Origin of the sequence: Pedobacter polysacchareus (assembly GCF_019802255.1) — a bacterium.
Classification (GTDB): domain Bacteria; phylum Bacteroidota; class Bacteroidia; order Sphingobacteriales; family Sphingobacteriaceae; genus Pedobacter; species Pedobacter polysacchareus.
The window spans coordinates 519,043-634,385 of the sequence record NZ_JAHYSS010000002.1; the positions used below are offsets into that span (position 1 = coordinate 519,043).

Sequence of the window (115,343 nt, forward strand, 5' to 3'; positions counted from 1 at the left end):
TCGGGCTTTGTTTACCGAACTAATCTGAGCGTCTGGCCATTTGTTTTGGCAATGGTGCTGTCGGTGCTGATTACAGTCATTACCGTAAGTTTACGGTCTTTAAAGGCAGCGAAGACCAATCCAATAGACGCCTTGAAATATGAATAACTCAATAAGAAAGAAATAAAATATCACATTAATCAAGCTGATCATGATCACACTTAAAAATATAGAAAAATACTACGCGAATAAAGGGGTTAAAAGTTACATCCTCCGTCATGTGAGCACGGAAATTAAACAAGGAGAATTTGTTTCCATTATGGGGCCTTCCGGTGCCGGGAAATCAACTTTACTAAACATATTGGGAATGCTGGAAGAACCTACTTATGGCGAATATGAGTTTATGGGAGAAGATGTACTTTCTCTTAATGAACGTAAGAGAATTGAGTTGTACAGGAACCATATCGGCTTTGTTTTTCAGGCTTACCATTTGATTGATGAGATGACTGTAGCAGAGAATATTGAAGCGCCATTATTGTATAAAAAGGTTAGCGGAGCGGAACGTAAAAGCAGGGTTGCTGATGTATTGGATCGTTTCAATATGGTGGCTAAAAAAGACTTGTTTCCAAATCAGCTTTCTGGTGGTCAGCAGCAATTGGTGGGAATTGCAAGGGCTTTAGTAGCCCAGCCCTCCATTATTTTAGCGGATGAGCCTACCGGGAACCTGCAATCTGCACAAGCCCTTCAAATCATGGAACTGTTTAAGAAACTAAATGAAGAAGAAGGGATCACCATTATTCAGGTGACACATTCGGAAATAAACGCCAGTTATGGCAGCCGTATCCTTCATTTGTTAGATGGGGTGATCAAAGAAGATATTGCTCTTGAACAAGGTGTTTAGTCGGGATTTTATCTCTAGCAGGAATTGAATCATAACTAAGAATTTTTTACTACTAATCCATACCGTTGATGTTTAAATTAAACTTTAAAATTGCCCTTAGGAATTTATTAAGAAATAAAACCGCATCGATGATTAACATTAGTGGGCTGGCTATCGGTCTTGCTGCCTGCCTGATGTTGTTAATGTACGTAGCCTACGAATGGAATTATGATCGTGGCTATAAGAATAAGGACAATATTTACCAGGTAATGGTCAATTTTTCTGATCAGAATAAACAGGTGACGGCAACTGGAGATCAGGCACCAAATGTCCTTGCTAAAACTTTAAAGCAAGAAATTCCGGAAATTGAACACATTGCGAGAATCCTCTGGCCTATAAAACGTCTCCTTGCAAATGGAGATAATACGTTTAAAGTAGAAGGCAGGTCGGCAGATGCCGAAATCTTAAAAATCTTTGATTATAAATATATCGCTGGTAGTCCAGAAACTGCTTTTAAGGATCCTAATTCTGTTTTGCTGACTGAGAGTACGGCAAAAAAGCTATTCGGAACCACTGATGTATTGAATAAGGTATTAAAATATGAAAATCAGGCAGATGTGAAGGTGGGCGGGGTCATCAAAGACCATGAGCCAAATACAACTTATCAGTTTGATTGTTTAATTCCATGGGCTTTACAAGCAAAGCTGGATGACTGGGTTGAAAAACCAAACTGGGGAAATTTCGCCTTTTATACTTTGCTGACTTTGAAAGAAGGGGTTAACGTAGACCATTTTAATACTAAGATTAGCAATATCATAGTTACGCATGCACCCAGCGATAATATAGACCCTAGTGTTTTTGTACAGCCATTGGTGGACCTTCACCTGTATGGAGAATTTAAAAACGGACATCCTTCAGGAGGAAGAATTGAACAGCTGCGTTTCTTTGTTGCGCTTGCTTTAGGGATTTTGATCATTGCCTGTATTAACTTTATGAACCTGGCTACTGCAAGGTCTCAGAAGAGAGCAAAAGAAGTGGGGATAAAGAAGACGATTGGGGCCTCGAGAAAATCACTGGTTGTACAGTTTCTATTGGAATCGTTATTGCTCACCTTTGTGAGTGTGGTGTTGGCGGTAATGCTGGTGGAGCTGGCCTTGCCTAAGTTTAATCATTTGCTGAACATTCAGCTGGAACTTAATTACGGAAACCCAATTGCCTGGCTGACTGCAATTGCATTGATAGTAGTAACGGGTGCATTGGCAGGAAGCTACCCAGCTTTTTACCTTTCGGCTTTTAACCCGATTCAAACGATGAAAAAGTCGGTAAATGCGAAGCAAGGTTTCTCATTGTCGTTCAGACAAGTGTTGGTCGTAGTTCAATTTACTTTTGCAATTGTACTCATTGTGGGGACGCTGGTTGTGTATCAGCAGCTGCAATATATTAAGAATAAACCATTGGGATATGACGTGAATTCCTTATTGGAGATGCCTCATGAGGGCAATTTATATCCGAAATTCGACTTGTTAAAGGAACGACTTCTGGCTTCTGGAGCAGTAACAAGCATATGCCAGTCGTCGGGAAGTATTTCTATGCCCAATTCAAATGGTTCAGGAATGGAGTGGAAAGGAATGTCTGAGGATGGTAAACGCATGTCTTTTAACCAGATTTATACCAGCTATGATTTCATTAAAACAAATGGGATAAAACTGATAGAAGGGCGGGATTTTGACCCTAAAATTGCTTCAGATAAAATGGCTTTGATGCTCAGTGAAACTGCAATTAAAACCATGGGTTTAAAAGACCCAATAGGTCAGAAGATCAAGCTATGGGGTGCAGATAGGACTGTTGTAGGGGTCTTTAAAGACCTTACCTGGGGAGATCCGGCAAAAATGAACCTGCCGATGATGATTGGTTTTAATCCACTGAATAGTGATGTCATTAATATGCGGATGAACACCTCAAACCCTACCTCGGAAAATATAGAGACCATCAGTAGAATTACCAAAGAGATTAATCCGGAGTTCCCTGTCGACATCAAGTTTGTTGACCACCTGATTCAGGCTAAATTTGAAAATGAAATGATCCTTGGTGTATTGTCAAATTTATTTGGTGGATTGGCGATATTTATTTCTTGCCTGGGCTTATTTGGCCTGTCTGCTTTTAGTGCAGAACAACGCACAAAAGAAATTGGGGTACGCAAGGTATTGGGCGCCTCTGTAAGTGGTTTGGTGAAATTATTATCGCTGAGTTTTGTGAAAATGGTACTGGTTGCCTTGATCATTGCGATGCCGATTGCCTATTGGATGATGGACAAGTGGTTGTCGAAATTTGATTACCATATTGCTATAGGGCTGCCTGTTTTTGTATTAACAGCGGTCTTAACACTCCTGGTTGCCCTTCTAACAGTAAGTTGGCAAGCATTCAAAGCTGCGAAAACAAATCCGGTAGAGGCATTGAAATACGAATAGATTTTTAGGGAATGACATGTATCTTTGTGGGATGCAACGTCGTTTTACAGATCAGCTTAATCGCAGTATATCTATTAATTATCCTCCAAAAAGGATCATCTCACTAGTCCCATCTCAGACTGAATTGCTGTTTGAGCTGGGACTGGATGCAGAAGTGATTGGGATCACTAAATTTTGTATTTATCCGGAGGCCAAGTTTAAAGAAAAGACTAAAATTGGCGGTACCAAGAAATTAAATATGGAGCTGATCAGGAGTTTGAAACCAGATTTGATCATTGGCAATAAGGAGGAGAATGAACAGGGGCAGATCGAAGAGCTGATGGCTGAATTTCCGGTTTGGATGAGTGATATTCATGATTTGGATGGGGCGAAAAAAACGATCACCGAAATAGGAGCACTGGTAGATCGGGAGCCAGAATCCGCATATCTTAATCACCTGATTACTGCAGGATTTAACGATTTACAAACTTTAGCCTTGCAAAATGGCCTGAATAAATCAGTAGCTTACCTGATTTGGAAAGGACCTTATATGTTTGCTGGAAGAAACACTTTTATCAATCAGATGCTGGCTATGAATGGCCTTAATAATGTAGTGAAAGAGAGCCGCTATCCAGAAATGGATTTGGAAACACTCGCAGGGCTGCATCCAGATCTGGTATTTTTATCCTCGGAACCTTATCCTTTTAAAGAAAAACACCTGGAAGAAATCAGACAGGCACTACCTAATTCAAAAGTAATGCTGGTAGATGGGGAAATGTTCTCCTGGTATGGCAGCAGACTGGTAAAAGCGGTTCAATATTTATTTCAATTGCAGAAAGAACTGTATTAAATCTGCTGATTTAGCATTGATTTTAAGGGCTTGAAAAAAAGATTGAAAATTAAATCCTGTAAGATCAATAGGTTAGCTAAAGTGCCGCTGAATAATTGAAAAAGAGTTTTTAAGTATAGAAACAATAGCTATATTTGCAATCCCGAAAGGGAACATCCTAACTGCGGAAGTGGCGTAATTGGTAGCCGCACCAGACTTAGGATCTGGCGCTTCACGGCGTGGGGGTTCGAGTCCCTTCTTCCGCACAACAATTGAAAAATCAGCCCCGAAAGGGCTGTTTTTTTTTCTCAAAAATTTCAGTTTTTTTCGACCTCAGGGTGCTGCCCTCAGGTGATAGACTATTGTATTTGTGCTTTATCTATCTAAAGCGTTGGCTGAGTTCCATTAGGGGGCTGGTAGGGCCCTGCTAGGGCCCAAGGCTCTGCAAGAGTTGTTTCAGTGCCTTCGTAGGACTTGGGTAAATAAGGGTCAATATAGGTCTGATGCAAGCCGGTTTAATTAGTTGAGGGGCGAGTGAATTATTTGTTTTTTATTTTTGGTCCCGATCAGGAAGGGTTGATGAGCTAAATGTCTGATTATTTGAGGTTAAAAGAGTAGCTGCTTATTGGGGATCAAAAAAACATATTTTTTATTTGAAATTTTTATGTGTTTTTAAAAAACTATTCTATCTTTGCAATCCCGAAAGGGAATATCCTAACTGCGGAAGTGGCGTAATTGGTAGCCGCACCAGACTTAGGATCTGGCGCTTCACGGCGTGGGGGTTCGAGTCCCTTCTTCCGCACAAAAAAGGTGATAACTTGTAAAAGCTATCACCTTTTTTATTTTCAGAGAATTTTAAAAGCATTTTTCTTGTTTTAATGCGCCATAGACGCATGATTGCATGCCTCTAATCCGTTTCCGGCTCAAAATTTTCATTTCCAGTTGTAACTTCTGGTATTGCCCAAGCGCAAGGAAATGGTCGATTAAATATTTTAAGTTATTTAAATTTCTTTTTAATGCTGTTTAATTGCTTTATTATGGTTATTTTCGTTTGTATGACCTTGCCAATTAATATTGAAGATTTGATCCATGGAAAGACGGTAGAGTGGGAACGTCTGGAGTTTAAGAAGGGCTGGAACCCTGAAAAAGTGATTCATACAATTTGTGCCTTCGCTAACGATTTAAATAACTGGGGAGGTGGCTATATTATTATCGGCATCGATGAGTTTGAGGGACAGCCTGTATTGCCGCCAGAAGGACTGCATATCAATCAGCTAGATAAAATTCAGGGCGAAGTTCTGACTTTGGCTTATCAGGTTCTGCCGAATTATTTTCCAATTATCCAGCCGTATTTATTGCAGGGTAAGCATATCATTGTCATTTGGTGTCCGGCAGGTGATAATCGACCATATACCGCTCCAATTGCACAGGGTATCAAAGCGCAGCGTTATCCGTATATCAGATTTGGATCAAGAAGTATCATCGCAAAAGATGGAAATCTTAAACGCCTGCAGGAGCTGGGTGCAAGAATTCCCTTTGATGATCGGGTAAATGGTCAGGCTAAGATTTCAAATCTCGATCTTGGTTTAATACAGGCATACCTATATGAGGTGAAAAGTGATTTATTGGTAGAAAGCCGGAAGATAAGTCCTGAGGCCCTGGGACGGCAAATGCATATTTTTAAAGGACCAGATGAGAGTTTAAGGCCTGTGAATGCAGGGATTTTGTTTTTCTGTAAGGAGCCGGAAAAATTTATCAGCCGATCCTGGATTGAACTGGTATGGCATAAAGGTTTTACGGGAAAGAATTTTACAGAGAAATATTTTAAAGGTCCAGTTCACTATCAATTGCGGGCCGTTTTGGATTTTATTCAAAATAATATTATTCAGGAATTTGTGGTAAAAAATCCAGATAAAGCAGAAGCTACTCGCTATTATAATTATCCTTTTATTGCACTGGAAGAGGTTTTGTCTAATGCTGTTTATCATAAAAGCTATGAATTAGGAAGCCCAATTGAGGTGCAGATCTGGCCGGATAAAATCGAAGTGTTGAGTTATCCCGGACCGGTTCCGCCTGTTGATTCCCAAATTATACAACAGCAAAAAAGAATAGTAGCAAGGGAATATCGTAACAGGAGGATCGGAGACTTTTTAAAGGAGCTCAAACTTACCGAAGGAAGAGGAACTGGATTTCCTGCAATCTATCATGCCATGGAGCAGAATGACTCGCCAGAACCCATCTTTGAAACAGATTTGGCCTGCACTTACTTTTTAACAATCCTTCCGGCTAAACTTAATGATGTACAGGGAATCGTTGCTGAAAATGAAGGTGCAAATCGAAATGAAGGTGCAAATGTGGCTGTTATTGAGGGAGCAAATCGAAATGAAGGTGCAAATGTGGCTGTTATTGAAGGTGCAAACGAAAATGAAGGTGCAAATGGTTTAAATGCAGTCCTGACAGCAGTATTTAAAGAGGCTAGTGCTAATCAACGGACTAAGTTGGAGCCTTTACTTGCCAATTTAATTGAAGAGCCAGGTGGTAAGGCTAATGACTATGCAAATTTGACGGGTTTGTCGTTAAGTACTATTGAAAGATACATTCGCCAGTTAAAGAAAGTGGGTTTGGTTTGTTTTAGTGATAAATCAACTAAAATTGGGGGCTATTTTATAACTGAACAGTTTAGAAATGCCCTGTTGAAATAATTTACCGTCCTGCTTTTGCCTGGTTTTTGAATGATTTGTATGCCTGTTTATTTCATCTTTGGGAGGCTGAGATTCAGATACTCAGTAGCGTAATATTTTCAATTATAGGCTTTGAAATCAACAAAAAAGAATATATTTGCGCCCTCGAAAGGGAAATTTGAGCGGTGGGTTGGAGTCAATTCTTCCGCAATAAAAGTTCCTCCGGAACACGGGGGATTTTTTGTATATAGACATTAATAATTATTGATTCAGAAAGATGAACATTACACAGGAAAAAATTAACGACTTAAATGCGGTTGTAAAAATTAAGATTTCACCTGAAGATTATACTGAAAAGGTTGATAAATCTATAAGAGAACAAGCTAAAAAATCAAACCTTCCTGGTTTTCGTAAAGGAATGGTTCCTGCAGCACATATTAAGAAAATGTTCGGCAGAAACATTTTGGTGGAAGAAATCAATACCCTATTGAGCGAAACTTTAAGCAAGCACCTTGCAGATAATAAAGTGGAAGTTCTTGGTCAGCCATTACCAATCATGGATGATACTAAAGAATACAAATGGGATGGTACTGATGAATTCGAGTTTGACTATGAATTAGGTCTTGCACCAGCAGTAGAGGTAAAAATCACAGCTAAAGATAAATTTACACAATACGTTGTTAAAGCAGATGCTGAAACATTGGCTTCACGTATCAAAAATATCAGAAGAAGCTATGGCAAAATGACAAACCCTGAAGTTTCGGCAGAAGATGACGTCCTTTATGCCGATTTAGCACAACTTTCTGCTGATGGTTCAGTTTTTGAAGGTGGCATCACCAGTACAGGATCTATTCGTTTAGATCAGGTAGCTGATAAAAAGATTTTGAAAACCTTAGTTGGTTTGAAAAAAGACGATGTTGTGGAATTAGATGTTCAGAAAGCGTTTGATAACAATGAGGTGATCATTGCCAAATTGTTAAACATTCCTGAAGAAGAAGCTAAAGAAGTAAAATCGAAATTCCAGGTAACGGTTAAAAATGTAAACCGTTTAGAGGAATCTGATTTAAATCAGGAGTTCTTTGATAAATTATTTGGTGAAGGCGTAGTTACTGATGAGGCTGGTTTTACCGCTAAAATCACAGAAGAAATAGAAGGAATGTTCAAGCAGGATGCAGATCGCAAATTGCAGAATGACATCTACACGAAACTAACTGAATCCGTGAAAATGGAATTGCCAGATGAGTTTTTACGTAAGTGGTTAAAAGCAACTAACGAAAAACTAACTGACGCTGAATTGGCTGAAGGATATGATGATTTCGCTAAAAACCTGAAATGGACTTTAATTGAAAACAAATTAATTAAAGACAATAGCATCGAAATCAAATATGAGGATGTATTCCAGACTGCTAAACAACGTTTAGATGCACAGTTCAGAATGTACAGCCCAAGCCCAATGCCAGAAGATCAATTGGCACAGTATACGGCTACTTTCTTGAAAGAGAAAGACAATGCAAACCGTATTTTTGATGAAGTAAAAGCGATTAAAGTTTTTGAATACATCAAATCTGTAGCTACTATTGAAGAAAAAGAAATAGCTTATAATAAGTTCATCGAAATGAAGTAATCCAGGGTAAAACCAGATACTTTTAATCGATATTAGAATAAGGCGGCTTTATTAAGGCCGCCTTATTTATATAAAGACATTACAGAATTTTACAATACCACAATAATTTACCAATTTAGTTTTGCTAATTTGGTGAAATTAGAAGGGTAGAATTAAATATAAAATAGACATACTGATGAAAATAGACAAAGACGAATTTAGAAAATACGCTGTTAAACACCATCGTATTAATGGTTTAAACGTGGATCGTTTTATTGGTGCTACCAATAATTCTCCAAAAAGTATGACTCCTTATATTATTGAAGAGCGTCAGCTTAACGTGGCACAAATGGATGTGTTTTCACGTTTAATGATGGACCGTATCATATTTTTAGGTGATGCGATCTATGATGGTAACGCAAACATTATACAAGCACAATTACTGTTTTTACAGTCTACCGATAACAATAGAGACATTCAGATTTATATCAATTCACCAGGTGGTTCTGTATATGCAGGATTAGGTATCTATGATACGATGCAATACATCTCACCAGATGTGGCGACGATCTGTACCGGTATGGCTGCCTCTATGGGTGCTGTATTACTTGTAGCAGGTGCTAAAGGAAAACGTGCTGCATTGCCACACTCACGTGTGATGATCCACCAGCCATCAGGCGGTGCTCAAGGTGTTGCTTCTGATATGGAGATCAACCTGAGAGAAATGTTGAAACTGAAAAAAGAATTATATGATATCATTTCTAACCACTCCGGACAAGATTACGAATGGGTAGAAAAAGCTTCAGACCGTGATTACTGGATGAAAGCTGATGAAGCCAAAGGCTTTGGAATGATTGATGAAGTGCTGGGAGCGAATAACAAAGAAAAAAATGGCGAAACAAAATAAAGAATCCCGTTGCTCTTTTTGCGGATCAGGTAAGCAGGATACTTTAATGCTTATTGAAGGTCTTGATGCCTACATTTGCGATAAATGTGTGACTCAAGCCAATCAGTTACTGGCTCAGGAACTGGGAAGCAAAAAAGGGAAACCAATGGATACCTCGATTACCTTATTGAAACCAATGGAAATCAAAGCGCATATTGACCAATACGTTATCGGTCAGGATGATGCCAAGAAAGTACTTTCTGTAGCGGTATACAACCACTATAAGAGATTGGGCCAATCGGTAGACCAGGCAGATGAGGTGGAGATTGAGAAATCAAACATCATGCTGGTAGGGGAAACCGGAACTGGAAAAACCTTATTGGCGAAAACTATTGCGAAGATCCTGCACGTTCCTTTCTGTATTTGCGATGCGACGGTATTAACCGAAGCCGGATATGTTGGTGAGGATGTGGAAAGTATCTTAACGCGTTTATTGCAGGCTGCGGACTACGATGTGGCCTCAGCAGAACGTGGTATCGTTTACATTGATGAGGTGGATAAGGTGGCGCGTAAAAGTGATAACCCTTCTATTACCAGAGATGTGTCGGGAGAAGGCGTACAACAGGCTTTACTGAAGATCTTAGAAGGTACTGTAGTAAATGTTCCACCTCAGGGCGGACGTAAACACCCGGATCAGAAAATGATTCCTGTGAATACCAACAATATCTTGTTCATCTGTGGTGGTGCTTTCGATGGTATCGAACGTAAAATCGCGAACAGATTGCGTACTCAGGCAGTAGGTTATAAAGTGAAAAAGGACGAAGAAGAATTAGACCTTAAAAACCTTTATAAATACATCACACCTCAAGATTTAAAATCTTTTGGTTTGATTCCTGAATTAATTGGACGTGTGCCAGTATTGACCCACTTGAATCCTTTAGATAAAGCAGCATTGCGTAATATCCTGACCGAACCGAAGAACTCTTTGTTCCGTCAGTACGTGAAATTGTTTGAATTTGAAGGTGTGAAATTGACTTTTGAAGATGACGTTTTAGACTTCATCGTAGATAAAGCAATGGAATATAAATTGGGTGCAAGGGGCTTACGCTCCATCTGCGAGGCAATTATGCTGGATGCCATGTTTGACATCCCTTCTGATCCTAGCATTAAGGAGTTGAGCATTACGCTCGATTACGCGCTGGAGAAATTCGAAAAGGCTGACTTTAAAAAGCTGAAAGCTGCTTAAATAATTTAATCCCCGTTTTACGGGGATTTTTTTTAACTTGTTATTTTAGGATTTGACATAAATTATGGCATTTACCTTGTAGCAATAAATATAAATACAACTATACTAGAAAAAGGAGATATATGAATGAAGAATTAGAAGTAAACAAAGACGGAAAAGAGGGCAAAAAAGCAAAGAAAGTTAAAGAGGTAGAAACTCCCGTAAAATCTGGTTTGAAATCTAAAGGTGATATCGTTAAAAACTGGCTTCCAAGATATACAGGCAGAGCATTGGAAGATTTTGGACAATACATCTTATTGACCAATTTCAGCAAATACGTACAGATGTTTTCTGAATGGCATGGTGATGCCCCTATTATGGGCTTAGATAAACCGATGCAGAGTGTCACTGCTGATGGGATCACCATCATCAATTTTGGAATGGGCAGTCCGATGGCAGCGACTATGATGGACTTATTAACTGCTGTGGCGCCTAAAGCGGTTTTGTTTTTAGGAAAATGCGGTGGTTTGAAAAAGAAAAACCAATTGGGTGATTTGATCTTACCAATTGCGGCGATCAGAGGAGAGGGTACTTCTAATGATTACCTGCCTGCTGAAGTGCCAGCATTACCGGCCTTCGCCTTGCAGAAAGCGATCTCTACCACCATTCGTGACCATTCCAGAGATTACTGGACCGGAACTTGTTATACCACTAACCGCAGGGTTTGGGAGCATGATAAAGCGTTTAAAAAGTATTTGAAGACTTTACGTGCGATGGCCGTAGATATGGAAACTGCTACGATTTTTACCACAGGATTTGCCAATAAAATTCCTACCGGAGCATTGCTGCTGGTTTCTGATCAGCCAATGATTCCTGAAGGAGTGAAAACTGCAGAAAGCGATAGCTCAGTAACCAGCAATTATGTAGATACGCATTTAAGAATTGGAATTGACTCTTTAAAGCAGTTGATTAATAATGGATTAACAGTGAAACACTTGCACTTTTAATCTTCATCAGCGCTTTTAGGAAAATCAAAAGCTAATAAATTACCGGTATGGTGGCTTATCTGTGCCCATTTTTCAAATGGAAACTCTATAAGCACTGTACCACAAGTAGGGATATTATAGAGGTTCGCGTTACTCAGGTAATTGGCGAATTCTGTAAGTCCCGGATTGTGACCAAATAAAGCAACGGTATCGTATTTATCGCTCAGCTTATTCAGCACTTTGAGTAAAGTCATGACATTGGCTTCATAAATTGCTGTTTCTTCCTGGATCATGGTCAATGGCTTGTTCCAAACCTCTGCGAAATACTTTGCCGTAGTCAATGCGCGAACGGCTGGACTACTCACTAACAACTGAGGAACCTGGCCTTTTTTTAATATTCTGCCTGCCATTTCTGGCGCATTTCTCAGCCCGCGGGCATTTAATGGTCTGTCAAAGTCGGAAATATGGCTATTTCCCCAATCAGATTTTCCGTGTCGTATCAATAGAAGTTGTTTGCCCATGAATTAGTTTGTTTATAACACTATTTATAACATTTGATTCGGTTAAATTGTTCATGCAGGCAAAATCACCTCTGTAGCATGGAATATTGCCATAAACAGAGCATGGGCGACAATACAAATCGATTTGTACTGCGTCATTAATAGATTGTCCGTAGCCTAAAAATCCAGCATAAGGATGTGTAGCTCCCCAAACGGATACTACAGGGATATTTTTAAGCGAAGCCAGGTGCATACCGGAGGAATCCATGCTAAGCATCACATCCAGGTTTGATATAAAATCCAATTCTTCTTCCAGCTTGATCTTCCTTACCAGAGAAGTGATATTTTCATGTTTAGCAGCCCAACTATCGGCAATTGCTGCTTCTTCCGGCGATCCGCCAAAAATAAAGAGGTGGTGACCCAGACCCGCCAGTTCAAGAACTACATTTTCCATTTTGTGCAGCGGATACACCTTTTGTAAATGCTGGGCAAAAGGGCTTACACCAATCCATTTCTGCGTTTTCTCAGGGAACAACACGTTGTTTAATGGCGCTGGATCAGATTTTTTTAAGGTATTGGAAAGCGTAAAAGGCAAGCCTAATTTTTGGAATACTTTTGCATAACGTGCAACCGTTAATTCGAGAGGGATGAAAACTTTATCAGCTTTGCGCGTTAATGCAGCTTTCTCTTTTCTTCCTTTGTCGACAGACACAGATTTGATTCCTTTTAACAGGAAAAGGAAACATAATATTTTGCTCCTGAGGTTGCTGTGTAAATCAGCAATTGCGGTAATGTCCTGTCTGCTCAGTTCCCGGAAAAGTTTTAATAATCCGAAAAAACCTTTGTGTGTTCCTTTAGGATCAAAAGCATGAAAGCTCAGTCGATCCACTCCCCTAAAAAAAGGTTCAAAAAAAGGTCTGCTGACTACGAGTAGCTGATGTGAAGGATAATGTTCGGTAAATTCTTTTAGAATGGGGGCAGTCATAGCGACATCCCCCATTGCTGAGAAACGGATTACTAAGAGCTTAGCAGTTTCTTTAGGCATTAATTACTTATTGTTATAAAGCACAGGGTTCATGCTCGGATCATTATACATTTTCATTTGCTTATAAACTTTCATGTATTTTGCGCCGCTTTCAATATCAGCGATCAATTCATCTAAACTAGCAGAAAGATCTGTCCTTTGGTTTAACAGAATGTTAAGTTTTGCAGTACAGCTGATTTTATGTTCTTCAGACGCATCTTCACGAAGGGTCTCTTCGTTCATATGGTAGATTTTTAAAGCAAGGATTGATAACCTGTCGATTACCCATGCCGGGCTTTCAGAATTGATCTTTGCATTTGCCGCTGGTGTGATGTTTTTATATTCTTCCAGGAAGTAGCTGTCGATATATTCTACTACGTCTGTACGTTCCTGATTCGACGCATCAATGCGGCGTTTCCATTGCAATGCGATGACCGGATCAATTTCCGGATTGCGAATCACATCTTCCATATGCCACTGCGCAGTATCGATCCAGCATTTCATGTACAGTAAATGCTCTAGCGTACCAATTGGGTAAGGATTTTCAATGGGTTGATCTATATTGTTGTGAATGTGATAATCATTGATCACGTCCTGAAATATTTTATTACAAAGCTGGCTAATCATGGCTCAAAGGTAAGGATAACTATTTTTTATTGTGGAAGTATTCTGAGATATCTTGGAGCGTCATGGCGTTTAAACACTGTTTTGCTTCAAGACCACCTTTTCTACCGATGAGTACGCCATAGTGCATGTCATAGAAGCCTTCCATTCGATGTGCATCTGGGTTAACGGATAATAAAACACCTTTTTCTAAGGCGTAACGGTGCCAGCGCCAGTCGAGGTCTAAACGTAAAGGATTGGCATTGATTTCGATGACCACTTTATTGGCTGCGCAGGCGTCGATTACTTTTGCATAATCAATCGGGTATCCTTTTCTGCTCAGCAGTAATCTACCGGTAGGGTGTCCAAGAATCGTTGTATAAGGGTTCTCTATGGCTTTAATTAATCGGGCGGTGGCTTTATCTTCATCCATTCTTAAATTGCTGTGCACAGAGGCTACGACAAAGTCGAATGTTTTCAAAATATCATCACTATAGTCTAAAGATCCATCGTTCAAGATGTCACTTTCAATTCCTTTAAAGATTTTGAAAGGGGCAAGTTTAGCGTTTAAGGCATCGATTTCCTGGTGTTGTGCATATAAGCGCTGTTCGTTTAATCCATTGGCATAGAATGCTGATTTGGAGTGGTCGCAGATTCCGAAGTATTCCATTTTCAGGTTGTCTTTGCAGAAAGTAGCCATTTGCTCCAGGGTATGTACACCATCACTCCAGGTGGAGTGGTTGTGTAAACTTCCTTTCAAGTCTTCGTAGCTGATTAGTGTTGGCAGTTTGTTTTCTTTTGCCAGCTGTACTTCATTTAATCCTTCGCGGATTTCAGGAGCTACAAATGCGAGCCCAGCGGCTTTATAAATGTCTTCTTCAGTTTCAAAAGGACCATTTCCTGCCAGAGCAAGCACTTCATTCACATGCTGTTCATTGCCGGTGAGCTTGAACCAATTCAGATAGAAAGTTTCTTTCGGACAGAGGTGTATTTGTGTTTTTAATCCGGAGAGGGTAGTGGCATGAAAAGTTCCATCCGCCTGCTCTTCAAAAGTAAGGCCGTCAAATGAGCTGATTTTCTCCTGAACTTCTTCAGGGCTAGTGACACCTATTAAGAAAGGAACATTTTCAATGATCTCCATGCAGCGTCTGTATTCGCCGGCAATACCTAATAACGGCGTTCCAGAAATCTGGTTTAACCACACCGCAAGGTCTGCATATAGCTTATTTACGGTACTTTCTGCATGGGCGTATAAGAATTTCCCTAATCCAGCCATCCTAAACTCGATGATCTTTTTGATCTCTTCCTGGGTTTTCAATCCAAAGCCTTTAGCTTCGATCAGGCGATTTTCATTACAGGCATAATAAAGTTCTCCGATGTTTTCAATACCAAGGTCTTTCCAAATCACGAGGATTTTTTTAGGTCCAATACCTTTGATGCCCAGCATTTCGACAATACCTTCTGGTGTTCTTTCCAGAATTTCTTGTAGATCACTCATCGTGCCTGTTTCCAGGAGTTCCCAGACTTTGGCAGAAATGCTCTTTCCAAGTCCGTCGATCTGTGCGATTTCCTCCAGACTTTTACCTTGAATGGCAAAAGGAAGTTTATCTACTTTTAAACCAGCATTAGCTACTGATTTGATCTTAAAAGGGTTCTCATTGTGTAATTCCATCAATTGAGAAAGCAGTCGCAAATTGCGTGAAATGGTCTTATTTTCCATGGGGATGCTAAATTAAATAAAAAGCCCCGATTTTCCGATTAAACTGGAAATGGCTGTCGGAATGCCCATAAAAAAAGGTCTAATCTTTAATCCGCTATATAGGGATCAAAAGATTAGACCTTTTGAATTTTTTAAATCTGCTTAGTTCACATTGATGTCAAATGGCATTCTTGCCTGTACACCTGATTTCGAAACTGCAGTTTTAATTTGCTCATAGATCAGGTAATTGGCACCTAGTTCCTGTTTGGCATAATAGCTTTTTATTTTATCAGTTGAAGTCTCCAGTAAGGCTTTGATCGGGTCAATCATTTCTGGGTATTCTACGATTCTATAGTCGGTGATTTTAGCTTTTTTAGCAGCGGCTTTGATGGCATCTTCGAAACTGCCTGTTCTATCGGCCAGGCCAATTTTAACGGCATCAGTTCCAACCCAAACACGGCCACCGGCGATGCTGTCGATATAGGTTTTACTTTTCTTACGTCCATTTGCTACACGTGTAATGAAACTATCATACACATGGTTTACGCTATTTTGAATGATCAGTTTTTCTCCGGCAGTCATTGGACGGTTGGTACTCATGATGTCTGCATATTGTCCGGTTTTTACGCCATCAAATGTAACGCCAAGATGGGTATTCATTAATTTCTGTAAGTTAGGAATCATGCCGAATACACCGATTGAGCCCGTAATGGTATTTGGCTGTACAAAGATAGAATCGGCAGCACAGGCGATATAATATCCGCCGGATGCGGCTACGTTACCAAAAGAAGCGATCACTGGTTTCACTTTTTTAGTCAGCACTACTTCTCTCCAGATCACGTCTGAAGCAAGGGCGCTGCCACCTGGTGAATTTACCCTTAAAACAATGGCTTTAATACTCGTATCGGTTCTGGCTTTTCTGATGGCTCTGGAAATTCTTTCCGAACCGATCTGATCATTGCTGCCTTCGCCTCCCATAATATCGCCATTGGCATAGATCACCGCAACTTTGGTTCTGTTGGTGTTTCCTTTGCTGCCCATGATGACATTTTTCGCGTAGTCATTGATAGAAATGGTGGTTAAGTTTTTGTTTTTACTCGTTCCGCTTAATGATTTTAACTCATCAAGAATTTCGTCTTTATACCTTAGTCCATCCACCATTTTATACTTTTCTGCATCTTTAGGCTGCTGGATTTTATATTCATTTGCAATCTGGAAAAGACTGTCTTTACCAATGTTTCTACTTTTTGAGATGTCATTCAGGAAGGTTGTGTACAGTCCGCTTACATAAGCAGTTACCTGCTCGCGGTTTTTATCACTCATTTTAGTATCGATAAAAGGCTCTACAGCACTTTTATAACTACCTACGCGAACGATCTGCATTTCCACACCTAACTTATCTAATGCACCTTTAAAGAAGGGCATTTGTGAGCTTAATCCTTTAAATTCCAAGGCACCTTCAGGATTGATGTATATTTTATCTGCCACTGAGGCTAAGTAATACGCACCTTGGGTATAGACTTCGCTATAGGCGATAATTTTCTTTTTACTGGTTTTAAAGTCGATCAGGGCTTCTCTGATTTCTCTCATGTTGGCATAGCCCGCATTTGGAGAAGATACGCTCAGGTAGATACATTTAATATTGTCATCATATTTTGCTGATTTCAGGGCTTTGATGATGTCGGTAAAACCGATGCTTTTTTTTCGTTCATCACCTAAGATCGGCAATTCAGATAGCGGATCGCTATAAGTACGTTCAGTAACAGCCTGGTCCAGGTTGAGGTAAAGTACAGAGTTATTGTCGACTACCACCGTTTTATCTTCACCAATAGAAGAAACGACGCCTACGATAATTGCGATGAACAGGAATAAAAACACCACTACCGATAAAATAACTCCTACGACAGTTGCAAAAACATACTTAAAAAATTCTTTCATTTGACGGTTAAATATTTAATTTGTAAATATAGTTAAAAAAATGCCTAAGGCTTTTATATGGAGTTGGATAGTAAAAATGTTTATTTGTTACTGGGAAGTAATTTGGGGGATCGGGAAGCGCTGTTAACAGAGGCCATTGTAGAAATTGGAAATCAGGTTGGTGCGGTATTTGCGCAATCGTCATTTTATGAGACAGCAGCCTGGGGAAAAACCGATCAGCCTGCCTTTTTAAATCTGGCTGTAGGGCTGAAAACTACGTTGAGTCCGCTGGAAGTTTTGAAAGCGGTACTGGGAATTGAAGCAGAATTGGGTCGGGTGAGGAAGGAAAAATGGGGGGCGCGACTGATTGATATTGATGTAATTTTCTATGGAGAGGAAATAGTAGATCTGGGTGAAGAACTTCAAATACCTCATCCTCAGTTACAATATAGAAAGTTCGTACTGGTTCCTTTAGCAGAGATTGCAGGTGAGATAATTCATCCCCTTATCGGAAAACGGGTATCAGAAATATTAGCTATATTAGAGGATAATTTAACTGTAACAAAAATTTAATTTATTAGATTTGTTTTAATGATCGATCCAAATAAGAACAACGAACCACTTGACCTTACTTATCTGAAAGATATGTCTGGGGATAGCGCCGAATTTATTATAGAGATGTTAGACCTTTTTAAATCACAGACGCCTGCTTACGTGGCGGATCTGGGTAAGGCATTAGCAGATGAAGATTGGGCAAGGGCATCGAGCTGTGCGCATAAAATCAAACCTACATTTGCGTATGTGGGACGCGAGGATGCGAAAGACCACATGCAGATGATGGAAAGAAATGCCAGAGAACTCACTAATATTGAAGGATTGCCAGCTGCATTTGAAGAGCTTAACGCATTTGTTGCAGTCTTGTACAGACAGCTGGATGAAGCTAAAGCCGATCTTAAGAAACGGCTTTAACTTTTGTCGTTCTATTCTCTATAATGGATAGAACGATATATAATACTAAAATAAGTGGGATCGCCACAAATTTGAAGATCACTAATAATAAGATAGAAGCGATGATCAGGAGGTATCTGAAGCTATTTTCAGCAAAGCCGAAGCTTTTAAATTTTAAAGCGATTAGTGTAATTTCACTGACCAATAAATAGCATGCCAGGGGAATAAAAGCCAGGTATAATGCTATGGTAGTCGTAGAACTGTCTAAATAAAAAGAATCACTTTCATAGATAAATGGTACGGATGCAATCACTGCGGAGATGGCCGGAGTGGGTACGCCAATAAATTTATCAGTTTGCCTGGTATCAAGGTTGAATTTCGCCAGTCGGTAGGCAGAAAATACAGCTATAAAAAAGGCCAGGTAGGAAAGAATGGAGTAGTTCCCGTATATAAATGTAGCTTTCGGAGCCATCTGGAACAGGATCACTGAGGGCAACACGCCAAAGCTCACCATATCTGCCAAAGAATCCAGTTCTTTACCCATAGGTCCGCTCACCTTTAACAGGCGTGCAGCAAAACCATCAAAAAAATCGATGAACAGGGAAATCAGAATACAAAGGGCAGCCAGTCTTAAATCGTTGTTAAATGCGAAAACAATACCAATACATCCACTAAACAGGTTAGCGGAGGTAATGGCATTGGGTATCTGTTTTATGATCATTTCAAATTAGCTATTCATAGAAATCAAAAACTCTTCGTTAGTTTTTGTATTTCGGATTTGCTGTTGTACAAATTCCATGGCTTCCTGAGCATTCATGTCGGCCAGGTGATTACGTAAGATCCATACACGTTGTAAAGTGTCTCTATCGTGTAGTAAATCGTCTCTACGCGTACTTGATGCCGTAATGTCAATAGCAGGGAAGATACGTTTGTTAGATAATTTACGATCCAACTGTAATTCCATGTTACCAGTTCCTTTAAATTCTTCAAAGATTACCTCGTCCATTTTCGAACCGGTATCTGTTAAAGCAGTAGCAAGAATGGTTAATGAACCGCCTCGTTCGATGTTACGAGCTGCACCGAAGAAACGCTTAGGTTTGTGCAATGCATTGGCATCCACACCACCTGATAATATTTTTCCTGAAGCAGGAGCAGTTGTATTGTAAGCTCTGGCTAATCTGGTGATGGAATCTAATAAGATCACTACATCATGACCGCATTCTACCAGGCGTTTTGCTTTTTCCAAAACGATATTGGCAATTTTAACATGTCTTTCTGCAGGCTCATCAAAAGTAGAGGCAATGACCTCAGCTCTTACGCTTCTTGCCATATCTGTTACCTCTTCCGGACGCTCATCGATCAATAAAATGATCAGGTATACTTCTGGATGGTTTTTAGCAATCGCATTTGCAACTTCTTTTAGTAAATTAGTTTTACCAGTTTTTGGCTGTGCAACGATCAGACCACGCTGTCCTTTACCGATTGGGGTAAATAAGTCGATGATTCTAGTCGAATAGTTGTTGCTTTCAGTGAACAGGTTTAATCTTTCTGTAGGGAATAATGGCGTCAGGTAGTCGAAAGGAACACGGTCCCTTACATCAGCAGGTAAACGTCCGTTGATGGTTTCTACCCTCACTAATGGGAAATATTTCTCGCCTTCTTTTGGAGGACGGATACTTCCTTTTACGGTATCACCAGTTTTCAAACCAAATAGTTTGATCTGAGATTGTGATACATATATATCATCCGGAGAAGACAGGTAATTATAATCCGCAGACCTTAAGAAACCGTAACCATCAGGCATAATCTCTAATACCCCTTCATTGGTGATGGTATTGTCGAAATCCAGGTTTGAATAGCTGTTTTCGGTTTGTTTCTGATTGGCGTTGTGGCTAGGTGTTTTTTGTGGCCTGTTGTCTTCTCTTACCGGACGTTGTTTTTTGTTTTCCGTTTGAGGATTTGCTGCCGTTTCGGTTCTTACTTCTGCAGCAGTTGCTGGTGCTGCAGCTTGATCCTGAGCGGATACTGGAGCGTTAGTAATTTTCTCTTCTGCAACTGGTGTTGGTGCTGGTGCTTTCGATTGTGCCTGGGATGGCTCACTTTCGAATAATGCAGCTCTGTTAAAGTTGCTGTTCTTGCTTTCTTCTTCCTCTTTAGGCGTAATTCTGATCCTTTTTCTGGTAGATTTTTCAGCAGAGCTTTCTTTTACAGCTTTCACTTTTGGCGCTTTTGCAGGTGCTTCACTTTCAACAGGTGCAGCAGCTGGTTCTTGCTCTGCCATTTGAGAGATGATTTCAACCAGTTCAGCTTTACGCAACTCATCGGCATTTAGGATACCTTGAGTTTTAGCTATCTCCCGCAATTCGGCGGTGAGCTTTTCATTTAATTCTGTTTTGTTAAACATTATATGGGTGTAGAGAATATTTTAAAAAAAATTGTTTATCCAATTGAACAGAGCAAAAAATGCATTTATAAAAGATGGTATTGAACAAAATTTTATGGGATTTTCTGGAATGGTCAGATAAACTTTAGGGAATTATGCCACAATTGTATGTATTTGTAAATTAATCTCCAAGAAAAACTTTCAAATGTTTATAAAAATTACATTGAAAAGTTTAAAAACAAGACTTAAATGCCTACGAAATTTGGCATCTTTGCACACAAAATTACGCATAGATGAATAAAAAACAGCTATTTGAGCAGATCCAGATTAAAAAATCTTTTTTGTGTGTTGGGCTTGATCCGGTATTAGAAAATATCCCTCCGCACCTTCTAAAATACGAAAATCCAGTTTTAGAATTCAATAAGCAGATTATTGATGCTACGAAAGATTTGTGTGTGGCGTATAAACCGAACACTGCTTTCTATGAATGTATGGGATTGAAAGGTTGGGAAACATTGATCAAAACCTGGCAATATATGCCGGAAGATATTTTCAGTATTGCAGATGCAAAAAGGGGAGATATCGGCAATACTTCTGCGATGTATGCAGATGCTTTTTTCAATGAGGCTAAGTCGGACATGAGTTTTGACTCGGTTACCGTGGCACCATATATGGGTAAGGACTCCGTAAGCCCGTTCTTAAATTACAAAGATAAATGGGTGATTTTATTGGCACTGACTTCCAATGCTGGTCATAGTGATTTTCAATTACACCAGACTCCAGAAGGAAAATTATACGAAGAAGTGATTCGTATTTCTTCTCAATGGGCAGACAGTGAGCAGTTGATGTATGTGGTTGGGGCAACCAGGGGTTCAGAATTTAAAAATATCAGAAGACTGGCACCGGATAATTTCTTGTTGGTACCAGGGGTTGGCGCGCAAGGCGGAAGTTTAGCCGATGTGTGCGAGTACGGCTTAAATAAAGAGTGTGGTTTATTGGTGAATTCTGCCAGAGGCATTATTTATGCAAGTAAAGGGGAAGATTTTGCAGAACGTGCAAGAGAAGAAGCACTGAAATTACAGCGGGAAATGGAAGCAATTCTATTGGCTGCGAAATTGATATGACCCAAAAGACCGATTTAAAGCTGATCGGGGCTTTATTGGTAGTCGCCATTGTATGGGGGACTACCTACCTTAGTATTCGTGTGGCGGTAGAGACCATTCCTGCCTGGTTTGTGGCAGCGATGCGACAAACCATCGCTTCTTTGATCCTGATGACTATTTTGATCTATAGAAAAGAACTGGCCTGGATGGGCTGGCCCTACCTGCGTCGTCAGATCGTACTCTCTACGTTAATGGTGGTGATGGCCAATGGCATGGTGACCGTGGCAGAGGAAACGATTTCCAGTGGTTTAACTTCCCTGCTGAATTCCTTAAATCCTCTGGTCGTTTTTCTGGCCTGTGTGGCTGTTGGTTTACAAAAACCAAGCTGGAAGGGCTTTATAGGGGTCATGATCGCTTTTCTTGGGGTAGTGTTTATTTTTAGGGATGGCCTTAGTGAATTGCTGGATCCAAATTATAAAACGGGGATCATGTTTCTTTGTTTCGCCATCGGTGGCTGGACCATCGGCACAATTTATACGAAGAAAAATAGCCATAAGTCAGATCATATTTTACTGGACCTGTTTTATCAGTTTGCATTTTCGGCAGTAGCGCAGTTTGCGCTGGCTTTCCTGTTTTCAGGAACTACTTCGCTGAGCAATTGGAGTTTGCATAGCCTGTTGGCAGTAACCTACCTGGCGGTATTTGGTTCTGTATTGACTTTTTTCTGCTATCACTACGCCTTAAAAAGGGTTTCGCCTACAGAGGTTTCTATCCTTACTTATTTTAATACAGTGATTGCCTTGTTTTTGGGCTGGCTGATTTTAGATGAGGTGATTACGAAAGATATTGTCATCGCAACGGTATTGATTATTACCGGGGTATTTATTACGAATTATAGAAGGAAATAATTTTTTTATTCTTTGGTGATAATTCAGGTCTTTATAGTTAAATTAGACTATATGAGATTCCCTGAAATTTTTCTTCATTTTATCTGGCAATTCCGACTGTTCCAGGTACTGAATCTGTTTTGTACCACAGGGGAGCGCTTGTGTATCAAGGGCGTTGGAATGGCCAATAAGCATGCAGGGCCGGATTTTAATCAAGCAAAACTGTGTATCGGCGACCGTACCTGGATTGGTGATGTAGAAATCCATTTGAAGTCATCCGACTGGTTGTTGCATGGTCATCAGGATGATCCAGCCTATGATGCCGTGATCTTACATGTGGTTTATGAGCATGATCAGGTGATTTACCGGAAGGATGGCAGCTTGATTCCGGTGCTGATCCTGAAAGACCTGTTTCCAGAAAGCCTTTTACAGCATTATGAAGGACTAGTTCATTCTATCCATTCTTTTCCCTGCGAAAAACAAATTCATAGGATAGATCCGATCGTCATAAACGGTTTTTTATCCAGAATGATGATTGAGCGATTGGCACAAAAATCGGATTTGGTGTTTGATCACCTGGCTAAAGTAAAGGGAGATTGGGAAGGTACTTTTTATCATTTCCTGGCTAAAAGCTTCGGTTTTAAGGTGAATGAGATTCCTTTTGAACTTTTAGCGACTTCATTGCCTTTGTCGGTGATTCGGAAACACCTGGATCATCCTTCTCAGGTGGAAGCTTTGGTATTTGGACAGGCCGGGTTTTTAGTGGGAACTTTCATAGACGCCTATCCCCGGAAATTGAAAAAAGAATACCAGTTTCTACAAAAAAAGTATGGATTGACACCTATTGGAGTGGGGGCCTGGCGATTTTTGAGAATGCGGCCGCAAAATTTCCCCACCTTAAGGTTGGCGCAATTTTGCGCTTTGCTGTTAAAATCAGATCGTTTATTTTCCAGGGTGCTTGAGCTGGAAGAATTGCCGGAATTAAAGCAGCTGCTGCAAGAGCTTCCTGTCAATCCTTATTGGAAAACCCATTATCACTTTCAAAAAGAGACAAAAAAAGTAGAAATTCAACTGGGACAGCGCTCCATTTTACACCTGATCATGAATGCCGTTTGTCTTTTTGCAGCGGCTTACGGTAAATATTCAGATCAGCCGGATTTGATGAATCGTGGCTTGCAGCTGCTGGAACAAATGCCTGCCGAAAGCAATGTAATCATCAGCCATTACCAGCAAGCGGGTGTAGTGATAGAGAACGCTTTTTTCTCGCAAGCAGTCCTTCAACTAAATAAATATTATTGTGCTCAAAAAAAATGCTTAAATTGTGGTATCGGAATCAAGATATTAAACCAATAAGATGTTCCAACGTATCATTACATTTTTTGAAAAGCAAAGTTTTGGGGTATGTACCTATCTTGCTGAACGATTTAACATATCGATCAGTAAAATCAGGTTGTTTTTTATTTATTCTTCTTTTCTGGCAGTTGGTTTTCCAATTATCTTTTACGTTCTAGCCGCTTTGGTGCTGGATGTGAGACATTATGTAAAAAAAATCAGGCTACGCATCTGGGATGTTTAATTTCATTTATCATCTTTTGCCTTTGGTTTGGAAAGCTTTAAACTTTCAAAATAGCCGCGATCTCCGGAAATCCTTTTTCATCAGCAAGGTCTGTTGGCAATTTGCCGCCTTCCATTCTAATGTCTAAAGCTGCTCCATGTTCCAGTAAGAGGATAATGATCTCTATATTTCCAATTTGTGCAGCGGCATGTAATGCGGTTAGTCCTGCTTGTTGTTTGGCATTTACATCGGCACCCGCCTCTAAGAGCATTTTGGTAATGGCAAAGCTTTTTGCCGCAACGGCGGAATGAATTGGGAAAACGCTGAATCCATTACTGGCAGGAATGTTCGCGTCCGCCCCTTTGAAAAGCAATAGTCTGGTGATTTCTTCATGGCCGAAATAAGCGGCTAGTCCTAAGGCAGTGAAGCCATCTTTTGAAGTTTTATTGAGCAGTTCCGGTTGCTGTGCCAGTAAAAGATCTGTTTCCTGAAATTTACCTAGTGCACAGGCTTCAAAAAGCGTAATGTTTTTCACAAAGCCGGCGATTATCCCTGCAGTGACAGGTTTTTTATAATAACAAGCGAGTAGTAGTGGTGATATCCCATGACTGGTTTCCTGGCTGGTTAGTTCCGGATGCTTGGTCAGCAAATCAGAAATCTCTTGTTTATTGTCTGTTTCTATTAGCGTTTCGAGCTGAGAGATGTCCATTGTTAGATTTAGATCTTAAAATACGGGAATAAATTAACAAATTTTAAATGATATCAACATAAAAAAAATCCCAGCAGATAAAAATACCTGCTGGGATTAACCTTAAAACAAAACTTATCTCTAATTAAAACTTAAACGCTACAGGTATGACTATGATTGCGTTAGAAGGTTTAATCGGTATTGAAATGATGGCTGGGTTTCTCTATTTAAGCAGTTAAGAATTTTTGTTTAATAAGTATACGTTTAAATGTATTTATAATAACTTAGTACATACAAGGATATGTTTTATATTTGTTGTGTATAATATTAGTCACGAAAAATGTCGGTAAGGGGAAATCAATTCAGGTCCAATTCGTTTAAAAACGAATCTGGCGATAAACAGAGCTCGAAGTCAACAACGTCCAGACCATCAACAGAAAGATTTAACATCATGCCGCGCCTGGATTTTCAGAATGGCAGGTTGTTTAAGATCATCGGGTTAGTGTTTGTGGTATTGTCTTTATATTTTCTAATTGCTTTTACTTCTTACCTTTTTACCTGGCAGGAAGACCACAGTTATGTAATCGATGCTAATGGCGGATGGGGTAATCTTTTTAAGACCTACGAAGAGCTACAGCAGGTAAATATCAATCCAGTGGTGTCTAATTGGCTAGGTAAAATCGGGGCTTTACTGGCACATCAGTTTATTTATGAATGGTTTGGTTTAGCTTCCTTCTTATTCATCTTTGTATTCTTTGTGATCGGCTACCGCCTCCTGTTTAAGGTGAAAATATTCTCTATTGAAAAAACATTGGCTTATAGCCTTTTCTTTTTATTGTTCATCTCTTTAACCCTTGGTTTTGCGCATTCCTTTATCAGCGATGCTCCGCATTTTCTCGAAGGGGAGTTTGGGTATTGGACGAATAAATTACTGACCGCACAAATTGGAAAGGCTGGCGTAGCTGGATTAATTGGCTTTTTGGGCTTATCAATCCTGATCATTGCCTATAATATTGACTTTAAATTGCCGGAAAGGAAGAAAAAGGAAATGATTTTACCTGATCTTTCAGAAGAAGAGGAATTAGGGACTGATAATGAAATGCGCTCAGAGCCGGTAGAGTTTACTTTAAATGACCGGTTGGCAAGAGATCAAAAAAGAGAGCAGCAAACGATCAGGCCTTCCAGCAGGTTTGAAGAAGCTGAAGAGCGGGAATTGGAGCGAGACTCCATTCCAGCATATCGTGCTTCAAATTCACCGGCAGCTTCACCATTGGCTAATATACAGCTGGAAACTACTCCGGTAACTCCAAGTCCAGCTGAAGCTGTTGTTCCACCGGTACCGCCAGTATTGCCACCAGCCCCAGTAATGTCGGCAGTAACGATGCCTATGGAAATTACACCTACTCCTGAACCGGAATTAGAGCTTACACCAGAATTAGTGCCAGAGGAAGAACCAGAATTGGAATTGGTGATTGAAAAGTCGGAGGATGAGAAAACTTCTGATGAGCTGGTGAAACAGTTTGGTAATTATGATCCTACTTTAGATCTGGCGAGTTACAAATATCCTGGTCTGGATTTATTAGAGAATTATGGTTCCAACAAGATTCCTGTGAATACGGACGAATTGGAAGCGAATAAGAATAAAATTGTCAATACGCTGCTTCATTACAACATTGAGATAGATAAAATTAAAGCAACGATTGGTCCAACGGTCACCTTATATGAGATTATACCGGCACCGGGAGTGAGGATTTCCAAGATTAAAAACCTGGAAGATGATATCGCTTTAAGTTTAGCGGCTTTGGGAATCAGGATTATTGCTCCAATGCCAGGAAAAGGTACAATTGGTATTGAGGTACCTAATTTACACCCAGAAATGGTGTCTATGAAGAGTATTCTGGCCACAGAGAAATTTCAGACCACCACTATGGAACTGCCAATTGCCATGGGTAAAACCATTTCCAACGAGGTTTATATTGGTGATTTGGCGAAAATGCCCCATTTATTGGTGGCTGGTGCTACGGGGCAGGGTAAATCGGTGGGGATCAACTCCATTCTGGTTTCGCTGCTTTATAAGAAACACCCTTCACAGCTGAAATTTGTACTGGTCGATCCTAAGAAAGTAGAGTTAACCTTGTTCAATAAAATTGAACGTCACTTCCTGGCTAAACTTCCAGGAGAAGCAGATGCGATTATTACGGATACCAAAAAGGTGATCAATACGCTGAACTCTTTGTGTATTGAAATGGATCAGCGTTATGATTTGTTGAAAGATGCTCAGGTGAGAAACCTGAAGGAATACAATGAGAAGTTTATCAAAAGAAAACTGAATCCGAATAATTCACACCGTTTCCTTCCATACATTGTATTGATTGTGGATGAGTTTGCGGATTTAATGATGACTGCTGGTAAAGAAGTGGAAGCGCCGATTGCCCGTTTGGCGCAGCTGGCACGTGCGATAGGGATTCACCTTGTATTGGCTACGCAGCGTCCTTCAGTAAACATCATTACGGGTACAATTAAAGCGAATTTCCCTGCCCGTTTGGCCTTTAGGGTATTGTCGAAAATTGACTCCAGAACGATCCTGGATAGTGGCGGTGCCGATCAGCTGATTGGTAGAGGAGATATGTTATTGTCTACAGGAAATGACCTGATCCGCTTGCAGTGTGCTTTTGTGGATACACCAGAGGTAGATCGTATTTCGGAATTTATTGGCAATCAAAGGGGGTATCCGGAGGCTTATCAGCTGCCTGAATATGTAGATGAAGCTGCAGAATCGGCGAAATTGGACTTCGATCCTAAAGACCGTGACTCGATGTTTGAAGATGCTGCACGCTTAATTGTGATGCATCAGCAAGGTTCTACTTCGTTGATTCAAAGGAAGTTGAAATTGGGTTATAACAGGGCAGGCAGGATCATTGATCAGCTGGAAGCCACAGGTGTGGTTGGACCTTTTGAAGGTAGTAAAGCCAGAGAGGTACTGATTCCAGACGATTATGCTTTGGAACAGTTCTTGAATGACCTGAAGAATAACTAATCCGAAATAGAAATAGATGAAAAAGATAATATGGTCGTTACTGGTATTGACAGGTTTTGGATTTTCCAGTTACGCACAGCAGGATGCGAAGGCAAAAGCAATATTAGCAGAAGTAAGTAAGAAATATCGTTCTTTTGATGTGGTTAAGGCAGACTTTACCTTTTCTTTAGACAACCCGCAAGCTAAACTTAAAGATAGTCAGCGAGGGACTATCATCGTCAAAGCGAAAACTAATAAGTACCGTGTAACGATGACGAATCAGGAACTGATCAGCGATGGTAAAACACAATGGACTTATTTAAAAGAAGATAAAGAGGTACAGGTGACAGATGCAGACCACAGTGGTGATGCATTAAATCCTGCTCAGCTATTTACAATTTATGAAAAGGGCTTTAAATACGGTTATACCGGCGAAAGTAAGGTTGGAGGCAAAGTTTATCAGATGATTGATCTTGCCCCTATAGATGTCAGTAAATCTTATTTTAAGATCCGTCTGGGAATTGATAAGGTCGCAAAACAGATTGGTACCGTAGTTATTTTTGATAAAGGCGGAAACAAATACAGCTATAACGTGAGCAAAATGGTGACCAACCTGAAGGTTCCGGAAAGTACTTTTTCTTTTGATGCTAAGAAGTATCCTGGAGTAGAGGTTGTAGACTTAAGGTAATTTGTTATTTTTGAAGATATGGTCTCAACTCATCAATTTTGAAGGTTACATTTTTAGGCACAGGTACTTCCCAGGGCATTCCAGTGATTACTTGCAATTGCGAGGTTTGTCAGTCGGCAGACCATAAAAACAAGCGGTTAAGGGTTTCTGTACTGCTGGAAATGGGAGATAAGACGATCGTTATTGATAGTGGTCCTGATTTCCGCTACCAGATGCTGCGCGCAAATGTCAAAGACCTGGATGCCATCTTATATACACATGAACATAAAGACCATGTGGCGGGTTTAGATGACATCAGGCCTTTTAATTACCTGCTGAAAAAGAACATCGACATCTACGCGACCACACGAGTTCAGGATGCTTTAAAAAGAGAATTCTCCTATATTTTTGCAGATACGCATTATCCAGGATTGCCTCAGATAGCGCTGCATACGATTACAAATCAGCCTTTTGAAATTGGCAATACTACCGTGATTCCATTAAATATCATGCATTATAAGCTGCCGATTTTGGGCTTCCGGATTCATGATTTTACTTATATTACTGATGCCAAGACGATTTCTGAAGAAACAATTGAAAAAGTAAAGGGCACAAAGATTTTGGTGATCAATGCATTACAGCATGAAGAGCATATTTCTCATTTTACACTAAAGGAAGCAGTAGCTTTTGCACAAAAGATAGGGGCAGAAATGACCTATCTGACCCATATCAGCCATAATTTAGGCTTGCATGAGGAGGTGGAATGCGAATTACCAGAAAATATTAAATTAGCTTACGATGGTTTAAGTTTATTCTCCGAATAAATATATATTTGCGATAGAAATACCCAGGTGGCGAAATTGGCAGACGCACCACCTTGAGGGGGTGGCGCTTGAAAAGGCGTGGCAGTTCGAATCTGCTTCTGGGTACTTAATTAAGCCTTAGAGAAATCTAAGGCTTTTTGCTTTTCAGCCATTTCGCTCCCAAGCTACATCTCAGCAATAGCATCTTGATCACCTTCTGTCCATATCGGTCAAAAACATGCAATTTACAGGCTATATTAATCCCATAAAATACATTACTATGTTCCTTTAGTCGATCGTTTATTTTATATTTAGGCGATTTTAAAATATGGATAGGTTTACCATTAAAAATCTATCAAATAATTAATCTTATAAAGCAAAAATCAATATGTCGAATACATCAAAAATTATCTACACCAAAACCGATGAGGCGCCAATGTTGGCAACCTATTCACTTTTACCAATCGTACAAGCTTTTACCGCATCAGCAGGTATTGATGTAGAAACGAGAGATATTTCTTTAGCAGGTAGAATTTTAGCAAACTTTCCTGAGTTTTTAAAAGACGATCAAAAAATAGGTGATGCTTTAGCAGAGCTTGGTGCATTAGCAACCACGCCAGAAGCTAACATTATTAAATTACCAAATATTTCAGCTTCTATCCCTCAGTTGGTAGCGGCCATTACTGAGTTACAAGGACAAGGTTATGCTTTGCCAAACTATCCAGATAACGCACAGACTGAAGAAGAAAAAGCAATAAAAGCCAAATATGGCAAAGTATTGGGTTCGGCAGTAAATCCGGTTTTACGTGAAGGTAACTCTGATCGTAGAGCGCCTAAAGCGGTTAAAAATTATGCAAAAGTAAACCCTCACTCTATGGGTGCATGGTCTGCAGATTCTAAAACCCGCGTAGCCAGCATGAGCGAAGGTGATTTTTATGGTTCAGAGAAATCTCTAACCCTTGCTGATGCAAGTCAGTTTAAAATAGAATTTGTTGCTGAAGATGGAAGTGTGGCTGAATTAAAAGGTCTGGCTCCTTTAAAGGCAGGTGAGGTAATCGACAGCTCAGCTTTAAGTCTAGCTGCTTTGAAAGCATTTGTAGCTAAAGAAATTGTAGCCACAAGAGCTGAAGGAACTTTATTGTCTGCTCACTTAAAAGCAACAATGATGAAAGTTTCTGATCCACTAATTTTTGGTGCCATTGTAGAAGTTTACTTCGCCGATGTGTTTGCTAAATATGCGGATTTATTTAAGGAACTGAATGTAGATACGAGCAATGGTTTAGGTGATGTGTATGCAAAAATTGCTGGACATCCTAAACAGGCAGAAGTGGAAGCTGATTTAGCTAAAGCAATAGAGAATGGCCCGGCCTTGGCAATGGTAAATTCTGATAAAGGAATTACTAACCTACATGTGCCTAGTGATGTCATTGTAGATGCTTCAATGCCTGCAATGATTCGTAATTCAGGCCAGATGTGGAATAAAGAGGGTAAATCCCAAGATACGACTGCTTTAATTCCTGACCGTTGTTATGCAGGTGTTTACACGGCAACAATTGATGATTGTAAGGCAAATGGTGCTTTTGATGTAGCTACCATGGGTTCTGTACCTAACGTAGGTTTAATGGCTCAAAAAGCGGAAGAATATGGTTCACACGATAAAACTTTCCAGGCAAAAGCAAATGGAACGATCCGTGTAACAGATGCAGATGGCAAAGTTTTCTTCGATCAGAAAGTAGAGAAAGGTGACATCTTCCGCATGTGTCAAACTAAGGATGCGCCAATTCAGGATTGGGTTAAATTAGCCGTAAACAGAGCTCGTTTATCAGCTACGCCAGCAGTTTTCTGGTTAGATGAAAACAGAGCACACGATAGAGAAATCATTGCAAAAGTGAAAAAATATCTAGCTGATCATGATACTGAAGGCTTGGATATTAGCATTCTTGCACCAATTGAAGCCACTAAATTTACTTTGGAAAGAATCAGAAAAGGCTTAGATACCATCTCTGTAACTGGTAACGTATTGCGTGATTACTTAACAGATTTATTCCCGATTTTAGAATTAGGAACTTCAGCTAAAATGCTATCAATCGTACCTTTAATGAATGGTGGTGGTTTGTTCGAAACTGGTGCTGGTGGTTCTGCCCCTAAACACATCGAACAATTTATCGAAGAAGGTTATTTACGTTGGGATTCATTGGGTGAGTTTTTAGCTTTAGGTGCTTCTTTAGAGCATTTAGGTCAAACACAAAACAATGCAAAAGCTTTAGTTTTAGCAGAGACTTTAGACGCAGCAACTGAAACTTTCCTGGCTAATGATAAATCTCCAGCTCGTAAAGTTGGACAAATTGATAACCGTGGTTCTCATTTCTATCTGGCTTTGTATTGGGCTCAGGAATTAGCAAAACAAACTAAAGATGCTGATTTACAAGCTAGATTTACACCATTGGCTAAAGCATTAAGCGAGAATGAAGCTAAAATTGCTGGCGAATTAATTGCTGCCCAAGGTAAACCACAAGAAATTGGTGGTTACTTCCATCCAAATGATGAATTGGCAAATAAAGCAATGCGTCCAAGCGAAACTTTAAATACTATTTTAGCTTCTTTATAAGCGAATTGAATGATATCGGCGTCCTGATGAAAATCAGGGCGCTTTTTTTATGCTATACCAAGCTTTGTTTTGAATAAAGCCTATATAGATATTTTACGGTATTGATCCATCACTTGATCAAAGCATATTTTTAGCCATTCCGTATAGCTGTCCTTATTGTTTTGTAAATCTAGCTCCAGCGCCTCCATGCTGATGTATTTAAAATCGGCAACTTCCAGCGGGTTTGGAATAGGCAGTGTATCGCTGCTGCCAAAATAAACATGGTCAAACTCGTGTTCCACCAACCCATTTTCAACTTCAGCACGATAAGCGAAACTAAAAATAGGTCTTAATTCACATTCCATGCCCATTTCTTCTTTTAACCTTCTTTTCGCAGCATCGGCAGTAAGTTCTCCAGGTCTGGGGTGACTACAGCAGGTATTGGTCCATTTTCCTGCAGAATGGTATTTGTCAAGTGCGCGTTGCTGCAATAATAATGCTCCAGAGCTGTTAAAGATAAAAACAGAGAATGCCCTGTGAAGTTCGCCTTTAAGGTGTGCCTCTAATTTTGGCATGGTGCCAATTGGATTGTCATTTTTATCAACCAGGATCACTTCTTCTTCTCTCATTAAATTCATCTTTTCTTTTTCTGTAGCTGCAATTTTATATACCTAAAAATGGGGAACTGCGAAGTTCAGCATTTTTCTTAATGAAAGCAGTAAATGGATGTTTTTTTCTGATAAGCTTGATCAATATATGTTGATTTCCTCTTTTTTCTTTGTACTAATCTTTATGATAATGATTATATTAGTTTACACTAATATGACTATTATGAAAAGATTGCTCATTCCAATGCTGGCATTACTGCCGTTTAGCCAATTGTATGCTGTGGAAAGTCATCCGAACGCTAATGTAAAAAGTAAACTTTCTATAATTGATGCCTCAATCCCTACCGTGGATACAGCAAAAAAAGAACCGAGTGCTAAAGAATGGGCGAAAATGGAAAGGCAACTTAAAAAACAAATGCCAAAGGATCTGGCTAAAATAATGGTCAAACAAATGAGGTCAGTGATGCCTGGTAACGGGGGTCTGATTGATGCGGCCTCCATGTCTAAATTTGCCATACAAAGTGAGGCTTTTTCCACTGAGATGGATGCTTCATTGGATAAATCAGATTATGAATTAGAGCGTAAAGAAATCATAGAGGTATTTAAAAGTATTGAGTTTGAGAATGCTTCCGACCGTAAAGCGGCTCGAAAAGAGATGAAGCAAGACCTTCAACGCCTTAAAGAAGCCTATCAAAGATCCAAAAGTCGGCTAAATTCACAGAATAGGGAAGTTATAGCCCTTAATGTATCACCCAGTTAACGATGAGAAAAATAGGATTTTAGCTAAACCAGGTTAGCATTCCATGAGCTTATTTGCTTGATTTACTGTTCTTTCTTCTATTATAGCGGATAAATATTAATAAATTTGCGCTCTTATGAATTTTTTAGGAGGAAACATTACATCATACTATGCTCGTTAACAAATCAGGTGAAACGTCTAATAATCTGCGTAAACTTTTCGTTTTATTTCTCGGTTTCACTTTTTTAATAGCCGCAGGATCTTTATTGCTGAGGCATTCCATCTTTAAAAAATTGGATACGCTCGCAGAGCAATTGCGGGGTCATGCACAGAATCAGGAAATCAGTAATATCCTGCTCGATTTAAACGGGGCTGAAAGTGATTTTCAGCAGGCGATTTTATATGGGGAGAGTCAGAAGCTGGAAGATTATAAAACTAAACTGACCCGAACATTTAATCAGATCGAAGTTATCCTCAAAAAATATGATCTGGACAGTACAAGAATGCTATCTGCGAATAAAGCGCAGCTTGGTAAAGCATTTAATGATAAGCTGTTGATCTCTAATGAAATTTTTAGTCTCAAACATAATTTTGATTCTTTGCTAAGAATCACGAATATTCAAAGTATTGGAGGGCAACCCTCAAAAGATATTATTGAAAAGTATAAGTTCAATACTACCCTAAAGAGAAGCACTGGTAAGGCAGACACTTCTGTACGTGTCATTAGACCTGAAGCTAAGAAAAAAGGGCTTTTTAAACGTCTTCAAGATGCTATAGAAAACAAACAGGAAAGTTCCCAATCTGTTAAAGTGGTGACAGTCAATCGTGAAAAGCAGATCCGTGACTCAGTAAACCGCTCTGTACTTACAAAACAGAACAATTCTCAGGGAGATATTCTTCGGAAACTAAATGAAGAAAATGGGCGGTTAGCGAAATCCAACCAACAGCTCATTTCTGCAAACCTTAGCTTGGTGATTCAATTACACCAATTGGTGCAGGAATTGAAAGATATTCATTTGAACGACTGGGAAAAGGCGAGGGCAGGAATGCTCAATCAATATCAATCGGCTACAAATGATATGAATAGCTTTACTGGGGTAGCGATATTGATGATCTTGATTTTTATTGTGCTGCTGATTATTTATATCCGTAAAGCAGGGAAGTCTGAAGACAATTACATTCGTGAAAATGAACGTGCAGTAGCTTTGGCAGAGCAAAAATCAGAGATGCTGGCCATTATGAGTCATGAGATTAGAAACCCATTGACTACCATCACCGGCCTAATTTATCTTCTGAACCGAACTCCGCTTAATGATGATCAAAAGAAGAAACTTAATTCCATCAACTTATCCTCAAGTATGCTGATGAATACCATTAATGATATTCTTGATGTCAGCAAAATTGATCATCAAAAAGAAACTGCTTTGAATATTGTCTCTTTCCAGCCTTGCGCAGAGATTAAAGAAACGATTGCTGCCATGACTTTCATTGCTGAAAGGAAGCAGATTTCTTTAACTGCAGAATTTAGCGGAGCAGAAGAAGCCGTCGTTAAAGGTGATCCTTTTCGCTTGAAGCAAATCATGATCAATTTGTTGAACAATGCAGTGAAGTATACGGATCAAGGTGGGGTAGTGGTAAAAGTAGAGCTATCTGAGCTGACTGAACAGCAAATGCAATTGAATGTCAGCATCATCGATACCGGAATAGGTATTCCTAAAGATCAGCAGGGAAAACTCTTTACCAGGTATTATCAGGCCAACAGGTCCTCAGGGAAACCTGGGACAGGACTAGGACTTTACATCTGCAAACAGTTGATCGACCTTCAACATGGGCAGCTCAGCGTGGAGAGTGATACTGGAAAAGGATGTCATTTTAAATTCTCGATTCCTTATAAAAAACCAGCCTAGCAAACAAAGCGTTAATTTTTCTGTTCTTTCAATAATCTAGGGGCTATTTAGTAACTTTAGATACATTTAAAATATGAAATATGAGATACATTTCGCTGTTACTTCTATTCACTGCAATTTCATTTTCCGGATTCTCTCAAACGAGCGATGCTATTTTGGGACAATGGGTTAATTCTTCCGGTGAAGCACACATTGAGATTTTTAAAAAAGGAAGTCAATTCTTTGGTAAAATCGTTTGGTTAAAGGAACCGAAAGATGAAAAAGGCAACCCTAAACTAGACGTGAAAAATCCTGCTGAAAACCTTAAATCCAGACCAATATTAGGCCTTGAAATGCTGAAGGGCTTTGCTTACGACAATGGTAAATGGGTAGATGGGACTATCTATGACCCGAAAGTAGGAAAAACCTACAGCTGTAATATGAGCTTGAAAAGCAATGGGGATTTAAATGTTAGAGGTTATATCGGTTTCTCACTGATTGGTAGGACGGATGTTTGGAAAAGGTTTAAATAGATGAGAGGACTTATTTTTTGTTTATTATTTTTTCCTCTATACTCATTTTCACAAACTTACGACCTGGTTCCAGTCACTTCAGGTGAGAATACTAGTCTGCGGGGAATGAGTATAGTTTCTGATCAGGTAGCCTGGGTAAGTGGCAGCAATGGCCATATTGGCAAAACGACCGACGGGGGTAAAACCTGGCAATGGCTTAAACCTGAAGGTCGCGAAAAACTTGACTTTAGAGATATTGAAGCCTTCGATGCAGATAAAGCAATTGTGGTAAACGCAGGTTCTCCAGCCTATATTTTACAAACTACTGATGGTGGTAAAACCTGGACTGAGCGTTATAAAAACCTGGATTCTGCTATATTTTTAGATGGCATGGGATTTTGGAATGACCAGCGTGGGATTGTATTCGGTGACCCCATCAATAGTAAAATGCAATTGTTGAGGACAATTGATGGCGGCCTTTCCTGGAATGATATTTCTGAAAACCTTCAAGCCAAAATGGGACTGGGTGAAGCTGCTTTTGCTGCCAGCGGAACCACAATTAAGACCCTCGGTAATGGGAAAGTATGGATCGCTACCGGAGGTAAGGTGTCAAATATTTATTATTCCAGTAATTTTGGCTCCACCTGGCAAATTTTTGAATGTCCGATTCTTCAGGGAGAAAGCAGTACCGGCCCCTTCTCTATGGATTTTTATGATGATGACCATGGGGTAATTGTTGGTGGTGACTATCTAAAAGATAAGGAAAATGAGAACAATGTTTTACTGACCAGCAATGGCGGTAAAACCTGGATAAAACCAGCGAAACCGGTAGATGGCTATCGTTCTGGAGTTGCCTATATTACCGATAAAACACTGGTTGCTACCGGAAGTTCAGGAACAGATGTTTCTTCAGATGGCGGTAGAAACTGGTATAATATTTCTGTAGTAAGCATGAACGTGATTCAAAAATCAAAAAGCGGTAACTTAATTCTGTTAGCAGGTAATAAAGGACAGATTTATCAGTTAACCATTACTACAAAGTAATTATATGTTAAGTAAAGTTCACCATGTTGCAATTATTTGCAGCGATTATAATGTTTCTAAGGATTTTTATACGGATGTATTGGGTTTAACCATTATCCGTGAGGTATATAGGGCGGAAAGAGATTCTTATAAACTGGATCTGGCGCTGAATGGGGAGTATGTGATAGAACTTTTCTCTTTTCCAAATCCACCGGCTCGCCATTCCAGGCCAGAATCGGTAGGTTTAAGACATCTGGCTTTTCAAGTTCAGGATTTGGAAAAAGTAATGAACAGGTTAAAAGAAAAAGGAGTAGAGCCAGAGCCTATTAGAGTGGACGAGTTTACTGGTAAACGATTTACTTTTATTGCAGATCCTGATTTATTACCTGTAGAGTTCTATGAACAATAATATTTTTTACGCTGGATACAATAATTGGATGATTTAGTCGTCTTATATAGGAGAGCGTTAATTTAGATGACGGGGATGTGGCTGGAAGCTATATCCCCGTTTCTTTTTGGTCTTTTTTTAGGAAAATAAAAAAGCCTGCCCGCAGGCAAGCTTTTAAAGACGTCATGGGCGGATTCGAACCGCCGTAAAAGGTTTTGCAGACCCATACCTAACCACTCGGCCACATGACTTTTTATAGTCTGAGACGCTGACAGCGGTAAATATAAATAAAGTATACTAAATTGGTAGTATTTATTTCAACTATTTTATTTTCCTGGTTTTTCAAAAGATCTGCTACATCATTCCCAGTTCAAATCTGGCACTTTCCGACATCATATCCCTGTTCCAGGGTGGGTCCCAGGTTACCACAACAGACACCTCATTTACTCCTTTAATATTTTTCACCTTTTCTTCCACTTCCAATGGAATACTTTGTGCGGCAGGGCAGCCTGGTGCAGTGAGTGTCATCACGATTTGAACATTATTGAATGGAGCCATCACTGTTGTTTCATAAATAAGCCCTAATTCATAAATACTAACCGGGATCTCCGGGTCATATATGGTCTGCAAGCAGTCTATCACTTTTTGTTTCAATTCTTCCTGATCCATGGTCTATTTATTTTCAAGCTCTTCAATGGATTGAAAAGCCAATGCATAATTTTTCATTTGTTTGATCATTGCTAATAATCCGTTAGACCTGGTCTGCGCCAGATGGCTGAACATGCCAATTTCTTTGATAAATTCCAGCTTGGCCTCCAGGATGGCTTTAGGAGGCTGACCGGACAATACTTTAATCAGCATGCTCACTAAACCTTTGACAATCATCGCATCACTGTCTGCTTTAAAAAATACTTTCCCATCCTGGTAGGAAGCAACCACCCATACGCTCGACTGGCATCCTTTTATCTTATGGTCGGTAGTTTTAAAAGCGTCCTCTAATGCCGGTAATTGTTTTCCTAAATCAATCAGGTATTCGTATTTGTCCTCCCAGTTGTCAAACATGGAAAAATCTGAGATAATTTCTTTTTCTATTTCGGAGATGTTCTTTTGATTCATTAGGATAACATTTTAATAGCTTTATAAATTCCTGCAATCAGCCCATCTATTTCTTCTTTCGTATTGTAAACTGCAAAAGAAGCCCTTACTGTTCCGGGAATACCGAATCGCTTCATCAATGGCTGAGTGCAATGGTGCCCGGTTCTGACGGCTATTCCCAAGTTGTCCAGTAGGATGCCAATGTCTTGAGGGTGGGTGTTTTTGATGATGAATGAAACCAGACTTACTTTTTCTTTTGCTTTTCCGATGATCTCTAAACCAGGTATGTTTTCTAACTGAGCCGTTGCATAATTAAGTAATTCATGCTCATGTTTTCTGATTTGATCTTTTCCTATGCTTTTGATAAAGTCGAAAGCCGTTTTTAAAGCAATGGTATCGGCAATATTTGGTGTTCCGGCTTCATATTTATAGGGAAGGTCATTGTAGGTAGTCAGTTCAAAACTCACCTCTTTAATCATTTCTCCACCACCTTGAAAAACAGGCATCGCTTCCAAAAGCTCCTGTTTTCCATAAAGGACTCCTATGCCAGTAGGAGCGTATAATTTATGTCCTGAAAAGGCGAAAAAATCACAGTCCAGATCTAGCACATCAATGTCCAGATGTACTGCGGATTGGGCACCATCTACCAATACTTTTGCGCCAAATTGATGCGCCATTGCAATCATTTCTTTCACAGGATTAACAGTTCCCAGAGCATTCGATACTTGTACAATGGCAACGATTTTTGTTTTTTCATTCAGTAACTGCTGATATTGATCCATAGAAAGAGTTCCATCATCCAATACAGGAATCACCTTTAAAACCGCATTCTTCTCCTGACAAAGCATCTGCCAGGGTACAATATTTGAGTGATGTTCCATTCCTGAGATTAAAATTTCATCTCCGGTTTTGATATTTTGCCTGCCCCAGGTATAGGCCACCAGGTTGATCGCTTCAGTGGTCCCCCTGGTAAAAACTATTTCTTCTACCATTGCTGCGCCAATGAACTCCTGAACCGCATATCGACTAGCTTCATAAGCTAATGTAGCTTCTTCTGCCAGCGTATGTATTCCGCGGTGGATATTGGCGTTATAGCGGCTGTAATAATCGCTTAGCGCATCTATGACAGCCTGTGGTTTTTGAGAAGTTGCCGCGTTATCAAAATAAATCAGATTTTTCTCATTCACCTTTCTACTTAGAATGGGGAATTGTGTTCTGATGGCTTGTATATCAAAAGAGACCTTTTTGTGATCGGCAGGACTGGCTTGTTCGCCTGATTCAATGTGTTTGTCTATTGATAAAGAAGATTTGGAGGCTGGAGTTTTCATTTTATGAACTGGCTAAATGAGCTAAAATTAATTGTTCAACATGCTTGCGTAAAGGTTCCAGTTTGATTTGATTTAAAATATCGGATGAAAAAGCCTGTAACAATAAGGACTCCGCGGATTTTAAAGGAATCCCCCTTGCTCTTAAATAGAACATGGCTTCCTCATCCAGCTGTCCAACGGTACAGCCATGAGAACACTTTACATCATCAGCAAAGATCTCCAGCTGCGGCTTGGCATTTATTGTGGCCAGGTCTGACAAAATGATATTTTTGCTGGATTGATAAGCATTGGTCTTTTGCGCATCCGGCTGTACAATGATTCTTCCACTAAAAATTCCAGTTGCAGTATCATTCGCTATTCCTTTATAAAGCTGATTACTGAAGCAATTTGGCTGCTTATTGTCTACCAAGGTATGGTGGTCCACATGGCTTTTCCCTTTTAAAAGAGAAAGACCATATAGGTGTGTTTCATTACCTGGAGCGTCTAAAATGAGGTTCAGGTTATTACGGATCACTCCGCCATTCAGGGAAATCGTTAAGGATTGTACATAGCTTTTTCCAATTTGATGGATCTGTGTACTGCTCAGCTGCGCTGCATTTAGCCCATCATTTTGTAGTTTATAATAAGCTAGAAATGCATGTTCTTCCAATACAATTTCTATCACCTCATTACTAAAACTTTCCATGCTGCCTAGCGTAGTATAGGTCTCCACAAGCTGCAAATTAGAATTTTCTGCTAAATAGACGAGGCTGCGTGGCTGGGAAATGATATTTTCTGTACTGGCCTGAGTAATGTGATGCAAATACAAAGGTACTTCCAATTGCTGCCCCTTAGGAAGGTAAATGAAAACTCCTTCTTGAATAAATGCAGTGTTAAGCGCATGAAGACCATCTTTCAGATATTTACTGCTGCTGCCTAAATGTTCTTTTACGATTTTTTGATAAGGTCCGGTTGCCGCTGTTTCCAATGGTAAAATCACTAATTCTTTTTCAGAAGAACGGATCTTTGATAAGCCGGGCATAAATCGTCCATCAATAAAATAGAGCTCATTGGCTTCGTTTTGTCCAGGTAAATTAAGCGCTTCCAAGGCAGAATAACTAAGCGCCTCCTCAGAATTGCCTTTTGAAAACTGATAGTTCTTTTCAAATAAACTGCTGATGTTCGTGTATTTCCATTCTTCCAGCTTAGAAGTTGGTAATCCTGATTGATTAAAGTTCTCAAAAGCAGCTTTACTCAGCTCCTTTATGGTATCGGCAGAATCATCATCAGCTAAACCTTCAAATTGATCTTTAAAATAAGCGATGTTAATCATTATCTTTTCTTTTTTAAGGAGGTTCATATAAGGAGAGCTCATTGTTTTTAAGGAGAATCCATTGTTTTTTAAAAGGATCGCTTATGTTTTTGCAGCCAAATCTGTTTCATCAGTAATGAAATCGTATCCTTTTTCCTCCAGTTCTATGGCCAGTTCTTTACTGCCTGACTTAACAATTCGGCCATTGTAAAGTACATGTACATAGTCTGGCTGGATATAATCCAGGAGTCGCTGGTAATGAGTGATCAATAGTATCGCGCGGTGCTCGTTTCTCAATTGATTGATGCCATTGGCCACAATACGCAAGGCATCAATGTCGAGTCCGGAATCTGTTTCATCGAGGATGGCAAGTTTGGGCTCCAGCATGGCCATCTGAAATATCTCATTACGTTTCTTTTCTCCTCCAGAAAAACCTTCATTAATCGAACGGCTGAGTAAAGATTGATCAATTTCTACCAAAGCCATTTTTTCTTTCATGACCTTCAAAAAAGCGAGGGCATCCAGAGGTTCCTGTCCATGATACTTGCGCTTTTCATTGACTGCGGCTTTAATAAAATTTGTTGTGCTCAGTCCTGGGATTTCAACAGGATATTGCAGGGCCAGAAACAAACCCTCCCTCGCACGGTCTTCAATAGATAAATCCAATAGATTTTTATCCAAGAAGGTAATGCTGCCTTCGGTCACTTCATATTCTTCTCTTCCTGCAAGTACAGAGGCTAGTGTGCTTTTTCCGGAACCATTTGGCCCCATAATCGCATGGACTTCCCCAGCTTTGATGTCCAGGTTGATCCCCTTCAGGATCTCTTTGCCCTCAATATTTGCGTGTATATTTTTAATAGATAACATCATTTTTGAAATTTTAAAGGATTTGAAATTAGCCTACGCTACCTTCCATGCTGATGGCGAGTAGTTTTTGAGCTTCTATAGCAAATTCCATTGGTAATTGATTCATCACTTCTTTAGCAAAACCGTTTACGATCAATGCGACCGCTGCTTCTGCATCAATGCCTCTTTGACGACAATAGAAAAGTTGGTCTTCTCCAATTTTAGAAGTCGTCGCTTCATGCTCGATAATGGCGGTTTTATTTTTTACTTCTATATAAGGAAAAGTATGTGCACCACATTTATCACCTAATAAAAGGGAGTCACATTGCGAGTAATTACGGGCATTAATGGCGCCTTTTGCTGTACGAACCAGTCCGCGGTAACTATTCTGACTTTGTCCGGCAGAAATTCCTTTGGCCACAATTCTACTTCTCGTATGTTTTCCAAGATGTATCATTTTAGTTCCTGTATCTGCTTGCTGGTGGTGATTGGTAAAGGCTACTGAATAGAATTCACCAATAGAATAGTCTCCTTTGAGGATCACACTTGGATACTTCCAGGTGATAGCAGAACCAGTTTCTACCTGTGTCCAGGAGATTTTAGCATAGTCTCCCTGGCATATGCCGCGTTTAGTCACAAAATTATAAATTCCTCCATTCCCTTCTTTATCACCAGGATACCAGTTTTGAACCGTAGAATATTTGATTTCTGCCTTTTCCATCGCAATCAGTTCTACCACTGCGGCATGTAACTGGTTTTCATCTCTCATTGGTGCAGTACAACCTTCCAGGTAGCTTACATAACTTCCTTCTTCTGCAATGATCAATGTTCTTTCAAATTGACCAGAGTTCTCGGCATTGATTCTGAAATAAGTAGAGAGTTCCATTGGGCATCGTACACCTTTTGGAATGTAGCAGAAAGATCCATCCGTAAAAACTGCAGCATTTAGGGCAGCGAAGTAATTATCGGTCATTGGCACCACCGAGCCCAGGTATTTTTTTACCAGTTCCGGATGTTTTTGAATGGCTTCACTGATGGAACAAAAGATGACCCCAATTTCGGACAACTGTTCTTTAAAAGAGGTTGCAATGGATACACTGTCCATCACCACATCGACTGCTACTCCTGTAAGCCTCTTTTGTTCATTCAAGGAAATACCTAGTTTTTCAAAAGTTTTTAGGAGTTCCGGATCAACTTCATCCAGACTGCTGAGCTGCTCTTTTTGTTTAGGTGCCGCATAATAAATAATATCCTGATAATTAATTGGCGGGTATTTGATATTGGCCCATTTGGGCTCAGTCAGTTTTAACCAATAAGCATAGGCTTTAAGTCGCCAGGCAAGCATCCAGTCCGGCTCGTTTTTTTTCTTAGAAATGAGTGTAATCACCCCCTCATTTAATCCTTTTGGGATGGTATCTGTATCTATATTTGTAACAAAACCGTACTTGTAATCATTTAGTGCGGATTGCTCTAACATATCCAAATCTTCATTCATGATATTGGCGTTTTATATGGTGCTCACAATAACTGTACCCTATAAAGATACGGCTAAACGCTGGCGCATACAAAAAATCAAAAACAGCTAAATGTAAGATTTATAGTGTGTTCTGTGGTGGAATAGAGTAGGGGAATCCGTAATTATGCCTGGAATCGAAGCTTGGATTTCCTGTAAAAGTAAAAAGCCTGATTACAAAATTGCAATGCCCTGATAAAGCATATAGCTTTTTAGGAACATTGACAATCTTGTGATCAAGCTTCTTTTTTAGGTGGTAATTTAAAGCTTATTCCTGATCAGCAATTAATACACCGGAAACATTCCAGGAGCTGAAGCTGGTACCTTCTGGTTTTCCAAGAGGAATTGCAACTTGCAGGGTATGTTTTCCTATACTTAAGTTTTCCAATGGGATTTCTACAGGAAGGGTTAGTGTTCCAGGGCACCAGTTTGAGCGACTTAAATCTGAAGAAGAAAGACCATTTCCGAAATTACCGGAAGAAGGATTACTGAAACGGTATGTTGCACAGTCTTCTCTCCAGGGAATAAAGTGATAAACTCTTTTACCGTCTATAAAAAGTTCGTTCAGTTTCGGAACAAATTCATCGCCTTTACCCCAGCCGCCATGACCGGTTGTGAGGTACCTTAAACGAAGATTTTTCAAGCCCTGCGGCACATCAATTGTGACTGTTAACGAATCTTTTTCAAACATAGTTCCATATTCTTGTCCAGCCATCTCCATTAGGTTGGTCGTATTAAATACAGGCATGATGTAAGATTTTCTTTCTTTCTCTTTTTCGCCATCGTATCCTGGATAATAATTTAGATTCAAACTCACCGTGTGTCCACCTTTGTCGTAGTTTCCGATAAACACACCAATCCACACCTCGCCTTGCAATTTTGGTGCAAGCAGGGTAATGTCTTGTTTGTAAATGACAGAATCTGCCCAGTTGTATCCTTTGATTTTTGCCTGTTCATTGAAATGTTTTACCCCAAAGGAGGTGAAAAAACGCATCAGCTCCAGCGGTGGCAGATAATTGTCTGTTGCAATTACACCTTGATATTTTTTGCCATTACGGGCATTGTAAACTGGTAATGTCTGTAAGCCATTTTGCAAAGCGTCCAGGAAAGAAACAGACTTATCTACAGGAATCATAAATACGGACCCTGTTCTGTCATAAGCATCACCATTAGAATTTTGGACCAGTTCGGCAAAAACGGATTGTCCCGCTTTTAGGGTCGGAAGTTTTACTTTTTTAAGAATTACCGTACCGCCAGAAAAATGATAAGTGGCATTCGACTGATCAGCCGCAGGGTTCTCTATTTTATTTCCAAAACTGATCTTTTCCTTATCGAAGATATTGATCGTTTGGTAACGGCTTTCAATCATTTGACGCTGATAAGCGGCTTCGTCAAGCAGACTGCCCCATTGTTTTGGCCAGGCAAGTTCCTCGGCTTTTACTTTGCGGTAATCAATCTTCTTCGCGTAAGTTTCTGTATTGCCATTACGGATGGTTTTTAAAATAAGACCGAGGCCCGGCGCAATAGTCAGGTCGGGCGTTCCCTTAATTTTCAGGTCGTTTGTGTACCAGATTTCAATGGTATTGGAACGGATAAATACCTTTGCTTTTTTGCAGGGGATGCCCATGATGGTGTCTATACCTGCAATTAGCTCTGCCGATATATATTCAGAGAACGGTTTTTTTAAGGTGTACAGGTTTCCATTGCTATTCAGTACCTGATAGGTAGCTGCTTCTGAAAATTGCAGGAATTGTTCTTGTTTTGCCTGACGTTCCTGACCGGAGATCCTGGCTTGACTTCCTTTAATGAAAAGTTTTTTTTCTCCGCCAACTTCTTTGCCGTTGCTGCGGGAACCATAGGTGATGACTGCTTCGGTGGCTTGTGTGTTTTTTTGTGCGTATAAAGCAGTGCTGATGAATAGCATTGCGATGCTAAATAAATGGGTCTTCATAGGTGATAAAGCTAAGAATTATTCTGATAGGGGATAGAATCACTCTTCGGAAATTTCTATGGATTCGCCACGGATATTTAAAATTTTTGGCAAAAAAAAGCCTCTTTACGGGCTGTAAAGAGGCAATGTACTCAGAGCGGGAATCGAACCCGCACGACTTTTAAGGTCACAGGATTTTAAGTCCTGCGTGTCTACCAGTTCCACCATCTGAGCAGGTGTTAACCTTTTAAATTAAATCCCTTCTATCTGGAAGGGATTAGAGCGAAAGACGAGATTCGAACTCGCGACCCCGACCTTGGCAAGGTCGTGCTCTACCAACTGAGCTACTTTCGCGTTGATGACGATACGAAGATAGGTATTGTTTTGACTTTTTTATACTCCTCAGGGAAGATTTCACCGAATACACTGGATTTCAAGTAGAAAAAAATAATTTATTTTTTCTTACCTTCTATTTATAACTTAATATATCCAGTTTAAACCCATAAAACAGCTATTGGACTTCGTAAATGAGCTTGTGTTTTTTGAAGAAAAGCAATATCGTCCTTAAATTTCGGTCATAGCGACAAAAACATAATAGAAATTCTATTCCTCACCAATCAATTTTAGGCTTTCATAGGATCAATTATATAGTTTCAGTCTGATGGGTTAAAATAAATTATATATTAGTAAAACTAACGCTCCCCAGATAAAAACTATCTGGATAAAATGAATAGTATAGTTCCTATTATTTTAATTCCATAAAGGAAATAAGAATATTATGATAGTGCCAGTCGGAAGTATAAATAGTATTGAATTGGTAAATAATAAAAAACTAAATGATGAAAAAGAAACTAACTGAAATGAATAACGAAGAGCTCATCAAAAATGAAAAAATAGCTAAGACGGCTGCATTTACTTTTATGGGAATTTTAATCATTTCCTTTGTAGTCATCGTTTACTTAATGCTCAAAAAAGGGTTTACTGCATTAATCGTTACGCCTATCGCTTTACTTCCTATATTGATGCTTCTACTGAATAACTGGAATGAAACTAAAAAAGAAATAAAGTCCAGGAATTTATCGTAAAACTTACCTGCTGAGTTCAAAATAGCTACTCAACTTTCAAAGATCCAGGCGACTAGGTCTCATCCTTTTAAGAATATAAGAAAAGCTCTGGTTTCCGCGCTTTCTTTACACTAAGAAAGAAGATTTAGATATGATTTGCCGAATGATTTTTGGCTGAAAATAAAAAAGCCTTCCAATGGAAGGCTTTTTGAGCGAAAGACGAGATTCGAACTCGCGACCCCGACCTTGGCAAGGTCGTGCTCTACCAACTGAGCTACTTTCGCTGTTAACGTGCCACGAAGATAGGGATAGTTTTCATTTTTCTGCAAACTCTTTTTAAGATTTCATCGAAGCGACTGGATTTCAAGGAATAAAATTTCAATTGATGCCATTCTAGTATACCTTTACTAGGCTTTTCGCTATTTATCTGCGGTTCTAAAGGTAATCAGATAGGCAGCAATTGGAGTTAAGTTCGTGTTCATGAACCGCTCTGTCAGGAGCAATTCATAATCTTTGCCGGGTAAAAGGTCTACATCAATGGTGATCGACTTACCATCTTCAGAGAATCCGACCACATTTTTTACACGCAATAGCTTGTCGACACCCGCTGATGGTCCAACATCAAAACCTCTGCTTTTTTTGTTCATTGGCGCAGAGAATTCAATAGTCAGCTGTTTGATGGTGGGGTCTACATCCTGGCTGTGATTTTTGAGTTGTTTAATTCCAGTAATCGTTGGGATTTGGCGGTCGTACTCATTCTTTAAACTTTTCACCGACTCCGATAAATATCCGGATTGATCTATAAATTTGGCCAATGCGGTACTGTCGTTGTAGTCTAGTTCAATCATCTCTTTTATAGCTTGTTTTTTATTTCTGGCTTTTTCATAATACTTTTCACAAATGAGATAACCAACAGCGTACCCTAAATCTCGCTGCCCGAATGGATTTGTTTCATTAGTATACAGCCAGTATCCAGTTGATGGATTAAACATTTGCAAAGAAAATGCTGCTTTAATTTTTTTCTCATTGTCTATTCCTTTTTCACCTTTGCTTTTAGCATAAGCTAAAGCAGGTAGTGTAGAAGGTTTTCCTGTAGCTTTTACTGCTAAAAATTCAGCGGCACCTTCAAGCGTAACTTGTCCCAAAAGATTCTTTGCTTCGGTAGTTTTTTGTTGTGTATGTACATATTCATGGACGTTTAGAAAACCGATGTCATGGATTGGATTGGTCTTGAAATGAGTTTTTAGATGCTGGTAATTGCTGGGAAATTCTTTGGTTTCGGTATATTCATCTGCCATGGAAATCTCCGCACCGATCAGGACCATTCCATTTAGTGTAGTTCCTCCTGTTCTTAATGCACCAATAGTAAAGTAAATATTGGCCGGTTTTAATTCCGGATATAATTTCTTCATTTTGAGTACATCTACTTCAATCATTTTCGCAATACCCTTTGCTTTGAGTGTGTTTTTTCTGATGGAATTCCAAAATAGCGGATAGCTGTTTATGGCATCAATGTATGATTTAGCGGTATAGTTCTTCACCTCCATAATGGCTTTTAGCCCTGGTGACCCTTTTTCAATGAATAGCAGATTTAAATAACGGTATTGTGCAGCACTATCTTTAGTGCTGGTCACTTTATCATAAGCTGTCCAAAAGTTATCAATATCATAAGTAACAACCTTCCCTGTGTTTTTTTGTGCAACCAGGTTTAAGGAGAAAACCAGATTTGTGAAAAGCAACAGGAGAGCTAAGGGTATAGTGCGAGAGATTTTCATATCCTAAAGGACGGATATTTTTTTGAAAGGTTTCAAATTTTAGGACAAAAAAAAAGCCTCTCTACTTTCGTAAAGAGGCTGTGTACTCAGAGCGGGAATCGAACCCGCACGACTTTTAAGGTCACAGGATTTTAAGTCCTGCGTGTCTACCAGTTCCACCATCTGAGCAGGTGTTAACCTTTTAAATTAAATGACTTCATGATAGTTGAAGTTATTTAGAGCGAAAGACGAGATTCGAACTCGCGACCCCGACCTTGGCAAGGTCGTGCTCTACCAACTGAGCTACTTTCGCATGGTTTTTATTTTAACATCATCCGATGTTCCCATCTCTTAAAGTGTATTTTGTAATACCCTTTGTTTCGTTTGGGAATGCAAATATAGGGACTTTTATCTTTCTGTCAAGTTTTTTTTATAAATAATTTAAGTGATTAATATAAATCATTGTCTTTCAGGACTTCCATGATCAAATTATTTTCAAAACCCTTTGTCATTAAGTGTGTAATCAGCTTATTCCTTCTTTTATACGGATCATTTTCCTTAATTAAATTCGACTTTTTCTCCGCAGAAACCAATATAGCTTTTAAATAATCATCATAATCAATCGTATTTAAAGCTTTTAAAATCATTTTCTCAGGTACCTTTTTGAGTTTTAAGGCTTGCTTGATCTTTATTTTACCCCATTTCTTGATGTTGAACTTGCCGGAAACATAAGCTTGCGCAAACCTTTCTTCATTTAAATAGTTGGTCATGATGAGTTCAGAAATGTTTTCTTCCACCTCATCAGGCCTTAATCCCCATTCATAAAGCTTATTCCTCACTTCCTGCTGTGCGCGTTCCTGATAAGCACAATAGTGCTCAGCTTTGAATAAAGCTGTTTTCTTATCGTATTTGACGGTTTTTTTCTCTGAATTTTCCAATGTTTACAATAATACACAATCAAGACCTACCAGAATTAGAAATCATATCAGCTTTTAATAATATTGACGTTTTTAATACAAATTAAGTATTTAACATCATTAAAGCGTGGATCGGCAAAGCAAATCATACTTAAATTACAGGCAAGCGATGGTTATCCCTGCAAAAACTTTAATTTTGAACCATGAGCAGTACTACCTATACTATTGACCATTTTGCGGAAATTCTTCATGCAAAAGCTTTTATTCCTCAGCCGGAACTGATCGTTACCAGACTGGTAATCGATAGCAGAACGGTAATTGACCCTGAAAGCTCTTTATTTTTTGCTTTGCAGGCAAAGCGTGATGGTCATGAGTATCTGAAAGAGGCTTATGCTAACGGAATCCGTTGTTTTGTGATCAGTAACGAACAGTATTTTAATATTTTTCCGGATGCAAACATGCTGCTGGTTGAAAATGTGGGCTTGGCTTTACAGACATTGGCCATTGCTCATCGCAATCAATACGACTTAAAAGTACTGGCCATTACCGGAAGCAATGGGAAAACTATTGTCAAAGAATGGCTTTATCAGCTTTTAGCCGCTGATTACAATATTATTCGCAGTCCTAAAAGCTTTAACTCTCAGATCGGAGTACCGCTTTCGGTATGGAATATCCGGGAGGAACATACACTTGGGATTTTCGAGGCCGGAATCTCCAAGGAAAATGAAATGGAAGCACTCCAACGCATTATCCAACCAACAATTGGGGTATTAACCAACATAGGGGAGGCACATGCCGAGGGTTTTCCTTCTCAGAAGGTGAAATTGCTGGAAAAATTAAAACTATTTAAAGCCGCGGAACTATTTATTTATTCCCCAGAATATACCAGCGGAATTCCGATTCAGGAACTTCCTGGACAAAGGAAATTCTCCTGGAGCTTAAGCCAAAAAGCAGATCTGCAGATTTCTTTCGTGGAGCCAATTGAAGACAAAACTTATATTCGTGCACTCTATAAAGCTGCGGAAATAGAATGTCTGATCCCGTTTAGCGATAGGGCTTCTGTTGAGAATGGCATTATTTGCTGGGCCACCTTACTTTCAATGGGCTATACACCAGAAGAAGCGGATGCGCGCCTCGAGAGATTAAATCGGGTAGGGATGAGGCTGGAATTAAAAAACGGCATCAACCAATGTTCCGTAATTGATGATTCTTACATTGCCGATATCCCTTCACTTGCGATAGCACTTGATTTTCTAAACCTTCAAAATCAGCACCCTAAGAAAACATTAATCCTATCCGATTTACATGAAACCGGGAAGAAGGAAAGCCTGCTGTATAAAGAAATTGCGGACCTGCTCAAACAGAAAAATCTGCAGCGATTGATTGGGATTGGTCCTAATATCTCTTCTATGGCCTCCTTGTTTGACTTGGAAGCCTCATTCTTTGAAAGTACCCAGGATTTTATAGATCATTTTCCAGCGGTACATTTTTATGATGAAACCATACTGGTAAAGGGAGCCAGAAAGTTTGAATTTGAGCGCATTAGTAAGCTGATTGCCCAGAAAGTTCATGATACGGTATTGGAAATAGACCTGAACGGGCTTGCCGGAAATCTACAGTTCTATAGGAGTAAGCTGCAGCCTGGCGTAAAAATCATGGCTATGGTGAAAGCATTTTCGTACGGAAGCGGCAGCTTTGAAATTGCCAATGTATTACAATACCATAAAGTTGATTACCTGGCTGTAGCCTATACAGACGAAGGTGTGGCCTTAAGAAAAGGTGGGATTACGATGCCGATTATGGTGATGAGTCCTGAGCCTTCTGCATTTGATGCTATTGTGAAATATAAATTGGAACCGGAAATTTATAACCTGGATATCTTGAATAGCTTCTTGAACTTCCTTCATTTTGAAATCAGGGATTATCCGGTACATCTTAAAATTGATACTGGAATGCACCGGTTGGGATTCGAAGAAAATGAAGTTGATGAGTTATTGCAAATCCTTCAGGGTACTAAAAAACTCAAAGTGGCTTCCGCTTTTTCTCATTTGGTAGGCAGTGATGAAATCCAGCACGATGAGTTTACGAAACATCAAATTGAAAGGTTTAAGTCTATGGCGCAGCAGATAGCCGAGGGACTCGATTATAAATTTATCTGGCACATCTCGAATACTTCTGGCATCTCCCGTCATCCGGAAGCCCAGTTTGATATGGTACGTTTAGGTATCGGTTTATATGGACATGATAGTGGGTTAAACCACAATAAAGGACTGCAAACCGTAGCCGTATTGAAAACAACCATCACTCAGGTAAAGAAACTGAAGCCAAATGAAACTGTTGGTTACGGCCGACAAGGGCTTTTACCTGACGGAGGAACGATTGCAACAGTCAAAATCGGTTATGCTGATGGCTATACCAGAAGGTTTGGAAACGGGGTCGGAAAGATGCTGGTTAATGGTCAATTGGTGCCAACCGTTGGTGTCATCTGCATGGATATGTGTATGTTGGATGTAACAGGATTAGATGTTAAAACCGGCGATGAAGTGATCGTTTTTAATGGAAAGCTGACTGTAGCGATGCTTGCTGAGCAGATCGGAACCATACCCTATGAGATTTTAACGAATATTTCACAAAGAGTTAAACGGATTTATTTTTATGAGTAGTTTTGCAGTATGAACAGAATTGGTAGAGCCTTGTTAAGATACATCATCAAAGGACTCTTAATTGTATTGCCTATTGCGCTAAGTATTTTTATTGTGATCGTTGCTGTAACCACAGTAGACAGTTGGCTAAACGTGAACAATATTCTGGGAGTTGATCCTCATACAGGAGCCAGCAGGAACATTCCTGGTCTTGGTTTAGCACTTGTAGTGGCCATCACGCTTGTTGCCGGTATTTTCGTTACGAATTTCGTAACTGAACCTATGTATAACTGGTTTGCCAGAATCCTGGACAGACTGCCTATCCTTAAATTTATTTATTCTTCCATAAAAGACCTTACAGAAGCCTTTGTTGGTGATGAAAAGAAATTCAATAACCCCGTGCTGGTAGAAGTAGAGGGTGATTTGAAGCGAATTGGGTTTCTAACCCAGAATGACTTGTCAGCAATCGGCCTCCCAGGAGAATCTATTGTGTATTTTCCCTTTTCTTATTCCTTCGCCGGACAAGTATATGTAGTGAAAAATGAGAAAATCAAGCCTTTAAATATGACTGCCGCAGAAGCTATGAAATTGGTGGTTTCAGGCGGAGTCAGTCATTTCTAAATGATTTAAACCCAAATCTAGTATCCATTTAATCATTATGAAATTAAGACTTAATGGTCATGAAATCAGTAATTAATCATCATGAAATTAAGACTTAATGGTCATGAAATCAGTGATTAATCATCATGGAATTATGGCTTAATGGTCATAAAATCAGTAATTAATCATTATAGAAGCAGCGCTTAATTAAGTGAAACACCTGCGACCTTACTTAGTTATCATCGAAAAAAAAGATAGTTGATCACCCGACATTCAAATTTTTCGCCCTTCAGCGAAAGATTTGAGGAGGGGAGCAACTATCTTTTTTTAGCGTACCCGAATTAATCCTGGCAAAAATATTGTGTTCAGCATACTGAAACTTGAAACACCAACCAGTAAATCTTAGAAATTCGGTTTTAACACATACTTATCATAGAACCTGAAAATATGCTCAGCAGCTTCTTCTGCTGTATCTACTAACCTAAACAGGTTCAGATCTTCCGCATGAATGTTATGTTCTTTATTCAGCATGGTTGAAGTAATCCAATCTACTAAACCACCCCAGTACTCTTTTCCTACCAATACAATCGGGAATCTGGCAATTTTGCCAGTCTGAATCAAGGTAATCGCTTCGAAAAGCTCATCCATTGTGCCCATACCACCAGGTAATACGACAAAACCTTGTGAATATTTCATGAACATCACTTTCCTGATGAAGAAATAATCAAATTCTAATAACTTATTATGGTCAATATATTTGTTGTGGAACTGTTCAAAAGGAAGGTCAATGTTTAAACCTACAGACTTTCCTCCATTCATGTGCGCGCCTTTATTTCCTGCTTCCATAATTCCGGGGCCACCACCGGTGATCACGCCATATCCGCGTTCTGTAAGCAACCTGCCACATTCTACTGCAATCTCATAGTACTTATTTGTTTCCGCTGTTCTCGCGGATCCGAAGATAGACACACATGGGCCAATTTTCGCTAATTTCTCAAAGCCATCTACAAATTCTGCCATGATTTTAAAGATCTGCCAGGAATCCGTAACTTTTATTTCCTGCCAGTTTTTGTTCTCAAATGCACTTCTAATTTTCTCTTCACTTGTCATTCTATAGATATTTAGTTCTTAAAATCTGGTTTGCAATGCTGTTTTTTTACTGATCAGCAACAGTCCGATAAAGGTGATCAATCCGTTCACCAGAATCAGTTCCACACTAAACGTATATCCGCCAAGTAAAGTGGCAGAGTTTGCGTTGAGCAGGTAACAAATCAATGGTGATAGGATACATACTAAAGGTACTAATTTATCATGAAGTCCTCTGTTCTTCATGAAAAGGCCAAAGCTATATAAGCCAAGTAGTGGTCCATAAGTATAGGAAGCTACTTTAAAAATCCCTTTAACCACTGACTCATCATTTAAAGTATTGAAAACAATGATCACCACAAACATCAGCAGCGAAAACGCAATATGTACCAGGTGTCTTTTCTTTACAGCTCCATCCGCATTGGCATTTTCAGCCTTAGCCATGTGCAGGAAATCTACGCAGAACGAGGTTGTTAATGCGGTTAATGCCGAATCGGTGGTGGCAAATGTTGCCGCCGTTAAGCCCAGCATAAAAACGATGGCCGGTACTACACTTAAATGGTTGAGTGCAATTTCCGGGAAAAGAAAATCCGTTCTTGGTTTTCCAGTGATGTGATCCAAAGGAATCTGAATGCCGTTTTTAGTTGCATAGATATATAACAAAGCACCTACACTCAGGAAAAAGATGTTTAGGATCACAAAGATGCCAGTGAACGTAAACATGTTTTTTTGTGCCTCCCCAATAGTTTTCATACTCAGGTTTTTTTGCATCAAATCTTGATCCAAACCTGTCATCGCAATCGTAACAAATACGCCTCCAATGAACTGTTTACTGAAATGGAAGCCATTGGTCATGAAGTCTTCGTAAAAGAAAATCTTGGAATAACCACTTGTTTTAATGGCTTCAAAGGCTTGCGGGATATTCATATTCAGGCTGCTGCAGATGAAATACAGCGTCAGAAAAACTGACAATACCAGGAAAAACGTTTGCAGCGTATCTGTGATAATAATTGTTTTTAACCCACCTTTGAAGGTGTAGGACCAGATGAGCGCCAAAGAAATCAATACCGTTACCCAAAATGGAACCCCATAACTGTCAAAGATAAAACGCTGTAAAACAATTACCACCAGGTATAAACGGAAAGCGGAGCCTATCGTTCTACTGATTAAAAAGATGGATGCAGCCGTCTTATAACTGTAAAAACCCAACCTTTGTTCGATATAGCTATAAATCGAAGTCAGCTTCATCCGGTAATATAATGGCAGCAATACTGTTGCGATAATGATAAATCCGACCGCATTTCCCAATACAAATTGAAAGTATTGGAATTGATTGCCGGAAGGTGCACCTACTTCTCCGGGAACGGAAATGAAAGTCACACCGGATAAAGCAGTACCAATCATCCCAAAAGCAACCAGGTACCATTTTGAATTTCTATTTGCAATAAAGAAGGTAGCATTGTCTGATGATTTTTTGGAAGTAGCGAAGGCGATAACGATCAATAGCAGGAAATAACCAATCAAAAAAGACAAAAGTATAGCTGGGCTCATAGTATGTTTTTAGCAGCTAAATGTAAGAAAATCATATTTTAAAAATCAAATAACGGAAGATAAATATAAATTTGTAAAATGAACTTTTCATCCAAGCTTCTCGAAGACGCTGTCAACGAATTTTCTAAGTTACCGGGAGTCGGACAAAAGACGGCATTACGCTTGGTATTGCACTTGTTAAACAAGGAACAGGAAGAGGTTTCTAACTTCGGGAATTCCATTATTAAACTGAGACAAGAGATCAAGCATTGTGCAGTTTGCCATAACATTTCGGATCATGTACACTGTGAAATCTGTACCGCTAACAAACGGGATAAAGAAATTATTTGTGTGGTAGAAGATACCAGAGACGTGATGGCTGTAGAAAATACCTCGCAATATTTTGGCGTTTACCATGTATTAGGAGGTTTAATCTCGCCAATGGATGGTATCGGCCCGGCTGATCTTTTTATTGATTCCCTGGTGCAGCGTGTGGCAACCAGTCCGGTTAAAGAAGTGATTTTAGCATTGAGTGCAACCATGGAAGGAGATACCACTCTTTTTTACCTTTATAAACGTCTTAAAGATTTTCAAATCCCGATCACAGCTATTGCTCGGGGAATCGCCTTTGGTGGTGAGCTGGAATATGCAGACGAAATCACCCTGGGCCGCTCTATCATTACAAGGGTGCCTTATGAAAACTCATTAATCAAATAATCAGCATGGATTTTAAGAATAAAGTAGTCATCATTACCGGGGCATCTTCCGGTATAGGAAAAGCTTGTGCCGAAGAATTTGCCAAACGTGGTGCAAACCTTGTGCTTGCTGCCCGTCAGTATGTAACCCTTTGCGAAGTTACTGCCGATCTGGAAAGTAGATACGGCATTCGTGCGGTTGCTGTTCAAACGGATGTGAGTAAAGAGCAAGATTGTGAGGAATTGACTAAACAAGCCGTACTCAGTTTCGGTAAGATCGACATTCTGATCAATAATGCTGGTTTGTCGATGCGCGCATTGTTCAATGACCTTGACCTTTCTGTCTTGAAAAACCTGATGGATGTGAACTTTTGGGGCACTGTATATTGTACAAAATATGCTTTGCCAGAAATTTTGAAAACCAAAGGCAGTATTATTGGCGTATCTTCTATTGCAGGTTACCGCGGACTGCCCGGACGTACCGGGTATTCGGCTTCAAAATTTGCCATGAATGGATTTATGGAGTCTTTAAGGACAGAATTGTTGAAAACTGGAGTACACGTGATGGTGGCTTGTCCTGGTTTTACCGCTTCAAATATCCGCGTTACAGCATTGGGAAAGGACGGTGCTGCGCATGGGGAAACTAGTATGGAAGAAGGTAAAATGGTGACTGCCGATGTGGTAGCAACCACTATTGTGGACGGCATTGCGGCAAGAAAACGTACATTAATCATGACCGGACAGGGTAAATTAACCGTCTGGCTTAATAAATTGTTACCTGCGTTGACCGATAAATTGGTGTTCAACCACTTTACCAAAGAGAAAAACGCATTGATAAAATAACACATGAAAACCAAGGTATTACTGATGCTATTCGCTTTCTTAGGACAAATATTCACTTCTGCTGCCCAGATCAGCGTAGAAAAAGAGGTTGATTATGCTCAGGAAAAAGGGAAGGCCAGTAACCAGTTGAATATCTATTACCCGGCAGATACGGTCGCTAAAAAAGGAGTGGTTATTTTCATTCATGGAGGATCCTGGAGCAGTGGTAAAAAGGAAACTTACTGGTGGCTAGGTAGAAATCTTGCACGTAAAGGACTGGTTGCTGTCCTCCTAAATTATGGATTAGCCCCCGATCAGGAATATCCGCAAATGGCGGCTGACTGTGCAGCTGCAGTAACCTGGGTAGCTAAAAATATAGCACGTTACGGTGGAAATCCAGAAAGACTATTCCTGATGGGACATTCTGCCGGTGGTCATCTTGCAGAACTGATCAATGCAGATCCTCAGTACTTAAAAGCTGCAGGATATCAAGGTAAAATTAAAGGGATGATCTTAAATGATGCTTTCGGCCTGGATATGAATGAATACCTGAGCAAGGCAGATCACGATGATAATTATTACAATTTCCTGCGCACGTTTACGGAAAATCCGGAAATATGGACGAAAGCCTCTCCACTAAATTATGTGCAGCAAATCAAGAACCCTCATCTGATTTTTTACGGGGAAAAAACATACCCAGCGATACAAATACAATCAGAACGTATTCAAAAGCAGTTAACTGCAGAGCAGGTGCCGAGTTCAATCTATGTGATCAAGGGTAAAAAACACGTGGGCATGATTAGTCAAATGATTTTTGGAAGCAACCAGCTGTACCAAAAGATCCTTGATTTTGTAGCAAAGAATTAATTTGAAGCAAAGCACTAAACCTCTTTAACCGAATCGCCTGAATCAGTTGATTCTATTGCTCCGATTCTGGAAAGATCAATGGCAGTTCTGCCATTACCATCTTTGGAGAAAATATTTGAAAATTTAGCGTGATGCATTATGTCTTCATCGCGGTAAGAAGTTCTCGTATGTACAGTTTGCGAAAATGTATCATCAAAAGCTTTCAGTAAAACAAGAATTTCTACTTCTGCATTCGCAAGATCCTGGGCTGTTTTCTGGAAAATCGGACTATGCTCATCAATAGGATGAACCACCGTCCAGCTTAAGGTCAGCAGACCAATTTTCGCTCTTTCCAATTCTAGTGGATAAAACCTGCGCGAAACTTTTCCATCGACCATTTCATTGTAAGACAGCACCACCTGAACTTCAATTTCTATCAGCTGGTTGTTCCGTAAATTGGCCAGTCTGAACATGAGTCCTTTGCCTTCCTTATAAGGCGCAATCACCATTTTATCACTGTAAATGATCTTGGCATTAGGTCTGGAAAAACGGCCGTACAATAGGCCTGTAGCCAATGCAAAGGCCAGCAGTCCCAGCATCGACTCGAAAGCTGCCACACAACTCGTGATAAAACCATCCGGACTAATGTGTCCATATCCTACAGTAGAGATCGTTTGTGCGGAAAAGAAGAACGCATCAAAAAAACGATCCCTGGGAGTGACTCCACTAGCACCCTGTAAATGTTCGATGCCAATCCCGACATAGATCAAGGCAAAAAACGTGTTCACCAACAAGTAAACAATCAGGATGATCAGCAGAAACTTTTTCCAGGACATGGAAATCAGCCAGTTATAGGTATCCGCAGTTCGGAACAGTGGAAGGCCAGTTCGTTTGACATTAGAACTGCCATCAGCATTCATTAATCTTTGATTCGAGGTAACCGGTTGGTTACCAAATCCTAAATCGTCGTCGATTTGTGATTTTCGTTTAAATAATGCCATAATTCCTTACTAATTTTAAGAAAAATTTTGCAATTATTAAAAACTATTACATCTTTGCTTTAGATGATACAAACAAACGTACTTAATCTTTGGTGGTGGCACAACGCATTAGCGTAGTGTAACCCCCTGTCTGAACGTTTTATTTACATAAAAATATTTTGAGGGTTGCTATTAAGGCAGCCTTTTTTGTTTTATACCCATGAAGAAAATACTAAACCACTTATTTGAAAACAAGACCTTCAGCAGAGCTGAAGCGCAAAGAATATTGACCGCTATTGCTTTAGGTGAGTTTAATACTTCACAGATTGCAGCGTTTATTACGGCCTATGGCATGCGTAATATTACGGTGGAAGAGCTACAGGGATTCAGAGATGCGATGTTGGAGTTATGTGTCAAACTAGATTTCTCCGACTATGAGCTGGTTGATCTTTGTGGGACTGGTGGTGATGGTAAAGATACCTTTAACATCTCTACACTTGCTTCTTTCGTAGTTGCTGGTGCTGGTCATAAAGTGGCAAAACATGGTAATTATGGCGTGTCTTCCGGTTGTGGTTCTTCTAATGTGATCGAATATCTGGGCTATAAATTCACAAGCGATCCTGATACATTAAAGAGAAGTCTGGATACTTCAGGAATTTGCTTTATTCATGCACCATTGTTCAATCCAGCCATGAAAACGGTAGCTCCAATTCGTAAAGAGCTTGGCGTAAAAACATTCTTCAATATGCTTGGGCCAATGTGTAATCCGGCACAGCCTAAAAATCAATTGGTAGGTGTGTTTAGTCTGGAATTAGCTCGTTTATATGCTTACTTATATCAGGATACCGATAAGAACTATACCATTCTTCATGCGGTGAATGGTTTTGATGAAGTTTCTTTGACCTGTGATTATAAAGTCTTCAATAAAAAGGGAGAAGCCCTGGTAAAGGTATCAGATATTGGTTTTGAAGAGATGGATGAAGCGCTGATTAAAGGCGGAGATACTGTGGCCTCTTCTGCGGAAATATTTATGAACGTATTAAACGGAGCGGGAACAGATGCACAGCACAATGTGGTCTTGTGTAATGCAGCTCTGGCTATTCAGACCATCAGCGATACTAAATCTTTTGCCGATTGTTTCTATGAAGCCGAAGAATCATTGTTCAGTAAAAATGCGTTGAAACGCTTTAAAAGCCTGGTTGGGTAATGAGTACTCCGCAATTGAAAATATGTGGGATGTTACATCCTGAAAACCTCAGGGAGGTTGCGGCGTTACAGCCAGATTACCTGGGTTTCATCTTTTTTAAAGGCTCTAAAAGATATGCCGGAGCAGTGTTGCCGGAAGTATTGGCAGCCTTACCTGAAAACATAAAGAGAACTGGCGTTTTTGTCAATGAAACGCTGGAAACAGTGCTCAGCCTGGTTGATAAATACCAATTAAACGCAGTGCAGTTACATGGTGCAGAAAGCCCGGAATATTGCAGGGCATTGAAAGTTAGGCTAAGCGAAATGAAAGCATCAGATTCAGCTGAGCTAAACGTAAATTCAATAGCTGCAAGAACGGAAGCAAGTGGAAAAACTGAAACAACTGGAAAAGTACAGCTGATCAAAGCTTTTGGTGTCAGCGAGGCCTTTGATTTTAGTCGGTTGAATCCATATTTAGGAGCTGTAGATTATTTTTTATTTGATACACAGACCCCGGATCATGGAGGTTCAGGCAAACAGTTTGATTGGCAGCTGCTGACAAAGTATACCTTGGATCTACCTTACTTTTTAAGCGGTGGAATAGGTGTTGAAAGCGCAGAAATGCTGAACACCATTGTAGACCACAGGCTGTTTGCTATTGATGTAAACAGCAAGTTTGAAATAGAACCAGGCTTAAAAGACCTGGAAAAACTGAAAGCATTTAAAAGCAAATTATTATAAACTGCTGCCCTAATGAATATATTAAATAAAGGTCAGTTAACCCATACAAATGATCCCGGATCATACCTGTAATTAAAAAAGAGGTCAGGATCAATAAAAGAAATAAGAACAAGATTATGAACTATTTTGTAAACGAAAAGGGATACTTTGGAGATTTTGGAGGAGCATACATCCCTGAAATGCTGTATCCTAATGTAGAGGAGTTAAGAACCAGATACCTGGAAATTATCGCTGATGAAGGCTTTCAAAAGGAGTTTCATCAACTGTTAAAAGACTATGTCGGCAGGCCTTCGCCATTATACCTGGCGAGACGCTTATCTGAAAAGTATGGAACCAATATCTTTTTGAAAAGAGAAGATTTGAACCATACCGGAGCACATAAAATCAACAACACCATTGGTCAGATTTTAGTAGCAGAGCGTTTAGGAAAAAAACGCATCATTGCAGAAACCGGTGCAGGGCAACATGGGGTAGCTACCGCTACAGTATGTGCATTGCGTGGTCTGGAATGTGTAGTTTATATGGGAGAAATTGACATCCAGCGTCAGGCACCAAATGTAGCCAGAATGAAAATGTTGGGTGCAACAGTTGTATCCGCAACTTCTGGTAGTAAAACATTGAAAGATGCAACTAATGAGGCCATGCGCGACTGGATTAACAACCCAATCGATACCCATTACATCATTGGTTCTGTAGTTGGCCCGCATCCTTATCCGGATATGGTGGCTACTTTTCAATCAATCATTTCTGAAGAAACAAAAAAACAATTACTGGAGCAGACCGGTAATGATCAGCCTGATTACGTATTGGCTTGTGTAGGTGGTGGAAGTAATGCCATGGGGATGTTCTATCATTTCATTAACGATGAAAATGTAAAATTGATCGCAATTGAAGCTGCCGGAAAAGGGGTAGACAGCGGCCATTCTGCAGCAACGACTGCTTTAGGTAAAGAAGGCGTATTACATGGCAGCAGAAGCATCCTGATGCAAACAGCAGACGGACAGGTAATTGAGCCTTACTCGGTGTCTGCTGGTCTGGATTATCCTGGTGTTGGTCCTCAGCATGCGCATTTGTTCAAGACCAATAGAGGTCAGTACGTTTCCGTAACGGACGATGAAGCTTTGCAAGCCGGTTTATTACTGACACAATTGGAAGGTATTATTCCTGCAATTGAAAGTGCACACGCCCTGGCATATTTAGAGAAAATGAAGTTTACAGGTAAAGAAAATGTAGTGATTTGTTTGTCCGGAAGGGGAGATAAAGACATGGATACCTATATGAAGTATTTTGGTTTATAAGAACAGCAATGAATAGAATTAATAAGTTATTTCAAGAGAAAAAAAACATACTATCCATCTATTATACCGCGGGTTACCCGAACTTAGGGGATACAGTGGCCATTGCAGAGGAGTTGGAAAGATCTGGTGCAGACCTATTGGAAATTGGATTTCCATATTCAGATCCTGTTGCCGATGGACCAGTGATTCAAGCCAGCAGTAAAAAAGCTTTAGATGAAGGAATGACGCTTAAATTGTTATTTGAGCAATTGAAAGACCTGCGTAAAACGGTGAGTATCCCGGTTTTACTAATGGGATATGTGAATCCATTATTGCAATATGGCGTGGCTAACTTTTGTAAATCATGCGCAGAAGTAGGAGTAGACGGTTGTATTGTTCCTGACCTTCCAATGGCAGAATACGAAGAATTATATGCAGAAGATTTTAAAGCACACGGCTTAACCAATATTTTCCTGGTTACCCCTCAAACTGCACCGGAAAGAATCCAAAAGATCGATGGTTTAAGTAATGGCTTCATCTACCTGCTGTCGTCATCTGCAACTACCGGACAAAATTTAAGCGTGTCTGAAGGTACAGAAGCTTATTTCTCCAGAATTGCAGACTTAAAACTAAAGAACCCAACCATGATTGGTTTCGGGATCAGCAGCAAAGAAACCTTTGATAAAGCTTGTCAGTATGCTAACGGAGCCATCATCGGGACTGCCTTTGTGAAAAGCCTGAGAGCCGATGATGTATCCGGTAGTGTAAAAGAATTTATGAAAACTTTTAAGCCGTAAGCGCTTTCTTTTTGTGGATTGATTTCAAGTAGATAAAGCCTGTTAATCCAGCAATTATTGAAGCACATAGGATGGCAAATTTGGCCTCCGTCACGTGCATCTCGTCGCTGAAAGACAATAGGGAAATAAAAATCGACATGGTAAAACCGATTCCGGCAAGCATCCCCAATCCGATGATGTGCTTCCAGCCGGATCTGGAAGGTAAAGTCCCTAGTTTGAGCTTTACCGCCACCCATGAAAATAAAGTCACCCCTATTGTTTTTCCGACAAATAAGCCCAGGATAATTCCCATTCCAAGCGGCGAAACCAACCCACCCAGCATCTCTTTCTGAAAAGTAATGTTGGTATTTGCTAAAGCGAAGATGGGCATGATAAAGTAATTTACCGGACCGTTTAACAGGTGTTCCAGTTTTTCCAACGGAGATTCAATATTTGTCTTGTTGCAAGGAATAGTGAAAGCTAATAATACCCCTGCAATAGTCGCATGAATACCGGAATGATGGATGAAATACCAAAGGAAAATACCTGGAATGAGGTAAAAATATAATGCTTTTAAGTTCAGATAATTAAACAGGAATAAGACGGCCAATACGCCAGCTGCCATTAATAAGTAATCAAAATGAACCTCACTAGTGTAAAAAACGGCAATCACAAGGATGGCCCCAAGGTCATCTACGATCGCTAGGGCTGCTAAAAATACCTTTAAAGAAGTAGGTACGCTCTTGCCCAGCATAGAAATAATGGCCAGTGCAAAGGCAATGTCAGTAGCCATTGGAATACCCCATCCGCTCGCAGTGGGAGATCCTGTATTGAATGCAAAGTAAATTCCGGCGGGAACCAGCATTCCGCCTAATGCGGCAATAACAGGTAAAGAGGCTTTCTTCAAAGAAGACAACTCTCCTTCCAGTAGTTCTCTTTTGATCTCCAGACCCACCAAGAGGAAAAATACAGCCATTAAAGCGTCATTGATCCATGCAGATACGGTATAAGAGATGCTGGTGCTGCCAAAATTAATCCCTAATTCGGTAGTCAGCAGATTTGCAAATCCTGTACTAAAAGAGGAGTTTGCGATAAATAAAGAGATTGCTACACAAACCAGCAGGATAATTCCCCCAATTTGTCCGGAACGGAAAAAATCCCTGAATGCTTGTAAATTTAATAGTTTCGCCATGCGCTAAAGATAAGATTCGAGCTGGAGTTAGGCAACAGTTTAAAGGAGACTTTCCAGATCGCCTTTACCTTCACGGATAATTTCAAAGGTTCCGGAAGTACAATCTACCACTGTAGAAGGTTCATTATCACCGTAACCACCATCAATTACCAGGTCTACGCTGTCTTCATATTTTTCATGGATTAATTCCGGATCTGTAGAATATTCAATCACTTCATCATCGTCCCTAATAGAGGTCGATAAAATCGGGTTTCCCAGCATTTTCACAATTTCTCTGGCAATGTCATTGTCTGGCACCCTGATCCCTACTGTTTTCTTTTTAGAGCTCAGCAGCTTGGGCACATTGTTACTCGCATTAAAAATGAAAGTAAAAGGGCCGGGTAGGGCTTTCTTCAAGACCCTGAACGTAGCGGTATCTATCGGTTTGACGTAATCTGAGATGTGTCTCAAATCAGAACAGATAAACGAGAAATTAGCCTTCTCAGGCTTGATGCCACGTAGTCGACAAATTTTCTCTACTGCTTTTTGATTGGTAATGTCGCAGCCTAATCCGTAAATAGTATCAGTGGGATAGATGATGATGCCTCCTTTTTTCAAGACTTCAACAACTTCTTCAATTGCTTTAGGATTTGGATTTTCAGGATAGATTTTTATGAGCATGTGTAAATTTACACAATCTTTATACCGATTTTGGTTTATTGTTGTTGTAATGGTAGGTTTTCATTAAATTATCCTTTATGAGAAAAGCTTTTATCGCAATTGCTGCATTTTTGGTGAGTGCTACGCTGATGATCAGTTTCGCCTGGCCACCTTTTTATTGGGCATTTATTTTTATTGGCCCAATCATTCTGCTTGGAATCTATGATTTATATCAGCCCAAGCACAGTATAGTCAGAAATTATCCGGTATTGGGTAGATTAAGGTATCTGGCGGAAGACCTCCGTCCAAAAGTATACCAGTATTTTGTGGAAAGTGATACCAATGGAAAACCTTTCAGCAGGCTAAACCGATCGCTCATTTACCAGCGTGCAAAGCGGGAGAATGACACGATCCCATTTGGAACCCAGCTCGATGTTTATGAAAATGGCTATGAATGGCTAAGCCATAGCATCGCAGCCATCAGTCATACGGAATTAGATGAAGATCCGCGAGTATTGGTTGGCGGACCTGAATGTAAGCAGCCTTATTCGGCTAGTATTTACAACATCTCGGCGATGAGTTTTGGTTCTTTAAGTCAGAATGCAATTCTGGCGTTAAATGGAGGGGCAAAACTAGGAAACTTCGCCCACAATACCGGAGAAGGTGGAATCAGTGATTACCACGCCGGGCCCGGCGGAGATTTGATCTGGCAGATTGGTACCGGTTATTTCGGCTGCCGTCACCATGATGGAACCTTTAATTTCGAAGCTTTTGGAGAAAAAGCGAAAACAACGCAAGTGAAAATGATTGAAATAAAACTTTCCCAGGGGGCTAAACCCGGGCATGGCGGGATTCTGCCGGCAAAGAAAGTGACCCCTGAAATTGCCAGAATCCGTTTGGTAAAAGAAGGTTTTGACGTGATCTCTCCACCAGCACATTCGGCTTTTAAAACACCTTTAGAACTGGTCGCTTTTGTGCAAAAACTAAGGGAATTATCGGAAGGTAAGCCTATCGGTTTTAAACTTTGTATTGGCAGAAGATCCGAATTTTTTGCCATATGCAAGGCGATGTCTGAAACCGGAATATATGTAGATTTTATTACCGTAGACGGGGGGGAAGGCGGAACGGGTGCAGCACCACAGGAATTTTCAAATGCGGTAGGAATGCCATTAAGAGAAGGCGTTGCCTTTGTTTACGATGTGCTGACCGGCTTTAACTTAAAACAGCACATTAAAATTATTGCTTCAGGGAAAGTGGCTTCAGGTTTCGACCTGATAAAAAACATCGCCCTTGGCGCAGATTTATGTAACTCTGCAAGAGGAATGATGTTTGCCCTGGGGTGTATTCAGGCCTTGGAGTGTAACAGTAATACCTGTCCGACAGGTGTAGCCACACAAGACCCAAGTTTGATGAAAGGTTTAGTAGTAGAAGATAAAAAGGTACGGGTACATAATTTTCATAAACTGACGGTAGGCAGTGCGGTAGAATTATTAGGTGCTGCGGGTTTACAGCATACTTATCAGCTTAGCAGGGCTTATATCAACAGGAGGATCGCTCCAAATGTGATGCAGTCTTATATGGAAACTTTCCCTTATATCCCGGAAGGAAGTTTATTGAAAACACCTTATCCACTGCGTTTTGAATTGGGAATGGCATTAAGTACCTCGAGCAGTTTTGCGCCTACGGATTATAAGGTTTCGATTGTGGATTATGCTCACGCGAACTCCTTCAATGATCAGCTTCCAGCTGCAGGGCAAAGTTAAACAACGCGCTGCTGGGCAGAAATAAAAGGCTGCTGAGCAAGGAAGACAAATAAAAAGGGCAGGATTTTTGAAAATCCTGCCCTTTTAAATGAAAATATATAAAGCTTAAAACTCTGCGTTTTTTGGGAAACGAGGGAAAGCAATTACGTCTCTGATGTTCGTCATACCACTTACAAAAAGTACCAGTCTTTCGAAACCTAATCCGAAGCCGGAGTGTGGTGCAGATCCAAAGCGTCTGGTGTCTAAAAACCACCACATTTCTTCCTGAGAGATGTTTAGCTCATCCATTCTTTGTGTCAGCTTGTCTAAGCGTTCTTCTCTTTGAGAGCCACCAATCATTTCACCGATTCCAGGGAAAAGAATGTCCATTGCGGCCACCGTTTTTCTGCCCTGAGCATCAGGCTCATTCTGGCGCATATAGAAAGATTTAATATCTGCAGGATAATCGGTTAAGATCACCGGTTTTTTGAAATGTTTCTCTACCAGGTAACGTTCGTGCTCTGATTGTAAATCTGCTCCCCATTCGTCAATAAGATACTTGAATTGTTTCTTTTGATTAGGTTTAGAAGACCTTAAGATCGCAATCGCTTCCGTATAAGTTAAGCGCTCGAAATCATTGTCTAAACAGAAGTTCAACTTGTCAATTAAGGAAAGTTCGGAACGCTCATTCTGAGGTTTAGTTTTTTCTTCTTCTAACAAGCGATTGTTTAAGAAGTCGATTTCCTCTTTACAATTCTCTAAAGCATATTTAATCACATACTTCATCATGTCCTCGGCCAATTGCATGTTGTCTTCCAGGTCTGCAAAAGCAACCTCTGGCTCAATCATCCAAAATTCAGCAAGGTGACGGGTAGTATTTGAGTTTTCTGCTCTGAAAGTAGGGCCGAAAGTATAAATCTGTCCAAAAGCCATAGCAGCAAGCTCACCTTCTAACTGTCCGGAAACGGTTAGGTTAGTCGCACGGGCAAAGAAATCCTGTGAGAAATCTATTTTACCATCTTCAGTTTTTGGTGGATTCTCCAGGTCTAAATTGGTTACTTTAAACATTTCACCAGCACCTTCTGCATCAGAAGCGGTAATGATAGGGGTGTGCATATAAGTAAACCCTCTGTCATTATAAAACTGATGAATAGCAAAAGCTAAAGCATGACGCAATTTAAATACCGCATTGAAAGTATTGGTACGGAAACGTAAATGCGCGATTTCTCTTAAAAACTCCAGACTGTGTTTCTTAGGCTGTAATGGGAATTTCTCCGGATCACTATCACCTAATATCTCAATCGTATTCGCTTTAATATCAACTCTCTGTCCTTTTCCAACAGATTCTACGATTGTACCAGTTACTGCAATGGCAGCGCCAGTAGTAATGCGTTTCAATAAATCTTCAGGGGTATTATTAAAGTCAACAACAATCTGGATGTTTCCCATGCAGGAACCATCATTGATAGCAATAAACTGATTGTTGCGGAAAGTACGCACCCAACCCATCACTGTTACTTCTCTGTCGAACTGCTCTGTCTCTAACAGGCTTTTTACTTTTTCTCTTTTGATCATGATTTTATTGTGGAGAGGTTCAAAAATAAGGATTTAATTGATTTTTTTTATGTTTCTTATTGTATTAAGTTTGCGAAGCGACATCTCAATCATAATTAGCGTGCAATCTAATCGTATCCAATCTTTTTGGCAAAAGGCCATAGGCGACATCGGGGAGTTTTCTCTGGAAGAGCGTATTTTTAATACCATATGTATTTTTGCATTTTTTGCCCTGATGGTGGAAGCACCATATAATTATTTAATGGAGCTTAAAGAATTGTCTTGGCTATGCTGTGCCGGCATGGTGTTTATTGTCGGGCTGTATTATCTTTCCAAGATAAAAAGAAAATCCAATCTGGCCATTACGCTTTTCTGTATCATCAGCAACATTACTTTTACCTATTGCTATTTTTATAATTCTGGAATTCTTGGGCCAAACGTGCTGCTTTTTGCGCTTTCTTTTTTCCTCATCATCACCATCATCCCGAAAGCGCAGTATAAATTTTGGGTACCGGTCAATATATTTATAGTATTGGCAGTACTGGTATTAGAATATCATCAGCCGCAATTAGCACCCGATCTTTATTACAGCCCTTTTGCAAGAGTCATTGATTTTGCCGTCACTTATGTCGTTTCTACGGTCTTAATTTTTCTGTCTATCAGTTACATGCGGAAAAACTACGCTTATGAGCGTTTGTCTGTAGAGCAGCGAAACCGGGAAATTGAGGCACAGAAAGATGAGATCCTATTGCAAAAGGGAGCACTGGAATACCTGAACAGAGAAAAGGATCGCTTATTGTCTATCGTAGCGCATGATGTACGGATGCCTTTGAGTTCCATACAGGGCTATTTAGAAATTCTGAATTCCATCGGACTGGATGAAGCGGAAAAACAATTGATTGAAGGACAGCTGCTGCAGATTACCAGAGATACTTCTGAAATGCTCATGAACCTGCTTTCCTGGTCGAAGACGCAGCTGCAAGGGGGTAATGTGCAGTTGAAGGCCTTAGATGTAAATGAAGCCCTCCAGGGCTGGTTAAAAATAGAAAATACCATCGCTAATAAAAAAGGAATCCGTTTGCGAATGCTCACTGCCGGACAACTTTATTTAATGGCTGATCACGACATGCTTCATCTGGTAGTTCGGAACCTGGTTTCTAATGCTATTAAATTTACTCCTGAGGGAGGAGAGGTGATCGTTTCCACGCGTTATCGCGGAACCAGCGGAATGATCATTATATCTGATAATGGAATCGGCATCACGCCTGAAAAACAGGAACACCTGTTCGAGCTCAATGCTTCCGCTACTTACGGAACCAATAATGAAAAAGGAATTGGTCTTGGCTTACTCTTGTGTAAGGAGTTTACGGAGAAACAGCAAGGAAATATCTGGTTTGAAAGTGAAACGCAAAAAGGTTCCGTTTTTTATGTTTCCTTGAAATTAGAAGGATTTTAGGTTCTTATTTTTAGTCTTTTGTGAAAATAATTGTAAAATAATCCAATTTAACCTCATTTTATTAGTTCTTTTTGTGAATTGTGCATGTAAAAATCTATTTGTATCTGTTTTTGGTGATATAATGTTAATATTTCCAGCTATTATTTAGTGTTTTGTTGCTAATTTTTGGTTTTAATGTTGATTTTAAGGTGTATTTCTTTTAATTTTTACTGTTTATTCATTTTTATTGCAATTTATTTTTAAATAAATTGTGAATTGTCTGTTTAACTTCTATATTTGTGTCAGCTCGTTTAATTTATATTTGGTTAAAGAAGCCTCAGGTTGGATGACCTGAGGCTTCTTTTGTTTTATAGGCAAAATAAATACAGTACTCGCTCCAAATAAGCCAGCAATAGTCTTTTTTAGGTTTCAAAACCAAAATTTAGGGCATAAAAAAAAGGCCAATTGAGTAAACAATTGACCTTTTAGATTTTTAACTAAAAACTGGTAATTATGCCAATACTTTAGTCACTAAATCTGCTGCATCTTTCAATGCAATTGCAGAATATACTTTTAATCCTGATTCATCGATTAACTGTTTCGCTTCAGCGGCATTAGTACCTTGTAAACGACAGATAATTGGAACAGGAATATCACCGATTTCTTTGTAAGCATCGATTACACCTTGAGCAACACGGTCACAGCGAACGATACCACCAAAGATGTTAATTAAGATAGCTTTCACATTTGGATCCTTAAGGATAATGTTGAAACCTGCTTTTACAGTTTGTGCATTTGCAGTTCCACCTACATCCAGGAAGTTAGCTGGCTCACCACCTGCAATTTTGATGATGTCCATGGTCGCCATTGCTAAACCAGCACCGTTCACCATACAGCCAACGTTACCATCTAATTTCACATAGTTTAAGTTAGACTCACTTGCTTCCACATCTGTTGGATCTTCTTCCAATTTATCACGCATTGCTGCATAATCAGGATGACGGAATAAAGCGTTCTCATCTAAGTCAACTTTAGCATCAACAGCGATGATTTTGTCATCAGAAGTTTTTAATACTGGGTTGATCTCAAACATCGCAGAGTCAGTAGCGTCATAAGCTTTGTAAAGCGCGGTGATAAATTTCACCATGTCTTTGTGAGCAGCACCACTTAATCCTAGATTGAAGGCAATTTTACGAGCCTGGAATCCTTGAAGACCAACTTTAGGGTCAATCTCTTCTTTGAATATTAAATGAGGAGTTTTTTCTGCAACCTCTTCAATGTCCATTCCACCTTCGGTAGAATACATAATGATGTTAGTTCCAGTTGAACGGTTTAAAAGCACGCTCACATAGAATTCTTTAGTTTCAGATGCTCCAGGATAATAAACATCCTGTGCCACTAAAATCTTGTTCACTTTCTTTCCTTCCGGGCCAGTTTGAGGAGTAACCAATTGCATACCTAAAATATCGGTTGCTCTTTGTGCTACTTCTTCCAGGTTTTTCGCCAGCTTTACGCCACCGCCTTTACCTCTTCCGCCTGCATGGATCTGTGCTTTAATCACAACCCAATCAGAATTGTAGTCAGTTTTCATTTTTTTAGCCGCTTCTACAGCCTGCTCAACCGTGTGGGCAACGACGCCTTCTTGTACGGCTACACCAAAACTTTTAAGTATTTCTTTACCTTGATATTCGTGGATATTCATTTGCTGAAAAAATTTGTCCAAATCTACAATTTCAGATTGGTTTTAAAAACAGTAAGTTTGCATTTATGCTAAAAGCAACAGGTATAAAGAAAGCTTATGGAAATTTACCCATCCTGAAAGGGGTAGATTTTGAGGTGGAAAAGGGAGAAATTGTCAGCATTATTGGCGCCTCTGGTGCGGGTAAAAGTACCCTACTGCACATATTAGGGACTTTAGACAAGCCAGATCAGGGAACTGTCGAATTAAATGGTGCCAAGGTAAATCAACTTTCCGGAGAACTACTGAGTGTATTTCGTAACAAAAATATAGGCTTTGTTTTTCAATTTCATCACCTGCTACCTGAATTTAGCGCTTTAGAGAATATCTGCATTCCTGCATTTATCGCTAAAACCAGTAAAAAAGATGCAGAGCGCCGTGCAATTGAGCTTTTGGAGCTGCTGGGATTGAAAGATCGCGCCGCACATAAACCCAATGAATTGTCTGGCGGTGAACAGCAGCGGATTGCAGTAGCGAGGGCACTTGTAAACCATCCTGCCATTATCCTGGCTGATGAGCCTTCCGGTAATCTGGACTCTGCCAACGCCAATGCCTTACACGAATTTTTTATCACCCTTCGTGATAATTTTAAACAGACCTTTGTGATCGTTACCCACAACGAAGGACTGGCGGAAATCAGCGATAGGGTAGTTACCATGAAAGACGGATTAATCATATAACATTTTGAAAATACTAATTACAGGAGGTAAATCTGCCTCAGCATTAAAGCTGCTGAAAGCTTTTGCCAATCAACATATATTACTTGCCGATTACGGAGATATGCCTGCGCTTTCTTCTACAGCTTATCAAATGCACTCCTTAGGGACCAGAAATGACGATACCACTGCACATACTTTACTCAACAACTGTCTGGACGAAAATGTAGAAATGCTATTGCCAATCCATGATTTTGAAATTGAAGCAGTAGCTAAATCTATCGTTTTATTCGAAGAATTTGGGATCGAGGTTTTACTGCCGCAGCCAGCAGAGTTGGCTAAATACCTCAGCACTGAAAAGCAAAGCGGGGATTGGGCATTGTACCAGAAAGGTGGATTGCTATTCCCTGAAAATGCGAACGCAGCACAAAAGGAATTGGGCATTAAAGAAAAATTGAACGGCGTATTTTACACCATTGACAGCCCTGAAGGCCTGAAACCAGTTTTATTTACCATCAATTCCTAATCATTTTATCCCATGAGGGCAGAAGAATTACTAAAAGACAAACAAGCATTCGTTTTTGAACTGGACAATGTAATTTATCCTGAAAAGGATTATTTATTGCAGGTTTACTACCTGTTCGCGCAATTTATTGAATACGGTGAACAATTAAATGCCAGCGATATTGTAAAATATATGCAAGAGCAATACCTTGCTCATGGTACTGTAGATCTATTTGAGAAAACTGCTGCAGAGTTCAAAATTCCAGAGAAGTATAAAGTAAATTATGATCTGGTGATGCAAAACGCAAAACTTCCACTGAAGCTGCTCATCTATAATAAAACGCTTACTTTCTTGCAGGAAATTGTTGCCAACGGGAAGCAAGTGTTTTTATTTGTAGACGGTGATTCCCTGATGCAATTAAATAAAATCAGACAAGTAGAATGGAATGGGTTGGAAAAGCATCTGATCGTTTATTTTTCTGAAGAATCTGAACCAAAACCAAGTACAAAAGGGATAGAAATGATCCTGGAACGCCATGATTTAAAACCAGAACAAATGGTTTTGATTGGTGCTAAACCAGCAGATCAGGAATGTGCACTTAATGCAGGAATTAAATTTTTAGCTATCGAAGAGCTGCTGAAATAACCTTGTTTATTCTTAAACAGCTTGGTTTGTGATAAAAATAATTAAGCTGTTTAAAATAAAACACTTGTTAAATTACTGATCATCATCAGGTAATGAGGTTTTTTTATTATAGATTTGTAATAGAAAATGGGAACAAGGATGATAAGAAGGTTAAGCTCCAGAAAGTATATTTTAATCGCATTGGCACTTTTTCCTGTGCTATTCAATGCCTGCAAAAAAAGCAAGGTCATCCCAGAAACTCCAGACACGGAGCAGCCTCAGCCTACGGGCGGGAATACGAAACAGACTCCTACTTCAGACCGAAGAGCACTGACCAATGATTCGCTGTTTTTATATGCTCAGCAGATTTATTACTGGAATGATAAACTGCCTACCTATGATGTTTTTGATCCAAGAACTTATACTAAATTGGGTACTGATCTGGCCAATTTCAACAATGAGCTGTTTAACATTACCAAATTTTCTGGGTTTGAAACTGTTGCCGGTTCTTCTTCTCCAAAATATGCATTTATCAGGGACGAAGATACCTCAAATGGCAGCCAAAGTACTGCTCCGGATAGATCGTCTAGTGTAGACCTGTCGGACATTGGTTTTGACATGGGCTTTTTAAATTTTCAAGGTTATGGGAATAACTCAGGATATGAGCTTTTTGTAAAAGCTGTTTATCCGAATTCACCTGCTGATATTGCAAAAATTACACGTGGAACCCAGATTACCAAAATTGGCAGCCGTGCTATAGGAACTAATTTCGATGCAGAAGTAGGTGTCATCAATAATGTATTGAATGGTACTACCAGCAGCACCACTTTTTCTGGGATCAGACCGGATGGAACAACTTTCAACGATGTGCCACTTAGTGTTAAAAAATATACGAGCAGCCCGATATTTGCTTCGAAAGTAATTGATCAGGGAGGGAAAAAAGTGGGTTATCTGGCTTATTCGATCTTTTCAGTATTGACAAATCCTGATAGTAAAAATCCTACTGATACTAGAATCGATCCTGTCTTTGCCAATTTTGCTGCTAATAATATCACAGATTTAGTGATTGATTTACGTTATAATGGCGGTGGTTCTGTGGAAACAGCAGAATACCTATTGAATCTGCTGGCTCCTGCCAATACCAATGGAGTGATGTTTTCTGAAACTTATAATAGTGTGATGAAGAGTGGAAAAGCCAGTATATTGAAGAATCAACCTTTAACAGATGCTAAGGGCAATATTCAATACAGCAGTTCTGGTAAGATGTATACATTGAATGATGTGGATTGGTCTGATGCCGGAAATATATATTCATTCTCAAAAAAGGGACCTTTAAACGGATTGAAAAATATTGTGTTTCTGGTTTCCAGTAATACCGCATCTGCAAGTGAATTGCTGATCAATAGCATCAAACCTTATATGCAGAGTGTTAAGCTGGTGGGTACGACTACTTATGGCAAGCCTGTAGGCTTTTTTCCGATTACGTTAGACAAACACTATTCTATATATCTCCCAAGTTTTGAAAGTAAAAACAAAAATGGGGAAGGTGGGTATTATTCTGGAATGAAACCTGATTTTGCGGATACTGGAGGGGCAGATCTTTATGATGATGCTGAGCATGATTTTGGGGATCCTAAAGAGAGCTATTTAAATAAAGCACTTTCTGTTCTTGCTCCGGTGGCTCCGTCAGTTTTGGCCAGCCGAACCGCTTCAAACGGCATCGCCGGTGCTACTGCAAGTTCGGTTAAACTGATGAAGACAGATTATTCAAACAGTAACATGACTGCTGCGGGTATGGTGGAAACACGTTATCGCTTAAAAAAATAAAACCTTGTTAATCAGCGTTTTTTGATCATTGTAAAATCCTATTTACAATAGGATGTCAAAATGACTTTGATCTATGGCTTTTAATTGCGATTTTAAATTAAGAAACGCATATTTATTACATTTAGCCAGAGTATTATGATTGGGGAATTAATCGAGAAAGAATCAATAGACATCAGCCAGATCATACCTGCTGACCAGAACCATACCGAAGAATTAAGAGATAAGTTGAATTCTGCACAACGCCTGGGGAATGAATTTAAATCAAAAGCAGACATTTCCTTTAATACAAAAGAAGGACCTAAAACGGTTTCTACTACGGTATGGCAGGTGACAGAAAAATACTTACAATTGAAAAATGGAATTCATATTCCTTTAAACAGCCTTTTAGCCATAGAGTTCTAATCCTATTGCTTTTTCATCTGTAGTTTTTGTCTGAAAATAGACTGCAGATTGCGTTCTTTATCAATGTTGTTAATGATTTCCAGGATGGAAGCCGCAGCATTGGTAAAGAACTTTTTGTTGATATTCTGATACTTATCTGAGGCCTGGTGATAATCTTTATGGTCTTCTACTCCGAAATATAAGAAAGGAATGTTCTTCGCATTAAAAGAGCCCTGATCACTCTGATTGGTCCAGTCTTCACTGCCGGTTTTTGGATCATCATGTCCCATGATCACTTTAATGGTAGGTTTACTGGTAATGAAATACTTTTTTAGTTGTGGGTATTTAAAAGTGCCGCAGGCATACAGTTCGTTTTTGTCATTGTGACTGATCATGTCCATATTCACATTCATCCGGATGTTTTCTAAAGGAATCGTGGCTAACTCTATAAAAGCTTTTGAACCTTTCAACCCCATTTCTTCGGCATCAAAAGCGGCAAATACCATACTGTAATTGGGTTGATGTTTTTTAAAGTAAGCAGCAAAGTTCAATAAAGCGGCTACACCGGAGGCATTGTCGTCTGCCCCATTGTAAATCTGGTCTTTGATGATCCCTACATGATCATAATGTGCAGAAATGACGATCACTTCCGTATTTCGTCCCGGTACATAAGCCAGCATATTTTTACCTGTAATCTCCTGACCAGCCCTGTCTTTGAACGTAAAAACCTGTTCATAATTACCAAGGTGTGGGAGCGGCGCTAAGCCTATTTCCTTAAATCGCTGTTCAATATATGCTCTAGCCATTTCAGCGCCCTTAGTACCTGTTTTACGTCCCTCAAAACGATCAGAAGATAAGGTCTCTACATCCTTTAATAGTTGTTGTTCCGTTTTACTGATGGGTTTGCTGATTTGTGCCTGCGAGGGATTCTTTTGGGCATTACAGCTCAATAAGGCAATTAAAGGGATTAGCAGGTAAATTCTCATTCTGTGGGAAGCTTGTGTTATATAAAGGTAAAAATATTATCTGAAAAGCCCCGATGCCCCAAAAAAGAAAACTTAATGACAGGAATGCTGTTTTTTGAATACTTTATAAAACAGGAATAAGACAAATAAAAGCACATATCAACTCATTAAAACATAAAATTAGATGGAATATAGACGTTTAGGAAAATCAGGATTACAGGTGAGTGCGCTTTCATTGGGTAGCTGGCTTACTTTTGGCCAGCAGATCAGTGATCAGACTGCCGATGAACTGATGGGGATTGCTTATGATGCAGGAGTCAACTTTTTCGACAATGCCGAAGGTTATGCGGAAGGGAAATCTGAGATCGTAATGGGAAAGATTCTTAAAGCCAGGAAATGGGACAGGGAATCTTTTGTGGTCTCTAGCAAAGTGTTTTTTGGAACAGAAAACAAAGGGCCAAATCGGATGGGATTGTCCCGTAAACACGTGATTGAGGCTTGTCATGGGGCCTTAAAAAGGTTACAAGTAGATTACCTGGACCTTTATTTCTGCCACAGACCGGATAAAAACACGCCGATTGAAGAAACGGTTTGGGCGATGAATACCTTATTACAGCAGGGCAAGATCCTGTACTGGGGGACTTCTGAATGGAGCGCCTCAGAAATTATGGAAGCCATTCGCGTAGCTAAACAGTATAATTTAATCGGCCCTACGATGGAGCAGCCTCAGTACAATTTACTGGAACGCAATAAAATGGAAAATGAATATTTGCTGCTGTTTAAAGAGTATGGACTGGGAACCACGATCTGGTCTCCTTTGGCTTCCGGGTTATTGTCTGGTAAATACACTTCAGGGGTAACTAAAGATACACGACTAGAGCTCAAAGGAATGGAATGGCTGAAAGATGCGGTGTTAAATGAAGAGAAGCTGAAAAAAGCAGAAAAACTTCAGGGACTTGCAGATCAATTGAACATTCCTCTGGCGAAATTATCTCTGGCCTGGTGTTTAAAAAATCCAAATGTGAGTACGGTAATTTTAGGCGCTTCGAAAACCGCGCAATTAAAAGAAAACCTGACCACTTTAGAAGTACTGCCATTGCTTACTGAAAAGGTGTTGACAGCTATTGAGGACATCATGCAGACGAGGCCTCATTTGCCACAGTTTTAAAATTAGTATTGCTGTTAAAGGACCTTAGGTGAAGGAATTTTAAGGACTTCGGTTGTTGAGGCAGTAAAGCTAAATAAACAGTGCTGATGCTAAATAAAAAAGGGCTTTGTTTACAACAAAGCCCTTTTTTATTAGCTATTTCTTTGAAATGCTAGTAATAAGTTAGCCTCACTACCCCTGCTAATTTCTTAGCAAGTCGGATCACTTGTCTGGTGTAACCATACTCGTTGTCATACCAGGCATATAATACTACTGATTTATTGTCTTTGGCCATAATTGTAGCTGGTCCATCAATAATGGAAGCATGACTGTTGCCAATCAAATCTGTACTCACCAATTCATTGGAAATAGAGTATTCGATTTGCTCTGATAAATCTCCGAACAAAGATGCCTGTCTGAGTATTTCTGATACTTCTTCTTTAGATGTGACCGTGTTCAATGATAAGTTTAAGATGGCCAATGAAACATTTGGCGTAGGAACCCGCACCGCGTTTCCGGTCAGCTTGCCGCCTAAATGAGGGATTACTTTTGCCACCGCTTTATCCGCGCCGGTTTCTGTGATGACCAGGTTAAGCGCAGCCGCCCTGCCTCTTCTATATTTTTTATGGTAATTGTCTAATAAATTTTGATCGTTCGTATAGGAGTGGACGGTTTCAATGTGCCCTTTTTCAATACCAAAAGCATCGTCAATCAGTTTTAAAACAGGAACAATGGCGTTGGTGGTACAAGAAGCATTAGATAAAATCGTTTCCGATTCATAATCAATCCCTGCATCGTTGATTCCAGCAACTACATTCAGGATATCTCCTTTGGCAGGGGCAGTAAGCAGCACTTTGCTGATTCCATTGGCATTCAGGTGTCTGCCCAAACCTTCACGGTCACGGAAAACGCCAGTATTGTCAATCAATAAAGCATCATGAATATCATACAAGGTATAATCTACCTCTTCTGGTTCTTTGGCTACGATAAAATAAATAGTTTGTCCATTGATAATCAGTGCTTTATTTTCAAAATCTTCAGTAATGGTACCATTAAAAGGACCGTGAACAGAATCTGTGCGTAAAAGTTCCGCTCTTTTGATCAGTTCTTCATCACTGTAGCTGCGGGTTACAATTGCTCTTAAGCGCAATTGCTCACCTTTACCAGCTTGTAAGATCAACTCACGTGCGGCAATTCTTCCAATACGGCCAAAGCCATACAGGACTACATCCTTAGGAACTAGATTTCTTTTGTCTTTACCAATGTGTTTGCTGAGTTTACTCACTACAAAATCATGAATGGTAGGGTAGTGGTCATTGTCGTCCAGCCATTCTGAAGCTAATCGGCCAATGTCAATGCGGGAAGGGGCAAGGTTACATTTTGAAATGGTCAAAGCCAGTTCCAGGGTCTCATAAATACTGATGTCTTTTCCGCTGATTTGTTTCGCATATTGGTGGTGCGAAAGGATTTCGCTGCTGCCAACATCAAATAAAGGTTTGCGGAACAATACAAGTTCGATAGATCTGTCGAACCAGAGCTGGCCTACGACATTAATCAGCTCAATGGCTTTTTTCTCTTTTTCAATCCAACTTTGGAATTCGGATTGGTACTTCTTTAGCATGTGGCAATATTTTTGGTTAGAATGCCACAAAAGTAAAAAAGATTGAGCGAGATACCCAACCTTTTTACTTTATAAATTTATCACACAAGGTGTTAAATGGAACTAATAGACTAGCCCAAATATGATTTTAAGATTTTACTTCTTGAAGTATGACGCAAACGCTGTAACGCTTTGTCTTTAATCTGACGTACACGCTCACGGGTCAGGTTAAACTTCTCACCGATCTCTTCTAAAGATAGGGGATGGTTTGTGCTCAATCCGAAGAAAAGTACAATAATCTCGCGCTCACGCTCAGTTAAAGTTGAAAGAGAACGTTTGATTTCCTCAGAAAGAGATTCATTGATCAAACTGCTATCCGTATTTGGCTCATGATTTTCCAATACATCTAACAATGTATTTTCTTCTCCCTGAACAAATGGTGCATCCATTGATACGTGACGGCCAGAGTTACTTAAAGTATCAGAGATTTTATCTACTGTAGTTTCTAAGATATCTGCCAATTCTTCCGGAGAAGGCTCACGTTCAAATTCCTGCTCTAATTTAGAGAAAGCCTTGCTGATTTTGCTCAATGAACCCACCTGGTTTAATGGCAAACGAACAATACGACTTTGTTCAGCAATAGCCTGCAATATAGATTGACGAATCCACCAAACAGCATAAGAGATAAATTTGAAACCCTTAGTCTCGTCAAAACGTTTTGCAGCCTTAATTAAACCCAGGTTTCCTTCGTTGATTAAGTCTCCTAGAGTTAAACCTTGATTTTGATATTGCTTCGCTACTGAAACCACAAAACGTAAATTCGTTTTGGTTAAACGCTCTAATGCGGCCTGATCTCCCTCGCGTATTTTTCTTGCTAATATTACTTCTTCTTCGGCGGTGATTAAATCTACTTTACCAATTTCGTGAAGGTATTTGTCTAAAGATTGACTTTCGCGATTGGTAATGGATTGCGTGATTTTGAGTTGTCTCATTTATATGCTTTGGTACTCGTTATGTGTTTGAACTTGCAAAAGTAAGAATTTTAAGGCAATTTGAAAACTTAAATTCCTGAAAATGTTACAGTTTACAACTGCTATTTCTACGGATTTTAATTAGCAATAATTATTCCAAAATACTTTTGTCAGTATTTAATGGCGGTATTATGAATATGAAGATATATATTCTTGTTCAATGAATAAATATTGATAAACAATAACAAATCAGTTATGTTTGTACTTAATTAGAGATTGTCTAGCATAAGTCAGAATGCAAAAATGTTTATTGCGGAATATTAATTTCAGGAAAGACAGCGAAACTGTCAGTTGACATAAGGCAAAAAGAACTGAAAAAAAATACAAAAAACTGTTATAGCAGAGAAGAAAGCCGAAAAATCAAGAATTATTGGCAGATGAAGGTGTTATTATTGTGCTTTTAATGGTCCTGTTTTTGGGACAATAGTGTAAAATGATAGTTTTTATCACAGGATTGGCCTGACTTTACAGCGATAGCAGCACCGCAGCAACTCAAGAGTAATTAAGGAAATAAATATGGCAATAGTAGTGAATTTAGATGTGATGCTGGCCAAGCGGAAAATGTCGTTGACTAGCTTAACACAGGAAGTAGGAATCACAATGTCAAACCTGTCTATTTTGAAAACAGGCAAAGCAAAAGCGATTCGGTTTGAAACGCTGGACGCCATCTGTCGGGTTTTGGATTGTCAGCCTGGGGATTTACTGGCTTTCCAGCAGGAAGATTTAAATGAGGAAGATAGAAAAAAGTAAAGCCTGTCCGTTTTAGATGAAAAGGAACAGGCTTTACTTTTTTTTATGCTGAGTTTTATCAAGCTTAGCTGAGGTCCACAACCTCCGCATCAGGTGCATTCTTTTTAACGGATTCAATGCCATTTTCGCGGCTGGCCTCCGATTCATACATTTCGCTGGTACCAATTACCTGTCCGTTGGTTGCCTTTAGGTTGAAATATGGTTTGCCATTACTGGAAGTCTTTCTTTCAAATTTACTATCATCTTTAGCGTTTTTCTTAACGGATTCAATGCCGTTATGGCAATTGGCTTTTGCAGTATAGCCTTCACTAGTAAGGATGACCTGGCCATTGCCTGCTTTCAAATCGAATTGAAATTCGCCGTTTTTCCTTGTTTTGATTTCGAATTTTCCCATAATCGTTTAATTGGTTTTTTGTATCCAGGTTGAAATTTTTATTTCAATATATAAAAAAATGGATATCAAAACAATATTTTGATATCGATCATTCTATTCATTATCAGGATTTAGCGGGGAAATGGCGCCAGCTGGTAGCACTGTGTTTGTTGTTAAGAAATAAATTAGGGTAATTAGAAATATTTATTTCTAGCTGATTTCCTGATTAAAATTCAAATTTCTAAAAATGGCAGTATTTCGCGACTTTAAAACCATAAAAGGAATTGAAAAGAAGGGGAAAAATGGCGGGGGGGAGACTGGGATTTGTTCGCTATCTGTTTTGCTATTGTTTTGCCATTGTTTTGCTGATGTTCTGCTTTTCTTTTACTGGCTCAAAAGAAAAGCAATAGAAAAGCAGGTTTGTAGGAAAGGAAAAAATGAGGTGCATCCGATTTAAGCAGTAGTTAAATCACCGTATTACCTGTTGAATAAATAGGAGTTGCCGGAATAAAAAAAAACACCTGATTCAGGTGCTTCTAGAAATTGCCTATTAGGCTTGATTGAGGTTTAGTGAAACTATAGACTAGCGAGGTCGAATGTACGGTCCAGTCTGATGCCTTTTTCCGTCTGCTGAAGCGTACAGCATTCATGGACTGCATCATGTTCCAGGAATAAGATATATTGTTTTTCAGTGGCTTCCTGGAGGAATGATTTTTTTTCAGTCAGGGTTTTTAAAGGAAACATATCATAAGCCATCACATAAGGCAAAGGAATGTGTCCTACGGAAGGGAGTAAATCTGCCATATATACTATGGTATGCCCTTTATATTGAATCTGTGGCAGCATCATGGCATCAGTATGACCATAAGCAAAACGAATATTGATGCCTTCATGAAATTGAACACCTTCTTCATCAGCAACAAAACGCAATTGTCCGCTTTCCTGGATAGGGAGGATGTTTTCTTTTAAGAAAGATGCTTTTTCTCTGTCATTTGGATTTACTGCCCAGTCCCAATGTTTCGCATTGCTCCAATAAAACGCATTGTTAAAGGATGGTCTGAGTTTATCACCCTGGCGGATAATAGAACCTCCGCAATGGTCGAAATGAAGGTGGGTCAAGAAAACATCGGTGATGTCTGCTCTGGAAAATCCTTTGGCAGCCAGTGATTTGTCAAGGGTATCCTCACCATGCAGGTAATAATGGCCCATAAACTTCTCATCCTGTTTGTCACCAATCCCATTGTCGACCAATATTAATCGGTTTCCATCTTCGATCAATAAGCATCGCATGGCCCAGGTACACATATTATTGGCATCGGCAGGGGTGGTTTTCTGCCAGATAGATTTTGGCACTACCCCAAACATGGCACCGCCATCTAATTTAAATAAACCGGTATCGATGGTATGTAGTTTCATGTGCAGCTTGAATTAGATTATTGAAAAAGATAAAAGTAAAAAAAAAACCTGTTGAAAAGCTCAACAGGTTTTTTTTAACAATCAGCCTATTTTAAGAAAAGGCGATTTTATAATTTATAAGTGAATCACTTCACCGTAAGCATCAGCGGTAGCTTCCATAATGGCTTCGCTCATGGTTGGGTGTGGGTGAACCGCTTTTAACATTTCGTGTCCTGTAGTTTCCAGTTTACGGGCAACTACGATTTCAGCGATCAGTTCAGTTACATTGGCGCCAATCATGTGAGCACCTAGTAATTCACCGTATTTTGCATCATAGATCATTTTAATAAAACCATCTTTAGCACCTGCTGCACTTGCTTTACCTGAAGCTGAGAATGGGAATTTACCAATTTTCAATTCATATCCGGCGGCTCTTGCTGCTTTTTCTGTATAACCAACAGAAGCAATCTCAGGACTGCAATACGTACATCCAGGGATGTTATTGTAATCTAATGGCTCTGGTTTCTGACCAGCAATTTTCTCTACACAGATGATTCCTTCTGCAGAAGCTACGTGAGCCAATGCCTGACCAGGAACAATATCACCAATTGCATAGTAACCTTTAACGTTAGTGCTGTAGAATTCATCTACGATTACTTTACCTTTTTCAGTTTTAATGCCAGTTTCTTCTAAACCGATGTTTTCGATGTTTGCAACAACACCAGCAGCAGAAAGAACGATGTCACATTCTAAAGTCTGCATACCTGAAGCAGTTTTTACCTGAACTTTACAGCCAGTACCGCTAGTGTCTACAGATTCTACGCTGGAAGAAGTCATCACTTCGATACCTGCTTTTTTAAAGCTGCGCAGTAATTGTTTAGAAACGTCTTCGTCTTCAACCGGAACAATATTGTCCATGAATTCTACTACCGTTACTTTAGTACCTAAAGTAGCATAGAAGTAAGCAAATTCAACACCAATAGCGCCAGATCCAACTACCACCATAGATTTAGGCTGCTCAGGCAATACCATCGCCTGTCTGTAACCAATGATTTTTTTACCATCTTGTTTCAGGTTTGGCAATTCTCTTGATCTACCACCAGTAGCTAAAATAATGCTGGTTGCAGTATAGTCTTTTATAGAACCATCTGCTGCTTTCACTTCCACTTTGTTTCCAGGTTTAGCTTTACCAGTGCCCATGATCACGTCAATTTTGTTCTTTTTCATTAAGAATTGAACACCCTTGCTCATGCCATCAGCAACACCACGGCTACGTTTGATTACTGCTGCGAAATCGGCCTCAGCCTCTGCAGTTTTAATACCGTATTCAGCAGCATGATTGATATATTCAAAAACCTGTGCACTTTTTAATAAGGCTTTGGTTGGGATACATCCCCAGTTAAGGCAGATTCCGCCTAAAGATTCGCGTTCTACTACCGCAGTTTTTAAACCTAACTGAGAAGCTCTTATTGCAGCTACATATCCACCAGGACCGCTGCCAATTACAATTACATCGTAGTTCATATCTTATATAAAGGAATTTTTAACTTAAGTAATTGCCAAAATTAAAAAAATTGTTCATTAATACCGCCTGTTAGATTTTTGTACACTGCTTTTCAGAGGTTTAATTTAAAAAGGGCTCTCTAAACACAGATGTTGTGTTTATTTTGGAATTTAACAAAATACTGACAAACTGTACGTTAGATATGTTAAAGAAGATGTTAAATGTTGAAAATTATTGTGATATTTAATAATAATTTAACATTGGAACCATCTTCCTGGATGATTTAATTTTTACCTTTGTGCCGTTATATTGTATTGCAGTATCATAAAAAAACAAAAAAAAATAATCAAAAAAAAGTATGAAGAAATCTTTACTATTTAAGATTGCAGTAATCATTTTTGCATTTGTAGGACTTATCTCCAATGTAAATGCCCAGGTTACTACATCATCATTGAACGGGAGTGTTCGCGATGCAAAAGGTGCTTTACCAGGTGCTAGTGTAAAAGCGACTCACGTTCCAACAGGTACAGTGTATTCAGTATCAACGAATGTTGATGGAAGATTCGGTATCAACAACATGCGCCCAGGTGGTCCTTATGTTATTGAGGTAAACTTTGTTGGCTTTCAAAAGGAAAAAATTACTGATGTTTATTTAAAGCTAGGTGATCCTTTCACGGTCAACATCTTACTTAATGACGACAGTAAAAGTCTGAACGAAGTGGTGGTTTCAGGTAAAAAAGATGCGACCATGAACAGCAAAAGAACAGGTGCTGCAACCACTGTTTCTAAGGAACAAATAGAAAGCATGCCTACTTTAAATCGCAGTCTTCAGGATTTTACGCGTTTAACACCTCAGGCAAATGGTAACTCTTTTTCTGGTTCAAGCACGCGTTACAACAGCATTAACATTGATGGTGCAATGAATAACGATATTTTTGGTCTTGCAGGTTCTCCGGCTCCAGGTGGTTTGGCTAAAACCCAACCTATTTCTCTGGATGCTGTACAGGAAATTCAGGTAGTACTTGCTCCTTACGATGTAAGCTACGGTAACTTTACTGGTGGTGGTATCAATGCAATTACCCGTTCAGGTACAAATACAGTAGAAGGATCAGCTTACTTCTTCGGTAGAAACCAACAATTAGTAGGTAAAAATTTCCAAGGTGAAAAAGCTTCTGATTTCCATAGATATCAGTATGGTGCGCGTGTAGGTGCCCCAATTGTAAAAGATAAGTTGTTCTTATTTGTGAATGTTGAACAAACAAGAGATCAGGTTCCTTCTACTTATAATGCTGGTGATGCACGTTCAATTATGACTGCTGAGGCAGCAGCAGCTTTGAGTAAATCAGTATTGGATAAATATGGTTATGACCTTGGAAATGCAGGTCAAGTTGATCAGGAAACTAAAAGTGATAAAATTTTTGCACGTTTAGATTGGAATATCAATGCTAAAAACCAATTGACTTTACGTCACAACTATATTAAAGCTTCTGATGATAACCTGAGCAGAAATGCTACTTTCTTCCGTTTCGGAAACAATGGTTATAAATTCAACAACACACAAAATATTAGTGTTTTAGAATTAAGAAGTCAGATTAACTCTAATCTTTCGAACAACTTAATCGTAGGTTATTCAAGAATCAGAGATTCACGCGCAACTGAAGGAACTTTATTCCCACAAGTGGAAATTCAGAACTGGAATGGTACTGCTGGAAATACTGTACAATTCGGTTCAGAGAGAAGCTCTACAGCAAATTCTTTAGATCAGGATATTTTTGAATTTACAGATAACCTGAAACTATTGGCAGGTAACCATACCTTCACTTTAGGTACACACAATGAGTTTTTCAAATTCAGCAACGTTTTCGTAAATAACTATAGAGGTCGTTACCGTTTTGATAACCTGGCTGACTTCGAAGCTGGAAAACCTAAAAATATTGACATTACTTATCCATCTGTTCCTGGTACTTTACCTGCAGCAGCATTTAAAGCAGCTCAGTTGGGCTTCTATTTCCAGGATGAGATTCAAGTTGATCCTACCTTCAGATTAACTGCTGGTTTGAGATTAGATGTTCCTTTGTTCTTCGATAAACCAGCTGATAACCCTGCAGTTTCTGCTTCATTCCCTGGTTATGGTACTAGTAAATTGCCTAGCGGTCAGATTTTAGTATCTCCTCGTATTGGCTTTAACTGGGACTTAACTGGCGACAGAGTACTTCAATTACGTGGTGGTACTGGTTTATTTACTGGCCGTGCTCCATTTGTATGGTTCTCTAATCAGTTCGGTAATACAGGTTTAGATTATAAAAATATTTCTCTTTCTGGGGCTAATGCTAATAAAGCAGGTTTCGAACCAGATGTTAATAAATTATCTCAAGTAGGTGCAGCTGGTAATACTTATCAAGTGAACTTAATGAGTTCTAACTTTAGAATTCCTCAGGTTTTCCGTAGTAACCTTGCCTTAGATGCTAAATTGCCAGCTGGTATCGTAGGTACTTTAGAAGGTATTTACTCTAAAACTGTCAATAACATCCTTTACAGAGACCTGAATGTTCAAGCAAAAGGAACTACAATTAATCCTGCTTTAACCAATGGTGCTGATTTACGTCCTGCTTATCAAAGCAAAGTAAACCCTACTTATACCGGTGCTTATTTATTAGATAACACAAACAAAGGTTATTCTTACAGTTTAACTGCTGAATTGAAAAAGAATTTCTCTAATGGTTTATTTGCTACTGTAGCATATAACTATGGTGAGTCAAAAGATGTGAACTCAGGTGCAAGTAGTACAGCTCAATCGAACTGGGAATTTGTTCAAATCGTAAACAATCCAAATGATCCACCTCTAGTTTACTCAAATCAGGATATCCGTCACAGAATTTTAGGTAGCTTGTCTTATGGTTTCAAATATGGTAAATCTAAAGCAAGTGGTACTACTTTCTCTGTATTCTATGCAGGTACTTCTGGTACGCCATTCACCTACCTTTATAATGGTGACTTAAACGGTGATGGTGCTTTTAATAACGACCTTTTGTTTGTTCCAAGAACAATGAAAGACATTAACCTTGTTAAGTTGGATATTAAAGATGCTAAAGGTATAGTTGTTAAAAGCTATACTCCACAAGAACAATGGGATGCTTTAAATACATATATTGATAATGATCCTTACTTGAAAAATATCAGAGGCGAGTACACGGTAAGAAATGGTGCACGTTTACCTTGGCAGCACCAAGTTGATTTAAGGGTAATGCAAGATATCGGTACTATGATCGGTGCAACTAAGAACCGTTTACAGTTATCATTTGACATTTTTAACTTCACTAACTTGTTAAACAAGAAATGGGGTCGTCAATACTTCTACGGTAACCAAGCTTACACGTTGATTTCTTCTACATCTACAGGATATACTTTCTCTCCAACAACTCCACTTAAGCCAGCTTCAGAATCATTTGATTCAAGATGGCAAGGACAGATTGGTGTGAGATATTTATTCAACTAGTCTGATTTTTAATCAAACAAAAAATCCTCGCCCTTGTAAAAGGAGCGGGGATTTTTTGTTTGAATCCTATCTGGATTTATAACAGTATGAAAGCTTTATTTCTCCTTGATGACCAACATCCAGCCTTTACCTGCGGAAACAGGGATCTCCTGATCTGCGGTAAAACTTGCTGCAGGCTTGAAGTTTTTTATCTCCGCTGCGGTGATGCTGGCCTTCTCAGGATCGATACCTAGTGCTTTCCAATCAATCGTTAAACGAATGCTGACATCAGTTGGTGCCCAGCTGGCCATTGATACCAATGCAGTTTTATCTTTCTTATAAATGGTAACCGGTACATTGGCATTATTGCTCTTCACCGGATTATTTTCTACCCAGTAACCGATCATTTTACTACCCTGCATACCAAAGTTATCCCATGCTTTCCAGATCGGACGTGGGTCTGCACCATCGCTCCATGGCATCCTGTTGGTCATGCCATACAACATTCCTCTCCAGGCATTCCCGCCATCCTGTAACATTTCACCCATCAGGCCGAAAGGAATACCAGATACTTCTGTTAAAAAGAAATCAGGACTGTTCTTGTCGTAATAGAAATATTCGCCGAACCATAACCTGTTCAGGTAAGGGAAATGCTCCATATATAAGTTGGCACTATTGTTAAAACCATCGCTTTTATTATACTGATTTGCCGAGTGTAAATCGATGATTCCCGGATGCCCGTCTTTTGTCAATACTCTTTTTATTCTTTTCATGGTGGTACGGTCAAAAGCAACATCATCCAGGTAAATCCCGTCGATGCCTACATTTTGTACCAGCCAATTCATACCTTCCACATAGTAGTTGTGCCACCTGCTCATGCCACTGTTGACCACTGCTGCATCTTTAATTTCCGGTACATACCAGGCAGCGATATAATCCTTGCCCAGGTGTTCCTGAAGCCAGGAATAGCCTCCGCCATTTCCAGGGGAATAAATTTCATGTCCCAGACTTCTTAAGGGGAAGGTTTCATAAGCACTGTTGGATAGCTCACGAACAGTATTGTAAATCTTTACTTTTAAACCTTTCAGATGCGCTTCATTGATGTATGATTTCATCTCTTTATGCGCGATAAAAGGATAATTGATATAAGGGTTGATCGGCGTGGCGTGGTGGATATTGATCAGGTTGGCACCCGTAGCTTTGATCGTATCCAGGTTATCATATTTATGATAAAAGCGGTTACTCCATTGAAAATCGGTATTGATCGGGTGGAAAGGCGTAATGAGCAAATTAAAATTGTAATACAGCGTGTCGCCCTTTTTCATGATTTGTTCACCGCTGTAATTATCCGCTAAAATCGCTTTTCCTTTTTTAAACACCTGGATGCCTCCTTTACCTTCATTACCCCAGGAAGTAGGGAGCAGCAAAGGTTTTTGCAAATAGAAATTGGTGTTCAGGGGACGGACGTAATGGTTGTCTTTTAAGGTGTATTGCAAGCCTGCATTAACGTCGCCGATCCATGCGCCATCCTGATTTTTGTGGGCTACATCCCATTTCCATTTTAAGGAATCCGGCCTGTTTCCACCTTTTAAACCAAGCCCCATCATGTATTTCGAAGCCTCTGGTGTAAAAGGAATGTGCAGGCGGACATCATTTAGTTTCAAGTCTTGCATGGCGATCACTTTCACGGTATAAGAAAGGAATCCATCAAATTCTATCGTCCCTTCGACTTCCATTTTCAGGCTGTCGGAAGTGTTACTGGTATTCCATTTTACTGTTCCCGGCTGTTGTTCGGTGAAGGTCAATGGGCCGTTTTTCCAGACGATGTCTTTGCCTTTGCTGTTTTTCACATGAAAATGAATCGGTTCCGTTAGGATATCCTTTCCTGTTTTAGAAAATTCAGTCATTTCCGGCGTAAAGAAAGTCTGGATCTGCGCTGGAAATCCGTCTTTGTTTAAGGCTACTTTTCTACCTAATAATGAAATGCTTTGGTCTTTGACCACTAATGGAATATAAGGAGCAATGACGTCGTTTTTCTGTGCAAGGGTAGAGTTTAACCAGGTTAAACGGGTTTGCTTCCAGGGCTCGCTGATGCCGCCATCTGCTAAGGTTTGGTTGCTAACGGTTAAGTTCAGCTGGATTGCTGTAGCCGGAACGCCATTGGCAGTTACGGTGACCGTACCAGTATAAATTCCGGGAACGGTATTCTTTGGCAAATTGGCCAATACCCAAAGGGCCTGAACCTGAGCTTTGGCAACATCAACCGTTTTATGCAAGGTTTGTGTATTCCAATTTTTGCCATCAGTATTCAGGCAGGAGAGGATGCTGGCCGGTAAGCTTGCCCCGGTTTTGCTTTTAAGGTCGGTAAATTTTAGCTGTACGTTTTTTAAGTCTTGTTTTACCGGAAAAATGCCCAGTTGAAAGGCATAGTTTTCTCCCTTTGCCGCGGTACCTGAAAACTGAGCTTTCCAGCCTTTTAAGATCCAGCGCTGCGGCAGGTCGTCGGTCATTTTTATCGGATTTAAGCGGTCTTCAGGAAATACAAAATAAGCTTGCTGCGGATGTGCTTTGATGAGGTCTTTGGTCTCTTTTGCAGTAGCAATGACTTCCATCGGATAATTGCTGTTCATGGCATTCACCGATTCAATTTCCTGGACTTTTACTGCAGCCAGATTTGCAGTTGCTGAAGGCCAGGAAGGATTGTTATTGGCTTTTCTTTGCAGGTAAATGGCATTTGGGTAATTGGAACGACCATCTACTTTGTAGGGCTGATAATACACATAATAAGTTCCAATTCCGGAGCTCGGTTCAAAATAAATGGTGCCTTGTTCCCTGTTGATTTCCCCAATCTTCAGTTGTTTGACCCTCTGATTGGTTTTCGCATCTACCACCCAGATTTCCTTTAATTCCGGTTGTAGATCCCTTCTGCGCCATGGAATGATGGCCTTAGCGACGGTTCCATTACTGGTGACCTGGAGCACTACGCGGTGGTTTCCCAGGGAGTCTGGATTCCAGGCGTCTTTTCCATTGGTATATTTCAGTTCCTGTGCCGATGCAGCTCCGGCTAGAAAAACCAAAATAAATGGGACAAAGTATTTTTTCATAAAAACGGTTGTGTTGATTTTATATTAAAATTAGGTGTTATTATATCAAGCTGTGATAAAAAATCAACGCAATCGTTTGTGTAAGTGTATAAAGCGAATAAATGGTGTTTTTTGAGGAATCAGAAGGATCTTCAAACATTGTATAAACGATTGATGTTGTTGAGATCAGGTTAGGGAAGTTAAAAGGTTGTCAACGATGTGTTTAATCCAGTAATCTAATGAAAAGAACAAGTATAGTACTCGTCATTTTAGGGATTGTCATGATCATCTCCGGAATACTGACGTCTCGCGATTTAAACCATGTAAATGTCGTTGATGATCATGCAAGGCAGATTTATGTGAATAGGATCAGATCTTTTCCCTGGGAAGCATTTTTAGGAGGTGTATTTATTGTAGCTGGGCTAGTGTTTTATATTGCTGATGTCAGAAGAAATCCTAAACCTTAACAAGCTGCTTTTTATCAATCAGGTATTGTCTGGCAGAATCACATAAGGCTGCAAAAGCCCCTGCCATCATAATGAGGTCTTTTATGACCAGCCTGCCACGTGCAGAAAGGAGCGGGAAACCATGATTAGGATCGCCAAGATCCGGTACCCAGGAGTCTTTTGTGGTGATTAAAAAGGATAAAGTAACGAGGGACATCAGTATAACCAATGCTGCTCCAGCCATTCCAATAGCCGGCTGATAGGTATTTAACAAGAGCATGATGCCCATTAAAACAAGTACTGTACCTAATCCGTAAGAAAATAAATAAGTATGGTTGGCGGTATGCCAGGCGATTTTCTCTGGATTTGCTTCGCCCTCTTTCTGCATATAAGGTTTATATTCAGATGGGCTTGCATAAAAGAAGGACATCATTGGAGAATTGGCGACAAATGGTACGATCCCCTCGGCTTCATAATTGTAAACTTTTAAACCACCAATCCAAATCAGGACAATGGCAATTGCAATGCGAATTAAACGAATACTTAGCGAAGATAGACCCGACAAGGTTTGAAGGAAGGCAGTAAATTGACCAGACATAGAAATATATATTGAGCTGGTAAAGTTCGCAATAATGGAAAGATCAGGCCATGGACAATACCTGCGATTACATGGACAAATCAGCCACTATTGAAATCCCCGTCTTTTCCCGGAAGATCTGCGGTGATACACCTGTCATCTTTTTAAAGAAGCGGCTGAAATAGTATTCATCTTCGAAATTCAGGGCATAAGCAACTTCTTTAATACTCTTCCTGGTCAGGTGTAACTGTTTTTTAGCTTCCAGTATCAGGCGTTCCTGAATCAGGATGGTAGGCGTTTTTCCGAAATATCTTTTGCAGCGTTTGGTAAAAGTATTGGGGTTGAGGTGGAGTAGCTCCGCATAATCTGCAGGTTTTCTAAGGTTCAGGAAGTTTTCTTCTAATGCGTTTTGAAAGGCTTCCATCAACTCTTCTTTTACTGGCTGTATTGCTGACGGTTTTGATTTTAATTTAATGCGGCTGGATTGTGCCAGAAACAATTGAAGGTAGGCGGTAAGAACTGCCTCATTGGGTTGTTCCTGGTTGAGTTCAGCCTTCAACTGGCCAAGCAAATGCTCAAAAGATTGCGCTTCTTGCAGATTTAATTTGATCGAAGGTTCCAGGAAAATGTTGTTAAACAATAAGCCATTACAAGCTACTTCCGCTTTATGGTAGGCAATGCAGTAAAAATCACCATGAAACTGCAGCAGCATCACTTTCGTTTTTGGGATCTCTTTAAAATAAATGGTCTGAAATGGGGTGGCGAAAAAGATAACTGGTCCCTCAAAAGAGAAGTTCCCGAAATCTGCTTGAAAAGAACCCTTTCCTTTGGGAATTAACAGAATGGTATAGACCGGATAGGATACAGGTTCTCCAAGTTGCTTCGCAGAAATCTGCTGAAGCGACAACAAGGGGGCACCTGAAACTGAAATGATCTTTTTTTCTGTATATTTCAATGTTTTATGTTTTTAGCAATTGGCTAAATTTAGGGAATAATTAAAGGCCAATCAATTCAAATTAGCATAACTCCTGCATTTAAGCTGGTTTCTGAAACGAGTTTCTAAATTAAGAATCAGGAATAGGACTAAGATCAAATCAGAGAATGGATTAAAAGATAGCGCTGATTAGGGTAACGAAACCGGTTTAAAATATCAGAAATACCACAAAAATAAAAATATGAATTCTTCAAATATCAGTCAGTATATCAATACGCTTTTTCCTCAATTTGAACCAGCCTTAAAAGAGAAGTTGATGGAGCAGGTGGTGATTAAATCAATTAAAGCTGGAGAACACCTGATGCAAACCGGACAGTATTTTAGGTCTACAGTTTTAATTGTATCAGGGAGGGTGAAACTGTATAGAGAAGGTACAGATGGAAATGAATTTTTTATGTATTATCTGCAGCCAGGAGATGCTTGTGCGCTGTCTATGATTTGTGCTGCAAAACAAGAATCCAGCGGAATCATGGGAAAAGCCATTGAAGACAGTATTATTTTGATGGTGCCAATCGCCTTAATGGACAACTTGATGAAGCAGTTTCCAAGCTGGTATTATTTTGTAATGGAAACTTACCGCTCCAGATTTGAAGAGCTATTAGAGGTGATCGATAGCATTGCTTTTAAAGGGCTTGACGAAAGGTTAGAGTTTTATTTAGAAAAACAAAAGCAGCAACTCCAAAGTAACCAGCTTAACCTGACCCATCAGGAGATTGCTTCCGACCTGAATTCTTCAAGAGAAGTGATCTCCAGATTACTCAAGAAAATGGAGCAAAAGGGCGAAATTAAGTTGTATAGGAACTATATTGAACTGATAAAATAAAACTGGGTGACTTTTGTCACCGTAAGTCAGGTGCAGAATCTATAGCTTTGTCCTAAAGGAATTAAATATGGAAGTTGTTGCATACCTGGCCTCCGCGCTGATAGGTATTTCATTAGGATTAGTAGGTGGCGGTGGATCGATTTTAACGGTTCCTGTATTGGTGTATTTGTTTGGTGTTTCGCCACTGCTGGCCACTTCTTATTCCTTGTTTATCGTAGGGAGTACAAGTCTGGTGGGTGCCTGGCAGAATTATAGAAATAGCCAGGTACAGGTAAAAACAGCACTATTGTTTGGATTGAGTTCCGTGACCACCGTATGGCTGACCAGAAAATTCTTAATTCCTGTGATTCCGCATCATATTGCTTCCTTTGATCATTTTCAATTGACTGAAAGGATGTTGATGATGGGGCTTTTTGCAGTACTGATGGTGATTGCTGCAATTGCCATGATCAGAAGCGGAAAGGATAAAACAGTGGAACATGTGGCTGTGAAAAGTCAAAACCTTGCTAAACTTATGGTTTTTGGCGTTGGAATTGGCTTAACAACTGGTTTGCTAGGCGCTGGAGGAGGGTTTTTGCTAATTCCTACCTTAGTGGTGTTATTGGGTTTGCCCATGAAAGAAGCCATTGGCACCTCTCTTTTTATTATCGCTCTTAATTCCTTAATCGGCTTTTCCGGTGATTTTGGTCATTTTCAAATCGATTGGGTATTTTTATTAAAGATCACAGGGATCGCTATTGTCGGGATTTTTATAGGTGCTAATATGAGCAAGAAGCTGGATAGCAGGAAGCTGAAAATTGGTTTCGGATGGTTTGTATTGGTCATGGGTGTTTACATATTGACCAAAGAGCTTCTTTATTAAAAACTACTGTTTTTTGCATTTGAAATGGGGACTGACAGTAATAAATATTTAACAGAAAATAATAATATAATGATAGAATTTATAAAACAACCCTGGCCCTGGTATTTTTCGGGCTTCATGATTGTGGTGATTATGCTATTACTCAATTTTTGGGGTAAATCCTTTGGGTTTTCCTCCAATTTAAGGACGATTTGCAGCATGACTGGTGCAGGTAAAAAGCTGAAGTTCTTTGATTTCGACTGGAAAGCCCAGCGCTGGAATCTGATGTTTTTGATCGGTGCTATTATTGGAGGCTGGATTTCTAAAGAATTTCTAGCCAACCCCAATTCGCTGGATTTATCAGCGGCTACAATAAAGGATCTTCAGGTAATGGGAATTCATTTTAATGGAGGTCTAAATCCTGATGAGCTATTTTCTTTGGAGGCATTAGGATCGCTGAAAACCTGGATTTTGTTGCTTTCAGGAGGCATTCTGGTTGGTTTTGGATCCAGATATGCTGGTGGCTGTACTTCCGGTCATGCGATTTCAGGCTTGTCGAACCTTCAATTGCCTTCTCTGGTTGCCGTAATTGGCTTTTTTATCGGCGGGTTATTGATGACCTGGCTGATCTTACCTTTCTTGATCTAAGAAACAAAAAACAAGGCTTATTTAGCAGCATACTCAGTAAAACAATAAAAAATTATTAAAGAAATCACATGAAATCATTAAAATATATACTTGCCGGCATCCTTTTCGGCATCATCATGAGTAAATCGGAAGCAGTTTCCTGGTTCCGAATTCAGGAAATGTTTCGTTTTCAATCTTTTCACATGTATGGCATCATCGGAACTGCAGTGGTACTCGGTGTCATTGCCGTTTTCCTGATTAAAAAATTTCATTTGAAAGATTCAGAAAATCAGCCGATTGTATTCTCTGAAAAAAACAAACAGTATAAAAAATATATCATTGGGGGTATAATTTTCGGTCTGGGATGGGCACTAACCGGTGCTTGTCCAGGCCCGATGTTTGTGAACCTTGGTTACGGTTATTTAACGATGGCAATTGTTATTTTTGGGGCTTTACTCGGAACTTACCTTTATGGATTGTTAAAAGATAAACTGCCGCATTAAATGAAAATTTAGAAAGGCCAGTAATGATGGCAATCTATTGATTTTTAGAATTTGATGACGATTTTTTGACCAATCACACAGTGCATGGTGATATTAGTCACAATAGACCTGTGTTTTAATGTTGAAATTTGTATAAGATCAACGCTGATAAGGCAAATGATTAAGTTTTTAAGTTAAATAAATAAAGATGATTATAGAACAGTTTAAAGATGAGTTTTTAGCACATTATAGCTATGCAATACTGAGCGAATGTGAGCGAAAAATCGTATTGATTGATCCTGCGCGTAATCCTGAACCGTATTATGAATTTGCAAAGAAATTTGAGGCTCAGATTATTGGGGTAATAGAAACGCATCCCCATGCCGATTTTGTGAGTAGCCACCTGGAAATTCATGAAACTACCGGTGCCAAAATATATGCCCATAGCTTAACTGGTGTTGCTTATCCGGTGCATCATTTTGATGAAGGGGAGACACTTAGCTTTGGTAAAATAAAATTAACCAGTATCCATACGCCAGGTCATTCTCCGGATAGCATTTCTATATTGCTGGAGCATGATGGGAAAGCTAAAGCAGTTTTTACTGGTGATACCTTGTTTATCGGTGATTGCGGCAGGCCGGATTTAAGAGAGTCGGTAGGCAGCTTGCAGGCGAAAAGAGAAAAACTCGCCCTGCAAATGTACCATTCACTAAGAGATAAATTGATGGTGCTACCGGATGACGTAATCGTGTATCCTGCACATGGTTCCGGTACCTTATGCGGTAAAGCTTTAAGTACAGCAAATTCGAGTACGATCGGAGCGGAAAAAATCAGCAATTGGTCACTGCAGGAAATGACAGCAGATGATTTTATTAAAGAACTGACCACCGATCAGCCATTTATTCCTAAATATTTCGGTTATGATGTAGACCTGAACAGAAAAGGTGCAGCTCCTTTTAGGCCCTTAGTAGATCAGGTTGAAATTATCAACCAGCCGGAACTGGAAGAAATTAATGCCACCATTATCGTAGTAGATGCCCGTTCTGAAGCTGATTTTAAAGCTGGTCATTTTCCTGGAGCAATTAATATTGTATACGGTAAAAAGTTCGAAACCTGGCTGGGCAGTATCATCAGACCCGGAGAACATTTCTATTTAACGGCTTCAAGTCCGGCACATTTAAAGGAGTTAATTGAGCGGACTGCAAGTATCGGATATGAAGGCTTTATTGAAGCCGCTTTTGTAACGCATTCCGGTGATGTATTGATGCCTTTATTACCTTTGGAATGCTTTATTGCCAATCCTGAAGAGTTTACTATTATCGATGTCAGGAATGAAAATGAAGTGAAAAAGAAAAAAGTGTTCGCCAATTCGACAAACATTCCTTTAGGAGCGCTTAGAGAAAGGCTCAAAGAAGTACCTGCTGATAAACCGATTGTGGTGCATTGCGCAGGTGGCAGCAGAAGTGCCGCTGGAAGTAGTATTATTGCTGCTGAATTTGGCGCGAGAATCCCTGTTTATGATCTTGGTACAGTGGTTAAAGATTTCGCAAAAGAAGAAGATTAATCGCTTTTCATTCCTGTAGCCAATTAAATAAGCCCCAGTGAAATTGTTTGTATGTTGTTCATAATTAACATTTTATTGGGGCTTAACAATTTGTTCATACCGCTGCGGACTAATTTTTACAGAAAAAATAATTAATATTGAGGAGGATCTTCCTGAAAAATGGGAATGAATCCTCTATAATGACTTCGTACACCGCCTTAGCTGATACTGATTTAGTTGCCCATTTGAAAGAGGGTGACAAGGCTGCTTTTACCGAAATTTACAACCGGTATAAAGGCTTATTGTACATCCACGCCTATAACAAACTCAGAAATCAGCCCGAAGCGGATGATATAGTTCATGAGCTTTTCGCCAGCCTCTGGACCAAAAGAAACGACCTGGTTTTAAAAACACATCTTTCCGGTTACCTTTATCAGGCAGTTAGAAACAGGATTATCGATTTGATTTCCCATAAAAAGGTAGCTTCGGAATACATGGTTTCCCTGCAGTATTTTATTGACCATAGTGAAGCCCAGACTGACCATTTAGTAAGGGCTAATGAACTGACAGCCCTGATCGAAAAAGAAATCACCGCACTGCCGCCAAAAATGAAAGCAGTTTTTGAACTGAGTAGAAAGGCTAACCTTAGCCATAAGGAGATCGCTGTGCAATTGGACCTTTCAGAATCTACCGTCAAAAAGCATGTCAATAATGCGCTTAAAATCCTCAGAGGGAAGTTCGGTATTGTTATTTATTTGCTGTACATCGGCTATAGATAAAAAAAATCATTTTTTTTTACGCCCAAGGTCCAGGCTAACCGTCTATAAGGTAATTAGCGGTTAAAATTGGTATGCAGGCAAAAGAATTATTAGACAAATATAAGGCAGGAAATTGTACAGATGCGGAAAAGGCAATTGTAGAAACCTGGTATCTGAAATTCACAAACGAAGGAGCGGAGTTAGCGTCCTCGGATCTGGAAGCAGCGACCGACAGAATATGGGACAGGTTACCCATTCATGACACCGCAGAAATACCAGTTAAAAAAACTCTTTTATGGCCGCGTATTGCTGCTGCCGCTGCCGTTTTAATGGTTGCAGGCGTCGCCTTGTATCTTTTCAGTAACAGCAACGCCTCCAATACACTGGCAGATTTATCCGCTGAAGAGAATTATGGCATCAAAAAGCCTATTCTTCCAGGCGGTAATAAAGCAGTATTAACCCTTGCCGATGGTCAGCAGATTACACTGGATGAAGCTGGAAACGGTAAACTAGCTGAACAATCGGGCATCACTATTACTAAAGCCAAGGACGGCCAGCTGGTGTATACGGTTTCCGCAGCGCTAAAATCTAATGCAGTAAAAACGGCGATGAATAGCATTGCGACTCCTAAAGGCGGACAATACCAGATTAATCTTCCTGATGGCACTAAAGTTTGGCTCAATGCCGCATCTTCTTTAAGTTATCCTACTGCATTTACTGGAGAAAATAGAGCGGTAAGTTTAACTGGAGAGGCATATTTTGAAGTAGCCAAAGCAAATCCTTCCCAAACTTTCAAGGTATCTACTGGTACACAAACAGTAGAAGTGCTTGGAACTCATTTTAATATCAACGCTTATACAGATGAGCCAAGTACGAAAACTACGTTATTGGAAGGCGCAGTAAAAGTATTTAGTAAAGAAAGAGAAGACCGTTCCTTAATTCTGAAACCTGGACAGCAATCAGCATGGACTGGAAATCAGTTCCATATTAATTATGGCAAGGAAAAAGAAGCTGTGGCCTGGAAAAATGGCGTGTTTAAATTTGAAGATGCTGATCTGGAAAGTGTAATGCGTGCTGTAGCACGTTGGTATGATTTAGATGTGACCTATGAAAAGGGGCTTCCTGCCAGACAATTCTCAGGAGAAATTGACAGAAATAGTAACCTGTCGCAGGTGCTGGATATCCTGAGCTTCTTTAAAGTACATTTCCGTGTAAATGGAAAACAAATTATAGTAACCCCTTAAAAAGGGATCCCAATTGAAACTTATCAATACCAAACCATACTTACCAAACAAACCCATTTAAGATGAAAACAAAACTACGAGAGCATTAACACCACAAGGGGTAAACGGCGTCTTTTTCAAGATATAAAGAACCGCAGAAGTGTTCGAGCACAACTGCGGTAAATGCTGAGTTAACCCTTCCCGGCAAAGATCCGGGACAAACAATTTGCAAACTATTCACGGTATTAACCCAAACATTACAAAAGTATGAATTTTAATGCTATTACTACAGCTATGTCCAAGACTTGGCTGCCCCCTAAATTGCTACTGATTATGAAGTTGACCACCATCTTGTTGTTTCTGGCTTTTATGCAAGCCAGTGCAAAAGGATATAGCCAAATCAATTTAAAAGAAAAGAATGCACCACTGGAAAGGATTCTAGAATCTATTAAAAAACAGACGGGTTATGTTTTCTTTTATGACAGCAATGATGTCCGCCAAACCAGGATGTCTATTGAGGTAAAAAATGCTTCACTTGAAACGGTATTGAGAGAATGTGCAAACGTGCTTCCCTTAACTTTTAAAGTGGTAGGTAATAATGTATTGCTAAGAAGAAAAGATCTGGCCATTGCGATGACTAATGATGCCTTCAAAATGATGGTATTAAAAGGAAAAGTATTGGATGAGATCGGAAAACCTCTTCCTGGTGTGAGCATTGTGCTGACCAGTGATGATTTTAAACAAAGTGCGCAAACTAATGGTAATGGAGAATATTCCTTTAACCTTTCAAAATCTGGTAAATATCAGGTGACTGCGTCTTTTGTTGGTTATGAAAAATTTGTGTCCAATGTTGAGGTTAAAAACGCAGATGTAATGGCTAACATTACCATGGTTCCTTCTAATCAGGACCTTGCAGAGGTCATGGTTGTTGCTTATGGTACACAAACAAAAGCTTCTTATACAGGATCTGCGAAGATGTTAAAATCGACCGTGATCAACGGTAACCCAAATGTGAGTATTCAGGAAACTTTGCAGGGAAATGTAGCTGGTGTAGCTGTTTCAAGCGGATCAGGACAGCCTGGTGCCGTACCTAATGTAAGGATTCGTGGTATTGGCTCTGTTTCTGCAGGTAGCAGCCCACTTTATGTAGTGGATGGTATTCCTTTGGAATCCGGACAAATCAATAGCTTGAATAACTTCGACGTTGAGTCGGTAACGGTATTGAAAGACGCTGCAGCAGCTTCAATGTACGGTTCCAGAGCAGCAAATGGTGTAATTTTAATTACAACTAAATCTGGTACTGCTGGAAAAACAGTGATCAGTGCCTCTGCTCAGGTAGGTTCAAATAAGGTAACTAAAGTTAAAGGTCATGACTTGTTGAATACCAATGAAATGCTGGAATTATTAAGAGAGGGATGGGCAAATAAGAAAAATGACCCTACACTTTTTGATAAACAAATGGCTATTGATGGCGTAAATCCTAATGTAAACACAGATTGGTTTGATTTACTGACGCGCAATGGTAACTATTCTCAATTTGACCTTTCTGCAAGTGGTGGTACTGAAAAAACAAAGTTTTATGTTTCAGGAAGTCACTATGTAGCTAAAGCAGCACTATTGGGTTCAGAATTCACACGTAGTACAGGAAACTTGAAATTGACGAACCAGGCGACTGATAAGTTGTCATTTTCTGGTGGTTTACAAGTGAATTATCGCAAAAACCAAAGTCAGGCAGATGGCGGAACTTTTGGAAATCCAGTACGTATGTACACACTTTATCAGCCTTGGTTAAGAGCCTATAAAGATGATGGTACTTATGATTTCAGCTATTATAACAATTATAACCCAATGGCTCAGGTAAAAGAGAGCTTCGATAAAACCAATGCTTATGGTATGCTGGGTAATTTCTTAGTGAAATACCAGATCTTGCCTTCTCTATCTATTGAGAATCAAAGTAACATCAATTTCTTGTACAGAGAAATGATTAAATATAATAAATCTGGTGTAGGTACTTCGCGTTCAGATGGTGGTAGAGCAACTAATTCTACTGATAGAATGAGTAACTTTGTAAACACCCTGATTCTTCGTTACAATGAAACGTTTGGTGATTTTGGCTTGAAAACCTATGCGGGTTATGAAGAACAAAGCGTTGACGAAGTAGCAAACTACGTTTCTAAACGTAACTTCCTACCTAATACTTATACTTTAGACAATGCTTCTATTCTGACTGCTGGTGGATCTACTGCAACAGGTAATTCTTTAACTTCAGTCTTCTTCAATGCTTCATTTGATTATTTATCGAAGTATTATTTAAGCGTTTCTGCACGTCGTGATGGTTCTTCCAGATTCGGTTCACAAAAAAGATATGGTAATTTCTTCGCTCTTGGTGCTTCATGGAACATCAGCAAAGAAAACTTTATGCAGAAACAGGATGTGATTTCTGATTTACGATTCCGTACCAGTTACGGTGTAAATGGAAACCAGGACATTGGTAACTTTGATTCCAGAGCGTTATACAATGGCTCTAGCTATGACAATGCACCAGGTTTAGTCCTCTCTAACTACGGAAATAATTTGCTGACCTGGGAGAAAAATAAACCCTTCAATGTGGCCCTTGATTTCGGTGTATTGAACAACCGTTTAACAGGTACTTTTGAATACTATACCCGTGCAACTTCAGATTTGTTATTGGACAAGCCGATTTCATCTACCAATGGGGTAACTAGTTTCACGGATAATATCGGTGCAATGAGAAACTCAGGATTGGAACTGGAATTAAACAGTGTCAATGTGAAACCTGACAACGATGGTTTTGGCTGGAATACCAGTTTCAACATCTCTACAATGAAAAACAAAATTACCGCATTAAACGCCCCGATCGTGAGTGGTGGTTATAACCGTTTTGTAGGTGGTGATTACTATCAATTGTATCTGGTGGGTTATGCTGGTGTAGATCCTTCAAATGGAGATGCATTGTGGTATAAAGATGGTTCAAAAACTGAAACTACCAACGACTATAACAAAGCGACTCAGTTTAATCAAGGCAGTGCTTTACCGAAAGTATTTGGAGGTTTAACGAATGCCTTTACTTACAAACGTTTCTCATTGAGCTTCATGCTGTACTTCAACTTAGGCAATAAGATCTTTGATAACTATGGTGCAACAAGTTTCAGCGATGGTTCGGGAGGTTTTGCTCCAACTACAAAGATGACACGTTACTATTACGAGAACAGATGGACACATGAAGGTCAGATCACAGATCAGCCTAAAGTGGTTTTCAATGGTACACAATCAGGTTCTTCTTCTCAAAGTTCTACACGTTTCCTTTATGATGGCGACTATGTGCGTTTGAGAGATGTGACCCTTGGTTATCAATTGCCAGATCAGTGGATCAAAAAACTAAACTTATCTAGTGCAAGGATTTATTTCAGAGCGAACAACTTGTTTACTTACATCAGAGATAAACGTATCAGCTTCGACCCTGAGGTAGGTATTGAAGGATTTGCAGATAAAAATATCCCTATTTACAAAACTGCCCTTCTAGGTCTTGATCTTAAATTTTAATTACAGCTACAGATGAAACCTGCATAAGCATCCCACTTCCCCAAAAGTAATGAATATGCTTATGCAAGCTTCATAACCATTAAAAGACAACCATATTCTGATGAAAATGATAAAATATACTTCAAAAATATTACCATTACTTGTGGTAGCCTTATCCTTTGGCGCTTGTAAAAAGGACTTGCTTAACATTAATCCTCAGCAGCAAACCGATGTGGAACTGGTAGTGATTGATTTACCAACCACTAAAGCTGCGGTAATGGGTACATACGGACTTTTACAGTCTTCTGCCTATTATGGTCGTACCATGATGATCTTGCCGGATTTAATGGCAGATAATATGTATATCAGCAGGAAAAACTCTAAAAGATATACCAATTACGATCAATATACGGTAGCCACAAATGATAGTTATTCAGCTGCAACCTGGAATATCTTGTACCGTACTGTAGTGAACGCGAACATCATCATTTCTAAGGGAAAAGCATTAACCGTTCCGGAAACAGAAGCTGCTGAAGTAAATCACCTGATTGGAGAAGCTCACGTGTTAAGGGCATTGGCTAATTTTGATTTGGTACGTCTATATGCTGCACCTTATAACGCGACTCCAGATGCCAGTCATATTGGTGTGCCGGTTGTAAGCGTAAGTGGTACCAGCAAGGAAGATATCATCAGCCCAAAAAGAAATACGGTAAAAGAAAGTTATGACCTGATCGTAGCTGATTTAAAAAGAGCGGTAGAAATTTTGCCAATTGCTCCGGTAGGATTTACAGCGAGCAACAAAGGTCATATTGGTCGTTTTGCTGCTGAGGCCTTGTTAGCAAGAGTATATCTGTATATGGGCGACTATGTAAATGCAGAGCTTGCCGCTACAGACGTAATCACTAATGGTAAATATACTTTGCTAAGCAATGCCAATTACCTGAATTTCAGAGTTCAAAATAACTCGGAGTCAATCTTTGAAGTGGTTTTCAATACCACCAGCAACAATGGTACAGACGCTTTATCTAACTTCCTGACGCAAGGAGGAAGTTATGGTGATGGCCTGGCCACCGAAAATTTATTCAATGCTTACAAAGCAACGGATGCAAGAAGAGGTTTTGTGGTGAAAGGTAAAAGAACTGGTTCAGGTGGTGAAGATCCTGCTTATGTAATCACGAAATACAATAATATCAGTACTTATGAGGAAGGTATCAAAGTGATCCGCCTTGCAGAAGTTTACCTGATTCGTGCAGAAGCCAGAGCAAAACAAAGTGGAAAGGATGCTTTAGCAGCTGCTGATCTTGATGTGATTGCGAAACGTGCAGATTTAACAGCTACTACAACTACGGCAACCGGACAAGCTTTAATCGACCTGATCATGAATGAAAACAGGAAAGAATTTGCTTTTGAAGGACACCGTCTGTTCGACTTAACGCGTAATAAATTGGCTTTTACTAAATATGGTATGAGTGATTTTGTGCTTCAAGTCCCTAATAATTCTTTGAAAACCGTTCTTCCAATTCCTTTGAGAGAGATGAACGCAAATCCGAATATGGAACAAAACGAAGGTTATAAATAAGGTGTTATGAAATTACTAACGATGGCCTTGCCGATGGTTTTCAGCTTCCTAAGTTTGTCTGCCAGCGCCGCTGCTCCTTCTGGAGACGGTCCTTATGTGCTGTATAAAAACAACCAGATTGAAGTCAGGAGCATTGTGATGGAAAATGGAGTACAGAAAGTGAAACTGGAAACTTATCCGCTCAGTAAAAAAACTGAGGTGCCGGTAAAGGTGGAGTTTTCTGAGCATCCGGAATGGAATTTCTCCCTGAAATTACAATCCGTACTGAAGAATGAACAGGCAGAATTTAAGCAGCCGGATAAGCTGCTTGCCCTTTCTGACATAGAAGGAGAGTTTGAAGCATTAAGAAAGCTGCTGCTGGCTAATAAGGTGATGGATGAGCAATACAACTGGACCTTTGGTAAAGGACAACTGGTGATCTGTGGTGATTTATTTGACCGCGGACAAGAAGTGCCGGCTACCATCTGGCTGCTGTATAAGCTCGAGCAGGATGCGAAAGCCAAAGGAGGGTATTTACATACCATTCTTGGCAATCATGACATCATGAACCTAAGCGGCGACCTGCGTTATGTAAAATCAAAATATTTCGACAACGCGAAGCTGATGGGCCTGGATTATATTCAGTTATACGGTCCTGATGCTGAGCTTGGACGATGGTTAAGAAGTAAAAACCTGATCGAAAAGATTGGTGATTACCTTTGTCTGCATGCAGGCGTAGCACCTATCATCAATACTTTGAAGATGAGTTTAAAAGACATCAATAACCGGTGCAGACCTTATTATGATCAATATAAAAAACCAGGAATGATTCCTGATAAAGAGGTCATGATGTTCTTTGATGGTACACGTTCTTCTTTATTCTGGTACAGAGGCTACTTTGTAGAACCTAAAGCGACTGAGGAGGAAGTAGATCAGACTTTGGCGCTGTATAAGGTGAAAACCATTATCGTTGGCCATACAATTACCGATACCAATGTAGGCTTTTACTATAAAGGAAAGGTGCTAGGAATAGATGTGAATCAGCATGCAGGAAAGCATGAAGGTGCTTTATACGAAAATAAAGCCTGGTATAAAATTGATACAACAGGTCGAAAAACCAATATTGGAACCTATTAAATAGGTGGATTCCTTAGAGGGAATCATCATCCAAATTCAAAAGCAAGCCGTCTCATCGTCAATTATGAGGCGGCTTTTTTTTTGCTCTTACTCCTTACTGTGGTTAAGTTTAGTACTGGTTCAGTAGTCAGGCTTTATTAATTGGTGTTTATTTGTTAATTAATTATTTAATTTGGTGTTATTATCAATAATTTGTGTTAGTTTTAATCTTTGTAGTTAAAGAGAACAGGATATTTTGATAATACTGGCAATAATTTCTGTCGGTCGCTAATGAAAAAAGGCTTATCAAATACATTCCGGGGGGAGTGAAATATCTTGATATTTGTCCGCTCTCTTATACTATCTTCAGCAGCTCTTCTATAAAAAGAGTTGCTGATTTTTTTCTAAAAACGCCTTTCTGCCATAAGATATAAGCTTCTTTATACAGCTCTTTTCCGGTAATCGGTATGGCAACCAGATCTTCCCAGCCAGTAATGGTTTTCTCATTGATAATGGTGACCCAATTTCCGGTATCCACTAAAGAAAGGAGGGAATGTGTATCATTCATCTCTATTTTAATGTTCGGAATAATATTGTTTTTCTTGAAAATTTCGTCCAGCATATCCCGAGAGCTGAATCCTTTGTTTGCTAAGATCATTTCCGTTTGTGCCAGTTCTTTTAAAGAGATCTTGCTTAATTTCGCTAGGGGATGCTTTTTGGAGGTCACCATCTTTATCCTGGAAGAAAACAGCGATTGCATCTCTAATCCTTCATTATCGGATTGCTCATGAAAGGCCAGGATAAAATCAAGGTCTGCCGTTTTTAGCCGGGCTTCCAATTCGCCGGCAATGCCAGATTCTATATGTAGTTTAATGCCAGGATATTTATTGGAGAACGGGGTGAGAGAGGGTAGAAGTAAAGAAATGAAGGCATACGTAACGCCAATTCTCAACTCTCCATTTACTAGGTTGTTCAGTTCAAAAATGGCTTGCTTGGATTTCTTGATCTCCAGCATAATTTGCCTGGCATGGTTTAGAAATAGCTTGCCAGCCTCTGTCAGCTGTACATGCTTGCCCACCCGGTCGAATAGCAGCATTCCCAGTTCTTCTTCCAGCTGTTTTACTTGCTGTGATAAGGTGGATTGGGTCACAAAACATTGCTCCGCAGCTGCGGTGAAATGCAGCAGTTCTGCCGCCTTGATGAAATAATTGAGCTGTCTGAATTCCATATTATTCTCGGTTTTAAAATGGATATTATCGATCGTTAAAACTAATCAATATCATTAAAACTATCAATTTTACAAATATATTCTTTATCCCGAGATTTGTGGTGTGACAAAAAAAGCTTACAAATAAATTCGCATGACATTATTTCGATCACTCAAATCCCGCAACTTTAAACTGTTTTTTTACGGACAATCTATCTCCCTGGTGGGTACCTGGATGCAGAAGACGGCGGTGAGTTGGTTGGTGTATCAGCTCACAGGATCTGCGTTATTACTGGGGGTGGTTGGTTTCGTGAGTCTGATTCCTTCTTTATTGTTATCACCTTATGCGGGAAGTCTGGTAGATCGCCATAACCGTTATCGAATTTTGGTGCTCACACAGATCGCTTCAATGCTACAGGCAGGAGCACTGGCCGGGATCATATTTTTTGGCTATCATAATATCCTCCTCATCGTTGCACTGAGTTTGATTCAAGGCATCATCAATGCTTTCGATATGACTTGTCGACAATCGATTATGGTGGAAATGGTAGATCATAAAGAAGATTTGCCAAACGCAATAGCACTCAATTCTACCATGGTCAACTTTGCCAGAATCGCTGGCCCTGCCGTTGCTGGAATCATTCTGAGTACATTTGGTACAGACTTTTGCTTCATTTTGAACTTCCTGAGCTATATCCCCGTATTGATCTGTCTGTTCATGATGCGACTAAAAGCAGTGGAAATCATAAAATCAGAGAAAAGTATCTGGAAAGAGCTGGATGAGGGATTTAAATACGTTTCCGGAGATAAAAATCTGAGCAGTATGTTGATCATGATCGGCTTGAGCAGCTTGTTTGTCATCCCATTTAATACCTTGATGCCCATCTTTGCCAAAGATATTTTTAATGGGGATGCCAGAACTTTCAGCTGGTTTGAGAGTGCTGCCGGATTAGGCTCCATCATCAGTGCGGTATACCTGGCTAACCGGAAACACAGCAATGGGCTCATGAAAATGGTGACAATCGCCGGTGGAATCCTGGGGGGTAGCCTGCTGTTTCTGGCCTATGCGCCGCAATTACCATTCGCCTTGTTTTTCATGACACTTACAGGAATAGGAATGATGGCACAAACATCGGCCATCAATACTTACATACAAACACATGCCATTCCAGAGATGCGTGGCAGGGCCATCAGTTACTATGTAATGGCTTACCAGGGCATTCTTCCTATCGGCAGTCTGCTGATTGGCTGGATGGCTAATGTGATGGGCCCTAGACCAGCCATCTTTTTAGAAGGACTGATTGGCATTGCAGCTACTTTGGGTTTCATGATTTATAGAAGTAAATCAGTGCAAAGAAAGACGGTAACCGTGTAATGTATACCTATTAATGGTCGCAATTACTTAACTTTGGTATCAAAACTAATTTATTATATCATGAGAAAAACAGTTTATCTGCTGTTGTGTGCACTGGTTATGTCCTTTGCGAACACAGTTAAGGCAGATGAAGGGATGTGGATCCCGATGCTGATAGGAAAGAACTATGAGCAAATGAAGAAACAGGGTTTTAAGCTAACCGCAAAAGACCTTTACAATGCAAATGGCTCCAGTCTGAAAGATGCAATCGTTCATTTCGGTGGATTCTGTACTGGTGAGATTGTTTCCGATAAAGGATTGATCTTTACCAATCACCATTGTGGTTACGATGCAATTGCCTCAAATTCTACTCCTCAGAATAACATCCTTGACAATGGTTTCTACGCTAAAAATTATGGCGAAGAGAAGCCTATCGACGGGTTATTTGTGAAATTCCTATTGAAAATGGAAGATGTAACTCCTCAGGTTGAAGCCGCTACAAAAGGCCTGACCGGTGCTGAGAAATCTTCTAAAATGCTGGAAGTATTCAATACGATCGCTAAAGCCGCTGTAACTGGTCCAACGATCGAAGCGAATGTGAAAGATTTTTATAAATCTAACCAGTTTATCCTTTTTGTATACGAGCGTTTCGACGACATTCGTTTGGTAGGTGCGCCTCCTCAAAATATTGGTAAATTTGGTGGTGATACGGACAACTGGGAATGGCCACGTCAGACCGGTGATTTCTCTGTGTTCAGAGTTTATGCCGGTAAAGACAATGCGCCTGCAAAATATACAGCAGCGAATGTTCCTTATACTCCTAAAAAATTCCTTCCTGTTTCTATCAAAGGAGTGAAAAATGGTGATTTCTCGATGGTTTATGGCTATCCTGGTCGTACTGACAGATATTTAACTTCTTATGGTGTGGATTTAGCAACTGAAAAAGTAAGTCCTACGATCGTTAAATTACGTGATATCCGCCTTAAATCCTGGAAACAGGAAATGGATAAAAGCGTGGATACCCGCTTGAAGTTGTCTTCTCAATATGCAAATATTGCCAACTACTGGAAATATTATATCGGTCAGACGGAACAGTTGAAAAGACTGAAAGTTGCCGATTCAAAAAGAAAAGAAGAGAAAGCTTTCACGGATTGGGCAGCTCAGAAAACTGAATTCGCCGGTCTGATGGAACAATATGCTCAGATCTATAAAGAAATCGACCCGATCTCTGTACAACGTACCTACATCAATGAAGGGTTTATGGCTTCTGCATGGGTGCCTAACGCAATTACTATCGTACGCTCTTTTGCCGCGTTAGATCAGAAAAAAGGAGACGCTGCTTTCGCTGAAAAAGTAAAAGCAAGCCTTCAGACTGCTGCAAATGCTTATGAAGAAACTTATGTCGAAGCTGCTGATAAAAAGATCTTCGCTAAGATCCTAGCTAGTTTTTACCAGGATGTTCCTGTAAAATCTCAGCCTAAATTCTTCGCGGAAATCGCAGAGAAATACTGGACAGGAAACCCTGAAACTACTTTCGAGAAGTTCGCAGATTACCTATGGGAAAATAGTAACCTGATTAAACCAGCGAAATTGAAAGCCTTTATGGCTAAAAACCCATCTATCGATGAGGTTAAAGCCGATCCAGCTTATAAATATGCGGCCAACGTATATCCTCCAGATTATATCAAAACCAATTTCGGTTCTTTAGTAGCTGATTTTGAAAGCAAAAAAGCAGATCTTGATCACCTGTATTTAAAAGCTACCCTGGAAAAAAACAAAGGTAAACTGATGTATCCAGATGCAAATTCTACCATGCGTCTTTCTTATGGGAATGTTCAGGACTACTCTCCGAAAGATGGTATCGTGTATAAAACGACCACCACTATCGATGGTATGATGCAAAAATACATCCCTGGCGACAGTGAGTTTGACCTTCCTGCCAACCTGATCGAAAACTACAATAAAAAGAATTTCGGTCAGTATGGTAATGATGGTACTTTAACGGTAAACTTTATCACCAACAATGACATTACTGGCGGTAACTCAGGTTCTCCTGTCATCAATGGTAACGGGGAGTTAATCGGTCTTGCTTTCGACGGTAACTGGGAAGCAATGAGTGGTGATATCGCTTTTGATAAGAAATTCAAACGTACGATCTGTGTAGATGTACGCTACGTATTGTGGTGTATTGACGTGTTGGGTGGTGCGAAAAACATTATCAATGAACTATCTATAAAAAAATAAAGAAATGTTCCTCTTTTCCTACCCGAATCTTTGCTGAAGAGCAAACCTTCGCACGTAGTCAAAGAGGAACATCCTTTATTTTAACAAGAGTAATTCCGTATTATAATTATCTGTCCAGCAGGTTGTTTGGTTATGGTGCAGGAAAAATAGAAAGGGATCAGACGCCAAGTCTGATCCCTTTTTTATAGGTTGGATATTTTCTTTTAACAGATTTTATTTCAGCATCTATGGCTAATTGTAAGCCTTATATAACAAGCCAGGTTTAGTGTTTTTTAATAAACCGGGCTATAACCCTATTTAATACACGCTGTTTAATGCATCTTGTTCAGCTTCCTGGTAATAAATAACTTTTCTTTTTAACTCTTTTGTTCGAATGCAGGGAAGAATAATTAATGTTAAAAAAAGGAATATCTTCTCAGAAAAGGCTTAGAAGGTTTTGCGCCCTTCAGCGCAAGGCTTTCCGCCTTTGAGAACCGAGGTGTTCTTTTTTTATTTCCTTAATTTCACAAAACAAGAAAACCGGCAATTAAATCACCGGTTTCCTTTTATAAATCACGCTTTTCAGCGAAATGAAATCTTAGTTGTAAACAAACGTACCTTTTTCGCTTGCTATAGTCACTTGTTTCTGCTCAGAAGCTTCCACACGTCCAATAATCTGCGCATCAATATTGAAGCTTTTAGAAATGGCGATAATATCCTCAGCAATTGCTGCAGGAACATATAATTCCATTCTATGGCCCATATTGAATACTTTATACATTTCTTTCCAATCTGTGCCAGACTGCTCCTGAATTAGCTGGAACAGTGGAGGAACAGGGAACATATTGTCTTTAATGATATGAACATCATCATTTACAAAGTGAAGCACTTTAGTCTGCGCTCCGCCACTGCAATGAACAAGTCCGTGAATCTGACTTCTATATGCGGTTAAAATCTGTTTGATCACCGGGGCATAAGTACGTGTAGGAGAAAGTACCAGTTTTCCAACGGTAATTTCTGTATCCTCATCAATTTTAATGGTATCCGTTAATTTTTTGCCACCAGAAAATACCAGGTCAAAAGGAACAGAAGGATCAAAGCTTTCTGGGTAGCTTGTGGCCACCGACTTATCAAAAACATCATGTCTGGCAGATGTAAGCCCATTAGAACCCATACCACCGTTATATTCAGTTTCGTAAGTAGCTTGTCCGGAAGACGAAAGACCAACGATTACATCACCAGCCTGAATCTTATGATTGCTAATGATCTTTTCTCTTTCAATTCTGCAGGTTACCGTAGAATCCACAATGATGGTGCGGACAAGATCGCCTACATCAGCAGTTTCACCGCCTGTAGAGTAGATCGAGATGCCTAGTTCTCTAAGTTCAGCAAGGATTTCTTCAGTACCATTGATGATTGCAGCAATTACTTCGCCTGGGATCAGGTTTTTGTTACGTCCGATAGTAGAAGATAAAAGGATTTGGTCTGTAGCTCCTACACAAATCAAATCGTCGATGTTCATGATGATGGCATCCTGAGCAATTCCTTTCCATACTGAAATATCACCTGTTTCTTTCCAATATACGTAGGCTAGGGAAGATTTAGTTCCGGCACCGTCTGCATGCATAATGTTGCAGAATGCATCATCATTCCCTAAAATATCAGGTATGATTTTACAGAAGGCTTGCGGAAAAATACCTTTATCTATATTCTTGATGGCTTGGTGCACATCTTCTTTTGACGCAGAAACGCCACGTTGGTTGTACCTGTTATCACTCATGTTGTTGCAAAGATAGGGAAACGGCCGAATGTTGAGGCCTTAACCATAAAAAAATAACCCTTCAAAATTCATTGAAGGGTTATAAAAACTAAAATTTAGTGGTTTATTGAGGTTTGGTTCTATTTCAAAAACAATAATTCTCTGAATTTTGGAAGAGGCCATACGCTGTCGTCAACGATTTGCTCCAATTTATCAGTGTGGTAACGGATCGTATCGAAGTATGATTTTACATTCTCATCGTAAGCGATTGCTTTATCACGGCTATCTTCAATAGCATTCGTTTGTTTACGTTCTTCCAGCATCTTATCGATGTTTACTTTCAGACCGCTTAAATGCTCAGACACTTTATTGATAATGTTAACAGGAGTTTCTAATGCTTCTTTTGAAACACCTAGATCTTTAAGACCTTTAGCATTTTCAATCAATACATTTTGGTAAGTGATGGTAGCTGGAATGATCATGCTGTTTACTACTTCGCCCATTACCCTTGCTTCAATTTGAAGTTTCTTGTAATAGCTTTCTAATAAGATCTCATGACGAGCGTGTAATTCACGTTTGCTGAAGATGTTAGTGTTAGCAAAAAGCTCAGTAGTTTTATCAGTTACATAAGCATCCAATGCTTTAGGTGTAGTTTTGATGTTTGATAAACCACGTTTCGCAGCTTCATCTTCCCACTCCTGGCTGTAACCATTTCCTTCAAAACGGATGTCTTTTGATTCTTTAAGGTATTTTTTGATGATGGTTAATAGCGCCACATCTTTTTTCTCACCTTTTTTGATCAATTTATCAACTTCAACTTTGAATTTGTTCAATTGATCAGCAACGATAGCGTTTAATACCGTCATTGGTGCTGAAGAGTTTTCAGAAGAACCTACGGCTCTTAACTCAAATTTATTGCCAGTAAAGGCAAAAGGAGAAGTACGGTTACGGTCGGTCGTATCAAAAGAGATCTGTGGGATCTTAGGAATACCTAACCATAATGAATCCTCGCTTTTTACTTTCTTAATGATGCTTCTTGAAGATTCGATTTCATCTAACACATCGTTCAATTGAGAACCAAGGAAGATAGAAATGATTGCTGGTGGAGCTTCGTTAGCACCTAAACGGTGATCGTTGCTCACTGAAGCAATACTTGCTCTTAAAAGGTCTGCATGTTCGTGTACCGCTTTAATCGTGTTCACGAAGAACGTTAAGAACATTAAGTTATTTTTAGGCGTTTTTCCTGGAGACAATAAGTTTTTACCTGTATCCGTGATCAACGACCAGTTGTTGTGTTTACCTGAACCATTGATACCTGCATAAGGTTTCTCATGTAATAACACTTTGAAGTTATGTTTAACCGCAACTTTCTCCATTAAGTCCATCAACAATTGGTTGTGGTCAATGGCAAGGTTGATTTCTTCATAAATTGGTGCACATTCAAATTGAGAAGGCGCAACCTCATTGTGACGGGTTTTCAAAGGAATACCTAATTTCAAGGCTTCGTTTTCAAAATCAACCATGTAAGTGAATACACGCTCAGGGATAGATCCGAAATAATGATCTTCTAATTGCTGTCCTTTTGCAGAGATATGACCAAATAGAGCACGACCTGTTAAGGCTAAATCCGGACGGGCATTATACAATGCGCGATCAACAAGGAAATATTCCTGCTCAATACCTAAAGAAGCAGTTACTTTAGTGATGCCTTTGTCAAAATACTGACAAACGTCAACTGCAGCTTTATCTAAAGCAGATAATGCTTTTAAAAGAGGGGCTTTATAATCAAGGGCTTCACCTGTGTAAGCAATAAATACAGTAGGGATACAAAGTGTTTTACCTGCTTTGCTTTCCATAATAAATGCTGGAGAAGAAGGATCCCATGCCGTATATCCACGTGCTTCGAACGTGTTACGGATACCACCATTAGGGAAACTTGAAGCATCTGGCTCTTGTTGAACCAATGCACTTCCTGAAAATACCTCAATTGCACCGTCCTTACTTGGCTCAAAGAAAGCATCATGTTTTTCTGCTGTAGAACCTGTTAATGGCTGAAACCAGTGCGTGTAGTGTGTTGCACCTTTAGACATAGCCCAAGTTTTCATTGCAGTAGCGATGTGGTTAGCATCTTCATGGTTAATTAGCTCACCTTGGTCAATCGTTGAACTTAATTTTTCAAATACTTCTTTTGATAAGAAGTCTTTCATTTTTTTCTTATCGAAAACATTCACTCCGAAAAACTCAGAAATCTTAGTCGAAGGCGACTTTACTTCTGGTGAAATTCTTGATTGTGCCTCTTTTAATGCAGTTGTCCTTAAGCTTTTCATTTATTTGTTTAAAATTTGGTCAAAAATATATTTTTTGTTTGGTATTTCTCTTGATTTGTTTGTAAAAATACGAATGTCAATAGATAATCAAAGAAATATTTCTTGTTTTTTGGTGTTTTTAGAAAAATAGCTTCAAAAATAGCCTTGTTGTGCTTTCTCTTTGGGCTTTTTGTTGTTTTTGACCTAAACTATTAAAAATGGGTATGGATTATGGAATATGATGGATAATCCCATCATCAGATTGAAAAAACCTTCTAATTATGCTAAACTCTTCTTCAAGCCTGTACAAGTCCGAGTGGCTCGACCTTGTATTCAAAAACAGAAATCAAAGTTATGGCGCTTTTGCATTGAGAGCAGAATCTTCAAAAATCCTTTTGCGTTCCTTGTTGATTGCAACACCCTTGTTTGTGATTCCTTTCTTGCTGACCATGATTAATCGTCCGCCGGAAATAGAACAAAGAAGAGATACTGTAGTAGAGTTGAGACCGCCAGCAGCACCAGTGGTTCCTAAAAAAGAAGAAAAAGCGCCAGCTCTGGAACCGGTAAAAGAAAAACTAAAAACCTATAAGGCGGTAGGCAGCCCAATTGTAGTCGAGGCTCCGGTAACAGAACCGCCTACCTTAAAAGAAATGGAGCATGCCGTAGCAGGCCCGATCACACAGGCAGGCTTAGAAACCAATTTACAGGCGCTGCCAGAAACAGGTAAAGGTGGAAAGGGAGAGGGGCTTGAAGGATCTGGTGGTACAGCCGAAATCGACAACCAAATCTACAATGCTTCAGGTGTGGAAGTATATCCGGAGTTTGAAGGTGGGATGAAGGGTTGGGCGAGATTCCTTCAAAGAAACCTGAGGTATCCTAGCTTAGCGCAGGAAAATGAAGTCCAGGGTAGAGTGATGGTGAGTTTCGTAATTGAAAGAGACGGCTCTATCTCAGATGTGAAACTGATCAGTGGTATTGGTTCAGGTTGCGATGAAGAAGCGCTTCGCGTGATTCGCAAATCACCAAAATGGAAACCTGGGCAACAAAATGCACAGCCGGTTAGGGTAAGGTACACCATGCCATTGGCGTTTGCGCTGGCACAATAATATATGACTTATTATATATAGGTATGTGTTGTTATATAATAAGGATATGCATAAAAGAATAAATTGAATAGAAGTATTGGAATAAAATAAAAGGGGCACTATTTAATAGTACCCCTTTTTTACTGGAATCAATCCCTGTTCATCGCGTATAAATCTATTCTTTTTGATCATTTTTAGAAAGCGTAGTAGAAGGTCTTGTTTTCTTAAATAGAAGCCTATAGATTAGTCCAGTTTATAATAGGGGACAATGAAAATATTTTTATTATGCATTTGCGTAATGCTGATGTATACTGGGAAATCGCAATCCATACAGCGATTAGAAGCGGTATTGCCTGATGATACGCTAAGAGCAGGACAAGGGGTTATTTATGGATGTTTTCTGCAAAGAATAGGAATTACCGGACTCGGCTTTCCTCAGGATATTCGTATCGAATGTATAGAGACCAGGAAAAAGTTCTCTTTTAGAGTGAAAGATGCCTTCGCGATAGCGAAAGCCAGTACTTTCCTTTATCATATACCAGCGGGGAATTATATCATCCTGAATTATTGCTGGACACAAAGTAAACTATTGGGTAGTGTCATTTATACAGAGCCAATATATAAAGGTTATAGTGCCTTGGATGTTTATAACAGTAAGAAATTTGGTGATTTTTTTAAGGAACGTTTACAGCGCTTTACTTTTCTGGTTGCAGCCGGAACCTTAAATTATTTGGGAACCTGGCATTTTGATCAGCCAGTCGTTTCTTTTGAGGAAGACAAAGAGCGCATCGAAAGCCGGCTGACAGGGAAATACAGGTGTCTGAATTTTATAGCAGCAAAGAAAGCATTGCCTCACTAAAATTTCAGGCAAAAAAAAAGCAGTCTTTTCAGACTGCTTTCAAAACTGGGGTGGAATATGGGGCTCGAACCCACGACCCTCGGTACCACAAACCGATGCTCTAACCAACTGAGCTAAAACCACCATGTTTTTTCAACGTCACAAAAGTACGATTAATATTATTTAATGCAAATATTTTTGAAGTTTAACACGGCCTTTTCTTTTAACCAATTCAATTTCAGCATATTTAATTTTCATATTAATATTTATTAGGAATCATAAATTGCATTTAAAGCTTAAAAACATAGATTTGTCCAGATATGATTGAGATTTTTACAGACGGCGCAGCAAGTGGAAACCCCGGACCAGGTGGTTATGGAGTCATTTTACGCTCAGGGAAACATTATAAGGAATTGAGTGGCGGCTTTCGCATGACTACTAATAACCGGATGGA

At 39.6% G+C, this 115,343-nt stretch carries 98 protein-coding genes and 10 tRNA genes (2 of these 108 only partly in view); 64 read left to right on the plus strand and 44 right to left on the minus strand.

Going from position 1 to position 115,343, the window contains the following annotated elements; genetic code table 11:
• From K7X70_RS06085 to K7X70_RS06135, 11 genes are all read left to right on the plus strand, one after another.
• On the plus strand, window positions 1-147 hold the end of the coding sequence (locus K7X70_RS06085; RefSeq protein WP_222536212.1) for an ABC transporter permease. 2,247 nt of this gene lie to the left of the window's left edge; 147 of the gene's 2,394 nt are visible here — the last part of the coding sequence; its start codon lies beyond the left edge, outside the window; it ends in the stop codon at window positions 145-147.
• A 43-nt stretch (window positions 148-190) separates the two neighbouring features.
• Window positions 191-880 (plus strand): ABC transporter ATP-binding protein, encoded by a 690-nt coding sequence (locus K7X70_RS06090; protein ID WP_062547316.1) that lies wholly within the window; start codon window positions 191-193, stop codon window positions 878-880.
• Between the two features lie 128 nt (window positions 881-1,008).
• Window positions 1,009-3,327, plus strand: a complete 2,319-nt coding sequence (locus K7X70_RS06095) for an ABC transporter permease (protein ID WP_222536213.1) — start codon at window positions 1,009-1,011, stop codon at window positions 3,325-3,327.
• Between the two features lie 31 nt (window positions 3,328-3,358).
• On the plus strand, window positions 3,359-4,156 hold the full coding sequence (locus K7X70_RS06100) for an ABC transporter substrate-binding protein (protein ID WP_222536214.1): 798 nt from the start codon (window positions 3,359-3,361) through the stop codon (window positions 4,154-4,156).
• Window positions 4,157-4,319: 163 nt separating this feature from the next.
• A tRNA-Leu gene (locus tag K7X70_RS06105) sits at window positions 4,320-4,401 on the plus strand.
• Between the two features lie 454 nt (window positions 4,402-4,855).
• Window positions 4,856-4,937, plus strand: a tRNA-Leu gene (locus K7X70_RS06110).
• Between the two features lie 235 nt (window positions 4,938-5,172).
• Window positions 5,173-6,837 carry an RNA-binding domain-containing protein gene (locus K7X70_RS06115; RefSeq protein WP_222536215.1) on the plus strand — a complete coding sequence of 555 codons (1,665 nt, stop codon included), beginning with the start codon at window positions 5,173-5,175 and terminating at the stop codon, window positions 6,835-6,837.
• A 256-nt stretch (window positions 6,838-7,093) separates the two neighbouring features.
• On the plus strand, window positions 7,094-8,440 hold the full coding sequence (gene tig / locus K7X70_RS06120; RefSeq protein ID WP_222536216.1) for a trigger factor: 1,347 nt from the start codon (window positions 7,094-7,096) through the stop codon (window positions 8,438-8,440).
• A 175-nt stretch (window positions 8,441-8,615) separates the two neighbouring features.
• Window positions 8,616-9,326, plus strand: coding sequence for an ATP-dependent Clp endopeptidase proteolytic subunit ClpP (gene clpP, locus K7X70_RS06125; RefSeq protein WP_222536217.1), 711 nt, complete (start codon window positions 8,616-8,618; stop codon window positions 9,324-9,326).
• Window positions 9,310-10,551 (plus strand): ATP-dependent Clp protease ATP-binding subunit ClpX, encoded by a 1,242-nt coding sequence (clpX, locus tag K7X70_RS06130; protein ID WP_222536218.1) that lies wholly within the window; start codon window positions 9,310-9,312, stop codon window positions 10,549-10,551. The genes clpP and clpX overlap by 17 nt, the downstream gene beginning before the upstream one ends.
• Window positions 10,552-10,673: 122 nt before the next feature.
• Window positions 10,674-11,537, plus strand: coding sequence for an AMP nucleosidase (locus tag K7X70_RS06135; RefSeq protein ID WP_222536219.1), 864 nt, complete (start codon window positions 10,674-10,676; stop codon window positions 11,535-11,537).
• Here the strand turns inward: K7X70_RS06135 and K7X70_RS06140 are convergent.
• The 5 genes from K7X70_RS06140 to sppA form a co-directional block, all read right to left on the minus strand.
• Window positions 11,534-12,037: a SixA phosphatase family protein gene (locus K7X70_RS06140; RefSeq protein ID WP_222536220.1), complete on the minus strand. Its 504-nt coding sequence runs from the start codon at window positions 12,035-12,037 to the stop codon at window positions 11,534-11,536. The two genes, K7X70_RS06135 and K7X70_RS06140, sit on opposite strands and share 4 nt — an antisense overlap.
• The gene (locus K7X70_RS06145) at window positions 11,997-13,061 is read right to left on the minus strand and encodes a glycosyltransferase family 9 protein (RefSeq protein ID WP_222536221.1); all 1,065 of its coding nucleotides are present in this window, start codon (window positions 13,059-13,061) and stop codon (window positions 11,997-11,999) included. The genes K7X70_RS06140 and K7X70_RS06145 overlap by 41 nt, the downstream gene beginning before the upstream one ends.
• 3 nt (window positions 13,062-13,064) lie before the next feature.
• On the minus strand, window positions 13,065-13,667 hold the full coding sequence (locus tag K7X70_RS06150) for a DUF4254 domain-containing protein (protein ID WP_222536222.1): 603 nt from the start codon (window positions 13,665-13,667) through the stop codon (window positions 13,065-13,067).
• A 19-nt stretch (window positions 13,668-13,686) separates the two neighbouring features.
• Window positions 13,687-15,363, minus strand: a complete 1,677-nt coding sequence (locus K7X70_RS06155; RefSeq protein WP_222536223.1) for a DNA polymerase/3'-5' exonuclease PolX — start codon at window positions 15,361-15,363, stop codon at window positions 13,687-13,689.
• Window positions 15,364-15,504: 141 nt separating this feature from the next.
• Window positions 15,505-17,280, minus strand: a complete 1,776-nt coding sequence (sppA, locus tag K7X70_RS06160) for a signal peptide peptidase SppA (protein ID WP_222536224.1) — start codon at window positions 17,278-17,280, stop codon at window positions 15,505-15,507.
• Window positions 17,281-17,337: 57 nt separating this feature from the next.
• Between sppA and folK the strand changes: the two genes are divergently transcribed.
• Together folK and K7X70_RS06170 are read left to right on the plus strand one after the other, a co-directional pair.
• The gene (folK, locus tag K7X70_RS06165; protein WP_222536225.1) at window positions 17,338-17,832 is read left to right on the plus strand and encodes a 2-amino-4-hydroxy-6-hydroxymethyldihydropteridine diphosphokinase; all 495 of its coding nucleotides are present in this window, start codon (window positions 17,338-17,340) and stop codon (window positions 17,830-17,832) included.
• 18 nt (window positions 17,833-17,850) lie between these two features.
• A complete protein-coding gene (locus K7X70_RS06170) occupies window positions 17,851-18,228 on the plus strand; it encodes an Hpt domain-containing protein (RefSeq protein ID WP_222536226.1) in 378 nt (125 codons plus the stop codon).
• Here K7X70_RS06170 and pssA read toward each other — a convergent pair.
• Complete coding sequence (gene pssA, locus K7X70_RS06175; protein ID WP_222536227.1) at window positions 18,212-18,928, minus strand: CDP-diacylglycerol--serine O-phosphatidyltransferase; 717 nt, start codon at window positions 18,926-18,928, stop codon at window positions 18,212-18,214. The genes K7X70_RS06170 and pssA overlap by 17 nt on opposite strands.
• Before the next feature lie 6 nt (window positions 18,929-18,934).
• Window positions 18,935-20,611 carry a transcription termination factor Rho gene (rho, locus tag K7X70_RS06180; protein ID WP_222536228.1) on the minus strand — a complete coding sequence of 559 codons (1,677 nt, stop codon included), beginning with the start codon at window positions 20,609-20,611 and terminating at the stop codon, window positions 18,935-18,937.
• 272 nt (window positions 20,612-20,883) lie between these two features.
• Here rho and pyrF point away from each other — a divergent pair, with 272 nt between their 5' ends.
• From pyrF to K7X70_RS06200, 4 genes are read left to right on the plus strand one after another with little or no spacing between them, the layout of a single operon-like run.
• The gene (gene pyrF, locus K7X70_RS06185) at window positions 20,884-21,714 is read left to right on the plus strand and encodes an orotidine-5'-phosphate decarboxylase (protein WP_222536229.1); all 831 of its coding nucleotides are present in this window, start codon (window positions 20,884-20,886) and stop codon (window positions 21,712-21,714) included.
• A complete protein-coding gene (locus K7X70_RS06190) occupies window positions 21,711-22,601 on the plus strand; it encodes a DMT family transporter (RefSeq protein WP_222536230.1) in 891 nt (296 codons plus the stop codon). Before pyrF ends, K7X70_RS06190 begins: the two co-directional genes overlap by 4 nt.
• A gap of 51 nt (window positions 22,602-22,652) precedes the next feature.
• Window positions 22,653-23,933, plus strand: a complete 1,281-nt coding sequence (locus K7X70_RS06195; RefSeq protein ID WP_222536231.1) for a DUF2851 family protein — start codon at window positions 22,653-22,655, stop codon at window positions 23,931-23,933.
• Between the two features lies 1 nt (window position 23,934).
• Window positions 23,935-24,156, plus strand: coding sequence for a PspC domain-containing protein (locus tag K7X70_RS06200; RefSeq protein WP_222536232.1), 222 nt, complete (start codon window positions 23,935-23,937; stop codon window positions 24,154-24,156).
• A 37-nt stretch (window positions 24,157-24,193) separates the two neighbouring features.
• On the opposite strand, the gene K7X70_RS06205 is transcribed toward K7X70_RS06200, so the two are convergent.
• Window positions 24,194-24,844, minus strand: a complete 651-nt coding sequence (locus K7X70_RS06205; RefSeq protein WP_222536233.1) for an ankyrin repeat domain-containing protein — start codon at window positions 24,842-24,844, stop codon at window positions 24,194-24,196.
• A 319-nt stretch (window positions 24,845-25,163) separates the two neighbouring features.
• Here K7X70_RS06205 and K7X70_RS06210 point away from each other — a divergent pair, with 319 nt between their 5' ends.
• The 5 genes from K7X70_RS06210 to K7X70_RS06230 all read left to right on the plus strand — a co-directional run bounded on the left by K7X70_RS06210 (window position 25,164) and on the right by K7X70_RS06230 (window position 31,917).
• The gene (locus K7X70_RS06210; RefSeq protein WP_222536234.1) at window positions 25,164-27,860 is read left to right on the plus strand and encodes an FtsK/SpoIIIE family DNA translocase; all 2,697 of its coding nucleotides are present in this window, start codon (window positions 25,164-25,166) and stop codon (window positions 27,858-27,860) included.
• A gap of 16 nt (window positions 27,861-27,876) precedes the next feature.
• A complete protein-coding gene (lolA1, locus tag K7X70_RS06215) occupies window positions 27,877-28,527 on the plus strand; it encodes an outer membrane lipoprotein periplasmic chaperone LolA1 (protein ID WP_222536235.1) in 651 nt (216 codons plus the stop codon).
• A 38-nt stretch (window positions 28,528-28,565) separates the two neighbouring features.
• Complete coding sequence (locus tag K7X70_RS06220; protein WP_222536236.1) at window positions 28,566-29,330, plus strand: MBL fold metallo-hydrolase; 765 nt, start codon at window positions 28,566-28,568, stop codon at window positions 29,328-29,330.
• Between the two features lie 21 nt (window positions 29,331-29,351).
• Window positions 29,352-29,435: transfer RNA gene (locus K7X70_RS06225), tRNA-Leu, on the plus strand.
• Window positions 29,436-29,697: 262 nt separating this feature from the next.
• Entirely contained in the window at window positions 29,698-31,917 is a 2,220-nt protein-coding gene (locus tag K7X70_RS06230) for an NADP-dependent isocitrate dehydrogenase (protein WP_222536237.1), read from the plus strand.
• A gap of 80 nt (window positions 31,918-31,997) precedes the next feature.
• Here K7X70_RS06230 and idi read toward each other — a convergent pair whose 3' ends face one another.
• Complete coding sequence (gene idi, locus K7X70_RS06235) at window positions 31,998-32,534, minus strand: isopentenyl-diphosphate Delta-isomerase (RefSeq protein WP_255606943.1); 537 nt, start codon at window positions 32,532-32,534, stop codon at window positions 31,998-32,000.
• A 193-nt stretch (window positions 32,535-32,727) separates the two neighbouring features.
• On the opposite strand from idi, the gene K7X70_RS06240 reads away from it, so the two are divergent.
• From K7X70_RS06240 to gloA2, 5 genes are all read left to right on the plus strand, one after another.
• Window positions 32,728-33,264, plus strand: a complete 537-nt coding sequence (locus K7X70_RS06240; RefSeq protein ID WP_222536238.1) for a hypothetical protein — start codon at window positions 32,728-32,730, stop codon at window positions 33,262-33,264.
• A gap of 272 nt (window positions 33,265-33,536) precedes the next feature.
• Window positions 33,537-35,150 carry a sensor histidine kinase gene (locus K7X70_RS06245; RefSeq protein ID WP_222536239.1) on the plus strand — a complete coding sequence of 538 codons (1,614 nt, stop codon included), beginning with the start codon at window positions 33,537-33,539 and terminating at the stop codon, window positions 35,148-35,150.
• 80 nt (window positions 35,151-35,230) lie between these two features.
• A complete protein-coding gene (locus tag K7X70_RS06250) occupies window positions 35,231-35,662 on the plus strand; it encodes a DUF2147 domain-containing protein (protein ID WP_062547355.1) in 432 nt (143 codons plus the stop codon).
• Window positions 35,663-35,767: 105 nt separating this feature from the next.
• A complete protein-coding gene (locus tag K7X70_RS06255) occupies window positions 35,768-36,685 on the plus strand; it encodes a WD40/YVTN/BNR-like repeat-containing protein (RefSeq protein WP_255606944.1) in 918 nt (305 codons plus the stop codon).
• Between the two features lie 4 nt (window positions 36,686-36,689).
• Window positions 36,690-37,073, plus strand: coding sequence for an SMU1112c/YaeR family gloxylase I-like metalloprotein (gene gloA2, locus K7X70_RS06260; protein ID WP_222536241.1), 384 nt, complete (start codon window positions 36,690-36,692; stop codon window positions 37,071-37,073).
• Between the two features lie 159 nt (window positions 37,074-37,232).
• Here the strand turns inward: gloA2 and K7X70_RS06265 are convergent.
• The 10 genes from K7X70_RS06265 to K7X70_RS06310 all read right to left on the minus strand — a co-directional run bounded on the left by K7X70_RS06265 (window position 37,233) and on the right by K7X70_RS06310 (window position 45,409).
• Window positions 37,233-37,303 (minus strand) — tRNA-Cys (locus K7X70_RS06265).
• 103 nt (window positions 37,304-37,406) lie between these two features.
• A complete protein-coding gene (locus tag K7X70_RS06270; protein ID WP_222536242.1) occupies window positions 37,407-37,721 on the minus strand; it encodes an iron-sulfur cluster assembly protein in 315 nt (104 codons plus the stop codon).
• A gap of 3 nt (window positions 37,722-37,724) precedes the next feature.
• Window positions 37,725-38,168 (minus strand): SufE family protein, encoded by a 444-nt coding sequence (locus K7X70_RS06275; protein WP_222536243.1) that lies wholly within the window; start codon window positions 38,166-38,168, stop codon window positions 37,725-37,727.
• Complete coding sequence (locus K7X70_RS06280) at window positions 38,168-39,475, minus strand: cysteine desulfurase (RefSeq protein ID WP_222536244.1); 1,308 nt, start codon at window positions 39,473-39,475, stop codon at window positions 38,168-38,170. The genes K7X70_RS06275 and K7X70_RS06280 overlap by 1 nt, the downstream gene beginning before the upstream one ends.
• Window position 39,476: 1 nt before the next feature.
• Window positions 39,477-40,829, minus strand: a complete 1,353-nt coding sequence (sufD, locus tag K7X70_RS06285; RefSeq protein ID WP_255606945.1) for a Fe-S cluster assembly protein SufD — start codon at window positions 40,827-40,829, stop codon at window positions 39,477-39,479.
• 39 nt (window positions 40,830-40,868) lie between these two features.
• On the minus strand, window positions 40,869-41,636 hold the full coding sequence (gene sufC / locus K7X70_RS06290; RefSeq protein WP_432443879.1) for a Fe-S cluster assembly ATPase SufC: 768 nt from the start codon (window positions 41,634-41,636) through the stop codon (window positions 40,869-40,871).
• 25 nt (window positions 41,637-41,661) lie between these two features.
• The gene (gene sufB / locus K7X70_RS06295; RefSeq protein ID WP_222536245.1) at window positions 41,662-43,107 is read right to left on the minus strand and encodes a Fe-S cluster assembly protein SufB; all 1,446 of its coding nucleotides are present in this window, start codon (window positions 43,105-43,107) and stop codon (window positions 41,662-41,664) included.
• Between the two features lie 286 nt (window positions 43,108-43,393).
• Entirely contained in the window at window positions 43,394-45,076 is a 1,683-nt protein-coding gene (locus K7X70_RS06300) for a PNGase F N-terminal domain-containing protein (protein ID WP_222536246.1), read from the minus strand.
• Between the two features lie 128 nt (window positions 45,077-45,204).
• Window positions 45,205-45,289, minus strand: a tRNA-Leu gene (locus K7X70_RS06305).
• Window positions 45,290-45,336: 47 nt separating this feature from the next.
• Window positions 45,337-45,409, minus strand: a tRNA-Gly gene (locus K7X70_RS06310).
• Between the two features lie 485 nt (window positions 45,410-45,894).
• Here K7X70_RS06310 and K7X70_RS06315 point away from each other — a divergent pair.
• The gene (locus tag K7X70_RS06315; RefSeq protein ID WP_222536247.1) at window positions 45,895-46,140 is read left to right on the plus strand and encodes a redox-active disulfide protein 2; all 246 of its coding nucleotides are present in this window, start codon (window positions 45,895-45,897) and stop codon (window positions 46,138-46,140) included.
• Window positions 46,141-46,330: 190 nt separating this feature from the next.
• On the opposite strand, the gene K7X70_RS06320 is transcribed toward K7X70_RS06315, so the two are convergent.
• From K7X70_RS06320 to K7X70_RS06340, 5 genes are all read right to left on the minus strand, one after another.
• Window positions 46,331-46,403 (minus strand) — tRNA-Gly (locus K7X70_RS06320).
• Between the two features lie 135 nt (window positions 46,404-46,538).
• Window positions 46,539-47,894: a DUF2268 domain-containing putative Zn-dependent protease gene (locus tag K7X70_RS06325; RefSeq protein WP_222536248.1), complete on the minus strand. Its 1,356-nt coding sequence runs from the start codon at window positions 47,892-47,894 to the stop codon at window positions 46,539-46,541.
• Between the two features lie 83 nt (window positions 47,895-47,977).
• A tRNA-Leu gene (locus K7X70_RS06330) sits at window positions 47,978-48,062 on the minus strand.
• A 51-nt stretch (window positions 48,063-48,113) separates the two neighbouring features.
• Window positions 48,114-48,186: transfer RNA gene (locus tag K7X70_RS06335), tRNA-Gly, on the minus strand.
• 136 nt (window positions 48,187-48,322) lie between these two features.
• On the minus strand, window positions 48,323-48,811 hold the full coding sequence (locus K7X70_RS06340; protein ID WP_222536249.1) for a regulatory protein RecX: 489 nt from the start codon (window positions 48,809-48,811) through the stop codon (window positions 48,323-48,325).
• Window positions 48,812-48,993: 182 nt separating this feature from the next.
• Between K7X70_RS06340 and K7X70_RS06345 the strand changes: the two genes are divergently transcribed.
• The gene (locus K7X70_RS06345; protein WP_222536250.1) at window positions 48,994-51,453 is read left to right on the plus strand and encodes a bifunctional UDP-N-acetylmuramoyl-tripeptide:D-alanyl-D-alanine ligase/alanine racemase; all 2,460 of its coding nucleotides are present in this window, start codon (window positions 48,994-48,996) and stop codon (window positions 51,451-51,453) included.
• 9 nt (window positions 51,454-51,462) lie between these two features.
• Window positions 51,463-52,053, plus strand: coding sequence for a DUF502 domain-containing protein (locus K7X70_RS06350; protein ID WP_222536251.1), 591 nt, complete (start codon window positions 51,463-51,465; stop codon window positions 52,051-52,053).
• Window positions 52,054-52,434: 381 nt separating this feature from the next.
• Here K7X70_RS06350 and K7X70_RS06355 read toward each other — a convergent pair whose 3' ends face one another.
• Together K7X70_RS06355 and K7X70_RS06360 are read right to left on the minus strand one after the other, a co-directional pair.
• The gene (locus K7X70_RS06355; RefSeq protein ID WP_062547368.1) at window positions 52,435-53,142 is read right to left on the minus strand and encodes an LOG family protein; all 708 of its coding nucleotides are present in this window, start codon (window positions 53,140-53,142) and stop codon (window positions 52,435-52,437) included.
• Between the two features lie 18 nt (window positions 53,143-53,160).
• Window positions 53,161-54,669, minus strand: coding sequence for a sodium:solute symporter (locus K7X70_RS06360; protein WP_222536252.1), 1,509 nt, complete (start codon window positions 54,667-54,669; stop codon window positions 53,161-53,163).
• A 78-nt stretch (window positions 54,670-54,747) separates the two neighbouring features.
• Between K7X70_RS06360 and recR the strand changes: the two genes are divergently transcribed.
• The 3 genes from recR to K7X70_RS06375 are packed head-to-tail and all read left to right on the plus strand — an operon-like array spanning window position 54,748 to window position 57,032.
• Complete coding sequence (gene recR / locus K7X70_RS06365; RefSeq protein ID WP_062547370.1) at window positions 54,748-55,365, plus strand: recombination mediator RecR; 618 nt, start codon at window positions 54,748-54,750, stop codon at window positions 55,363-55,365.
• A 5-nt stretch (window positions 55,366-55,370) separates the two neighbouring features.
• The gene (locus K7X70_RS06370) at window positions 55,371-56,186 is read left to right on the plus strand and encodes an SDR family oxidoreductase (protein ID WP_222536253.1); all 816 of its coding nucleotides are present in this window, start codon (window positions 55,371-55,373) and stop codon (window positions 56,184-56,186) included.
• 3 nt (window positions 56,187-56,189) lie between these two features.
• Complete coding sequence (locus K7X70_RS06375; protein WP_222536254.1) at window positions 56,190-57,032, plus strand: alpha/beta hydrolase; 843 nt, start codon at window positions 56,190-56,192, stop codon at window positions 57,030-57,032.
• A gap of 14 nt (window positions 57,033-57,046) precedes the next feature.
• Here the strand turns inward: K7X70_RS06375 and K7X70_RS06380 are convergent, their stop codons facing one another.
• Entirely contained in the window at window positions 57,047-58,012 is a 966-nt protein-coding gene (locus K7X70_RS06380; RefSeq protein ID WP_222536255.1) for an ion channel, read from the minus strand.
• A 199-nt stretch (window positions 58,013-58,211) separates the two neighbouring features.
• On the opposite strand from K7X70_RS06380, the gene trpD reads away from it, so the two are divergent.
• The 4 genes from trpD to trpA all read left to right on the plus strand — a co-directional run bounded on the left by trpD (window position 58,212) and on the right by trpA (window position 61,991).
• Window positions 58,212-59,198: an anthranilate phosphoribosyltransferase gene (trpD, locus tag K7X70_RS06385; RefSeq protein WP_222536256.1), complete on the plus strand. Its 987-nt coding sequence runs from the start codon at window positions 58,212-58,214 to the stop codon at window positions 59,196-59,198.
• A complete protein-coding gene (locus K7X70_RS06390) occupies window positions 59,198-59,917 on the plus strand; it encodes a phosphoribosylanthranilate isomerase (RefSeq protein WP_222536257.1) in 720 nt (239 codons plus the stop codon). Before trpD ends, K7X70_RS06390 begins: the two co-directional genes overlap by 1 nt.
• A 116-nt stretch (window positions 59,918-60,033) precedes the next feature.
• Window positions 60,034-61,215 carry a tryptophan synthase subunit beta gene (gene trpB / locus K7X70_RS06395; RefSeq protein ID WP_222536258.1) on the plus strand — a complete coding sequence of 394 codons (1,182 nt, stop codon included), beginning with the start codon at window positions 60,034-60,036 and terminating at the stop codon, window positions 61,213-61,215.
• 8 nt (window positions 61,216-61,223) lie between these two features.
• Window positions 61,224-61,991 (plus strand): tryptophan synthase subunit alpha, encoded by a 768-nt coding sequence (trpA, locus tag K7X70_RS06400; protein ID WP_222536259.1) that lies wholly within the window; start codon window positions 61,224-61,226, stop codon window positions 61,989-61,991.
• On the opposite strand, the gene nhaA is transcribed toward trpA, so the two are convergent.
• Entirely contained in the window at window positions 61,981-63,162 is a 1,182-nt protein-coding gene (nhaA, locus tag K7X70_RS06405) for a Na+/H+ antiporter NhaA (RefSeq protein WP_222536260.1), read from the minus strand. The genes trpA and nhaA overlap by 11 nt on opposite strands.
• Window positions 63,163-63,201: 39 nt before the next feature.
• The gene (locus tag K7X70_RS06410) at window positions 63,202-63,822 is read right to left on the minus strand and encodes an L-threonylcarbamoyladenylate synthase (protein ID WP_062547379.1); all 621 of its coding nucleotides are present in this window, start codon (window positions 63,820-63,822) and stop codon (window positions 63,202-63,204) included.
• Window positions 63,823-63,899: 77 nt separating this feature from the next.
• Here K7X70_RS06410 and K7X70_RS06415 point away from each other — a divergent pair, with 77 nt between their 5' ends.
• Window positions 63,900-65,564 (plus strand): FMN-binding glutamate synthase family protein, encoded by a 1,665-nt coding sequence (locus tag K7X70_RS06415; protein WP_222536261.1) that lies wholly within the window; start codon window positions 63,900-63,902, stop codon window positions 65,562-65,564.
• A gap of 105 nt (window positions 65,565-65,669) precedes the next feature.
• On the opposite strand, the gene asnS is transcribed toward K7X70_RS06415, so the two are convergent.
• A complete protein-coding gene (gene asnS, locus K7X70_RS06420; protein WP_255606947.1) occupies window positions 65,670-67,118 on the minus strand; it encodes an asparagine--tRNA ligase in 1,449 nt (482 codons plus the stop codon).
• 100 nt (window positions 67,119-67,218) lie between these two features.
• On the opposite strand from asnS, the gene K7X70_RS24530 reads away from it, so the two are divergent.
• On the plus strand, window positions 67,219-68,553 hold the full coding sequence (locus K7X70_RS24530) for a sensor histidine kinase (RefSeq protein WP_222536262.1): 1,335 nt from the start codon (window positions 67,219-67,221) through the stop codon (window positions 68,551-68,553).
• A gap of 490 nt (window positions 68,554-69,043) precedes the next feature.
• Here the strand turns inward: K7X70_RS24530 and sucC are convergent, their stop codons facing one another.
• Complete coding sequence (gene sucC / locus K7X70_RS06430; protein ID WP_062547383.1) at window positions 69,044-70,234, minus strand: ADP-forming succinate--CoA ligase subunit beta; 1,191 nt, start codon at window positions 70,232-70,234, stop codon at window positions 69,044-69,046.
• 65 nt (window positions 70,235-70,299) lie between these two features.
• On the opposite strand from sucC, the gene K7X70_RS06435 reads away from it, so the two are divergent.
• The 5 genes from K7X70_RS06435 (at window position 70,300) to K7X70_RS06455 (ending at window position 74,284) form a co-directional block, all read left to right on the plus strand.
• The gene (locus tag K7X70_RS06435) at window positions 70,300-70,950 is read left to right on the plus strand and encodes an ABC transporter ATP-binding protein (protein WP_222536263.1); all 651 of its coding nucleotides are present in this window, start codon (window positions 70,300-70,302) and stop codon (window positions 70,948-70,950) included.
• Between the two features lie 4 nt (window positions 70,951-70,954).
• Window positions 70,955-71,452, plus strand: coding sequence for an ATP-grasp domain-containing protein (locus K7X70_RS06440; RefSeq protein ID WP_222536264.1), 498 nt, complete (start codon window positions 70,955-70,957; stop codon window positions 71,450-71,452).
• A gap of 12 nt (window positions 71,453-71,464) precedes the next feature.
• The gene (locus K7X70_RS06445) at window positions 71,465-72,076 is read left to right on the plus strand and encodes an HAD hydrolase-like protein (protein WP_222536265.1); all 612 of its coding nucleotides are present in this window, start codon (window positions 71,465-71,467) and stop codon (window positions 72,074-72,076) included.
• Window positions 72,077-72,214: 138 nt separating this feature from the next.
• The gene (locus tag K7X70_RS06450; RefSeq protein WP_222536266.1) at window positions 72,215-73,882 is read left to right on the plus strand and encodes a S41 family peptidase; all 1,668 of its coding nucleotides are present in this window, start codon (window positions 72,215-72,217) and stop codon (window positions 73,880-73,882) included.
• 135 nt (window positions 73,883-74,017) lie between these two features.
• A complete protein-coding gene (locus K7X70_RS06455) occupies window positions 74,018-74,284 on the plus strand; it encodes a hypothetical protein (RefSeq protein WP_187667801.1) in 267 nt (88 codons plus the stop codon).
• Between the two features lie 2 nt (window positions 74,285-74,286).
• On the opposite strand, the gene K7X70_RS06460 is transcribed toward K7X70_RS06455, so the two are convergent.
• Window positions 74,287-75,249, minus strand: a complete 963-nt coding sequence (locus tag K7X70_RS06460; RefSeq protein ID WP_222536267.1) for a M28 family peptidase — start codon at window positions 75,247-75,249, stop codon at window positions 74,287-74,289.
• 163 nt (window positions 75,250-75,412) lie between these two features.
• Between K7X70_RS06460 and K7X70_RS06465 the strand changes: the two genes are divergently transcribed.
• Window positions 75,413-76,396 carry a potassium channel beta subunit family protein gene (locus K7X70_RS06465; protein ID WP_222536268.1) on the plus strand — a complete coding sequence of 328 codons (984 nt, stop codon included), beginning with the start codon at window positions 75,413-75,415 and terminating at the stop codon, window positions 76,394-76,396.
• 151 nt (window positions 76,397-76,547) lie between these two features.
• On the opposite strand, the gene K7X70_RS06470 is transcribed toward K7X70_RS06465, so the two are convergent.
• The gene (locus K7X70_RS06470) at window positions 76,548-77,996 is read right to left on the minus strand and encodes a glyceraldehyde-3-phosphate dehydrogenase (protein ID WP_187667798.1); all 1,449 of its coding nucleotides are present in this window, start codon (window positions 77,994-77,996) and stop codon (window positions 76,548-76,550) included.
• Between the two features lie 110 nt (window positions 77,997-78,106).
• Window positions 78,107-78,967: a sigma-70 family RNA polymerase sigma factor gene (locus K7X70_RS06475; RefSeq protein WP_062547391.1), complete on the minus strand. Its 861-nt coding sequence runs from the start codon at window positions 78,965-78,967 to the stop codon at window positions 78,107-78,109.
• 555 nt (window positions 78,968-79,522) lie between these two features.
• On the opposite strand from K7X70_RS06475, the gene K7X70_RS06480 reads away from it, so the two are divergent.
• Window positions 79,523-79,756, plus strand: a complete 234-nt coding sequence (locus K7X70_RS06480; protein ID WP_222536269.1) for a helix-turn-helix domain-containing protein — start codon at window positions 79,523-79,525, stop codon at window positions 79,754-79,756.
• Between the two features lie 64 nt (window positions 79,757-79,820).
• Here the strand turns inward: K7X70_RS06480 and K7X70_RS06485 are convergent, their stop codons facing one another.
• Entirely contained in the window at window positions 79,821-80,150 is a 330-nt protein-coding gene (locus tag K7X70_RS06485; RefSeq protein ID WP_062547393.1) for a YegP family protein, read from the minus strand.
• 226 nt (window positions 80,151-80,376) lie between these two features.
• Here K7X70_RS06485 and K7X70_RS06490 point away from each other — a divergent pair, with 226 nt between their 5' ends.
• Window positions 80,377-80,586 (plus strand): hypothetical protein, encoded by a 210-nt coding sequence (locus K7X70_RS06490; protein ID WP_222536270.1) that lies wholly within the window; start codon window positions 80,377-80,379, stop codon window positions 80,584-80,586.
• Window positions 80,587-80,705: 119 nt separating this feature from the next.
• Here K7X70_RS06490 and K7X70_RS06495 read toward each other — a convergent pair whose 3' ends face one another.
• Both K7X70_RS06495 and lpdA read right to left on the minus strand, forming a co-directional pair.
• Window positions 80,706-81,545 (minus strand): MBL fold metallo-hydrolase, encoded by an 840-nt coding sequence (locus K7X70_RS06495; protein WP_222536271.1) that lies wholly within the window; start codon window positions 81,543-81,545, stop codon window positions 80,706-80,708.
• A 114-nt stretch (window positions 81,546-81,659) separates the two neighbouring features.
• Window positions 81,660-83,048: a dihydrolipoyl dehydrogenase gene (gene lpdA, locus K7X70_RS06500; RefSeq protein ID WP_222536272.1), complete on the minus strand. Its 1,389-nt coding sequence runs from the start codon at window positions 83,046-83,048 to the stop codon at window positions 81,660-81,662.
• Window positions 83,049-83,386: 338 nt separating this feature from the next.
• On the opposite strand from lpdA, the gene K7X70_RS06505 reads away from it, so the two are divergent.
• Window positions 83,387-86,524, plus strand: a complete 3,138-nt coding sequence (locus tag K7X70_RS06505) for a TonB-dependent receptor (RefSeq protein ID WP_222536273.1) — start codon at window positions 83,387-83,389, stop codon at window positions 86,522-86,524.
• Window positions 86,525-86,619: 95 nt separating this feature from the next.
• On the opposite strand, the gene K7X70_RS06510 is transcribed toward K7X70_RS06505, so the two are convergent.
• Complete coding sequence (locus K7X70_RS06510) at window positions 86,620-89,607, minus strand: glycoside hydrolase domain-containing protein (RefSeq protein ID WP_222536274.1); 2,988 nt, start codon at window positions 89,605-89,607, stop codon at window positions 86,620-86,622.
• Between the two features lie 218 nt (window positions 89,608-89,825).
• Here K7X70_RS06510 and K7X70_RS06515 point away from each other — a divergent pair, with 218 nt between their 5' ends.
• A complete protein-coding gene (locus tag K7X70_RS06515) occupies window positions 89,826-90,053 on the plus strand; it encodes a hypothetical protein (RefSeq protein ID WP_222536275.1) in 228 nt (75 codons plus the stop codon).
• On the opposite strand, the gene K7X70_RS06520 is transcribed toward K7X70_RS06515, so the two are convergent.
• On the minus strand, window positions 90,043-90,630 hold the full coding sequence (locus K7X70_RS06520) for a DUF417 family protein (protein WP_222536276.1): 588 nt from the start codon (window positions 90,628-90,630) through the stop codon (window positions 90,043-90,045). The genes K7X70_RS06515 and K7X70_RS06520 overlap by 11 nt on opposite strands.
• A 67-nt stretch (window positions 90,631-90,697) precedes the next feature.
• Window positions 90,698-91,564: a helix-turn-helix domain-containing protein gene (locus K7X70_RS06525; RefSeq protein ID WP_222536277.1), complete on the minus strand. Its 867-nt coding sequence runs from the start codon at window positions 91,562-91,564 to the stop codon at window positions 90,698-90,700.
• 220 nt (window positions 91,565-91,784) lie between these two features.
• On the opposite strand from K7X70_RS06525, the gene K7X70_RS06530 reads away from it, so the two are divergent.
• The 10 genes from K7X70_RS06530 to K7X70_RS06575 all read left to right on the plus strand — a co-directional run bounded on the left by K7X70_RS06530 (window position 91,785) and on the right by K7X70_RS06575 (window position 104,138).
• The gene (locus K7X70_RS06530) at window positions 91,785-92,426 is read left to right on the plus strand and encodes a Crp/Fnr family transcriptional regulator (RefSeq protein WP_222536278.1); all 642 of its coding nucleotides are present in this window, start codon (window positions 91,785-91,787) and stop codon (window positions 92,424-92,426) included.
• Window positions 92,427-92,493: 67 nt separating this feature from the next.
• Entirely contained in the window at window positions 92,494-93,288 is a 795-nt protein-coding gene (locus K7X70_RS06535) for a sulfite exporter TauE/SafE family protein (protein ID WP_222536279.1), read from the plus strand.
• A gap of 69 nt (window positions 93,289-93,357) precedes the next feature.
• Window positions 93,358-93,915: a YeeE/YedE family protein gene (locus K7X70_RS06540; protein WP_222536280.1), complete on the plus strand. Its 558-nt coding sequence runs from the start codon at window positions 93,358-93,360 to the stop codon at window positions 93,913-93,915.
• Between the two features lie 68 nt (window positions 93,916-93,983).
• Window positions 93,984-94,397 (plus strand): DUF6691 family protein, encoded by a 414-nt coding sequence (locus tag K7X70_RS06545; protein ID WP_222536281.1) that lies wholly within the window; start codon window positions 93,984-93,986, stop codon window positions 94,395-94,397.
• A 187-nt stretch (window positions 94,398-94,584) separates the two neighbouring features.
• On the plus strand, window positions 94,585-95,940 hold the full coding sequence (locus tag K7X70_RS06550) for an MBL fold metallo-hydrolase (protein ID WP_222536282.1): 1,356 nt from the start codon (window positions 94,585-94,587) through the stop codon (window positions 95,938-95,940).
• A 179-nt stretch (window positions 95,941-96,119) separates the two neighbouring features.
• On the plus strand, window positions 96,120-96,698 hold the full coding sequence (locus tag K7X70_RS06555; protein ID WP_222536283.1) for an RNA polymerase sigma factor: 579 nt from the start codon (window positions 96,120-96,122) through the stop codon (window positions 96,696-96,698).
• Window positions 96,699-96,769: 71 nt separating this feature from the next.
• Complete coding sequence (locus tag K7X70_RS06560; RefSeq protein WP_222536284.1) at window positions 96,770-97,921, plus strand: FecR family protein; 1,152 nt, start codon at window positions 96,770-96,772, stop codon at window positions 97,919-97,921.
• A 312-nt stretch (window positions 97,922-98,233) separates the two neighbouring features.
• Window positions 98,234-101,464 (plus strand): SusC/RagA family TonB-linked outer membrane protein, encoded by a 3,231-nt coding sequence (locus K7X70_RS06565; RefSeq protein ID WP_222536285.1) that lies wholly within the window; start codon window positions 98,234-98,236, stop codon window positions 101,462-101,464.
• Between the two features lie 100 nt (window positions 101,465-101,564).
• Window positions 101,565-103,022, plus strand: coding sequence for a RagB/SusD family nutrient uptake outer membrane protein (locus K7X70_RS06570; protein ID WP_222536286.1), 1,458 nt, complete (start codon window positions 101,565-101,567; stop codon window positions 103,020-103,022).
• A 6-nt stretch (window positions 103,023-103,028) separates the two neighbouring features.
• Window positions 103,029-104,138 carry a metallophosphoesterase gene (locus K7X70_RS06575; RefSeq protein ID WP_222536287.1) on the plus strand — a complete coding sequence of 370 codons (1,110 nt, stop codon included), beginning with the start codon at window positions 103,029-103,031 and terminating at the stop codon, window positions 104,136-104,138.
• A gap of 334 nt (window positions 104,139-104,472) precedes the next feature.
• On the opposite strand, the gene K7X70_RS06580 is transcribed toward K7X70_RS06575, so the two are convergent.
• A complete protein-coding gene (locus K7X70_RS06580; RefSeq protein WP_222536288.1) occupies window positions 104,473-105,345 on the minus strand; it encodes a LysR substrate-binding domain-containing protein in 873 nt (290 codons plus the stop codon).
• 133 nt (window positions 105,346-105,478) lie between these two features.
• On the opposite strand from K7X70_RS06580, the gene K7X70_RS06585 reads away from it, so the two are divergent.
• Both K7X70_RS06585 and K7X70_RS06590 read left to right on the plus strand, forming a co-directional pair.
• Complete coding sequence (locus K7X70_RS06585; protein ID WP_222536289.1) at window positions 105,479-106,699, plus strand: MFS transporter; 1,221 nt, start codon at window positions 105,479-105,481, stop codon at window positions 106,697-106,699.
• A gap of 57 nt (window positions 106,700-106,756) precedes the next feature.
• Window positions 106,757-108,922 carry a S46 family peptidase gene (locus tag K7X70_RS06590; protein ID WP_438268956.1) on the plus strand — a complete coding sequence of 722 codons (2,166 nt, stop codon included), beginning with the start codon at window positions 106,757-106,759 and terminating at the stop codon, window positions 108,920-108,922.
• A gap of 577 nt (window positions 108,923-109,499) precedes the next feature.
• On the opposite strand, the gene K7X70_RS06595 is transcribed toward K7X70_RS06590, so the two are convergent.
• Both K7X70_RS06595 and K7X70_RS06600 read right to left on the minus strand, forming a co-directional pair.
• Window positions 109,500-110,681: an AIR synthase related protein gene (locus K7X70_RS06595; RefSeq protein WP_222536291.1), complete on the minus strand. Its 1,182-nt coding sequence runs from the start codon at window positions 110,679-110,681 to the stop codon at window positions 109,500-109,502.
• A gap of 119 nt (window positions 110,682-110,800) precedes the next feature.
• Window positions 110,801-112,987 carry a glutamine synthetase III family protein gene (locus K7X70_RS06600; protein ID WP_222536292.1) on the minus strand — a complete coding sequence of 729 codons (2,187 nt, stop codon included), beginning with the start codon at window positions 112,985-112,987 and terminating at the stop codon, window positions 110,801-110,803.
• Window positions 112,988-113,247: 260 nt separating this feature from the next.
• On the opposite strand from K7X70_RS06600, the gene K7X70_RS06605 reads away from it, so the two are divergent.
• Both K7X70_RS06605 and K7X70_RS06610 read left to right on the plus strand, forming a co-directional pair.
• On the plus strand, window positions 113,248-114,072 hold the full coding sequence (locus K7X70_RS06605) for an energy transducer TonB (RefSeq protein ID WP_222536293.1): 825 nt from the start codon (window positions 113,248-113,250) through the stop codon (window positions 114,070-114,072).
• Between the two features lie 247 nt (window positions 114,073-114,319).
• Window positions 114,320-114,910 carry a hypothetical protein gene (locus K7X70_RS06610; protein WP_222536294.1) on the plus strand — a complete coding sequence of 197 codons (591 nt, stop codon included), beginning with the start codon at window positions 114,320-114,322 and terminating at the stop codon, window positions 114,908-114,910.
• Between the two features lie 46 nt (window positions 114,911-114,956).
• Here the strand turns inward: K7X70_RS06610 and K7X70_RS06615 are convergent.
• A tRNA-His gene (locus tag K7X70_RS06615) sits at window positions 114,957-115,033 on the minus strand.
• 176 nt (window positions 115,034-115,209) lie between these two features.
• Here K7X70_RS06615 and rnhA point away from each other — a divergent pair.
• A protein-coding gene (gene rnhA / locus K7X70_RS06620; protein WP_062547419.1) for a ribonuclease HI crosses the window boundary here: on the plus strand, window positions 115,210-115,343 show its 5' end (the start). Its footprint extends 340 nt past the window's final position; the window shows 134 of its 474 coding nt (coding positions 1-134); its start codon is at window positions 115,210-115,212; the stop codon falls past the right edge of the window.

Excerpts from the sequence above, each read along its gene's own strand:
- K7X70_RS06475 (WP_062547391.1), bottom strand. The coding sequence starts at position 78,967 with ATGAGACAACTCAAAATCACGCAATCCATTACCAATCGCGAAAGTCAA.
- K7X70_RS06350 (WP_222536251.1), top strand. The coding sequence starts at position 51,463 with ATGAACAGAATTGGTAGAGCCTTGTTAAGATACATCATCAAAGGACTC.
- K7X70_RS06585 (WP_222536289.1), top strand. The coding sequence starts at position 105,479 with ATGACATTATTTCGATCACTCAAATCCCGCAACTTTAAACTGTTTTTT.
- K7X70_RS06455 (WP_187667801.1), top strand. The coding sequence starts at position 74,018 with ATGATTGGGGAATTAATCGAGAAAGAATCAATAGACATCAGCCAGATC.
- K7X70_RS06355 (WP_062547368.1), bottom strand. The coding sequence starts at position 53,142 with ATGACAAGTGAAGAGAAAATTAGAAGTGCATTTGAGAACAAAAACTGG.
- K7X70_RS06190 (WP_222536230.1), top strand. The coding sequence starts at position 21,711 with ATGACCCAAAAGACCGATTTAAAGCTGATCGGGGCTTTATTGGTAGTC.
- asnS (WP_255606947.1), bottom strand. The coding sequence starts at position 67,118 with ATGATCAAAAGAGAAAAAGTAAAAAGCCTGTTAGAGACAGAGCAGTTC.
- K7X70_RS06390 (WP_222536257.1), top strand. The coding sequence starts at position 59,198 with ATGAGTACTCCGCAATTGAAAATATGTGGGATGTTACATCCTGAAAAC.
- K7X70_RS06535 (WP_222536279.1), top strand. The coding sequence starts at position 92,494 with ATGGAAGTTGTTGCATACCTGGCCTCCGCGCTGATAGGTATTTCATTA.
- K7X70_RS06230 (WP_222536237.1), top strand. The coding sequence starts at position 29,698 with ATGTCGAATACATCAAAAATTATCTACACCAAAACCGATGAGGCGCCA.
- K7X70_RS06360 (WP_222536252.1), bottom strand. The coding sequence starts at position 54,669 with ATGAGCCCAGCTATACTTTTGTCTTTTTTGATTGGTTATTTCCTGCTA.
- K7X70_RS06490 (WP_222536270.1), top strand. The coding sequence starts at position 80,377 with ATGGCAGTATTTCGCGACTTTAAAACCATAAAAGGAATTGAAAAGAAG.
- K7X70_RS06470 (WP_187667798.1), bottom strand. The coding sequence starts at position 77,996 with ATGCTAAAGAAGTACCAATCCGAATTCCAAAGTTGGATTGAAAAAGAG.
- K7X70_RS06325 (WP_222536248.1), bottom strand. The coding sequence starts at position 47,894 with ATGAAAATCTCTCGCACTATACCCTTAGCTCTCCTGTTGCTTTTCACA.
- K7X70_RS06150 (WP_222536222.1), bottom strand. The coding sequence starts at position 13,667 with ATGATTAGCCAGCTTTGTAATAAAATATTTCAGGACGTGATCAATGAT.
- K7X70_RS06240 (WP_222536238.1), top strand. The coding sequence starts at position 32,728 with ATGAAAAGATTGCTCATTCCAATGCTGGCATTACTGCCGTTTAGCCAA.
- K7X70_RS06100 (WP_222536214.1), top strand. The coding sequence starts at position 3,359 with ATGCAACGTCGTTTTACAGATCAGCTTAATCGCAGTATATCTATTAAT.
- K7X70_RS06580 (WP_222536288.1), bottom strand. The coding sequence starts at position 105,345 with ATGGAATTCAGACAGCTCAATTATTTCATCAAGGCGGCAGAACTGCTG.
- K7X70_RS06270 (WP_222536242.1), bottom strand. The coding sequence starts at position 37,721 with ATGGATCAGGAAGAATTGAAACAAAAAGTGATAGACTGCTTGCAGACC.
- gloA2 (WP_222536241.1), top strand. The coding sequence starts at position 36,690 with ATGTTAAGTAAAGTTCACCATGTTGCAATTATTTGCAGCGATTATAAT.
- K7X70_RS06170 (WP_222536226.1), top strand. The coding sequence starts at position 17,851 with ATGATCGATCCAAATAAGAACAACGAACCACTTGACCTTACTTATCTG.
- K7X70_RS06250 (WP_062547355.1), top strand. The coding sequence starts at position 35,231 with ATGAGATACATTTCGCTGTTACTTCTATTCACTGCAATTTCATTTTCC.
- K7X70_RS06280 (WP_222536244.1), bottom strand. The coding sequence starts at position 39,475 with ATGAAAACTCCAGCCTCCAAATCTTCTTTATCAATAGACAAACACATT.
- sufC (WP_432443879.1), bottom strand. The coding sequence starts at position 41,636 with ATGATGTTATCTATTAAAAATATACACGCAAATATTGAGGGCAAAGAG.
- K7X70_RS06495 (WP_222536271.1), bottom strand. The coding sequence starts at position 81,545 with ATGAAACTACATACCATCGATACCGGTTTATTTAAATTAGATGGCGGT.
- sppA (WP_222536224.1), bottom strand. The coding sequence starts at position 17,280 with ATGAAAGAATTTTTTAAGTATGTTTTTGCAACTGTCGTAGGAGTTATT.
- K7X70_RS06090 (WP_062547316.1), top strand. The coding sequence starts at position 191 with ATGATCACACTTAAAAATATAGAAAAATACTACGCGAATAAAGGGGTT.
- lolA1 (WP_222536235.1), top strand. The coding sequence starts at position 27,877 with ATGAAAAAGATAATATGGTCGTTACTGGTATTGACAGGTTTTGGATTT.
- K7X70_RS06205 (WP_222536233.1), bottom strand. The coding sequence starts at position 24,844 with ATGGACATCTCTCAGCTCGAAACGCTAATAGAAACAGACAATAAACAA.
- sufD (WP_255606945.1), bottom strand. The coding sequence starts at position 40,829 with ATGAGCTCTCCTTATATGAACCTCCTTAAAAAAGAAAAGATAATGATT.
- K7X70_RS06510 (WP_222536274.1), bottom strand. The coding sequence starts at position 89,607 with ATGAAAAAATACTTTGTCCCATTTATTTTGGTTTTTCTAGCCGGAGCT.
- K7X70_RS06480 (WP_222536269.1), top strand. The coding sequence starts at position 79,523 with ATGGCAATAGTAGTGAATTTAGATGTGATGCTGGCCAAGCGGAAAATG.
- K7X70_RS06115 (WP_222536215.1), top strand. The coding sequence starts at position 5,173 with ATGGTTATTTTCGTTTGTATGACCTTGCCAATTAATATTGAAGATTTG.
- K7X70_RS06540 (WP_222536280.1), top strand. The coding sequence starts at position 93,358 with ATGATAGAATTTATAAAACAACCCTGGCCCTGGTATTTTTCGGGCTTC.
- K7X70_RS06465 (WP_222536268.1), top strand. The coding sequence starts at position 75,413 with ATGGAATATAGACGTTTAGGAAAATCAGGATTACAGGTGAGTGCGCTT.
- K7X70_RS06505 (WP_222536273.1), top strand. The coding sequence starts at position 83,387 with ATGAAGAAATCTTTACTATTTAAGATTGCAGTAATCATTTTTGCATTT.
- K7X70_RS06435 (WP_222536263.1), top strand. The coding sequence starts at position 70,300 with ATGCTAAAAGCAACAGGTATAAAGAAAGCTTATGGAAATTTACCCATC.
- K7X70_RS06145 (WP_222536221.1), bottom strand. The coding sequence starts at position 13,061 with ATGCCTAAAGAAACTGCTAAGCTCTTAGTAATCCGTTTCTCAGCAATG.
- K7X70_RS06515 (WP_222536275.1), top strand. The coding sequence starts at position 89,826 with ATGAAAAGAACAAGTATAGTACTCGTCATTTTAGGGATTGTCATGATC.
- recR (WP_062547370.1), top strand. The coding sequence starts at position 54,748 with ATGAACTTTTCATCCAAGCTTCTCGAAGACGCTGTCAACGAATTTTCT.
- K7X70_RS06560 (WP_222536284.1), top strand. The coding sequence starts at position 96,770 with ATGCAGGCAAAAGAATTATTAGACAAATATAAGGCAGGAAATTGTACA.
- K7X70_RS06315 (WP_222536247.1), top strand. The coding sequence starts at position 45,895 with ATGAAAAAGAAACTAACTGAAATGAATAACGAAGAGCTCATCAAAAAT.
- K7X70_RS06545 (WP_222536281.1), top strand. The coding sequence starts at position 93,984 with ATGAAATCATTAAAATATATACTTGCCGGCATCCTTTTCGGCATCATC.
- rho (WP_222536228.1), bottom strand. The coding sequence starts at position 20,611 with ATGTTTAACAAAACAGAATTAAATGAAAAGCTCACCGCCGAATTGCGG.
- K7X70_RS06255 (WP_255606944.1), top strand. The coding sequence starts at position 35,768 with ATGAGTATAGTTTCTGATCAGGTAGCCTGGGTAAGTGGCAGCAATGGC.
- K7X70_RS06565 (WP_222536285.1), top strand. The coding sequence starts at position 98,234 with ATGAAGTTGACCACCATCTTGTTGTTTCTGGCTTTTATGCAAGCCAGT.
- K7X70_RS06595 (WP_222536291.1), bottom strand. The coding sequence starts at position 110,681 with ATGAGTGATAACAGGTACAACCAACGTGGCGTTTCTGCGTCAAAAGAA.
- K7X70_RS06445 (WP_222536265.1), top strand. The coding sequence starts at position 71,465 with ATGAGGGCAGAAGAATTACTAAAAGACAAACAAGCATTCGTTTTTGAA.
- clpP (WP_222536217.1), top strand. The coding sequence starts at position 8,616 with ATGAAAATAGACAAAGACGAATTTAGAAAATACGCTGTTAAACACCAT.
- K7X70_RS06380 (WP_222536255.1), bottom strand. The coding sequence starts at position 58,012 with ATGGCATTATTTAAACGAAAATCACAAATCGACGACGATTTAGGATTT.
- nhaA (WP_222536260.1), bottom strand. The coding sequence starts at position 63,162 with ATGGCGAAACTATTAAATTTACAAGCATTCAGGGATTTTTTCCGTTCC.
- trpD (WP_222536256.1), top strand. The coding sequence starts at position 58,212 with ATGAAGAAAATACTAAACCACTTATTTGAAAACAAGACCTTCAGCAGA.
- K7X70_RS06345 (WP_222536250.1), top strand. The coding sequence starts at position 48,994 with ATGAGCAGTACTACCTATACTATTGACCATTTTGCGGAAATTCTTCAT.
- K7X70_RS06275 (WP_222536243.1), bottom strand. The coding sequence starts at position 38,168 with ATGAATCAAAAGAACATCTCCGAAATAGAAAAAGAAATTATCTCAGAT.
- K7X70_RS06095 (WP_222536213.1), top strand. The coding sequence starts at position 1,009 with ATGATTAACATTAGTGGGCTGGCTATCGGTCTTGCTGCCTGCCTGATG.
- K7X70_RS06410 (WP_062547379.1), bottom strand. The coding sequence starts at position 63,822 with ATGCTCATAAAAATCTATCCTGAAAATCCAAATCCTAAAGCAATTGAA.
- K7X70_RS06485 (WP_062547393.1), bottom strand. The coding sequence starts at position 80,150 with ATGGGAAAATTCGAAATCAAAACAAGGAAAAACGGCGAATTTCAATTC.
- K7X70_RS06155 (WP_222536223.1), bottom strand. The coding sequence starts at position 15,363 with ATGGAAAATAAGACCATTTCACGCAATTTGCGACTGCTTTCTCAATTG.
- K7X70_RS06415 (WP_222536261.1), top strand. The coding sequence starts at position 63,900 with ATGAGAAAAGCTTTTATCGCAATTGCTGCATTTTTGGTGAGTGCTACG.
- pssA (WP_222536227.1), bottom strand. The coding sequence starts at position 18,928 with ATGATCATAAAACAGATACCCAATGCCATTACCTCCGCTAACCTGTTT.
- K7X70_RS06550 (WP_222536282.1), top strand. The coding sequence starts at position 94,585 with ATGATTATAGAACAGTTTAAAGATGAGTTTTTAGCACATTATAGCTAT.
- K7X70_RS06605 (WP_222536293.1), top strand. The coding sequence starts at position 113,248 with ATGCTAAACTCTTCTTCAAGCCTGTACAAGTCCGAGTGGCTCGACCTT.
- K7X70_RS06450 (WP_222536266.1), top strand. The coding sequence starts at position 72,215 with ATGATAAGAAGGTTAAGCTCCAGAAAGTATATTTTAATCGCATTGGCA.
- lpdA (WP_222536272.1), bottom strand. The coding sequence starts at position 83,048 with ATGAACTACGATGTAATTGTAATTGGCAGCGGTCCTGGTGGATATGTA.
- trpA (WP_222536259.1), top strand. The coding sequence starts at position 61,224 with ATGAATAGAATTAATAAGTTATTTCAAGAGAAAAAAAACATACTATCC.
- K7X70_RS06375 (WP_222536254.1), top strand. The coding sequence starts at position 56,190 with ATGAAAACCAAGGTATTACTGATGCTATTCGCTTTCTTAGGACAAATA.
- K7X70_RS06570 (WP_222536286.1), top strand. The coding sequence starts at position 101,565 with ATGAAAATGATAAAATATACTTCAAAAATATTACCATTACTTGTGGTA.
- K7X70_RS06530 (WP_222536278.1), top strand. The coding sequence starts at position 91,785 with ATGAATTCTTCAAATATCAGTCAGTATATCAATACGCTTTTTCCTCAA.
- K7X70_RS06200 (WP_222536232.1), top strand. The coding sequence starts at position 23,935 with ATGTTCCAACGTATCATTACATTTTTTGAAAAGCAAAGTTTTGGGGTA.
- K7X70_RS06210 (WP_222536234.1), top strand. The coding sequence starts at position 25,164 with ATGTCGGTAAGGGGAAATCAATTCAGGTCCAATTCGTTTAAAAACGAA.
- K7X70_RS06600 (WP_222536292.1), bottom strand. The coding sequence starts at position 112,987 with ATGAAAAGCTTAAGGACAACTGCATTAAAAGAGGCACAATCAAGAATT.
- tig (WP_222536216.1), top strand. The coding sequence starts at position 7,094 with ATGAACATTACACAGGAAAAAATTAACGACTTAAATGCGGTTGTAAAA.
- K7X70_RS06370 (WP_222536253.1), top strand. The coding sequence starts at position 55,371 with ATGGATTTTAAGAATAAAGTAGTCATCATTACCGGGGCATCTTCCGGT.
- K7X70_RS06300 (WP_222536246.1), bottom strand. The coding sequence starts at position 45,076 with ATGAAGACCCATTTATTTAGCATCGCAATGCTATTCATCAGCACTGCT.
- K7X70_RS06610 (WP_222536294.1), top strand. The coding sequence starts at position 114,320 with ATGAAAATATTTTTATTATGCATTTGCGTAATGCTGATGTATACTGGG.
- sufB (WP_222536245.1), bottom strand. The coding sequence starts at position 43,107 with ATGAATGAAGATTTGGATATGTTAGAGCAATCCGCACTAAATGATTAC.
- pyrF (WP_222536229.1), top strand. The coding sequence starts at position 20,884 with ATGAATAAAAAACAGCTATTTGAGCAGATCCAGATTAAAAAATCTTTT.
- clpX (WP_222536218.1), top strand. The coding sequence starts at position 9,310 with ATGGCGAAACAAAATAAAGAATCCCGTTGCTCTTTTTGCGGATCAGGT.
- trpB (WP_222536258.1), top strand. The coding sequence starts at position 60,034 with ATGAACTATTTTGTAAACGAAAAGGGATACTTTGGAGATTTTGGAGGA.
- K7X70_RS06555 (WP_222536283.1), top strand. The coding sequence starts at position 96,120 with ATGACTTCGTACACCGCCTTAGCTGATACTGATTTAGTTGCCCATTTG.
- K7X70_RS06135 (WP_222536219.1), top strand. The coding sequence starts at position 10,674 with ATGAATGAAGAATTAGAAGTAAACAAAGACGGAAAAGAGGGCAAAAAA.
- K7X70_RS06520 (WP_222536276.1), bottom strand. The coding sequence starts at position 90,630 with ATGTCTGGTCAATTTACTGCCTTCCTTCAAACCTTGTCGGGTCTATCT.
- K7X70_RS06140 (WP_222536220.1), bottom strand. The coding sequence starts at position 12,037 with ATGGGCAAACAACTTCTATTGATACGACACGGAAAATCTGATTGGGGA.
- sucC (WP_062547383.1), bottom strand. The coding sequence starts at position 70,234 with ATGAATATCCACGAATATCAAGGTAAAGAAATACTTAAAAGTTTTGGT.
- folK (WP_222536225.1), top strand. The coding sequence starts at position 17,338 with ATGGAGTTGGATAGTAAAAATGTTTATTTGTTACTGGGAAGTAATTTG.
- K7X70_RS06195 (WP_222536231.1), top strand. The coding sequence starts at position 22,653 with ATGAGATTCCCTGAAATTTTTCTTCATTTTATCTGGCAATTCCGACTG.
- K7X70_RS06575 (WP_222536287.1), top strand. The coding sequence starts at position 103,029 with ATGAAATTACTAACGATGGCCTTGCCGATGGTTTTCAGCTTCCTAAGT.
- idi (WP_255606943.1), bottom strand. The coding sequence starts at position 32,534 with ATGAATTTAATGAGAGAAGAAGAAGTGATCCTGGTTGATAAAAATGAC.
- K7X70_RS06460 (WP_222536267.1), bottom strand. The coding sequence starts at position 75,249 with ATGAGAATTTACCTGCTAATCCCTTTAATTGCCTTATTGAGCTGTAAT.